General features: G+C 46.3%; 100 protein-coding genes, 1 pseudogene and 1 riboswitch (2 of these 102 cut by a window edge). Of the genes and pseudogenes, 38 read left to right on the forward strand and 63 right to left on the reverse strand.

Annotated elements, in window-relative coordinates:
* The 6 genes from OJ16_RS16205 to OJ16_RS20000 all read right to left on the reverse strand — a co-directional run.
* Nucleotides 1-261 carry the 5' portion of a pentapeptide repeat-containing protein gene (locus OJ16_RS16205; RefSeq protein ID WP_040992281.1) on the reverse strand. It extends 186 nt beyond the left edge of the window, so the window shows 261 of its 447 coding nt (coding positions 1-261); the start codon lies at nt 259-261; the stop codon falls past the left edge of the window.
* 8 nt (nt 262-269) lie between these two features.
* Nucleotides 270-665 (reverse strand): ArsR/SmtB family transcription factor, encoded by a 396-nt coding sequence (locus OJ16_RS16210; protein WP_040992282.1) that lies wholly within the window; start codon nt 663-665, stop codon nt 270-272.
* 67 nt (nt 666-732) lie between these two features.
* On the reverse strand, nt 733-1,653 hold the full coding sequence (locus tag OJ16_RS16215; protein ID WP_040992283.1) for a permease: 921 nt from the start codon (nt 1,651-1,653) through the stop codon (nt 733-735).
* Between the two features lie 577 nt (nt 1,654-2,230).
* Nucleotides 2,231-2,707: an outer membrane lipoprotein gene (locus OJ16_RS16220; RefSeq protein WP_040992284.1), complete on the reverse strand. Its 477-nt coding sequence runs from the start codon at nt 2,705-2,707 to the stop codon at nt 2,231-2,233.
* A 260-nt stretch (nt 2,708-2,967) separates the two neighbouring features.
* Complete coding sequence (locus OJ16_RS16225; RefSeq protein WP_040992285.1) at nt 2,968-4,659, reverse strand: hypothetical protein; 1,692 nt, start codon at nt 4,657-4,659, stop codon at nt 2,968-2,970.
* Nucleotides 4,660-4,668: 9 nt separating this feature from the next.
* A complete protein-coding gene (locus OJ16_RS20000; RefSeq protein WP_052810386.1) occupies nt 4,669-5,325 on the reverse strand; it encodes a DUF533 domain-containing protein in 657 nt (218 codons plus the stop codon).
* 412 nt (nt 5,326-5,737) lie between these two features.
* Here OJ16_RS20000 and OJ16_RS16235 point away from each other — a divergent pair, with 412 nt between their 5' ends.
* On the forward strand, nt 5,738-7,489 hold the full coding sequence (locus OJ16_RS16235) for an alkaline phosphatase D family protein (RefSeq protein WP_052810385.1): 1,752 nt from the start codon (nt 5,738-5,740) through the stop codon (nt 7,487-7,489).
* 208 nt (nt 7,490-7,697) lie between these two features.
* Here OJ16_RS16235 and OJ16_RS16240 read toward each other — a convergent pair whose 3' ends face one another.
* From OJ16_RS16240 to OJ16_RS16275, 7 genes are all read right to left on the reverse strand, one after another.
* Nucleotides 7,698-9,332, reverse strand: coding sequence for an FGGY-family carbohydrate kinase (locus OJ16_RS16240; protein ID WP_040992286.1), 1,635 nt, complete (start codon nt 9,330-9,332; stop codon nt 7,698-7,700).
* Nucleotides 9,333-9,343: 11 nt separating this feature from the next.
* Entirely contained in the window at nt 9,344-10,303 is a 960-nt protein-coding gene (locus OJ16_RS16245; protein ID WP_040992287.1) for an ABC transporter permease, read from the reverse strand.
* Nucleotides 10,303-11,301, reverse strand: coding sequence for an ABC transporter permease (locus tag OJ16_RS16250; protein WP_040992288.1), 999 nt, complete (start codon nt 11,299-11,301; stop codon nt 10,303-10,305). The genes OJ16_RS16245 and OJ16_RS16250 overlap by 1 nt, the downstream gene beginning before the upstream one ends.
* On the reverse strand, nt 11,294-12,787 hold the full coding sequence (locus OJ16_RS16255; protein WP_040992289.1) for a sugar ABC transporter ATP-binding protein: 1,494 nt from the start codon (nt 12,785-12,787) through the stop codon (nt 11,294-11,296). The genes OJ16_RS16250 and OJ16_RS16255 overlap by 8 nt, the downstream gene beginning before the upstream one ends.
* Nucleotides 12,788-12,914: 127 nt before the next feature.
* Nucleotides 12,915-13,889, reverse strand: coding sequence for an autoinducer 2 ABC transporter substrate-binding protein (locus OJ16_RS16260; protein WP_040992290.1), 975 nt, complete (start codon nt 13,887-13,889; stop codon nt 12,915-12,917).
* Between the two features lie 869 nt (nt 13,890-14,758).
* The gene (locus OJ16_RS16270; RefSeq protein ID WP_040992292.1) at nt 14,759-15,298 is read right to left on the reverse strand and encodes a GNAT family N-acetyltransferase; all 540 of its coding nucleotides are present in this window, start codon (nt 15,296-15,298) and stop codon (nt 14,759-14,761) included.
* A 29-nt stretch (nt 15,299-15,327) separates the two neighbouring features.
* Nucleotides 15,328-16,491 carry a MerR family transcriptional regulator gene (locus tag OJ16_RS16275; RefSeq protein ID WP_040992293.1) on the reverse strand — a complete coding sequence of 388 codons (1,164 nt, stop codon included), beginning with the start codon at nt 16,489-16,491 and terminating at the stop codon, nt 15,328-15,330.
* A gap of 244 nt (nt 16,492-16,735) precedes the next feature.
* On the opposite strand from OJ16_RS16275, the gene sodC reads away from it, so the two are divergent.
* Nucleotides 16,736-17,248, forward strand: a complete 513-nt coding sequence (gene sodC, locus OJ16_RS16280) for a superoxide dismutase family protein (RefSeq protein ID WP_040992294.1) — start codon at nt 16,736-16,738, stop codon at nt 17,246-17,248.
* 137 nt (nt 17,249-17,385) lie between these two features.
* Here the strand turns inward: sodC and OJ16_RS16285 are convergent, their stop codons facing one another.
* Nucleotides 17,386-18,273, reverse strand: a complete 888-nt coding sequence (locus OJ16_RS16285) for a LysR family transcriptional regulator (RefSeq protein ID WP_040992295.1) — start codon at nt 18,271-18,273, stop codon at nt 17,386-17,388.
* Between the two features lie 129 nt (nt 18,274-18,402).
* Here OJ16_RS16285 and OJ16_RS16290 point away from each other — a divergent pair, with 129 nt between their 5' ends.
* Nucleotides 18,403-18,834, forward strand: coding sequence for a PACE efflux transporter (locus tag OJ16_RS16290; protein ID WP_040992296.1), 432 nt, complete (start codon nt 18,403-18,405; stop codon nt 18,832-18,834).
* Between the two features lie 91 nt (nt 18,835-18,925).
* Here OJ16_RS16290 and OJ16_RS16295 read toward each other — a convergent pair whose 3' ends face one another.
* The 4 genes from OJ16_RS16295 to gshA form a co-directional block, all read right to left on the reverse strand.
* Nucleotides 18,926-20,395, reverse strand: a complete 1,470-nt coding sequence (locus OJ16_RS16295; protein WP_040992297.1) for a glutathione synthase — start codon at nt 20,393-20,395, stop codon at nt 18,926-18,928.
* Between the two features lie 83 nt (nt 20,396-20,478).
* Nucleotides 20,479-22,347, reverse strand: a complete 1,869-nt coding sequence (locus OJ16_RS16300) for an ABC transporter ATP-binding protein (protein ID WP_082030263.1) — start codon at nt 22,345-22,347, stop codon at nt 20,479-20,481.
* Nucleotides 22,340-24,160: an ABC transporter ATP-binding protein gene (locus OJ16_RS16305; RefSeq protein ID WP_040992298.1), complete on the reverse strand. Its 1,821-nt coding sequence runs from the start codon at nt 24,158-24,160 to the stop codon at nt 22,340-22,342. Before OJ16_RS16305 ends, OJ16_RS16300 begins: the two co-directional genes overlap by 8 nt.
* Nucleotides 24,161-24,297: 137 nt before the next feature.
* The gene (gene gshA / locus OJ16_RS16310; RefSeq protein ID WP_082030264.1) at nt 24,298-25,926 is read right to left on the reverse strand and encodes a glutamate--cysteine ligase; all 1,629 of its coding nucleotides are present in this window, start codon (nt 25,924-25,926) and stop codon (nt 24,298-24,300) included.
* Nucleotides 25,927-26,381: 455 nt separating this feature from the next.
* On the opposite strand from gshA, the gene OJ16_RS16315 reads away from it, so the two are divergent.
* Entirely contained in the window at nt 26,382-27,128 is a 747-nt protein-coding gene (locus OJ16_RS16315; protein ID WP_040992299.1) for a phosphatase, read from the forward strand.
* Between the two features lie 136 nt (nt 27,129-27,264).
* Here OJ16_RS16315 and OJ16_RS16320 read toward each other — a convergent pair whose 3' ends face one another.
* Nucleotides 27,265-27,648: a SpoIIAA family protein gene (locus OJ16_RS16320; protein ID WP_040992300.1), complete on the reverse strand. Its 384-nt coding sequence runs from the start codon at nt 27,646-27,648 to the stop codon at nt 27,265-27,267.
* Nucleotides 27,649-27,794: 146 nt separating this feature from the next.
* The gene (locus OJ16_RS16325) at nt 27,795-28,451 is read right to left on the reverse strand and encodes a Bax inhibitor-1 family protein (protein ID WP_040992301.1); all 657 of its coding nucleotides are present in this window, start codon (nt 28,449-28,451) and stop codon (nt 27,795-27,797) included.
* A 238-nt stretch (nt 28,452-28,689) separates the two neighbouring features.
* On the opposite strand from OJ16_RS16325, the gene OJ16_RS16330 reads away from it, so the two are divergent.
* Nucleotides 28,690-29,349 (forward strand): CatA-like O-acetyltransferase, encoded by a 660-nt coding sequence (locus OJ16_RS16330; RefSeq protein ID WP_040992302.1) that lies wholly within the window; start codon nt 28,690-28,692, stop codon nt 29,347-29,349.
* Nucleotides 29,350-29,453: 104 nt separating this feature from the next.
* Here the strand turns inward: OJ16_RS16330 and yidA are convergent, their stop codons facing one another.
* On the reverse strand, nt 29,454-30,263 hold the full coding sequence (gene yidA / locus OJ16_RS16335; protein ID WP_040992303.1) for a sugar-phosphatase: 810 nt from the start codon (nt 30,261-30,263) through the stop codon (nt 29,454-29,456).
* A 343-nt stretch (nt 30,264-30,606) separates the two neighbouring features.
* Between yidA and OJ16_RS16340 the strand changes: the two genes are divergently transcribed.
* The gene (locus tag OJ16_RS16340; protein WP_040992304.1) at nt 30,607-31,182 is read left to right on the forward strand and encodes an AcfA family outer membrane beta-barrel protein; all 576 of its coding nucleotides are present in this window, start codon (nt 30,607-30,609) and stop codon (nt 31,180-31,182) included.
* 124 nt (nt 31,183-31,306) lie between these two features.
* Here OJ16_RS16340 and OJ16_RS16345 read toward each other — a convergent pair whose 3' ends face one another.
* The 12 genes from OJ16_RS16345 to OJ16_RS16400 form a co-directional block, all read right to left on the reverse strand.
* Nucleotides 31,307-34,459, reverse strand: a complete 3,153-nt coding sequence (locus OJ16_RS16345; protein ID WP_040992305.1) for an efflux RND transporter permease subunit — start codon at nt 34,457-34,459, stop codon at nt 31,307-31,309.
* 12 nt (nt 34,460-34,471) lie between these two features.
* Nucleotides 34,472-35,614, reverse strand: a complete 1,143-nt coding sequence (locus tag OJ16_RS16350; protein ID WP_040992306.1) for an efflux RND transporter periplasmic adaptor subunit — start codon at nt 35,612-35,614, stop codon at nt 34,472-34,474.
* 874 nt (nt 35,615-36,488) lie between these two features.
* On the reverse strand, nt 36,489-36,704 hold the full coding sequence (locus tag OJ16_RS16355; RefSeq protein ID WP_040992307.1) for a VF530 family protein: 216 nt from the start codon (nt 36,702-36,704) through the stop codon (nt 36,489-36,491).
* Between the two features lie 185 nt (nt 36,705-36,889).
* Nucleotides 36,890-37,357 (reverse strand): ASCH domain-containing protein, encoded by a 468-nt coding sequence (locus OJ16_RS16360; RefSeq protein ID WP_040992308.1) that lies wholly within the window; start codon nt 37,355-37,357, stop codon nt 36,890-36,892.
* 130 nt (nt 37,358-37,487) lie between these two features.
* On the reverse strand, nt 37,488-39,365 hold the full coding sequence (locus tag OJ16_RS16365; RefSeq protein WP_040992309.1) for a propionyl-CoA synthetase: 1,878 nt from the start codon (nt 39,363-39,365) through the stop codon (nt 37,488-37,490).
* 148 nt (nt 39,366-39,513) lie between these two features.
* Nucleotides 39,514-40,686: a 2-methylaconitate cis-trans isomerase PrpF gene (prpF, locus tag OJ16_RS16370; protein WP_173425026.1), complete on the reverse strand. Its 1,173-nt coding sequence runs from the start codon at nt 40,684-40,686 to the stop codon at nt 39,514-39,516.
* Between the two features lie 115 nt (nt 40,687-40,801).
* The gene (acnD, locus tag OJ16_RS16375) at nt 40,802-43,402 is read right to left on the reverse strand and encodes a Fe/S-dependent 2-methylisocitrate dehydratase AcnD (protein WP_040992311.1); all 2,601 of its coding nucleotides are present in this window, start codon (nt 43,400-43,402) and stop codon (nt 40,802-40,804) included.
* Between the two features lie 92 nt (nt 43,403-43,494).
* Nucleotides 43,495-44,637, reverse strand: a complete 1,143-nt coding sequence (gene prpC / locus OJ16_RS16380; RefSeq protein ID WP_040992312.1) for a bifunctional 2-methylcitrate synthase/citrate synthase — start codon at nt 44,635-44,637, stop codon at nt 43,495-43,497.
* A gap of 172 nt (nt 44,638-44,809) precedes the next feature.
* A complete protein-coding gene (gene prpB / locus OJ16_RS16385) occupies nt 44,810-45,727 on the reverse strand; it encodes a methylisocitrate lyase (protein ID WP_040992313.1) in 918 nt (305 codons plus the stop codon).
* Between the two features lie 63 nt (nt 45,728-45,790).
* A complete protein-coding gene (locus tag OJ16_RS16390; RefSeq protein ID WP_040992314.1) occupies nt 45,791-46,504 on the reverse strand; it encodes a GntR family transcriptional regulator in 714 nt (237 codons plus the stop codon).
* Nucleotides 46,505-46,750: 246 nt separating this feature from the next.
* Nucleotides 46,751-47,128 carry a hypothetical protein gene (locus OJ16_RS16395; protein ID WP_040992315.1) on the reverse strand — a complete coding sequence of 126 codons (378 nt, stop codon included), beginning with the start codon at nt 47,126-47,128 and terminating at the stop codon, nt 46,751-46,753.
* 95 nt (nt 47,129-47,223) lie between these two features.
* Nucleotides 47,224-47,529, reverse strand: coding sequence for a monooxygenase (locus OJ16_RS16400; protein WP_040992316.1), 306 nt, complete (start codon nt 47,527-47,529; stop codon nt 47,224-47,226).
* A gap of 143 nt (nt 47,530-47,672) precedes the next feature.
* Between OJ16_RS16400 and OJ16_RS16405 the strand changes: the two genes are divergently transcribed.
* Nucleotides 47,673-48,563 carry a LysR family transcriptional regulator gene (locus OJ16_RS16405; RefSeq protein WP_040992317.1) on the forward strand — a complete coding sequence of 297 codons (891 nt, stop codon included), beginning with the start codon at nt 47,673-47,675 and terminating at the stop codon, nt 48,561-48,563.
* 115 nt (nt 48,564-48,678) lie between these two features.
* Here OJ16_RS16405 and OJ16_RS16410 read toward each other — a convergent pair whose 3' ends face one another.
* The 7 genes from OJ16_RS16410 to OJ16_RS16440 form a co-directional block, all read right to left on the reverse strand.
* The gene (locus OJ16_RS16410; RefSeq protein WP_040992318.1) at nt 48,679-49,758 is read right to left on the reverse strand and encodes a YjhT family mutarotase; all 1,080 of its coding nucleotides are present in this window, start codon (nt 49,756-49,758) and stop codon (nt 48,679-48,681) included.
* Nucleotides 49,759-49,761: 3 nt separating this feature from the next.
* The gene (locus OJ16_RS16415) at nt 49,762-50,913 is read right to left on the reverse strand and encodes an N-acetylneuraminate epimerase (protein WP_040992319.1); all 1,152 of its coding nucleotides are present in this window, start codon (nt 50,911-50,913) and stop codon (nt 49,762-49,764) included.
* A 163-nt stretch (nt 50,914-51,076) separates the two neighbouring features.
* Nucleotides 51,077-51,910, reverse strand: a complete 834-nt coding sequence (locus OJ16_RS16420; RefSeq protein ID WP_040992741.1) for a MurR/RpiR family transcriptional regulator — start codon at nt 51,908-51,910, stop codon at nt 51,077-51,079.
* Nucleotides 51,911-52,096: 186 nt separating this feature from the next.
* A complete protein-coding gene (locus OJ16_RS16425; RefSeq protein ID WP_040992320.1) occupies nt 52,097-52,993 on the reverse strand; it encodes a dihydrodipicolinate synthase family protein in 897 nt (298 codons plus the stop codon).
* A 121-nt stretch (nt 52,994-53,114) separates the two neighbouring features.
* Nucleotides 53,115-54,398 carry a TRAP transporter large permease gene (locus OJ16_RS16430; RefSeq protein WP_040992321.1) on the reverse strand — a complete coding sequence of 428 codons (1,284 nt, stop codon included), beginning with the start codon at nt 54,396-54,398 and terminating at the stop codon, nt 53,115-53,117.
* Between the two features lie 6 nt (nt 54,399-54,404).
* A complete protein-coding gene (locus OJ16_RS16435; protein WP_173425024.1) occupies nt 54,405-54,923 on the reverse strand; it encodes a TRAP transporter small permease in 519 nt (172 codons plus the stop codon).
* A gap of 66 nt (nt 54,924-54,989) precedes the next feature.
* The gene (locus OJ16_RS16440; protein WP_040992323.1) at nt 54,990-55,955 is read right to left on the reverse strand and encodes a sialic acid TRAP transporter substrate-binding protein SiaP; all 966 of its coding nucleotides are present in this window, start codon (nt 55,953-55,955) and stop codon (nt 54,990-54,992) included.
* Between the two features lie 291 nt (nt 55,956-56,246).
* Here OJ16_RS16440 and OJ16_RS16445 point away from each other — a divergent pair, with 291 nt between their 5' ends.
* Genes OJ16_RS16445 through nagA form a run of 3 tightly spaced genes read left to right on the forward strand, consistent with a single transcriptional unit; the run spans nt 56,247 to nt 58,947 of the window.
* Nucleotides 56,247-56,930, forward strand: coding sequence for a putative N-acetylmannosamine-6-phosphate 2-epimerase (locus OJ16_RS16445; protein ID WP_372151327.1), 684 nt, complete (start codon nt 56,247-56,249; stop codon nt 56,928-56,930).
* On the forward strand, nt 56,930-57,811 hold the full coding sequence (locus OJ16_RS16450; RefSeq protein ID WP_040992325.1) for an N-acetylmannosamine kinase: 882 nt from the start codon (nt 56,930-56,932) through the stop codon (nt 57,809-57,811). The genes OJ16_RS16445 and OJ16_RS16450 overlap by 1 nt, the downstream gene beginning before the upstream one ends.
* A gap of 2 nt (nt 57,812-57,813) precedes the next feature.
* Complete coding sequence (gene nagA, locus OJ16_RS16455; RefSeq protein WP_040992326.1) at nt 57,814-58,947, forward strand: N-acetylglucosamine-6-phosphate deacetylase; 1,134 nt, start codon at nt 57,814-57,816, stop codon at nt 58,945-58,947.
* A gap of 77 nt (nt 58,948-59,024) precedes the next feature.
* Here the strand turns inward: nagA and OJ16_RS16460 are convergent, their stop codons facing one another.
* The 7 genes from OJ16_RS16460 to OJ16_RS16490 form a co-directional block, all read right to left on the reverse strand.
* Nucleotides 59,025-61,772, reverse strand: coding sequence for a glycoside hydrolase family 3 protein (locus tag OJ16_RS16460; protein WP_052810384.1), 2,748 nt, complete (start codon nt 61,770-61,772; stop codon nt 59,025-59,027).
* 474 nt (nt 61,773-62,246) lie between these two features.
* Complete coding sequence (locus tag OJ16_RS16465) at nt 62,247-63,158, reverse strand: BRCT domain-containing protein (RefSeq protein WP_040992743.1); 912 nt, start codon at nt 63,156-63,158, stop codon at nt 62,247-62,249.
* A 178-nt stretch (nt 63,159-63,336) separates the two neighbouring features.
* The gene (locus tag OJ16_RS16470; RefSeq protein ID WP_040992744.1) at nt 63,337-64,098 is read right to left on the reverse strand and encodes a RecX family transcriptional regulator; all 762 of its coding nucleotides are present in this window, start codon (nt 64,096-64,098) and stop codon (nt 63,337-63,339) included.
* A 141-nt stretch (nt 64,099-64,239) separates the two neighbouring features.
* Nucleotides 64,240-64,593 carry a DUF6404 family protein gene (locus OJ16_RS16475; RefSeq protein WP_040992327.1) on the reverse strand — a complete coding sequence of 118 codons (354 nt, stop codon included), beginning with the start codon at nt 64,591-64,593 and terminating at the stop codon, nt 64,240-64,242.
* Nucleotides 64,594-64,679: 86 nt separating this feature from the next.
* Complete coding sequence (locus OJ16_RS16480; protein WP_040992328.1) at nt 64,680-65,159, reverse strand: GNAT family N-acetyltransferase; 480 nt, start codon at nt 65,157-65,159, stop codon at nt 64,680-64,682.
* 287 nt (nt 65,160-65,446) lie between these two features.
* Nucleotides 65,447-65,707, reverse strand: a complete 261-nt coding sequence (locus tag OJ16_RS16485) for a DUF4282 domain-containing protein (RefSeq protein WP_040992329.1) — start codon at nt 65,705-65,707, stop codon at nt 65,447-65,449.
* A 304-nt stretch (nt 65,708-66,011) separates the two neighbouring features.
* Nucleotides 66,012-67,589 (reverse strand): phosphodiester glycosidase family protein, encoded by a 1,578-nt coding sequence (locus OJ16_RS16490; RefSeq protein WP_040992330.1) that lies wholly within the window; start codon nt 67,587-67,589, stop codon nt 66,012-66,014.
* A 362-nt stretch (nt 67,590-67,951) separates the two neighbouring features.
* Here OJ16_RS16490 and OJ16_RS16495 point away from each other — a divergent pair, with 362 nt between their 5' ends.
* Entirely contained in the window at nt 67,952-68,338 is a 387-nt protein-coding gene (locus tag OJ16_RS16495) for a NirD/YgiW/YdeI family stress tolerance protein (RefSeq protein WP_040992331.1), read from the forward strand.
* Between the two features lie 68 nt (nt 68,339-68,406).
* Here the strand turns inward: OJ16_RS16495 and OJ16_RS16500 are convergent, their stop codons facing one another.
* A complete protein-coding gene (locus tag OJ16_RS16500; protein WP_040992332.1) occupies nt 68,407-69,837 on the reverse strand; it encodes a catalase in 1,431 nt (476 codons plus the stop codon).
* A 760-nt stretch (nt 69,838-70,597) separates the two neighbouring features.
* On the opposite strand from OJ16_RS16500, the gene OJ16_RS16505 reads away from it, so the two are divergent.
* From OJ16_RS16505 to OJ16_RS16515, 3 genes are all read left to right on the forward strand, one after another.
* The gene (locus OJ16_RS16505) at nt 70,598-71,761 is read left to right on the forward strand and encodes an amino acid permease (RefSeq protein WP_040992333.1); all 1,164 of its coding nucleotides are present in this window, start codon (nt 70,598-70,600) and stop codon (nt 71,759-71,761) included.
* A gap of 227 nt (nt 71,762-71,988) precedes the next feature.
* Entirely contained in the window at nt 71,989-73,233 is a 1,245-nt protein-coding gene (locus tag OJ16_RS16510) for an anaerobic sulfatase maturase (RefSeq protein ID WP_040992334.1), read from the forward strand.
* A 14-nt stretch (nt 73,234-73,247) separates the two neighbouring features.
* Nucleotides 73,248-74,732, forward strand: coding sequence for a sulfatase family protein (locus tag OJ16_RS16515; protein ID WP_040992335.1), 1,485 nt, complete (start codon nt 73,248-73,250; stop codon nt 74,730-74,732).
* A 52-nt stretch (nt 74,733-74,784) separates the two neighbouring features.
* Here OJ16_RS16515 and OJ16_RS16520 read toward each other — a convergent pair whose 3' ends face one another.
* Nucleotides 74,785-75,456 carry a Crp/Fnr family transcriptional regulator gene (locus tag OJ16_RS16520; RefSeq protein ID WP_040992336.1) on the reverse strand — a complete coding sequence of 224 codons (672 nt, stop codon included), beginning with the start codon at nt 75,454-75,456 and terminating at the stop codon, nt 74,785-74,787.
* A 441-nt stretch (nt 75,457-75,897) separates the two neighbouring features.
* On the opposite strand from OJ16_RS16520, the gene OJ16_RS16525 reads away from it, so the two are divergent.
* Entirely contained in the window at nt 75,898-76,899 is a 1,002-nt protein-coding gene (locus OJ16_RS16525) for a transporter (protein ID WP_040992337.1), read from the forward strand.
* Nucleotides 76,900-77,123: 224 nt separating this feature from the next.
* Here OJ16_RS16525 and OJ16_RS16530 read toward each other — a convergent pair whose 3' ends face one another.
* Genes OJ16_RS16530 through OJ16_RS16545 form a run of 4 tightly spaced genes read right to left on the reverse strand, consistent with a single transcriptional unit; the run spans nt 77,124 to nt 79,573 of the window.
* Nucleotides 77,124-77,849, reverse strand: a complete 726-nt coding sequence (locus OJ16_RS16530; RefSeq protein ID WP_040992338.1) for a hypothetical protein — start codon at nt 77,847-77,849, stop codon at nt 77,124-77,126.
* 2 nt (nt 77,850-77,851) lie between these two features.
* A complete protein-coding gene (locus OJ16_RS16535; RefSeq protein ID WP_408063506.1) occupies nt 77,852-78,529 on the reverse strand; it encodes a C39 family peptidase in 678 nt (225 codons plus the stop codon).
* Nucleotide 78,530: 1 nt separating this feature from the next.
* The gene (locus OJ16_RS16540; RefSeq protein ID WP_040992339.1) at nt 78,531-78,860 is read right to left on the reverse strand and encodes a hypothetical protein; all 330 of its coding nucleotides are present in this window, start codon (nt 78,858-78,860) and stop codon (nt 78,531-78,533) included.
* Between the two features lie 14 nt (nt 78,861-78,874).
* Nucleotides 78,875-79,573: a hypothetical protein gene (locus OJ16_RS16545; RefSeq protein WP_040992340.1), complete on the reverse strand. Its 699-nt coding sequence runs from the start codon at nt 79,571-79,573 to the stop codon at nt 78,875-78,877.
* Between the two features lie 580 nt (nt 79,574-80,153).
* On the opposite strand from OJ16_RS16545, the gene OJ16_RS16550 reads away from it, so the two are divergent.
* Nucleotides 80,154-80,795 (forward strand): helix-turn-helix transcriptional regulator, encoded by a 642-nt coding sequence (locus OJ16_RS16550; protein ID WP_040992341.1) that lies wholly within the window; start codon nt 80,154-80,156, stop codon nt 80,793-80,795.
* Nucleotides 80,796-80,852: 57 nt separating this feature from the next.
* Here the strand turns inward: OJ16_RS16550 and OJ16_RS16555 are convergent, their stop codons facing one another.
* Nucleotides 80,853-81,209, reverse strand: coding sequence for a YibL family ribosome-associated protein (locus OJ16_RS16555; RefSeq protein WP_040992746.1), 357 nt, complete (start codon nt 81,207-81,209; stop codon nt 80,853-80,855).
* Between the two features lie 149 nt (nt 81,210-81,358).
* On the opposite strand from OJ16_RS16555, the gene OJ16_RS16560 reads away from it, so the two are divergent.
* On the forward strand, nt 81,359-82,153 hold the full coding sequence (locus tag OJ16_RS16560; RefSeq protein WP_052810383.1) for a DUF4344 domain-containing metallopeptidase: 795 nt from the start codon (nt 81,359-81,361) through the stop codon (nt 82,151-82,153).
* Between the two features lie 16 nt (nt 82,154-82,169).
* Here OJ16_RS16560 and OJ16_RS16565 read toward each other — a convergent pair whose 3' ends face one another.
* The 3 genes from OJ16_RS16565 to OJ16_RS16575 form a co-directional block, all read right to left on the reverse strand.
* Entirely contained in the window at nt 82,170-82,874 is a 705-nt protein-coding gene (locus OJ16_RS16565; protein ID WP_052810392.1) for a tRNA (adenine(22)-N(1))-methyltransferase, read from the reverse strand.
* Nucleotides 82,875-83,059: 185 nt separating this feature from the next.
* Nucleotides 83,060-83,629 (reverse strand): copper resistance protein NlpE, encoded by a 570-nt coding sequence (locus OJ16_RS16570; protein WP_040992343.1) that lies wholly within the window; start codon nt 83,627-83,629, stop codon nt 83,060-83,062.
* 260 nt (nt 83,630-83,889) lie between these two features.
* Nucleotides 83,890-84,792, reverse strand: coding sequence for a LysR family transcriptional regulator (locus OJ16_RS16575; RefSeq protein WP_040992344.1), 903 nt, complete (start codon nt 84,790-84,792; stop codon nt 83,890-83,892).
* A 120-nt stretch (nt 84,793-84,912) separates the two neighbouring features.
* Here OJ16_RS16575 and OJ16_RS16580 point away from each other — a divergent pair, with 120 nt between their 5' ends.
* The gene (locus OJ16_RS16580) at nt 84,913-85,962 is read left to right on the forward strand and encodes an HlyD family secretion protein (protein WP_040992345.1); all 1,050 of its coding nucleotides are present in this window, start codon (nt 84,913-84,915) and stop codon (nt 85,960-85,962) included.
* Between the two features lie 12 nt (nt 85,963-85,974).
* On the forward strand, nt 85,975-87,000 hold the full coding sequence (locus OJ16_RS16585; RefSeq protein WP_040992346.1) for a DUF2955 domain-containing protein: 1,026 nt from the start codon (nt 85,975-85,977) through the stop codon (nt 86,998-87,000).
* A gap of 141 nt (nt 87,001-87,141) precedes the next feature.
* On the opposite strand, the gene OJ16_RS16590 is transcribed toward OJ16_RS16585, so the two are convergent.
* The 3 genes from OJ16_RS16590 to OJ16_RS16600 form a co-directional block, all read right to left on the reverse strand.
* Nucleotides 87,142-87,858: a YebC/PmpR family DNA-binding transcriptional regulator gene (locus OJ16_RS16590; protein WP_006711102.1), complete on the reverse strand. Its 717-nt coding sequence runs from the start codon at nt 87,856-87,858 to the stop codon at nt 87,142-87,144.
* Nucleotides 87,859-87,944: 86 nt separating this feature from the next.
* The gene (locus OJ16_RS16595) at nt 87,945-88,154 is read right to left on the reverse strand and encodes a DUF3283 family protein (protein ID WP_006711103.1); all 210 of its coding nucleotides are present in this window, start codon (nt 88,152-88,154) and stop codon (nt 87,945-87,947) included.
* Nucleotides 88,155-88,301: 147 nt separating this feature from the next.
* Nucleotides 88,302-88,499: a hypothetical protein gene (locus OJ16_RS16600; RefSeq protein ID WP_040992347.1), complete on the reverse strand. Its 198-nt coding sequence runs from the start codon at nt 88,497-88,499 to the stop codon at nt 88,302-88,304.
* A 571-nt stretch (nt 88,500-89,070) separates the two neighbouring features.
* Between OJ16_RS16600 and OJ16_RS16610 the strand changes: the two genes are divergently transcribed.
* From OJ16_RS16610 to thiE, 8 genes and pseudogenes are all read left to right on the forward strand, one after another.
* The gene (locus OJ16_RS16610) at nt 89,071-89,544 is read left to right on the forward strand and encodes a hypothetical protein (RefSeq protein ID WP_040992349.1); all 474 of its coding nucleotides are present in this window, start codon (nt 89,071-89,073) and stop codon (nt 89,542-89,544) included.
* Between the two features lie 305 nt (nt 89,545-89,849).
* A riboswitch (TPP riboswitch) is annotated at nt 89,850-89,960 on the forward strand.
* 112 nt (nt 89,961-90,072) lie between these two features.
* Nucleotides 90,073-90,936, forward strand: coding sequence for a bifunctional hydroxymethylpyrimidine kinase/phosphomethylpyrimidine kinase (gene thiD / locus OJ16_RS16615; protein WP_040992350.1), 864 nt, complete (start codon nt 90,073-90,075; stop codon nt 90,934-90,936).
* On the forward strand, nt 90,926-91,714 hold the full coding sequence (locus OJ16_RS16620) for an ABC transporter ATP-binding protein (RefSeq protein ID WP_040992351.1): 789 nt from the start codon (nt 90,926-90,928) through the stop codon (nt 91,712-91,714). Before thiD ends, OJ16_RS16620 begins: the two co-directional genes overlap by 11 nt.
* 67 nt (nt 91,715-91,781) lie before the next feature.
* A pseudogene (locus tag OJ16_RS16625) lies at nt 91,782-92,507 on the forward strand (ABC transporter permease); the annotation flags it as partial.
* Nucleotides 92,508-92,530: 23 nt separating this feature from the next.
* Nucleotides 92,531-93,481: an ABC transporter substrate-binding protein gene (locus OJ16_RS16630; RefSeq protein ID WP_040992353.1), complete on the forward strand. Its 951-nt coding sequence runs from the start codon at nt 92,531-92,533 to the stop codon at nt 93,479-93,481.
* Nucleotides 93,482-93,495: 14 nt separating this feature from the next.
* Nucleotides 93,496-94,167 carry a thiaminase II gene (tenA, locus tag OJ16_RS16635; RefSeq protein WP_040992354.1) on the forward strand — a complete coding sequence of 224 codons (672 nt, stop codon included), beginning with the start codon at nt 93,496-93,498 and terminating at the stop codon, nt 94,165-94,167.
* Between the two features lie 11 nt (nt 94,168-94,178).
* Nucleotides 94,179-94,997 (forward strand): hydroxyethylthiazole kinase, encoded by an 819-nt coding sequence (thiM, locus tag OJ16_RS16640; RefSeq protein WP_040992355.1) that lies wholly within the window; start codon nt 94,179-94,181, stop codon nt 94,995-94,997.
* 67 nt (nt 94,998-95,064) lie between these two features.
* Nucleotides 95,065-95,709, forward strand: a complete 645-nt coding sequence (gene thiE / locus OJ16_RS16645; RefSeq protein ID WP_040992356.1) for a thiamine phosphate synthase — start codon at nt 95,065-95,067, stop codon at nt 95,707-95,709.
* A gap of 269 nt (nt 95,710-95,978) precedes the next feature.
* On the opposite strand, the gene OJ16_RS16650 is transcribed toward thiE, so the two are convergent.
* Nucleotides 95,979-97,949 carry a replication initiator protein RctB domain-containing protein gene (locus OJ16_RS16650; protein ID WP_040992357.1) on the reverse strand — a complete coding sequence of 657 codons (1,971 nt, stop codon included), beginning with the start codon at nt 97,947-97,949 and terminating at the stop codon, nt 95,979-95,981.
* Between the two features lie 1,255 nt (nt 97,950-99,204).
* On the opposite strand from OJ16_RS16650, the gene OJ16_RS16655 reads away from it, so the two are divergent.
* The 5 genes from OJ16_RS16655 (at nt 99,205) to OJ16_RS16675 (ending at nt 106,084) form a co-directional block, all read left to right on the forward strand.
* Nucleotides 99,205-100,422 (forward strand): ParA family protein, encoded by a 1,218-nt coding sequence (locus OJ16_RS16655; RefSeq protein WP_040992358.1) that lies wholly within the window; start codon nt 99,205-99,207, stop codon nt 100,420-100,422.
* A 7-nt stretch (nt 100,423-100,429) separates the two neighbouring features.
* The gene (locus OJ16_RS16660) at nt 100,430-101,401 is read left to right on the forward strand and encodes a ParB/RepB/Spo0J family partition protein (protein ID WP_040992359.1); all 972 of its coding nucleotides are present in this window, start codon (nt 100,430-100,432) and stop codon (nt 101,399-101,401) included.
* Nucleotides 101,402-101,557: 156 nt separating this feature from the next.
* Complete coding sequence (locus tag OJ16_RS16665) at nt 101,558-103,603, forward strand: tRNA(Met) cytidine acetyltransferase TmcA (protein ID WP_052810382.1); 2,046 nt, start codon at nt 101,558-101,560, stop codon at nt 103,601-103,603.
* A gap of 474 nt (nt 103,604-104,077) precedes the next feature.
* On the forward strand, nt 104,078-104,377 hold the full coding sequence (locus OJ16_RS16670) for an STAS domain-containing protein (RefSeq protein WP_040992360.1): 300 nt from the start codon (nt 104,078-104,080) through the stop codon (nt 104,375-104,377).
* A 9-nt stretch (nt 104,378-104,386) separates the two neighbouring features.
* Entirely contained in the window at nt 104,387-106,084 is a 1,698-nt protein-coding gene (locus OJ16_RS16675; protein WP_040992361.1) for an ATP-binding SpoIIE family protein phosphatase, read from the forward strand.
* Between the two features lie 119 nt (nt 106,085-106,203).
* On the opposite strand, the gene pflB is transcribed toward OJ16_RS16675, so the two are convergent.
* Nucleotides 106,204-108,501 (reverse strand): formate C-acetyltransferase, encoded by a 2,298-nt coding sequence (pflB, locus tag OJ16_RS16680; protein WP_040992362.1) that lies wholly within the window; start codon nt 108,499-108,501, stop codon nt 106,204-106,206.
* Nucleotides 108,502-108,802: 301 nt separating this feature from the next.
* On the opposite strand from pflB, the gene OJ16_RS16685 reads away from it, so the two are divergent.
* The 6 genes from OJ16_RS16685 (at nt 108,803) to OJ16_RS16710 (ending at nt 114,678) form a co-directional block, all read left to right on the forward strand.
* Nucleotides 108,803-109,447 carry a recombinase family protein gene (locus OJ16_RS16685; RefSeq protein ID WP_040992363.1) on the forward strand — a complete coding sequence of 215 codons (645 nt, stop codon included), beginning with the start codon at nt 108,803-108,805 and terminating at the stop codon, nt 109,445-109,447.
* Complete coding sequence (locus OJ16_RS16690) at nt 109,444-110,628, forward strand: multidrug effflux MFS transporter (protein WP_040992364.1); 1,185 nt, start codon at nt 109,444-109,446, stop codon at nt 110,626-110,628. Before OJ16_RS16685 ends, OJ16_RS16690 begins: the two co-directional genes overlap by 4 nt.
* Nucleotides 110,629-110,883: 255 nt before the next feature.
* On the forward strand, nt 110,884-112,692 hold the full coding sequence (locus tag OJ16_RS16695) for a cation:proton antiporter (RefSeq protein WP_040992365.1): 1,809 nt from the start codon (nt 110,884-110,886) through the stop codon (nt 112,690-112,692).
* A 131-nt stretch (nt 112,693-112,823) separates the two neighbouring features.
* Nucleotides 112,824-113,117 carry a hypothetical protein gene (locus OJ16_RS16700; protein WP_152613862.1) on the forward strand — a complete coding sequence of 98 codons (294 nt, stop codon included), beginning with the start codon at nt 112,824-112,826 and terminating at the stop codon, nt 113,115-113,117.
* Complete coding sequence (locus OJ16_RS16705; protein ID WP_040992366.1) at nt 113,117-114,178, forward strand: alcohol dehydrogenase family protein; 1,062 nt, start codon at nt 113,117-113,119, stop codon at nt 114,176-114,178. Before OJ16_RS16700 ends, OJ16_RS16705 begins: the two co-directional genes overlap by 1 nt.
* Before the next feature lie 98 nt (nt 114,179-114,276).
* The gene (locus tag OJ16_RS16710; RefSeq protein WP_040992367.1) at nt 114,277-114,678 is read left to right on the forward strand and encodes an NUDIX hydrolase; all 402 of its coding nucleotides are present in this window, start codon (nt 114,277-114,279) and stop codon (nt 114,676-114,678) included.
* A gap of 142 nt (nt 114,679-114,820) precedes the next feature.
* Here the strand turns inward: OJ16_RS16710 and OJ16_RS16715 are convergent, their stop codons facing one another.
* A protein-coding gene (locus OJ16_RS16715; RefSeq protein ID WP_040992368.1) for a lysophospholipid acyltransferase family protein crosses the window boundary here: on the reverse strand, nt 114,821-115,343 show its 3' portion. Its footprint extends 125 nt past the window's final position; the window shows 523 of its 648 coding nt (coding positions 126-648); its start codon lies beyond the right edge, outside the window; the stop codon is at nt 114,821-114,823.

The following is a 115,343-nucleotide window of genomic DNA, read 5'->3' on the forward strand; positions in this document are numbered from 1 at the left end:
GTCTCTAAACCTTGCGTTATTGAGCGTCGCCCGATGAAAGTTGGCGTATGTCACGTCGGCATCACTCATGTCTGCGTACGAGAGTTGCGCGCCACTCAGGTTAGCGCGAATTAAATTGGCTCGACGCAAATCAACACCACTCAGGTCAAGGTGACGCAAATCAGTGTGGCTTAATACTGCGCGACTGCCGCCTTGATTCGCCAGCCAACGTTTGTGCTGATCAAGAATAACGTTGAGTTCTAATTGGGTCAGCGTTTTCATCGCAAGCCTCACTCATTCAATTTTTGTTGCCAAACATCGCTGTCAGCACCAATAACACACTGACCATCTACTCTTAATGATAAGCGCTGTAAACATCGCTTGGTCACGTCTTTAAATTCATCTTTGGGCAAGAAGCGAACCGAGTCAACCAGCGCTTTGCAGTGAGGTTCCCCTTGCTCTCTCAAGGTATAGAACACCCATTTACCTTGTTTCTGGTGATTCAGTAATCCCGCACGATAGAGCATTTTAAGATTGCGAGAGACGTTGTATTGCGTGTCTCCAATAATATCCATTGCTTCCGCAACGGCAATGCATTCATCAACATGAAGAAACAGCCAAAACAGTCTTAGGCGATTCGGTTCTGACAACGCTTTTAGTGCATCAATATACTTCTCATCCATCATGGCGATTACCTTTTAACTCATGACCTTTAAACAAAGAACGCCACCCAAAACAGGGCGGCGTAAACGGTTATACAACGTATTGGAAGATTGCCCCACCAATAATGGCGGTAGACAACACAATTCCAACAAACGCTATCACTGCTTTTCTTTTTAGAACTGCCGATACTAGCGCGATTTCAGGCAAACTGGCACCCGTACCACCAATAATTAGCGCAAGTGCCGCGCCCATACCCATCCCTTTGGCAATTAACACATTTAATAGTGGAATAGCCATTTCAATACGCAGGTAAAGAGGAATACCAATCAATGATGCAATGACGATCGATTGGAAGCTATCGCCACCAACGTATTTCTCAACCAAGTCTGCTGGCAAGTAAGCGGCAGAGAATCCACTGATCGCCGCACCTAATAATACATATGGGATGATTCGCTTAAACAACGAGAATGCCCCATTCATTGCATTACGCATTCTTGATGCTGATGATGGTGTGCCATCGCAAGTGTTGCTGCTATTGCTGCTGCAACCTTTTGCTTTGGTGTCTTCCAATTCATCACCACGCTTAATCTCATTTCGCCACGGCGATTTAGAGATTAACCAACCGCCCAGAACGGCTGCGATAAACGTGATTAAGAAATAGACCACGGTAATTTTCAGGCCAAACGCGGCGTAAATCATCGCCAATACGATGAAATTACACAACGGTGCTGAAATGATAAAACTCATCACCGTACCCAACGAGGCGCCCATTGACGCCATTGCCATGGTGACGGGCACAACAGCCGCACTACAGAACGGCGTTAGCATGCCAAATAGCGCCCCAAGCAGGGTGCCCCACTTGTCATGTTTGGTGAGTGTTGCTTGCAGTTTATCTTGAGGGATGTACTCACGCATGATGCCAGTAATAACCGACACAATCGCAATGATCACCACCAAACCTTTCGCAACGTAGAAGAACTCATTTAACGCAATAACTAATTTCGGATCCAAAATTTGACACTCAGAAAGTAAGAAGGATGCGAATCATATACACACATGCACATTCGTGCAAGTGTGTATATTTGAGAAAATACCTTCATGCCAAAAAGAAAATGGCTCTACTCTATTCAATCGATCTTGTTTTCCACGATATCGTGTTGATTTTTTATTGATTTTTTCTTGGTCGGTTAGGCTGGGGATTGTCTGAGGTCTGAATTTAAAATAGGGCTAAAAAATAGAAGAATGCTTCATTTAGAGACTAATACCACCACGATTCATCATAAAAAAAGCCCTTACATAAGAGTAAGGGCTCGATTAAAAATGAAGATATGACGATCTAATTTATACCCAAACAACTTGAAGATGCAGGTAGGCGACAAGCGAACAAAGCCTCTGAGCATAGGTGCGCTATGTGATGAGGTTTGAGAGTGCCAGTCAACACCGCTGCAACTTCAAGTAGGACGGGTATAGTCTTCAATATATTCTCTAGATTGCGCACCTTTAACGTTAATAGTGCTGCCATTTCCGAGCGTATTGACGACAAATAAAACGCTTAAAACATCAACTTAAACGCCGTGTAATGACATCATTAACGCGGTACTACCCTAGCGGTACTGCCATCCACATTAACTTGAACCGCTTGGCCTGGTTGGAAAATCATATTGGGGTTTGCCTCTTGCACAATGGCGATCGTCTGGCCATCTTCTAGCTTAAGCGTTAAATTCACGCCGTTGCGCTTGCCTGCAGCCCCAGCCGCTTCACTCCCTGCGTATCCGCCCAATAACCCACCACCAATGGCCGCGATATCCGAGCCCGAACCGCCCCCCACTTTCGAGCCAAGAATCCCACCAATGGCCGCCCCTGCAATGGTACCAATCACGTTGGTTTGATCCGATGCGTCAATCGTTACCGGTTCGGCTTTCACGACCGTGCCATAGTAAACTTGCTGAATGCTACGAGTATCGCCAGAACCATAAGCATCCCCGTATGGATTTGGGGAGGAGCAACCGCTCATCACCATGAATGAAAAGACAGCGATCATAGCCATGCTAATATTTTTGAACATCTCACTTCTCCCTAAGGGCTTACTATTGACCAAAGTATAGATGTCGTGCTTATTTTATGCTGTGAAATCAGGATAAAGATGACGTGGTATTTGACTCAACATTTCCTCTCTTTCTTATCGCGAAAGAGACGGGCGATGAGGTTGGCTTCTCGGCATTTTGTCGTAAAAAAGCCACCCGCAATGCAGGTGGCTTTGATAGAAAAGAGCGGTGATATTGGCGGATTCGTTGAGGAGAACACGCTCACATGGCCATTATCGAGTTAGTTTAATAACGCAATGGAAGCAAACATCTCTTGTTTGGATTCTTCCACCTTTAGTGCCAAAACCTCATCGACACGCTGGGCTTTCAACTCTTTATTAATACCGAACAGATCCATTTTATCCAGAAGGAAGAGCGTTAAGGCCGTAACGACTGCGCTCAAAATGGAAGCCACAATGATTGACCAAGGCTCTCCTAATCCAAGACTATTTAACCAAGCTTCAATACCAATGCTCGCAAAGATCGAGGCTGAGGTGGCGATTAGTTTCAAGATCGCATCGCCTTTTTCTGCGGGTGTTTTATTCGCATCTTTTAGCACCGGCGCTATCTGCAACAAGATTTTAAACCCTTCTTTCACCATTCTTGCGACTTGTTTGAAAATGCCAACAAAGCAGTTAACGATCCCTTCTAATAACATCGATAGAAAGTTTTTAAAGAAGTTAAACACACCGCCTTTCAGCGTATCTCCGGCTTGTAGCAGAACATGTTTTTTCATTCTGCCCAAACGGGTCGTTAGCGCAGATTTGAACGTACTGCAGTTCACGCCGCGTTCGATCCCATTCACAAAACAATCATGCAATTCAAAATAGAGTGGTTTGATCATAAAAAGAATGACATCGCCAATCGATTGGTTCGCCGCTGCATTCTTTGCGTCGTTGGCGAGTGTTTTCTGAACCCGCCTATCGGTTGCAATATTATTGAGCGCTTTTTTGTTTGTCGCTTTATCAAGCTTGGCTTGACTCTCATCCATGCGTTCAACCATATTTTTTCGGATCTGTTTCTTCTCTTCACTTAACGCATGCTGGCCTTTCGAGTCCTCAACATAACCTTGGTCGATTTCTTGTTGTAACTCCTCTCGATTTTTAGCGTATTTACCAAAAGTTTTACCCGCGTTATTCTCTTTACTCGTAAGGGCTAAATTCTGATCAATGTTAACAATCTCTTTAATATCGTCGATATTGAGCGCTTTATTTTGCTTTAGGTTTTTACAGATTTCAGCACATGGCACGACATGATCAACCTCGCCATGTTGCGAGCCCAAACCTTCGCTCTTCGCCTGTCTTTTATACTGATAAATCGCTTGGTCACCACCATAAGCGTCCGCGGCTTTCGTGGTCAATTCACTGCCAAAATGCGCGTCTCTTGCGGCCGTCATCTTGCCGTTTTTTCCCGTATCGCGAATAGCTATCGATTCTCCATTGCGCGTCATCGTGCCACTTTTATATTCTGACTGTTTGGCAAAATTCTGAATATTATCCCGCTCATTGAGATGTTCGGTATAACTGTCCAACATGGATGATGAGGGCGGCTTGTCGTAATCAAACATTCGACATTCATTGTATAAACGAGAAGCGGTAATGCCTTGTTTTGTGCCTATTTTGAATGCTCGCATTGTCCCATCAAATAAGCTTAAAAAGACGGGTTCTAGAATCGTATCAACCGCATTGGCTCCTCCTACACTGATGCTGTCAAGCAACCTCAATGCATCCTCTCTCGGAACAGAAACGTCAAATGCTTCAATACGTGCGGCATAAGCCTGAGCGACATTATTTTCTGAAATAAAATCATTATCGACCTGACCTGAAAGAAATTGTCGTTTTTCATTCTCGTTGGCCAACGGTTTCAGATGCTGCGTTTTCTTCCGTTGACGAATTTTATTCATGCGCGCTTTATGTTTGTCCGTAGTGGTCATCGTATTTCCTTATGCGGCAAGTGAATTCCAGGTTTTTACGAACACTTTTTCACAATCAGTCGTCTTGTCGTCAGCTAAGACCATCATGTCAACAATGGTACTAAACACATTCAGATGCTCTGCATCATCAAAACCGTGCTGTTTTATTAACGCCCAAACGGTATCTAGATTAGGTGGGTTTATTTTCATTGCGGCAATTTGCGCTTTTGTTGTTTTTGAAAACTTATCACTTGTCCCAATCCCGCTGACTAATATATCCAACTCTTCCATTTCACTTTCACAAATATGACCATCCGCATTGGCACAACAAATACCTAAAGCAAACGCGGTCACCACAAATTGCTCACGAGAGGCAATGTCTTTCATCATTTCTGCGAGTTGCTGCTTTAATTTATCGACTTCGGCTGCATACTTCGCCGATTCCTCTTGGCGAACGCTTTGCTTTAGATCGTCATCCGCTTTAGTTTGTTTCTTTTTCTCATATTTTCCCCAGGCTGCACCGGCGGCAGCCCCCGTTGCACCAGCACCTGCGGCGATTGCCCCCGCCCCCGTGAGTGAACCTAATAATGTTGCGGCTCCGACAACTGAGCCACCACCTGTAAATGGTGCAGCCGCAATTGCACCAACACCAATGGCTGCGCCACCCAACACTTTCCAAAAACTCATTGACCGATCCCCTGAATATTTTTCATGTCATTGTGAGTCAGTCAAATTACCTTATTTTCAATTTATCAATGTGATCCTCTCCATAATTCGTTGAATAATCAGTCAATACTCATTAAGCCCCTTCCATTATTATGAGTTGGCTCTAAATACGCGGAGTTTTTCGTATGAATGAAATTCAACCTCTTCTTGGCTAAAAATCCCTCAACCGGACATCATCGTCCGTTATTTCACCGCTTTCCACTCCTAACTTTGTTAAAGTTTTTTGAATGTTATGCATAAACCACCAAACCCTAACAATTGCGTTTAAAAACAGCTCAAATCACGTAAAAAGACTGACATTAATTACATTGATAGAACGTATCTTTTCTTAAATACTGCGCGCGTTTAATTATCATTTGAATGAGCGATATATATGAAGAGACGAAACTTTATTCGTTGCCTTACCATTGGTTCTGGTGCGGGCGTTATTACCACCGCACTTGCAAAGACCGATACCTCAATCCGCAATGTGTCGGCCTCTCAAACGGACGAGAGCCTGATCAACGGTAGCTTTACGCACGGTGTCGCAAGTGGTGACCCTCTTTCGGATCGCGTCATTCTTTGGTCTCGTTTTGTCCCTGACGCTTCACTTGAGTTAAAACAGGTGGAAGTAAAATGGGAAATCGCCACCAACAACGACTTCACGCGCAGCTACGCTTCGGGCTTCGCAACTGCCGATGAAGATAAAGACTTTATCGTCAAAATTGATGCTAAAAACCTGCTGCCAAATAAACGCTATTTTTACCGTTTCTCTGTGGGTTTTATCAAATCCACCGTGGGTAAAACAAAAACGCTGCCGGTAAGAAACGTTAAAGAGGTGAATTTGGCCATTGCGACGTGTGCCAATCACCCTGCGGGTTATTTCAATGTTTACCAAGAAATTAACCGCCAGCATGTGAAACGTCAGTTTGATGCCCTGCTGCATATCGGTGACTATATTTATGAATATGGCATGGGTGAATACGCGAGTGAAAATGCGATTGAACTTGACCGTGTGCCAATGCCAGCCCATGAATGTATTACGCTAGGCGACTACCGCAAGCGATATGCGCAATACCATTCAGATGCCGACTTGCAAAAGCTGCATGCAAGCATGCCATTCATCCATATTTGGGATGACCATGAAATCGCAGACAACACTTGGAAAGATGGCGCTCTAAACCACCAAGAGCAAGAGGGCGAGTTTGTTGAACGTCGAGCGGCTGCGATTCAAGCATTCCATGAATGGCTGCCTATCCGCGACAACATGGTTGCCGAAGGCGAGATATACCGTAGCTTTGTGTTTGGCAATCTGTTGCATCTATTGATGTTAGATACTCGTGTCACCGCACGAACCGAGCAATTGGATTACAGCAACTACAGTGTGGCTGATCCAGAAGCGGCTTATGCCCAACTGCAAAAAGACCTGTATGCACCAGAGCATCAACTATTAGGCAGCAAGCAGAAGCAGTGGATAGCAAAAGAACTTCGCAACCACGATACGCGCTGGACCGCATTGGGCCAACAAGTGCTAATGACCAAAATGGACTTACCGTTCAACTTGCTACTGGCACTGCTCGGAGCGAAAGAAGCCCACCGCACACGCACGCCTTATGATGGCAATTTGGTGCTTGATGCCGCTCGTAACCCTAGCTACCTCACTTCACCATATAACTTGGATGCATGGGACGGCTACCCAAATGATCGCGATTGGGTTTACAACAAAATGAACCAATATGGCAAATCGTTTGTGAGCTTTGCAGGTGATACCCACAACGCATGGGCTGGTGAGTTGGTGAATAAAAACAACTCCGTGTGTGGCATTGAGTTTGCGGCGGCTTCTGTTTGTTCACCGGGTATCGATCACTACGTACCACTGCCTCCTGTGTTAATGCGTGAGCTACAAAAACTATTCCCAGAAGTGATTAAAGATCTGCAATGGGCCAACATTGTTGATCGCGGATTCATGGCGGTTTCTTTCACCCATGACGAAATCAAATGTGATTGGATTTTTGTTAATACGATCTTGTCGAAAGACTACAAGGTACTGCCGATCGTGACAGCTTCGAGTGAAGATGCGATTGAGTTAGACATTGAGGAAGAGGATGACAACGGTATTGATTGGGATGATATCTTCGACGATTAATGACGTTTAACATCGTCTCTAATAAGGCCGCTTAGCGGCCTTATTTATAGGCAGGATTTGGTCCGAGTGGGCATTGGTAACCGAGCGCAGAACCCGGCGCAGACAGGGCATCGATGACGGAGAAAACAATTCGACCATTAAAACAAAAAAACCACCAAACTCTGTTGATGGTTTTGAGTAGTGAATGCAACCGCAACGAATCAAGACATTAGAAGCCTTTCATTAAACGCTTATATTCCAAATCATCTTCGTACATCTTGTGGAAGATTTTGTACTTCGCATCATAGAAAAGTTTGATCTTCTCAGTTTGTGGCATCACGCTCTTGCTGATGCGGCTCATGGCATTCATCGCGTCGGGAATATCACTGTAGAAATCCGCCGCCACCGAACCTAGCATGGCTGAGCCCAATAGTACCGCTTCACTCTCTTCCGGCAATAAAATCATACACCCCGTTGCGTTGGCATGCTCTTGTAAGAAAACACTATTTTTGGTGCCTCCACCGCACGCCATAATGGTATCAATCTCATAACCTGCATCGTTCATCACTTCAATAATATGACGCGTACCCAATGCAATGCCTTGTAGTGTCGCGAGGTATTGCAACGCCATATCATTGAGGGTTTTCGACATTTTCAGGCCCGTAATCGTACCGGTTAAGTGGGCGTTAGCGCGGGGTGAGCGATTGCCGTGGAAGTATGGCAAGACATGGATATCCTTCGTCAAAAAGGCGATGTCTTCTTTGCTTCCGGCTAACTCTAACAAGCGATCATTCAACAATTGATAGATCGTTTGACCCAGTTTATTTGCCTGCTCTTTGGCACTCTCATAAAGTGGATGTGACGTGATGATGTGGTCAATCAAAGCGCCCGTGGCTGACTGGCCACCTTCGTTCAACCAATATCCTGGGATCATCGCACCGTAATATGCCCCCCAAACACCGTCGATAAAGCGCGCAGTTTTTGACGCTGCCATATGGCAAGAAGACGTGCCGCCAATTAACGCTAAACGCTTATTGAAATCGGCTTTTTCACCCGTCATCCCTGCGGCACCCAACACGCCAATGCCGCCTGCGTGCGCATCAATAATGGATGTCCCCACGGCCGTTCCTGGCATCAAGCCTAGATCATCCGCCGCATGAACGGTTAAGCCATCCCCAACGGGTTGTCCCATTGGTAGAATACGATCACCAATCAATTGCGCGTTATTTTCAAGCAAATCGTCCAAACCAATCAGCTCAAAAAAGCTCTTATCCCATTTGTTTTCATGACCAAGATAGGTCCACTTGCAGACGGTCGAGCACAAAGAACGGCTTGCATCAAAGGTGGCTTTCCAGGTTAAGAAGTCAGGTAAATCAAAGAAGTACCCAGCTTTTGACCATGTATTAGGCATATTCTGCTTAAGCCACAATAGTTTTGGCGTTTGCATTTCAGGCGAGATTCGGTTGCCAACATACGCAAGCACTGGGTGCTCAGTTTTATTAATGCGGTCCGCTTGCATCATCGCGCGGTGATCCATCCACATCACGATGTTCTGTTCACTGCGCCCCGTTGGGCTCACGGTTAATGGTTGGCCCTTTTTATCCAAGACCACCAGCGAACACGTCGCATCAAAACCAATGCCTTTAACTTGAATTGGGTCAATATTGGCTTGCGATACTGCGTCTTTTACCGCAAGGCACACGCACTGCCAGATATTGTCGGAAGATTGCTCAACGAAGTTCGCTTGAGGTTTAAACATTTGGGTATCACGCTTGGCTTCGCCCACTTTACGTCCGTGAGCATCAAATACGCCCGCTCGAGCGCTGCCACTGCCAACATCAACACCGATAAAATAAATACTCATGTTCTTCTCCGTTAAGCCTTATTTTTTTGTAAGAAGATAAATAGAATCAAAATGCCGCCCCATAGGGCCATGGTGAGATAGCTACTCACGCCAAGCAAGTTAAGTCCGCTTTCCAGTGTTTGCAGTACGATAAGCGCAAGGCCAATACCGATGATTCGGCCAAAGCCACCATCTGGATTAATGCCACCCAGTACCGATGCTAAGATAGCAATCAGTAAGTAAGACTCACCGTAACCCGCCTTGGCTGAGTTGAATTTTGCCATCATCACAATCGCTGCCGCCCAACACAAAATCGAGGAGATGGCGTACACATACAGGGTCGTTTTTTGCGTGTTAATGCCTGAAAAGCGCGTGGCTTTTTCATTCGAGCCCATTAAATAGATAGTGCGACCTAGGCTGGTATGCTCAAGCAGCGCCCACAGACCAATCGCAAAACCAACAAACAAGATAAGCGGCATTGGAATGCCCATTAGCGAACCGTTACCCAACACTAAGAGCGCTTCAGGGAAACCGGAGATCACACTGCCGCCCGACATCAACACGTTAAGGCCGTTGATCAATGTCATCATGCCAAGCGTCGCAAGGATAGGCGAAACGCCGACATAAGCGATTAACGCGCCATTAAGCAGGCCAATCACCACTGCGGTCACTAAGCCACCCGCGAGGGCTAACACCAACATTGCCGAGCTGTCAGGGGCTTGCGTAATGATGCTTGCCATCACCAAACCACACGCGTTGGTTGTGGCAATGATCGAGAGGTTAATCCCGCCGGTCAGCATGCACACTGCCATAGCCAAAGCTAATAGACCAAGCAGCGGCATTTGTGATGACATCGACTGTAAATTACCAAGAGAGAAAAATGATTGGCCGCTAGTAAAGCCCATCACCGCCAAAATACCCACTAAGATGACCAACAAATAACGAATGTTCTTATCCGTTGGCAGTTTTAAACTATTTAGAACCTGTTCCATTATGCCCCCTGCGCGACTTGTTTTTTCTCGTTAAACGCAGTCATGCTGATACTGCAAACAATGATTAAACCGGTCACAACGGTGTGCCAGTAAGAAGGCACGCCCAACAGCGTTAAGCCATTTTTCACAACCGCCAACAAAATCACACCAAGAATCACACCAAACAAGGTGCCTTTGCCCCCTGTCATGCTCGTGCCACCCAATACCACCGCGGCCAAGACCGTTAACTCAAACCCCATTAGCGAGTTCGGCGCGACCGACTGAGTAATCTGTGTTTGCACGACCGAGGCAATACCTGCCAACGCGCCCATGTAACCGTAAACAAACAAGTTAATACCAAACAGATTGATGCCAATACGGCTTGCCGCATCTGCATTACCGCCCACGGCGTAAATCTGACGACCTAAGCGTGTTTTCGACATTAAGAACGAGGTTAACGCAATCATGGCAATCAGGGTCAAGATTGGGAGTGACAGACCATAGTCATAACCATCACTGCCGGTGAATCTGAACAGCTCAACGCCATTCATAAACCAATCTGGGAAGCCGTATAACCATTCGCCGTTGCTAAAGTAAATCAACAAGCCGAAGAACAAGTTAAGCGTTGAAATGGTAATGATGATCGCCGGTACTTTGAGCTTATAAACCAATGTCGCATTGATCATGCCCAACAGCATGCCAACCAAAGCCGCAATACCAAAGGCAATCATAAAATTACCGCCAATACTCAGGATGTACGTCGCCGCCACATACTGCGCAATCGCCGCGGTTGCAGGGAAGGAAATATCAATCCCTCCCGCAATCAAGACCACAAATAAACCGCATGCCATGATGCCAAGCAGCGCTGAGCTGATCGACATATCGAAAAGATTACCAAGCGTCAGGAAGTCTTCAGAGGTCGCAGTAAGCACCGCGACAATCACAACGATCATCACAGAAAGATAAAACTCGTGACGCTGACTAAACGAAGCCAACAAGCCTTTGTATTGATTAAGCATTAACGGCCTCCATAATGTCTTGCTCTGAGCAGTCTGCGGGTAGGAAGTCATGAGTGAAACGTCCTTCTTTCATCACCATCACGCGGTGACTGTTGTAAAACACTTCGGGGATCTCATCACTGATCATGATGATCGCCATGCCATTTGCCGCCAGATCTTTGGCGATGTTGTAGATCGCTTCTTTGTTGGCGACGTCGACGCCCACCGTTGGCGAGTCGAGGATCAATACCTCTGGCTCGGCCGCAATCCATTTCGCTATCGAGATACGCTGTGCATTACCGCCTGACAGGCTCGTCACGGGGAGCTTTGGATCCGCAACTTTAATCGCTAACGAATTGATCAACGTGCTCACCAATTTATTGGCTTTTAAGTGATCCAACATGCCCGATGGCTTCGTTAGCCGTTTAAGAACCGACGCAGTAATGTTGTCTTGAATCGCCTGCTCCATCACCAGCCCTGTCGACATGCGGTCTTCCGATACGTAGCCGATACCTTGTGCAATTGCATCGCGGTTTGAGGCAAATGTGGTGGCTTTGCCATTAATCAGAATCTCGCCACTATCAGGCTGGGTCATACCAAATAACGCCATGCAAAGCTCGGTACGGCCAGCACCCAGTAGACCCGTAATAGACAAGATTTCGCCAGCACGAACCGACAGCGACACGTCGTTAAACTGACCTTTTCTCGTGAGTTTTTTTACCTCAAGTTTTACATCACCTTGCGCTTGGTAAGGTGCGAGAGGCGAAAATTCAAAGCGTTGACCCGTCATTAAAAATGCCAACTCATCGCTGTCCACATCATCGGCTTGATAAGTCCCAATGGTGCGGCCATCACGAATAACGGTAATGCGATCTGAGATCTCCATCACTTCATCAAGTTTGTGGCTCACAAACACCACGGTGACGCCTTTTGATTTCAGATCGGCCACCACGTTAATCAGGTGGTTAACTTCGGTACGCGTCAATGACGCCGTCGGCTCATCCATGATCATTAATTTGGCATCAGAGGCCATGGCACGGCAAATCGCCACCAGCTGACATTCTGCAATCGAAAGTTGCTCTACACGCTTATTCAACGGCAATGTCACGCCTACTTTTGCCATCGCTTTAATGGCAATATCTTCAATGCGCTTTTGCTGAACCAGCCCTTTTGTCCACTGAACATGGTCTTGAATAGCGATGTTTTCTGCCACAGTCAGGTTAGGGAATAGCGATAAATCTTGATAGATAACTTGAATGCCGTGCTCAATTGATTGTTGCGGATTTAAGCGTGGGTAACTTTTGCCCCCAAGCAGGATCTCAGCGCCTTTTTCTGGCGCATGTACGCCGGAAATCACTTTAAACAGCGTGCTCTTTCCGCAGCCATTTTTGCCCGCTAAACAGTGCACTTCGCCTTGATTAAAAGTGAGATTGATACCATCCAAAGCTTTAACAGAGCCAAAGTGTTTTGACACCTGCTTGAGGGTAATAAAAGGAGTACCAGACATAAGAATTTCCAGAAATCTGGGGGCAGCATTGCACTGCCCCGAAGTTATGACTTTTGTTCGAGCCCAACGTTAGCGAACGTTTAGACACTCCGTTAGCGAGAGCGCTCGTTAACGAAAAACTAGGCGACTAGAAACCAAGTTGACGCGCGTTGGTTTTGTCGACTTCTAAGATCTTGTTGAATTTCACAACACGTTTTTCAGTGTCGATTTCAGCCTCTCCAAGCCCTTCAACGGTCACGCCTTCTGTGACAGCTTTGCCATCCAGCATCTGCTTCGCGACCGCCACCATTGCATAACCGGCATCGGCAGGATTCCATAAGTAACCTTTGTCGATTTCACCGCGCATTAAGTAAGGTGCGGCTTGGCTTGGCATTAAGATGCCAACCACGCTGATCTTATCTTTAGCGCGTTTTTTCTTAATGGCTTCACCCGCACCAATTCCGCCCAGAGAGCCGTAAGAAATGATACCGGCCATATCAGGGTGCGCTTTCATCAAATCGTTCGTCGCCGCGTAGGATTGGTCAATACTCTCAGCGACGGGCATACGGCTAGTCACTTCATACATGTCTGGGTAGGTTTGTTTTTGGTAATCAATCGCCAAGTTTGCCCAGTTGTTGTGCAGCGGAACTGTCAGTGAACCAACGTAAATGGCGTAACCGCCTTTTTCACTCATGTTTTTCGCCAGTTCATCCATGGTGGCTTTTGCGTACGCTTGGTTATCGATAGTTTCGATGTCCCAATCGGCACCATGGCCATCAGGTGATTCGTGAGTCAACACGATAATGCCTTTCTCACGGGCTTTCTTAAACACAGGCTCAAGTACTGTTACGTCGTTAGGTACGACCGTAATCGCATCGACACCCTTGGCAATTAAGTCTTCAATAATTTTAACTTGTTGAGCAGGATCGGGAGTTGAAGGGCCAAGCTGGCGAGCATCAACACCAAAATCCGTTGCCGCCTGTTCAATCCCTTTGTTCATTTGGTTGAACCACGGAATACCAGACACTTTGACAACGTTGACGATTTCATAATCTTTGGCATGGACACCCGTTGCAGCAAGGGCAAGCGTTAATGCTGCCACTTTAAATAAGACTTTTTTCATCTTCATCAATCCTTTTTCTGTTTTTTATTACGTAAGCGTAATTCGTTATGTGTAGGGTTAAGCTGAATCGATGAAGAGATGGTAAGACCCAATGCCTCGCAAATCGGCTGAACAAGGCTGGAACTGTGATCCGTACACGTTAGTGATAAATTACATAGTTAAACATGTAATAGTGGTGTTAATTGGAAAGTACGACGTAATTTATCGATCAGCCGTCAGCGTGAACACCACTAAAAACGCAACAAAGTACGATCAGAAAATAAACATTTTGATATGCCATATTGGCATTGAGTGCGGCAAATGAAGCAAACTGAGCAGAAAACACACCAGCGACCGGCCATAATCAGATTTAGGTCACTAAATGGAATGAGCGCACCACGCGACGAAATCCAATTCATCTTATCCCTATCCGCAATTTGCCGACCAAGACTGTCGTTTTTTCTCAAAAAACTGTTGTTAAGAAACAAAACACATCATTCGGTTCCCCTCGGCCTTTACACAGCTTTACCTCGCTTGACGTTAGGTTACCTTGCAACCGCTCAAAATCGCGGCGCGCGGCGTGCGACGCGGGAGTCGACTTTCATCTGATTGACAATCAACGGCAAACGCTTTTTACCGTTGATGATATTGGCTCTACGCCAGAGGAACTGTCAAAGCACAGCATTTGGTTTTGTGGACCATTAGGATTTGGTGACGCGCTAAAACGCCAACTAAAAGCGAAGCGCTTTCAGTTGAGCCATTTTCACTACGAGCTGTTTAATTTTAGATAAGCCATTGAGGCCAATTATAATAACCAACCACCGATCCAATAAAGGCGCTCAAATGAGCGCCTTCGGTTTCCATCATCCCTGACGAATCAAGTGATCAGATTACCAGTACTTTTGATCATTCAAAGCCGAAGCACACAGCGTTTCGCTCTCAATGGCAACCAACTCGCTACCATCTAGTTTTTGGCCTAACCAACCATGCGGATAGCTCAATACCAAAGGCGCTTTTACCTGTTCTTCCATAATTTGAACAAAACCGACTTTGCCGTAAAAACGTGGGTCACCGTAAGTCAGCACCAACTCCACACCTTGTTGCTTTAGCGTGTCTAAACCAAATTGAATCAGCTTTTGCCCCACACCTTGACCTTGTGTTGCCGTCGCAATCGCCGCAGGCGAAAGTAAGTAAGCATTGGTGGTGTTGGATTGGAAGTGGAACTTAGTAAAGATCACACAGCCCAGCAGCGTTTCGTCTTTGCTAGCACCGACAATGACCATTTCTTCGCTGTCGGTCGTTGCAACGATTTGGTTGGCTAAGTCACCAATCATCACGCCTTCATCAACGCCTTCAGAGTCAGTGAACGTATTTTGGAATAGCGCTTGAATTTGCGCTTGCTTCGATAAATCTAAAATTGAGAATTGCATTTTTTTTCACTTCTTTATAAAAAGGCGAACTACGCCTTTTGTAAAATAAACATTTGGTAATCGAACTCGCCATTACGCTGCCGATAAGCCTTAATTTCTCGTTCGATGTCTTTTATGGCTTGTGAGCCTGACATCTGCTCTTTTAACGACGCAACTTGTGTGGCTAATGGTTGATAGTAGGCTTCCCATGCCGCATCGGTGATAGGAAAAGAATCGATTAACTGATAACCCGCTGCTTTAGCCTGCGCGATGCGCGCCTCAACCGTGGTCATATCAGGGTATTCACTCGACCAAAACGCTTGATTATCGGCACTAGGGCTGTCGGTTGCCCAAACAAGATCGCTTAACACCATAACGCCACCGTCACTCAAAAAGGGCAACCATTGTTTAAAGGCATTGTTCACCCCCATGATGTACGCACTGCCTTCTGACCAAATAAGATCAAACGACTGAGTCGCATAGGGTAAATCCGTCATACTCGCACATTCAAAGCGAACCTTATCCGCATAGGCTTGATGCGTGGTCTGCAATTCTGAAATGGCATCAGCATCGTTATCAATCGCAATAATTTCTGCGTCACACTGCTGGGCAAGAACTCGAGTGGCAATACCAAGCCCGCAGCCAACCTCTAAAATATGCTTCGCTTTAAACGGGACTTTTTGCAATGCGGTAAGGCTATCAAACTCACTGCCCGGGCCGCGCCTTTCAAGCGCATCAAACACGCGATAAAAGTCAGCCATGTAAACCTCATGGGTATTCATATCTTTAGATAACCACCGTAATCGTTGTGCATCGGTTTCACTAAAACCTTGTTTGATTAACCAATCAATGTGCGCATCTGGCGCGACTTTATCGAGCATTTCATGCCAATCATTGAGTGATCTTTCACCCAATAATGCGGCCAATAGATCTCGTGACTGCTGCTTCTGCGCGATGTCTTCATCCAATTGAGCCAATCTTTCAGAGAGCAACTGACGTTCAATTTTGACTTCCAAGCACGCTTTACATTCTTTCAGGGTAAGGCCACCACTTTGCAGTTGCTGGACCAACCTTAAACGTTGTACGTCCATATCGCTGTATAGGCGATAGCCATTGTTTGAGCGTTCACCACAAATCAGGCCCAGCTTCTCATAGTAAAGTAGCGTGGTGCGAGAAAGCCCAACCCGCTCACCTAACTCTGATATTCGATACACAGCGTTCTCCTTCTCACCCCAATCGCTTGATTATGCGCTTGTCATTTGAGCCTATCGTAAACTGTAGAGCTATAGACAGGTCAATGATTATTTCAAGCATTTTTCATTTACACAGTGACCGGTGTCTCTCACTCGAACCTCTCACCATGAAAAACACCCTATTTCACAGCAGTTGTGCATTTCTTCACCATACTTATCCATTCCAACGTCATGCTTCTACTGACTCAATAAGGACATTCATCCCATGAAATACACTCTATTACTTGCTGCGCTTTGTGGCGTGTCATCACTGGCTATCGCTGACGAACTTCGCGTGGAAATGATTGATTTGAATAGTGGCGATTCTGCCGGAACGGTCGTCATTAGTGAGAGTGAATACGGCACCGTATTTACCCCGCAATTAAAGGGGCTAACCGCGGGTGTGCACGGATTCCATGTTCACACTAATCCATCGTGTGACAGCGTAGAAAAAGAGGGCAAAACAGTATTGGGCGGCGCTGCGGGCGGCCATTACGACCCAGCAGAAACGGGCAAACATGGCTTGCCATGGACCGAGGATAACCACCTCGGTGATCTACCCGCCCTTTATGTCGCTGAGGATGGCACCGCCACTCAACCAGAATTAGCGCCTCGAATTAAGCTCGCCGATTTAAGCGGTCGTGCGTTGATGATTCACGCCGGTGGCGATAATCACTCCGATCACCCCGCCCCATTAGGTGGCGGTGGCGCGCGAGTGGTGTGTGGCGTGATTAAGTAAGTTTATTTGCCATGCTGCAATATCAGTGCTGCGGCGTCAGTCACAGCGCTGAAAAGAGCAGAACGCCGTTACACAACAGTGAAACAAAACCATTAAACGTTCCTCTAAAGACTGGCGCTTTGTGGAACGTTTTTCGGTTACAAACGGCCAGCAAAATCGTTTTGCAGAGCGCCAAGCAAACTTTCTAAGACCGGCCCATGGGCATGGCTTCGTGACACTAAACACCCCGTAATCGTCAGCCAACCATCTTTCTCATGCGCGACAGGCAGCTGCATCAACTGGCCTTGTGCAATCAATGGAAGCGCCATTTCATCAGGAATTAACGCCCAACCAATGCCTCTGCACGCTAACTTCGCCAGCATTTGATGGCTGTTGGCGTACCAAAATTTAGAGCTTATTCCATAACTAAACCACAATTCTTTATGCGTTGCGCTGCGGTGCACGATTTGACGATGCGTTTTTAAATCGGAATCTCGCACTTCTTTCAATTGTGCAAGTGGGTGTTCTGGCGAAATAACGTTGAGAAATCGGGTTTGTCCAAGCGTGAAGAAATCCATGTCTTCTCTTAATTCACCGTCTGCAAAAATAATCCCGACATGGGCTTTATTGCTGCGCACCAACTCTTCGACATCAAAGGTAGAAGCGGTCATGACATCGAAATGCGTAATCGGAAATTGCTCAGCCATCCGCGACAATACATCCAATAAACTGTCGGTAACCAAACACTCATCAATGGCGATAACCAATTCATTTTCAATGCTTTTATCTAACGACTCGACCTTCTGATCAAAGTACTGCTGCTGGTTAAGAATCGATTTAGCGATCGGCAACAAAGCGTGGCCGTTGGCAGTTAAACGCGGAATGTTTTTGTCCCGCGTGAAGAGGTCTTGGTTGATCGCCAATTCTAGATTGGCCACTGATTGACTGACCCCCGATTGAGCACGCTTTAACTTACGTGCCGCCGCAGAAAATGAACCGCATTCACATACTGTGACGAAGATCCTCAGTTGTTCAAAACTGTACATAGCGCCCCCCAATAAATATCGCCATCTTGAAGGTATCACGAAGTGTGATAGCTGTTAACTTTTGTTCTAATTATAAATCGGCATAATCAGCCCCTCTTTAGAAACAACAACATTTAATGGGGACACTTTGTGGGGCGATTAGAACGTATCTTTCACGCGATTACTTTTGAAGTCTTAGCCGTATCTTTATCGATCATTGGCTTGGCTATTTTTACGGATCACAACATTCATCATCTATCAGGAACAATGATAGTTGTGGCAACCATTGCGATGATATGGAACGTTGTCTTCAATTGGGTATTTGATAAATTTGTGCCGGGACAAAAAGAAAAACGCACGTTAAAAACACGCATTAACCACGTGCTGTTATTTGAAGCAGGCTTGCTGTTTTTCACCGTCCCTGTGATGGCATTTATTCTCAAGGTCGGTCTTTGGGAAGCCTTCGTCATGGATATTGGTGTCACCATATTCATTACGATTTATGCTTTCGTATTCAACCTCACTTATGACCACTTACGTGCGTATATTGTGGCAAAAAGATCGCCGATGCTTGCCAATTAATGTCTCGCTAACCATTCTATTTTGCATAAAAAAACCGAGTAAGCACTGCCGCTTCACTCGGTTTTTTACCATTTAAGGTTGAATTGATTCACTAATCAATCAGGGTTAATGAATCGAGAATGCCTTGCCCACTGTGGATGCCACCTTCGTTTTCACTGGCTGGTTTACTGCGGATGAGATAACCCGCATAGCCATTCAGTTCCGTCACTGGCTGACCTTGATAGTGCGCGGTAAATAAACCAATCTCACTCACCAAATCGCTCACTAACGTTTGCTGACTATCACGAACGGCGACCGTTGGCACATCACGCTCATGCGGGTATAAACGCTGCATCAACGCCCAAGCGTCATATTCTTCAGGCTTTAATTCCGCCAACTTTTCAGCAATATCATCACCAAAAATGCAATGACCGCCGCCTTCACCCTGGTTTTTCAATACCCACTGATCTTTGTTTGCTGAGGTGGAAAACCATTCGATAACGTCAGCACTCACCGGCTTCATTTCCGCCAGAACACTTTTGACTAAATTGGCTTCATCCAACGTTAAACCCCATCGCAGATACTCTTTTGCATCCATCATGGTGAGCATCATTTGCATCGATTTACTGGTCGCTAATTGCTGACTGATCGTCGCGTTCACGGCGACGTTATGCTTTTCAATAAACACACGAATCTGGCTGAGGGTATAACAGCACTCCGCTTCATTAAGCTCTGGGGCATAGTAATCGCTGTATTGATAACCGGCGCGTAAATACACCACATCAATGCCGCCCACGCCGTCTAAAAGCAGACGCTGCTCCTCTCCCGTAGACAACTGCTTGCTAAGCTGTTCAAACGTACGACGTACAGTGCGCACACCTTGCTTTTGCAGCTCTACTTCCAATAAATGCTGGTCATACACATTGTCTTCGTTCTTTTGTACCACCATCAAAAACGTCGGCTTACCCGCCTCCGCGTATTGGGTTTTAATCGCTTGCGCCGAAGCCGTAATGCCCAACGCCAGTTGCTCTAATCCAACGTTATCGGCTTGTTTGCTTAACGGGTCTTCGAGCCATTGCTGGTAAACGCTGCCCCATTGCTCACTCATGTATTGATGCAATTGGGTCGCGCGCTGACCAAAGGGCCCCATGCCCGCGGCGATACCATTAAACTCAATCACTTTAGCCCCTTGCTCGCGATCATCCATAAAATCGGTTCGCATAAGTAGCAAGGGTTGACGCGCCGGCGCTTGGTGCTCGCCATTACGCGTATTTTTATCACCATGAGCCTGTTGATGAAGCATCATTAAGCTGCCAAAAAACGGATCAGCTTTCGCCATATCACTGAGCGATGCTTGTAGAAAGTCGTGATCTTCTGAAACCCCGCTAATCAATTTAGCGATCAATGGTGTGACGGTCAGTAGGTGCTGATACACCTCGCGCTCCATCGTGGTTGGCGCAAGGCTAAATGGGCAATGACGAGCGGTGTTGTCCGCTTGACGGAACGCGACGCCATGCATAATGGCCCATTCACACGCGTCTTCAATTATTTGCTGAGAAACGTATTCATTTTTATTGTTCATTGTATTGTTCATTGGGTTCTACTCTTAAAACTTTTTGACTTAACCTACGGTCAATCAAAGGCCTAAGTGGGCCTGATACCGAGTTAGGCGATCGCGCTGGCTAAACCGAGTGAGCTATTGAGGTGCTCACGTTCTTCTTGTGCTTTTTGAGCAAGATACAAATCACGATAATCCCCTGACTGTTCAATCAGTTCATCGTGTGTCCCATTTTGTACCACCTTGCCCTTATTCATCACCAAAATCTGATCCGCGTTTTGGATAGTGGAAAGACGATGCGCAACGGTAATGACCGTTCGACCCTCTTGAATTTGATTTAATGCCTCTTTTACCGCTTCTTCAGTATCACTGTCGATATTGGCGGTCGCTTCATCCAACAAGAATACGTTCGGATCGTGTGAAATCGCGCGCGCTAAAGCAATCAATTGTCTTTCGCCCACTGACATCGATGAGCCACCATGTCCGGGTTGGTGGTCATAACCATTCTTAAGACGTTGAATAAAGCGATCGGCTTTGACTTTTTGCGCCGCCACGATGCCTTTGTCTCGATCAGGCGTACCACGCGATAACTCAATATTTTCCAATAGTGAACCACTAAAGATGATTGGGTCTTGTGACACTAACCCAAACATCTGGCGCAACTGGACTTCGGGTAACGACGCTAATGGTTGACCGCCAATAAAAATCTCACCTTGTTGATGCGGATAAAAACGCATTAATAGATTGATGATAGAACTTTTTCCGCTACCTGTATGGCCAACGATCGCGGTCACTTGTCCTGCTTTGGCCGTAAAACTCACATCAGAGAGGACTGGGTGGGCTTCATCATAGCCCATCGTCACGTGACGAAATTCAATGTCGTACTGGTCGATCACCGGCTTCGATTTTGCCACCGCGTTGCCTGTTTGAGCCTCATCATCCAATAATTCAAAGATTCGCTTTGAAGAAACGGTGGCGACCTGCAATTTACGCAGCTCCATCGACAATTGACGGAAAGGGTCAAAAAAGCGCTCGATATAGTTCAAAAACGCATACAAGGTGCCTATCTCAACCGCCGTCTCTAGTGACACACCAGCAAACCACGCAACAATCCCAACCGCGGTTAAGGTGGAAACCAAGCGGGTCAACGGCAACAACATCAAGCTATCAATCGCAATCGATTTAGCGCGGAATGCAAACCAGCGCTGATTCTCTTGCTCAAATTTGGCTTGAAACGCTTTCTCCTGACGAAACGCCTGAATCAATGGCATGCCTTGTAAAGACTCATTGATTTGACCATTGATGAGGCTGACCTGATCACGAATGCCATCAAACACCGACATCGAAATTTTACGATATACGTGCATCGTCAGCAGCAGTACCGGAATCAACACCAAGCTGATCAGCATCAAGCGCCAGTCCAATAAAGCGATGGCGATAAAGATAGCGATAATTTTCAAGCCACCTTGGATAATGGTCGGAATGGTAGAAACAAACATGTTTCGTAACGATTCCGTGTCGTTGGTGATGTAGGAAACCAACACCCCTGCCGATAATTTATCAAACACTCGAATAGGGTAATGGAGTACATGGCGGAACAACTGCTGGCGCACATCATTCACCACCAAAAGGGCCGCATGGCGAAAAACCACCGCTTGCAAATAGGTAAAGACTGCGGAAATGATGTAAAACAGCATCACCGCGGCAGACAACCAACCAAGGTGCTGCCATTCAAATTGGTTAGGTACGATCACATCATCTAGAATGATTTTCGCCAGCCAAGGGATCGCCATTTCAGCGCTCACGGCGATCGCCAACAAAATAAACGCACCGATAAAACGCACTTTATGCGGCAAAGCAAACGCGGTTAAGCGCACCAATAACGAAGGCGATTTTATTGCCGTTGACGCCTTGCTTTCGGTTTGAGGGCTCGTCCCCTTCACTTGGGAAGTCTGACCTTGATTTGAATTAGACATTCGCCACCTCCACCATTGAAAGGCGCTCTTCCTTCTTCGCCGAATCTACTGTCACCCCCACAGACTGACCTAATTGGCTTTGACGTTGATAGACCATCGAATACCAGCCTTGCTTAGCCACCAATTGATGGTGATTGCCTTGTTCCACAATCACGCCCTCATCAATAACAACCACGTGATCGGCTTCAATTAAGTTGGTTAACCGCTGTGTCACCAATAACACGGTTTTGTGGCCGTAATATTGTTTTAAATTTTGACGCACGACGACTTCGGTTTTCATATCTAAGGCGCTAAATGGATCGTCGAGCAGTAAGATATCCGCATCAGACAAAAGTGCACGAGCCAAGGTTAATCGCTGTTTTTGTCCGCCCGATAAATTGCTGCCGCCTTCCCGAAGCGGCGTATCAAAACCTTGTGGCATCGCTTCAATTTCATCACGCATCCCCACCATTTCCGCCACTCTCACTATGTCACTCAACTCAGCCAACGGCTTTGCCAATGCGATATTTTCGGCAATCGTGCCCGTAAACAGGTGCGGTTTTTGCGGGACCCACGCTAATTTACGACGCAGTGCATCAAAGGTCAGCGTGTTGATGGCCGTGCCATCAATCCAAATATTTGAATGCGACTCCAATTGAAATTGACGCAGCACCAACTGTAATAACGTACTTTTACCACCGCCCGTTGGGCCAGTAATGCCCACTAATCCGCCATCCGGCACATCAAATTGAATGTTTTTCAATACCGCGGGATTGCCTTGTGCCTGATGATGATCATCGTGCGAAAACGCGTGAATATCGACACGCATGCTTGAGCCAGAGTCGTCCGCGAGGCTCTTCGCCCCTTCAACCACTTCACTGTGTTCAGCAAATAATGTCTCTAAACGCAGCCATGACGTACTGCCTCGTTGAAAGACATTAAACTGCCAGCCAAATTGCAAAAATGGCCCCAATAGCTGCCCAAGATACAAGGTAAACGTGGTAAATAACCCCACGGTAATTTGCCCTTGTTGGATTAACCACGCGCCATACACCAGCGAAATCACAAACGACAAACCGTAAACCAATTGAACCGTCGGGGAAAACGCGGCATCAACTTTGGCAACCGCCAAGTTGGCGTCTAACGTGTCATCCAATGTTTGACCAAAACGACGCTCTTGACGTGAACCAATACCATGAGAACGCACCGCTCGAATGCCCGCTACGGTTTCACGGACTTCTTCATTCATCTCAGAAAACGTCGATTGCGCGCGGCCAAACGCTTTGTGCAGTGACTTGCCATAACGAAAAGTAATGAAGACTAATAACGGGAAAGGCAATAACGCAACCGCCGTCAGCTCGCCATTAACAACCAACACCATACCGAGAATGACGGTGAAGCCGGCAATAAAAGAATCCACCAGCGTCATGATGCCCATGCCCGTCGCTTCTTCGACGGCATTGAGGTCATTGGTCGCGTGCGCCATTAAATCCCCGGTACTGCGGCGAGAATAAAAGCCTGGCGATAATGTCGTGAAACGAGCAAAGAGATCACTGCGCATCACACGGGTTATCGCAATGGATGCGCCATACAACTTGCTTTGCCAAACAAAACGCAAGCCATACATCGCAGCGGCCGACACCACAATGCCCGCAAGGTACGTCATCAGTGTCGATAGGGTTAACGTGCTGTCGCTGATGGCATCAACAATCTTGCCAATCAACCACGAGGGCACCAAATTCAGTAGGGCAACGATCTGCAAAACCACGATCGCAATCATATACTCAGCGGCGTACATTCGAATGTAGCCCCTTAGTTTCCAAATAATGTTCATATATAAAATCAGCAACTTACAATTAGATGCGCATTGAAAAAACGCGCAAATACAACAGGGCGTATGCATCGAACCTCGAGGGTGAATACCACAACGTCTTTGACGTTATGGCATTCGTTCTTGGTCTTCACTCAAACTTATGCGGCTTTCTCACTCGCATCACACCCACAAGGCACATGATTTTTCGCCTCGATAAAAGCATCAAAGCTCACGTCCTGCTGCGCTTCCAGTTGAGCTTGCGCTTGCAGCGATTCCGCGGCGAGAGAAACAAGATTGTCATGCTCATCATCGGCCATCACATGCGAACGATAAGTTGCCGTATTGGCCACCGACAATTGATGAATTACCTGAGCATAGCCCTGTTGATTCGTCTTCATGTCCGTCAACAATCGCGCCGATGGCGTTAAGTCTGGCTCAACAAATTTAGCCCGCTCGCGCTCAATCGCCGTCGTGTAGTCCTGGCAAGCAAACGCATCATCAAATACCTTCGCGACTGAGAACATGTCATCAAGCAGCGCCGAGCCCAGCGCATCAAGAGCCACATCCCCTTGCAATGTTGGTAATCGCAAACCGGGCTTGCGTCCTTGGGTGGCGACCAACTCTTGGCGCTGCATGATCAGTGCGCGCTCTTGATCGCCAATGTCTTCACTGGGTGCTAAGGCACAGTAAGCCAGAAAGAGATCTAAGAACTGGCTTTGCTCAAGACTGATACCCAGAGGCAAATACGGATTGTTATCGAGGCTTCTTAGCTCGATGTATTGCACGCCGTATTGACACATCGCCATCAATGGTCGCAGTTCGTCATGAATGATTTTGGGTCTAACCGATCCATAAAGCTCATTCTCCAACTGCAATACCGACCCATTCAGTTGTTGATCACCCTTTAGGTGAGTATACCGTTCACTCGGCTGGGTCAGCGCGCGATACAAATCGCTCAAATACGCCTGTTTGCTATTGAAACTTGTCGGGTAAGCCGCCTGTTCGCTGCTGTTATACCCCAAATTACTTAAGCGTAATGACGTTGCCCATGGTAGGTAATATGTGTTGTCATCCCATGCTTGCAGTGGGTGCGCTCTCTCCTCAAGATAACTGGCATCGAGCGCCGGTGATGCGCCAAATAAATACGGAATGATCCAACCAAAGCGCAACACATTACGAATAAGGTGAAAGTAGCGTTCAGAAATAAAATCATTCAACGTCTGTTCGCTATTCAACTCACGATGCAACGTTTGCCAAAATGTCTCCGGCAACGAAAAATTATAATGAATGCCAGAAATTAACTGCATGCGCTTACCATAGCGATTGGCTAAGCCTTCACGATAGCGCTCTTTCAATTGGCCCGCGTTAGAGCGACCGAACTGTGCAATCACGATGCTCTCATCACTCGTCACGGCAGGAGGCATACTCGCACTCCACATGCTCTCGCCAAGCGGGAGATTCTCCGCGACGAATTGATGCAACGAGGCCAATACATCGAACGTCGCTTGGCGATCCGTCAGCGCAGGCGTCACTAGCTCTAATTGCGCTTCCGCGAAGTCAGTGGTGATGTATGGATGAGTGAGCGCAGATCCTAATTGACGTGGATGTGCCAATTCAGACAGCTGGCCATTTAATTGAGTGCGAACCAGTTCCCTTTCGATCCCACGGCGAATACCACCGAGTGACGTTTTCACATCCATGCGAGCCAGCAGATTTTGAGCCCGTTCATCGACACTGACCGATGAAACAGCGTGGTTTTTAGGGCGATTGATTTCAGTCTTTTTCATTATTTCTTTCACAGGTATTTTGCAATTGCTCGATTAAGACGAAGGCCAAAAAGAAAAGACGACGAAAAAATAAAATTATTTGTTCCTATCCCCAAACAACTTGAAGATGCAGGTAGGCGACCCGCGAACAAAGCCTCTGAACATAAACGTCTCTGAACTTAAACGCCTCAGCGCATAGATGCGCGATGAGATGAGGTTTGAGAGTGCGAGTCAACACCGCGGCAACGTCAAGTCGGCGGGTATGGGCGAAAAAGGATTCGTTATCCTTGATCCAACAAGCCATCAATTGACCTGATATCGCCTATAATCACAAGCTTAACGATTCAAACAATGACACTTGCTCGTCACATAAATCAGAGACTGTAGGTGACCATGGATTGTTGTTTTGCACGCACGACCAGCGGCCCAATCGAAGAGACTCCGCTATATGTCGTCTTAAACTTCAGGAGAGAACGATGCAAATCGTGGTTGATACACACACTCACACACTGGCCAGTGGTCACGCCTACAGCACCCTTTTAGAAAATGCGGCCGCCGCTCAACGTAAGGGACTAAAAATTCTGTGTACGACCGATCACGCCCCAACAATGCCAGGCGCCCCCCACTATTGGTTCTTCAATAATCAGCGCATCATTCCGCGCTTTCTCAATGACGTTGGGATTATCCGAGGCGTGGAGGCAAACACCTTAAATACCCAAGGTGACATCGATATTCACCCGCAAACCGAGCAGTTATTAGATTGGGTAATCACCAGTTTCCACGAACCGGTTTTTGCTCCCGCCAGTGAAGCCGACCATACCGAGGCTCTGCTCAATGTGATAAAAAGCGGCCGTGTAGATGCGCTTGGCCATCTCGGCAATCCAAATTTTGGGTTTGATATTGAGGCGGTGCTGACTTGTGCGAAAGAGCACAATGTCGCCATTGAGATTAATAACTCCTCGCTACTCGGGCACAGTCGAGCGGGCAGCATTGAATGCTGCGATGCGATTGCACGCATCGGTAAGGAAATTGGCGTGTATTTTACCACCGGTTCTGATGCCCATTTCTGCGCAGATATCGCAAGATTGGATCTCGCCGCGGCACTGCTAGAAAAATACCAAATCGATGAAGAGAAAATCATCACCTCCAGTACCCAACGCTTCTTAAATTTTCTACTGCTACGAGGTAAAGACCCGATTGAAGAGTTTGCCGATCTGTATTGATTCATTGAACGCTGGAAGAAATGCCATCCACCTGATGATTTAATCGCCTCTTACTCGCTCGATAAGAGGCGTTTTTCGGCCGATCAGATGAGTTTATCGCTATGGATAAACTCAGAGGCGAAAGTAAGCTGGATGGCTACTGTTCACCATCCATAAGCCACGCGACCGCTTCGTCATATTCTTCAAACGAACGAATATCGCCGTTAATAAACCAACTTCCGACCTTCGCTGCCCACTCTTGCCAGCCATGCGAACCATACAGCGCGACGCGATCAAATTCAGAACCGTGGCTCATGCCCAGCTTAAAGTCATCCCAAGCCGCTCTCAACTCCCAACCTTCAAATTCGGTCGCGTCAAAAAATACTTTCACCTTAGGTTGTTCAATTTTCGCTAACGCTGCATCCAACATCGGCACCAGTCGTTGATAGTCATCATGGGTTAACTTTCCCACCGCTTTGATAGAAAGAAAAACGTCATCATCGACTCTATCTAGCCCGATAGAAATTCCGTGCTTATTCATTCGTTCACCTCTGTACTAAACCTAGTTCTAATTTAGTACAGATTTGATCGAAGAGAGGTAAAGAAGCGATAAATAAGAACCAAATCGTCAGCAAGCAGAGCCGAAAAAGGTCATCGACAATCGCAGCGCTATGCCCCGAAAACCCTCTATTTGCGCCCCATAATACGCAGAATACGTAGGAACAAATTAATGATGTCCATATAAAGCGCCGCGGCACTATCGACGGCATTATCTAAGGTTTTGGGGATCTGATTCGCGCGCCCCCAGTCATAACCGATGTAACCACAAAAAATCGCCGCGACAGCCCAATCAATCCAAGATTGATGAATGCCAAGCACGAAAACTTGAAACAGTTCAACCACGATCACGACAAGCAGAGCAATCGTTAATGCTCCGGCGATTTTCGCGAAGAAATTTGGAAATAGCGTACCAAGGAACATCATGATTCCCGTGACCAAGCCGGTCACTTGAATCGCCGAGAGCACCAACGCAGGGTCGTATTGGGAGACCACCGTATTGATAATGAGACCAAAAGGCACCACGACAAAGTTATACCCCACAAAACTCACTAATGGGTTTGATGAAGACCTGAATAGATAGATACCGAAAAAACAACTCGCAAAATAGCCGATGAAAAAGACCCAAGGATTGATCGAGGCGATCACTTCAACAGGAATGGCTGACACCATTATCCAGTTAATCCAAAAGCCCCAACACAACACGGCCCCAATGGTTAAATTGTACAAGCGCGCACTGATTTCAGGCTCGCCGCTAAAACGGCGTTCAAAAACATTGTCTTCCATGACCTCTCCCTTCTTTATTGACGATTTCGTTTATGATGTCATCTGTGTTTAACGCAATGTCCAGTATGGTTGAAAAACCATCCATTCACGATAAATAGGTGTAATCCGTTAAGTGGCTCGCCACATTGATGATCCTTTCGGCTGGTTCCCTGCGGTATGACGAATATTTTTGTTCTCTTATCCTCCAGTGAACAATACAATCGGAGCGTAAAAATCATTGAAATCATAGGGAAATAACATGGCGTATCAAGTGCTGGATGTCACCCAATGGGCGCGTGCCGAACACTTCAGGTTCTACCAGGGTTTTAGCCATCCTTGGTATAATATCTGTGCCAATATCGATGTCTCTGCCCTGCACCGCTATTGTAAGCAGCACCATCATCGCTTCTTTCACGCCTATCTTTATCTGACCCAACAAGCATTGAATCAATGCGAGCCGATGGCCTATCGATTGGTGGGCGACGAAGTGCGCATCTACTCGCCGATGCAGGTCAGCGTGGCCTTACTGGCTGCCGACGATACCGTGCGTTTTTGCGATTTAGATTACCAACCTCAATTTGAACAATTTACGGCCAGAGCGACAGAAACCGAAACGCGCATTAAAAATACGCCGTTTATCTTAGAGCAGTTTATCGGCCAAGAGATGAAGCAAGATACGATTCATCTTACTGTGTTGCCATGGATCGATTTCACCAGCATGAGCCATGCCAGAGATGTCAATTTCCCTGACAGCGTGCCAAAAATGGCCTTTGGTAAATTAGTCCAGCAAGGTGAACAATGGCGAATGCCACTGTCGCTAGAAGTCCATCATGGCTTAATGGACGGTTTGCACGTGGGGCAGTTTATTCAAACGTTGCAAACATTATTCAACACGCCGTCATTGCTTGACCCTTGCTAATATTCTTTCCAATACCCACGCAACATGCATTTTTGTCATTAAAAAATCAAAAAAAACGCCCTAACCATGTCGGGCGTTTCGTTCTATTTATTCAATGGACAACATTATGCGTTAAGAATGAATTGCTCAATCGCAACGGCCACGCCGTCTTCGTCATTCGATAGGGTAATGTGATTCGCCAACGCTTTAATATCATCGCTCGCATTGCCCATCGCAATGCCAAGCCCTGCGTATTCAATCATGTGGTGATCGTTACCCGCATCACCCATACAAATCACTTCACTCGCATCAATGTTTAAATGCTCAGCCAACATGGCAACACCGGTGCCTTTATTGCTGTGTTTGTTCATGATTTCTAAGAAAACGGGCGAGCTTTGTACCACGGTATACTGGCTATAGAGATCGGCAGGCAACTGCGCAATCGCATTGCTTAGCACCTCTTCTGGTGCAACCAGCATCACTTTAATAATTTCATCATCATCGGCAAGATCGGCAAAATCAAACACCGAACTGGATATCTGGTTAATGTCCGCTTCATGCTGTGTAATTGGGTTCGCCAGCGGCGTAATCAAACCACGCTCGGTTGAGAATGCATGAATGTAAGTCCCGAGTTCGTCAGCCAATGCCGCGAGGTTTTTGGCATCTAACCCCGTCATGATCTGTTTGCGAATAACCTCTTTGCTTGCCACTCGCTGCACAAGCGATGCGTTGTAACTTAATACGTAATCTTGCTCTGACGTCATTCCTAATTCATCTAGGTAACGCGTCATCCCTTCGAGTGGGCGACCAGAAGCAAGCACCACGTGAACGCCTTTGTCACGTGCCTCTTGAATCGTTTGTTTTGTACGTGGGCTTATGGCTTTGTGCGAATTCAGCAGCGTGCCATCCATATCTAAAGCAACTAATTTGTACATGTTATATTCCGCGGAAGACCAATTATTCAGGCTGAATCTTAATCAAATTTCCGCCCTAACTCGACAACATTCCATAGGCAATCGGTAGAATCATAGCGACATTTGATGGCCATCAACATTCATGGGCTGCTTTCATCATTTGTTACGGGTGAGAGAGCGAACAGACATTCCCTGTCGCGCTTATTCAATGGGATCGAACTTAACCAAAGTAAAAGTGCCAATTTATAAGAATATTCTGACACTTACCCAAGCAAATAAATCACACATACCAGTTAACTAATTGCACAACAGCCAATAGAATACGCTCCCTCTGTCCCAAGATTGATTCTATAAAAAAGATTCTATGAAAAAATACTGTTTGCTTCCTTTGCTCGCGTGCGCATTTCCAGTCGTCTCATCTCCATACGTTGGCTTAGAGGTAGGATTGGCCACTCCACAACATAACATCAAGGTCAATGACCAGGTTGATGGCCTTATATTAAGCCCAGACTCAACAGATCGCTTTGCTGGTTTATGGGTGGGTTACGCCTTCAACAATAATTTAGCACTTGAGCTCGGCTACCAGAAAAATCATCACTATAGCGATAATGACACTGCGCACGGATGGGACGTGGAACTGACGTCGAAACAGTTCTCCCTAGCGCCGGTTTACTCTTGGTCGTTATTCAATAATCGCGATTGGACAATAAAGCTTAAAGCAGGGGCGACCTACACGCAGTATCAATTGTCTGCGAACAAGACACGCAATGACCCACCGTTTTACGCGTCGAAAAGTACCAATGAGCTCGGCGCGATAGGAACGATGGGGTTGGAGTATCATCTTACGCCTAACGTCACGCTCGGTTGCAATCTAAAATACCAAGCAGACAGCTACTCAAGCATGAGTATGATGACCTTTGCAGGCAGCTATTACTTTTAAACGAACGGTGTAAACAAGCACCGATTCTGATTGAAATAAGAAGCTGACTGAATAACGCGCACAAAAAAAGGGTCGATAATATCGACCCTTTCATTTTGGATTCATCAACCAATATCGTTAATGATTAGCCTTCGTTACTGCTCAGCTCTAGCTTGCTTTGACGCTTTTCTTCACGCTCACGCTTACTGAAGATACGTTCAACAACAACAAAGAACAGTGGTACGAAGAAGATGCCTAGGAAGGTTGAACCCACCATGCCACCAAGTACACCCGTACCGATTGCATTTTGTGCGCCAGAACCGACACCCGAGCTGATCGCTAGAGGAACAACACCTAGACCAAATGCCAATGAAGTCATTAGGATTGGGCGTAGACGTACACGTACTGCGTGCAGTGTTGCGTCTCTTAGGGTTGCGCCTTTCTCGTAGTACTCTTTCGCAAATTCCACGATAAGGATCGCGTTCTTCGTTGCTAGACCAACCGTCGTCAATAGACCTACTTGGAAGAATACGTCGTTTGGCAAGCCACGTAGATTCATCGCAACAATCGCACCAACAACGCCAAGTGGCACCACTAGAATAACCGCAATCGGTACCGACCAGCTTTCATACAACGCGGCCAATACTAGGAATACAACTAGAATTGAGAGTGCGTATAGCGCTGGCGCTTGGTTGCCTGATAGACGTTCTTCGTATGATAGACCGTTCCATTCAATACCGTAGCCTGTTGGCAGTTTAGCCAGTAGGCTTTCGATATCAGCCATCGCTGCACCTGTGCTGTAACCTTGCACTGGCGCACCTTGGATGTTAACCGCAGGCATACCGTTAAAACGCTCTAGACGTGGTGGACCGTATTCCCAGCTGCCGGTAGCAAATGCCGAGAATGGTACCATTTCACCTTTGTTGTTTCGTACGAACCATTTATCAAGATCTTCTGGTTGCATACGGTACTGGTCTTCACCTTGCAGCATCACTTTCTTGATACGACCACGGTCGATAAAGTCGTTCACGTATGAACCACCCCACGCCGACGCTAGAACTGAGTTCACTTCTGAAATGTTCAGATTCAGTGCGCGCAGTTTCGTGTGGTCAATGTGCAATTGGTAAATCGGTGCTTCTTCTTGGCCGTTAGGACGAACACCCACTAGATTAGGGTTTTGTCCCGCCATACCAAGCAGTTGGTTACGTGCCGCAATCAATGCGTCGTGACCATGACCACTACGGTCTTGCAGATAGAAGTCGAAACCACCCGCCGTACCAAGCTCCATTACTGCAGGCGGAACGAAGGCAAATACCATCGCTTCTTTGATCTGCATGAAGGCGCCCATTGCACGGTTCGCTACAGATTGTACGTCGGTACCTTCCGCCGTACGCTCATCCCATGGTTTTAGGTTGATAAACGCCATACCCATGTTCTGACCCATACCCGCGAAACTAAAGCCCGCTACCGTAAAGACAGATTCAACTGATTCTGCTTCGTCTGTGTTCAGGTACGTTTCCATCTTATCCAGCACTTTTAGGGTGCTTTCTTGAGATGCGTTCGCCGGTAGGATTGCTTGCGCAAACATAACGCCTTGGTCTTCATCTGGTAGGAACGCCGTTGGCATACGTAGGAATAGGAAGCCGGTACCAATCGTGATCGCAATGAAAATCATAAACACACGACCCGTGCGTTTGATGATGCTTGCTACACCTGATTCGTAACGGTTCGTCCAGCGATCAAACCAACGGTTAAATGCGCCGAAGAAGCCTTTATCCGTGTAAGCGTGACCTTTTTCTACCTGCTTAAGCATGGTCGCACAAAGTGCTGGTGTGAGAACCATTGCCACCAATACCGATAGCGCCATCGCGGATACGATGGTGATCGAGAACTGACGGTAGATAACACCGGTCGAGCCTGACATGAAGGCCATTGGTACGAATACCGCAGACAGCGTTAGACCGATACCGATCAATGCACCCGTAATCTGGTCCATCGACTTACGCGTCGCTTCCAAAGGCGTACAGCCTTCTTCAGACATGATACGTTCAACGTTCTCTACGACAACGATCGCATCATCCACCAGCAAGCCGATGGCGAGTACCATTGCAAACATCGTCAGCATGTTAACTGAGAAACCAGCCGCCGCCAAAATACCAAAGGTACCCAGCAGTACAACCGGTACCGCAATCATTGGAATCAACGTCGCGCGGAAGTTCTGCAAGAACAGATACATGATAACGAACACAAGCACGATTGCTTCAAGTAGGGTCTTAACAACGCCTTCAATCGAGCTGCTTACAAACGGGGTTGTATCAAAAGGAATCACCATTTCTAGGCCCGGAGGGAAGAAGTCTTTCAGCTCTTCCATACGTTCCATAACGGCATCTTTCGTATCTAGGGCGTTTGCACCACTTGCTAACTGAATAGCCAGACCAGACGCGACTTTACCGTTGTAAAGACCCGTGATCATGTAGTTTTCTGCGCCTTTCTCAACTTTCGCCACATCGCTCAACAATACTTGCGCACCCGTTGAATCAGACTTCAGGACAATGTCGCTGAACTCTTCAGGGGTTTGCAAAAGTGATTGAGACGAAATCGTCGCGTTAAGTTGTTGGCCTTTCACTGACGGTGCGGCACCCAATTGGCCAGCCGATACCTGAGCATTTTGCTCACGAATCGCACCAATAACATCATTGGTGGTCAGGTTGTATTGGTTCATTTTTAGCGGATCAAGCCAGATTCGCATTGCGTACTGAGCGCCGAACACCTGAATATCACCCACACCCGCAACGCGGCTGATTGGGTCTTGGATGTTCGAAGCTACGTAGTCGCCAATATCGGCTTTATCCATGCTGCCATCTTCAGAAACGAAGGCGACAACCATCAAGAAACCACTACCCGCTTTGTTTACGCTGATACCTTGTGCCTGTACGACTTGAGGTAGCAAAGGCATCGCCAATTGCAGCTTGTTCTGTACTTGAACTTGCGCAATATCGATATCCGCTTCAGCGTTAAATGTCAGCTTGATTTGTGCGTTACCAAAACTATCACTTTCAGCCGAGATGTAGCGTAAGTGGTCAAGACCAGTCATACGCTGTTCGATAACCTGAGTGACCGAATCTTCAACCGTTTTAGCAGAAGCACCAGGATAGTTTGCGCTTACTACCACGGTAGGGGGCGCAATCGTTGGGTACTGCGATACCGGCAACGTACTGATAGACAGCACACCCGCCAGCATGATGATGATCGCAATAACCCATGCAAAGATCGGACGATCTATGAAATAACGAGCCATGTAGAATTCCTGTTAGCTTGCTTGAGCATCGCTCATTACTGAAGGAGCTACCGCAGCGCCTGGACGAATTTTTTGCAATCCTTCCACTACGATTTTGTCGCCTTCTTTCAGACCAGAAGTCACCAACCATTGATGATTGATCGCTTCCGCTGTCGTTACGATGCGCGCTTCTACTTTGTTCTCTACATCCACAACCATCGCTACCGCTTCGCCACGAGGGTTACGTGTGATCGCTTTTTGCGGCACAAGAATCGCCTTTGGATCGGTACCTACAGTCACGATAGTACGCACAAACATACCTGGTAGTAGCATGCTGTCTGGGTTAGGGAATTCAGCACGCAGTGTCACTGCACCTGTTGATTCGTTAACCGTCACTTCAGCAAACTTCATTGAACCTTTATGTTCGTAAACGCTGCCGTCTTCTAGAATCAAGTGGACTTCTGCCGTTTCAGGCTGATGAAGCTGGCCGCTTGCGATACGTTGCTTTAGACGTAGCATTTGCGTACTTGATTGTGCGATATCGATATTGATCGGATCAAGTTGCGAGATTTTTGCTAGCGCTTGACCTTGGTTTGCCGTTAACAGCGCACCCGCGGTAACGGTTGATTTACCAATTTGGCCTGAAATCGGAGCGGCTACTTTCGTGTACGCTAGGTTGATTTCTGCGTTATTGATGGCCGCTTTTGCTACCGCAACACTTGCTAGTGCTTCTAAGTAAGCCGCTTCCGCTTGATCAAAATCTTGTTGGCTGATTGCTTTCGTTTTCAACAGTTCATTAAAACGTTTTGCCGTCGCACTTGTTGATGCCAATGCCGCTTCCGCGCGTTTTAATTCAGCTTTTGTACTGATCAAAGCCGCTTTGTAAGTCGAATCATCAATTTGATATAACGACTGACCTTGTTCAACGTAACTACCTTCAGTAAAGCTACGCTCAAGTACAATACCATTTACCTGCGGACGAACTTCAGCTTCCATATAGGCACGGCTTCGACCAGGCAATTCCATAGTAATCGCTTGTGGTTGGCTTTTTAGCTCGATGATGCTGACTGGAACAGCTTTAGCCACTTGTTGCGGTGCCGCATGTGACGACATGTCACAACCAGAAATCCACAATGCAGCAGCAATCGCCGAAGCAATCCTAAGTTTGTTGTTCATTTAATCTCCAATATATACACATTACGACTTAAAAGAGGATCTGGACGACGCGTCAAAATAAAATTTCAAACACACCTAATTCCAATTTATCAATGCACAATAAATTCAAACCAGACACCCTCGTTTGAGTGCAATTTTTTCTTTACTATCCAGATGGTAAGTAAGACGGCTAAATATGCCACAAATACAAAAATCAAAGTAGATAAAAATACCCTAAATACGCATAAAAAAAACACATTCTAACAATTAATAATTTATAGATTAAGGTAATTAATGGTATCGATTAATAATATTTATTACTGTATTTTTTAACTTGCGCCCCCTCTAAAAGTGTGAACAAACGCAAACTCGATAAAAAATAGAAATACAACGTCGCAAAAATCACAAGCTCATGAATTTTAATGACTTTATTTTAAATAAGATAACAAATTCAAGTGAGGAGATAAACGCGGGCGTGTTAGTTATAGATATTTACAACTATTCTATTGACGCAAAAACATTTGTCTGTGCAGAGAAAAAATAGGCGGGCAATTTTCACGTTTGATTAATTTATCACCAAATATAAACGATTAAAAATAGAATCCATCCACACAAGATATCTGCATCACTTCCTTGTTTTTGCCCATACACATTCAAAAAATACCGACGATGTAGAATCACAAAAGAGATGGTAATACGTTTAATTTGCGCACGCCGCTGGCTAAATATCAATCAAACAGAACATACTGTAGGCTGAGAAAATCGGATTTAACGTGAGAGAGGGGTATTCGTTACTATTAGTGACATGGGAAGCATGAAATAAAAAATGACGCTAACTCTCTCCATGAAAATAGAAATAATTAGCGCCATTTAATCGTCGTTCGGAAACGAATGTTTAGCTAAAAGTGTTGATATAAAGTGCTTCTACTTTATCTCGCGCCCACTGGGTTTTGCGCAAGAACTTCAAAGACGACTTAATCGATGGATCACTGCTAAAGCAATTCACTCGAATTTCTTGGTGTAACCCTTTCCAACCATAATGTTCAACTAGGCGGGTCAGAATTTTCTCAAGGCTTAGGCCATGTAATGGATTATTTGCTTGTTGGCTCATTGAGCAGCTTCCTAAATCAATTGATATCATCGTTATCACAACGAGACAGCGCTGCGCTCGATCGCAGCTTAGATTGAACGATTTTAACAGATAACCCGCCAATCCCTATCGAATAAATGCAGCAAATGATTCAATCCTGTTTATTCAAACAAAGCCCCCTAAGCCAAGCCACCAAGAGCAAAACACTAGCGTGGGAACACTTTCTCAAAACGCTCGAGGACCAGTTCAGACTCTTCTTGGAAGTTAGCCCCTATATCGAGTGCATAGCGACTAAAGAATGCGATGTGTGCCTCACGCCACCACGCATACGTTCCATCCCCCTCACCTTCAGACTGAGCAAACACCTCAGTCACTTGATTGAATGGGCAAATCTCAACGCTCGTTAACTTTACGATACAGATGGGGATTTGATTCCAATCCAACACCACCGTTAAGCGGCCAACCACTGGTAAAGGTTCATCATCAATCTCGTAGCCCTCTTTTAAGCTACACGATGCGGTTTTGATGCCCTGATCCACTAAACGCGCACATTCGTTGGCGTTATATTCATCCGCACAAAAATACTCCGCGAAAACTTGCGGTATATCGTTGCGCTCTGCTTCCGTGAGTTGAGCAAGGTATTGGTCGAGAAACGCTTGTTGATTCGGGGTCATACTCTTCCTTGATATGAGTTTGAAAAGACTAAAAATCATATCACAACCGTCAAATGACGCCGACATTACACAAAAATAATGGATCGAAATCTAACTCGCCCCCTTTATTCGAGAGCCCACAACGCTATCGCTATAAGCGCAATACCCGTTCGATCTCACTAATGCTGGTTGGGTCATCGATGGTTGACGGTACGGTATAGCTTTCACCATCGGCAATCTGACGGATAGTACGGCGTAGAATCTTACCTGAACGGGTTTTCGGTAATCGCTCCACCACCAACGCATGTTTAAAGCAAGCAACCGCACCAATTGAGTCACGCACTTTGCTGACTAGCTCTCCCTCTAAGGTTATATCATCAATGCTGACGCCATCTTTGAGCACCACAAACCCAAGCGGCAGTTGGCCTTTAAGTTCATCATGAATACCGACCACGGCGCATTCGGCAATGGCCGGATGACCACCCACAATCTCTTCCATTTCACCAGTTGATAATCTGTGACCGGCAACATTAATCACATCATCAATCCGGCCCATGATAAATAGATACCCATCTTGATCGAGATAACCGCCATCGCCTGAAACGTAGTAACCCGGAAACTGGCTGAGATAACCACTCTCAAAGCGATCATGGTTGCGCCATACCGTCGGCAAGCAGCTTGGTGGCAAAGGGCGTTTCAACGCAATAAAGCCTTGTTGGTTCGCTTCAACGGCTTGGCCCATTTCATTTAAGATTGCGACTTGGTAACCGGGGACAGGCATCGTTGCTGAGCCGGCTTTCACCGGCATCATCTCGACACCCGTTAAATTACTCGCGATCGCCCAACCGGTCTCGGTTTGCCACCAATGATCAATCACCGGTTTATTGGCGTGGCTCACAACCCACTCTAACGTGGGTGGGTCTAGTCGTTCACCGGCCATAAAAATAGCGTTTAACTGGGATAAGTCATATTGCTTGAGAGACTCCCCTTGCGGATCTTCTTTCTTAATCGCACGAAACGCCGTCGGTGCTGAGAACAAAACATCCACTTGATACTCTTCGCACACGCGCCAAAACGCCCCTGGATCAGGCGTGCGTACCGGTTTACCTTCATACAAGATGGTAGTGCAACCATGAATTAGCGGCGCATAGACAATGTAAGAGTGGCCAACCACCCAACCCACATCGGAAGCGGCCCAAAACACCCCATCTTGCGGCATGTTGTAGATTGCGCTCATGGAATATTTCATTGCCACCGCATGACCGCCATTGTCACGCACCACGCCTTTGGGTTTACCCGTGGTGCCTGAGGTATAGAGGATATAGAGCGGATCAGTGGCCAACACAGGGACACAGGCATGAGGCAAGGCGCTTTGCTGTGCTTGCAGCCAATCAATATCACGCTCTTGATTGAGCTCCGCTTCACATTGCGGCCGCTGTAATACAAAGACGTTCTCAGGCTTCCAGCGACTGTCCATAATGGCTTGGTCAATCATCGGCTTGTATGGGATCAGTTTGTTGACTTCCACGCCGCACGAGGCGGTCATGATCACCTTAGGTTCAGCATCTTCGATTCGCACCGCCAACTCGCTGGGCGCAAAGCCACCAAACACCACCGAGTGAATGGCGCCCAACCGCGCGCATGCCAACATGGCCATCACCGCTTCTGGGATCATCGGCATATAGATCACTACACGGTCGCCTTTGGTTACACCTTGCGCAGCTAACATGCCTGCAATTACGGCGACTTGGTCGCGCAATTGTAGATAGCTATAGCGCAGCTTCACTCCGGTCACTGGTGAGTCATAAATCAAGGCGGTTTGCGCGCCTCGCCCCTGATCACAATGAGTATCGAGCGCTAACCAACAGGTATTCATCACTCCATCAGGAAACCAGCGTTCGATGCCATTTTCATCGTTGGCGAGAATGGTTTGTGGCGCTTGAAACCAATCAATGTTTTGCGCTTGGCGCTGCCAAAATTGCTCTGGTTTCTGTTGCGCCCATTGGTATTGTTCTTGGTATGCCGACATAGTGCTTCCTCCAGTATGTCTTCATTCGGCCGATACCCAAACACCCTCACGGAGTTTGAATAACCGGGCCGAAGCGATAAATGCGTAGATGTCGTCCTTGAATAAAGCGACTATTTGAACAAAGCGACTCACTCAGATGATCTAAGCGTTATGAGAAAATAGGATCGAACGGAACGCGCACCATCCCCTCCATTAAGACTCGCGCACTACGACTCATGGTGACTTTCTCTATCTGCCACTCGTCGTCCGTTTGACTCGATTGCGCCCCCACTTTTAGCGTTCCCGATGGATGACCAAAGGTCACCGCCGAGCGCACGCCGCCGCCCGCAGCAAGATTCACCAGCGTTCCGGGGACACACGCCGCAGACGCAATCGCCACCGCAGCGGTGCCCATCATGGCGTGATGCAATTTGCCCATCGACAAGGCCCGTACCAGCAAATCCACCTCATCGCGGGCAATGACCTTACCACTGGAAGAAAGACTCTCTTTGGCTTTAGAAACAAAAGCAATTTTAGGGGTATGTTGGCGGCTTGTGGCTTGTTCAATATTATTGATTAAGCCCATTTTAAGTGCGCCATAAGCACGAATGGTTTCAAACTTGGCCAGCGCTTGCTCGTCAGAATTAATCGCCTCTTGCAGCTCTGTGCCTTGATAGCCAAGTGAGTGAGCATCGATGAATATTGTCGGGATGCCCGCACTGATTAAGGTGGCGTTAAACGCACCAACACCCGGCACATCCAAATCATCCACTAGGTTTCCGGTCGGGAAAAGCTGCCCAGCTCCATCCGCGGGATCAACAAAATCAACTTGGATTTCGGCGGCAGGAAAAGTGACCCCATCGAGCATAAAGTCGCCGCACTCTTGCACTTGGCCATTGAGCATCGGCACACGCACCACAATGGTTTTGCTGATATTGGCCTGCCAGATACGCACCTCTGCAATGCCGTTGCGCGGCAGACGCTTGGCATCGACTAACCCAGCGTGAATTGCGAACGGACCGACGGCGGCAGAAAGGTTGCCGCAGTTACCGCTCCAATCGACAAACGGTTGATCAATCGAGACCTGACCAAATAAGTAATCAACGTCGTGATCAGCGCGCGTACTTTGGCTGACAATCACCGCTTTGCTGGTGCTGGAGGTTGCTCCGCCCATACCATCAATCTGCTTACCATAAGCATCAGGGCTGCCAATCACGCGCAGCAATAATTGGTCACGCGCCTCACCCGCCACTTGCGCCGCAGGCGGCAGGTCACTAAGGCGAAAGAACACGCCCTTGCTCGTACCGCCCCGCATGTAGGTCGCCGGTACTTTCATTTGCATTGCGTTGGAATGTTCAAGCTGACGGGCGTCATTGTGGCTTGCGGCCGAATGCCCTTCTTGTTTTGAGCAAAGCGTTTGTTTTAAGAAGCGAATTTTATTCATGATCTTCTTTCCCTCACTCCGCCAAAAAATCTTGGGCAAAGCGCTGTAACACGCCACCCGCTTGATAAACATGCACTTCATCGGCGGTATCTAAGCGACACGTCACGGCGACATCGATCTTTTCGCCATTGGTTCGGGTGATCACTAAAGCCAAATCGACCCCAGCGGCAATTTCGCCAACCACGTCGTAAAGCTCGGAACCATCCAGCGCTAAAGTGTGGCGATTTGTTCCCGCTTTGAACTGCAACGGCAGCACTCCCATCCCGACCAGGTTAGTACGGTGAATGCGCTCAAAGCCTTCAGCCGCAATCACTTCAACGCCAGCCAAGCGCACGCCTTTCGCCGCCCAATCTCGTGATGAGCCTTGGCCATAATCGGCGCCTGCTATCACAATCAAAGGTTGCTTACGCTGCATATAAGTTTCAATCGCTTCCCACATGCGCATCACTTGGCCTTCCGGCTCCACGCGAGCTAGGGAGCCTTGCACCACTTCACCATTGTCCTTAACCATTTCATTGAACAGCTTTGGATTGGCAAATGTCGCGCGTTGCGCGGTAAGGTGATCACCACGGTGCGTGGCATAAGAGTTAAAATCTTCTTCCGGCAAGCCCATCTTAGCGAGGTATTCTCCTGCCGCGCTGGTAGGTAAGATCGCATTGGAAGGCGAAAGGTGATCAGTGGTGATGTTGTCGCCCAAAATCGCCAAAGGCCTCATCGCCGACAAACTTCGCACTCCAGCAAGTGCACCTTGCCAATAAGGGGGACGACGGATATACGTGCTCATTTCGCGCCAGTCATAGAGCGGGTTAGCACTTTGCTGATCATCATCGAGTTTGAACATCTGAATATAAACTTGCCTAAACTGCTCTGGCTTGACGCTGGTCTTCACTACCGCATCAATCTCTTCATCACTTGGCCATAAATCACTGAGGTAAATCGGCTCGCCTTGGCGATTGATGCCTAACGCATCGCGCTCAATATCAAAACGGATCGTTCCCGCCAAGGCATAGGCAACCACTAAAGGAGGAGAAGCGAGAAAGGCTTGTTTGGCATAAGGGTGAATACGGCCATCGAAATTGCGATTGCCCGATAGCACTGCGGTCGTATACAGATCGCGCTCAATAATCTCTTGCTGAATGGCAGGTTCTAAGGCGCCACTCATGCCATTGCAGGTGGTACAAGCATAGCCCACGATGCCAAAACCCAACTGCTCAAGCTCAGTGAGCAAGCCCGCCTCTTCTAAATAGAGCTTGGCCACTTTGGAGCCTGGCGCGAAAGAGGTTTTTACCCACGGCTTGCGGGTTAACCCTAATTGATTGGCTTTTTTCGCCACTAGCGCTGCCGCCACCACATTACGTGGATTGCTGGTGTTGGTGCAGGAAGTAATGGCTGCGATGATTACCGCCCCATCGGGCAATACACCATCAGATAATGTATCCTTATTGAGTTGTAATTGGCTCGCGATGCCGCGCTGGGTAAGCTCAGAAGTGGGCAGTCGACGATGCGGATTTGAAGGACCTGCCATGTTGCGTGTTACGCTAGAAAGGTCAAACTCCAACACGCGCTCATACACCGCAGTTTGCAGATCATCGGCCCACAACCCTGTCTGTTTAGCGTAGTTTTCGACCAACGTTACCTGTTCTTCATCACGACCAGTCAGTTTCAGATAGTGAATGGTTTGCTCATCAATGTAGAACATGCCGGCGGTGGCACCGTATTCTGGCGTCATATTGGAAATCGTCGCGCGATCCCCAATGGTCAGCGCTCGCGCGCCTTCGCCAAAGAACTCCAAATAGCACGATACGACGCGCTCGTTACGCAGAAACTCGGTCATCGCCAGCACAATATCGGTGGCCGTAATACCCGCTTGACGCTGCCCTGTTAGCTTCACGCCGACAATATCCGGCAGGCGCATCATTGATGGTCGGCCCAGCATCACGGTTTCCGCTTCAAGGCCACCCACACCAATCGCAATCACACCCAACGCATCCACATGCGGGGTATGGCTGTCTGTCCCGACGCAAGTATCAGGATAAGCAATCCCTTGTTTGGCTTGCACCACTGGCGACATCTTCTCGAGGTTTATCTGGTGCATGATGCCGTTACCTGCGGGGATCACGCTGACATTTTCAAAGGCGGTTTTACACCATTCAATAAAGTGGAAGCGATCTTGATTACGACGATCTTCAATCGCACGGTTTTTATCTAATGCCTCGCGATCAAAACCGCCATGCTCAACGGCCAACGAATGGTCGACAATCAACTGGGTTTCCACCACCGGATTCACCTTGGCCGGATCGCCACCTTGATCGGCAATTGCATCCCGTAGACCCGCCAAATCAACCAAGGCGGTTTGACCTAAAATATCGTGGCAAACCACTCGCGCTGGATACCAAGGAAAATCCAAATCACGCTTACGCTCAATCAATTGTTTTAAGCTCATCTCTAACATTGCTGGAGCGCAGCGACGCACTAACTGCTCAGCTAAAATGCGAGAAGTGTAAGGCAGCGATTGATAGGCGTTTGGGGCGATGGCATTGACCGCTTCTCGCGCATCAAAATAATCTAAATCTATTCCTATCAGCGGCTTGCGATATTGGCTATTTATGCTCATAACCGAGTTCCTATTTGATTCTCTTTGATCCTAATCACCGCCTGCTAACATCAACCTTAGCAGGCCATCTGCTGTGTTTTTCTCGCTGACATTCATCGCTTAGAGATTGGCTCCCACGCTTGGTAATCAGGACCCGTGTAATCGGCGCTAGGGCGAATAATGCGGTTGTTCTCGCGTTGCTCATAAACATGCGCCGCCCACCCGGTTAAACGACTCATCACAAAGATAGGGGTAAATAATTTGGTCGGAATATCCATAAAGTGATACGCCGAGGCATGGAAAAAATCGGCATTACAGAACAGGTCTTTTTCACGCTTCATCACCGCTTCTACGCGTTCTGATACCGCATACAAATGGGTATCACCGACAGCGTGTGACAGCTCTTTCGCCCAGCGTTTAATTAAAGCATTACGCGGATCACTTTGACGATAAATGGCATGACCAAAACCCATGATCTTGTCTTTATTGTCCAGCATCCGCAGGATGTTTTGCTCCGCTTCATCCGGGGTTTGCCAGTTTTCAATCATCGCCATTGCGGCTTCATTTGCACCACCATGTAGAGGGCCACGTAGAGTGCCAATCGCAGCGGTTACGCAAGAGTGAATATCTGACAGCGTTGAAGCGCATACACGAGCGGCAAACGTTGAGGCATTAAATTCATGCTCGGCATACAAGATCAACGAGCAGTGCATCACCTGCTTTTGCATCTCACTCGGCGCTTTATCAGTGAGCATTTGCAAAAAATAGCCGCCCAGCGAATCTTGGCTTTGATCGTCCGTATCAATTCGCACACCATCGTGGCTAAAGCGATACCAATAACAAATCATGGCGGGGAACAATGCCAACATTCGTTCTGTGGCCGCCAACTGCTGTGAAAAATCGGTTTCTTGCTCTAAATTACCGAGTATTGAACAGCCGGTTCTCATCACATCCATTGGATGAGCATCCGCCGGAATCAGCTCTAACGCCTGCTTAAGCGGCGCAGGTAAACCCCGCAGCGCAATCAGATGGGTTTTGTAATTATCCAGCTCTTGTTGATTAGGTAGATGACCCCGCAGCAATAAATGGGCGACCTCTTCAAACTGAGCATGATTGGCCAGATCGGTAATATCATAGCCACGGTAAGTCAGGCCCGTGCCCGATTTTCCCACCGTGCATAAGGCGGTGCTTCCTGCGCTTTGGCCACGCAGACCCGCGCCCGTTGCGGTTGCATCAGTTGCTTGTGTAGAAGGCATGTTGAACTCCTTTTCTGTCTGGCAAGTTATCCTCTGTTGGGATGCTTTTTCGTCACCAGACGGTTTCACGTTATTGGTTATTTGCTGACTTATTTATTGAATAGTTATTTGTTGAGTAACTATTTATTGATTAGCCTGATTTTTATTGGGAAAGACGGTATTAAGTAAGTGGTTACTTCGCCTTTGAAGCAACTTCATCCTCTCGCGAAAACAGACTGTCGAGCTTATCTTCATAGGCGTGATAATCGAGGTGCGCGTAGAGTTCTTTACGCGTTTGCATCGAACTCAATAACGCTTCTTGATTGCCCACTTCAAGTAAATGGCTGTAAACCATTTCCGCCGCCTTGTTCATAGCGCGAAAGGCGCTTAATGGGTAAAGCACCATATCCACCTTGGCTTTGGCCAAATCTTCGCCGCCGTACAGTGGGGTTTGGCCAAATTCCGTGATGTTTGCCAAAATAGGCACATGCTTACCGCACGCTTCAGTGAGCGCATGAGAGAATTGCTCATACTGCTCAAGCCCATTAATTGCTTCAGGGAAAATCATGTCTGCGCCCGCTTGAACATAGGCTATCGCTCGTTGAATCGCGCCCTCAATTCCCTCTACTGCCAAGGCATCGGTACGCGCCATAATCACGAAGCTGGCGTCACTACGAGCATCGATGGCGGCTTTAATGCGGTCGACCATTTCTTGCTTACTCACAATGGCTTTATTAGGGCGATGTCCACAACGCTTTTGGGCCACTTGATCTTCCATATGAACCGCAGCAACACCGGCTTTTTCCATCGCCTTAATCGTGCGCGCAATATTGAATGCGCCACCAAATCCGGTATCAATATCGACCAGTAACGGCAAGTCACACGCATTAGTAATGCGTTCCACATCCACCAGCACATCGTTTAAAGTGGTAATGCCGAGATCAGGCAAACCGTATGAGGCATTGGCGATGCCCCCACCCGAAAGATAGATCGCTTGATGACCAATATTTTTCGCCATCATGGCGCAATAGGGATTGATGGTGCCGACAATTTGTAATGGATGATTATTTTCTACGGCGAGTCGAAACTTCGCTCCGGGTGACAAGTTCATATCAATGTCCTTATTGGTCGATACCGATGGCGGTCAGGCGAGTAGCGGTTCGCCTAGGCATGTTCAGCAAGAGATTTCAGTAAGCGATACTTGTTGTTCGATTAATTTTCGGCTGCCAGAGATATGGCGGCGCATCAGCATTTCTGCCAGCTCCTCATCGCGATCTCGGATCGCTTGTAAAATGAATTTATGTTCGTTGAGCGCCTCTTTTGGTCGCGACTGTGAACGTGGAGATTGGAAGCGATACATACGCAGTTGGTGATAAAGCTCGTCGCACAGCAAGGTGATGAGCTTTTGATTGCGGCTGGCTTTAATAATGCGGTAATGGAAGTCAAAGTCACCGTGTTGATGAAAGTAAGAAGCGCCTTCGACTTCATCAATATGGTTCGCATGCTTGGTTAACAAAAGCTCCAAGGCCAAAATCTCTGGTTGCTGAATATGGCGCGCGGCTAACCGTGCCGCCATCCCTTCTAACGCCTCACGCACTGCGTACAACTCAACTAACTTTTCTGGGCTTAAGGTAATGACTCGCGCCCCAACATGAGCGGCACGCTCAATCAATCCGAGTCCTTCAAGGCGCATGATGGCTTCTCGCAATGGCCCACGGCTCACTTGATAATATTTAGCCAGTTCAGGCTCAGAAATTTTGCTGCCGGCGGCAATTTGACCACTGACAATCGCTTCCACCAGCGACTCCACCAGCGATGCGGTGAGCGTGACAGACTTACTGCCCTCTTTGTCCGTGTTTAAATGGGACGGATTGACTTCAATATTCATATTTAATACTCAATTGACTCATGGTATTGCGAATCGGCCACAATACACAAAGTGTCAACAATTCGTTAACTTGAATACAAAGTAGACTATCCAAACGGCGACAATCAAGAAGATTGTCGACAATTTAGACTAAGGTATAACCTCGTTGTTATTCTGGAATAGACATAAAAAAGCCCTACTGACATGGCATCAGTAGGGCTGAAACAGAGCTTAGCGCGCTATTTTGAGTAAGCGGCGAGCGACAAATTAATCACGACTCTTTCTGTATTGTAAGAATGTCACCACACTCAATACCGCAAAGAAGGCAGGGTCGCTCCAACCAAAGCCGACAAAAATACCCGTCACACCCGCGTAAGTTGTGATCACCACACCAAGTAGGTTGGTCACCAGTAGCGCTTTGAGCAGTTGGTGCATCGCTTGGGCTGAGTCAATATTGCGCATCATTAAGCTAATAGCAGCAATGCCACCTAAAAAGATTGAGGTATGCTGAGAAAGAAAATACGCATACTGATCGTTAATTTCAACGCCATACACTGGCCACATAAGGCTAGGGATGAAAAACAGAGCGAAAGCGAATGTGGTGTAAATAGCACCGTGAAGTGTTAGAAAAGTTTTATTGTTCATCTTCATATTTCTTATTAAGTTGCTGACAGAAAGTTCATCGACTTTTTCGTTTGTCAGCAACGATTTGATTTACAGTGTGAATTGAGCAGGGTTCATTACGCTAACGGCGCGCGATTTATCTCGCTAAGCGGTTGATTAATATCAAAGATAACGCCTCGAATATTACTAATGCCCATTTGTTGCAAACGTGCAGAGTGCATCTCTAAGTAACGCTGAGCTGAGGCTTGATCTTCAAACAAATAGAGACCGCCACCCAGTTGCTCTTTCTCACTTTGCGTCCAGATCTTCCAAATAATACCCGGTTCTTGGTTAATCGACTCTGCGAGTCCTGTCATTGCCTGCACCATCTCTTCACCAAATGGGCCTTGAAAATCAAAATCAACTTGCAGTAATTTTGCCATCTCTACTCATCCTATATTTTCAAATATTGTATTGGGCTGAGCCACAACAAGTCGCTCACGTATTTCGATAGAGCGATTATTACCTTTATAAAACTGACAAAAAAGTTCATAATTTTGCCATTACCTGTCTAAAAAACTGACCAATGAGACTCAAAACCACTTTAGAGCAGTGGCAAACGCTGCATCAAATCGACCAGGCTGGCAGTATTCAAGCCGCCGCCGTCACGCTGAATAAAAGCCACACCACCTTGATTTATGCCGTGCGAAAGCTGGAAGAGCAGTTGGGAATTGAGCTCGTGGCGGTACAAGGTCGCCGCGCAGTGTTAACCGACCATGGTAAAACCTTACTGCGCCGCGCCCATTCAATGCTTGAACAAGCGCGTGAGTTAGAAATGATCAGCCAACAACTCAGTAGCGGTGTAGAGTCACAAATTACCGTCGCCATTGACCACTTGTGCGATCCAAACTGGCTCTATCAACCGATGCAGCAATTTTTGGTCGCCAATAGCGCAACCTCCATTCAGGTAATAGAAACTTCACTAAGCAAAACCACCGAAATGGTGGTGACAGAACAAGCCGATATCGCCATTATCAATTTGCCGATCACCAACTACCCTGCCGAAGCCTTTGGTACCACCACCATGGTGCCGGTCATTGCCAGCCATCATCCACTGGCCAGTAAAGCCTCGCTCTGCTTGGCGGATTTAGCGACCACGTGCCAGATCGTGGTGCGTGATTTGGGTGATAGTTCAGCGAATAAGCGTGATGTGGGTTGGTTGAAATCTCGCCAGCGCATCACAGTAGATAACTTTGATCACGCCTTTCGCGCTGTTGAGCAAGGCGTCGGCTTTTGTCGCCTCCCACAACATGTGGTTGAGCATCGCAACAGCGAGAAAATAAAAGTGATTAATTTAGAGCAGTCGGAGCGGTATCAGGTCGCATTGCACATCACGCTACCAAAAGGGGCCAAAACAGGCCCAGCCGCTCACGCCTTCTACCAGCAACTGTTGCAACAAACGCCATCAAGAACCTAGATTGGTTTTCGCTAACATACGCCAGCATAAAAAAAGAGAGCCCGACGGCTCTCTTTGGATTCGTTACTACAAAGTTGCAGCTATACATTACAGCTACACAGTGTATGTAACTTGACTACCGAGCGAGATAACACTCCGTAAGTGCTTCACCTTGCGCAGATTCACCACCGACAAACACCATGCCTTGTTTGGTCGTCATTGCGACACCATAAGCACAGCCTTGCGGTAAATCAGCAATGTGCTGCCATTGTGCGCCATCGAAGCACCAAACCTTACTATCGAAGGTTTTGCTCAGTCCTTGATGGCTATACCACTGCCCTTGCTGGTATTTTTGTTGGCTACCAATGAAAAATGCGCCGCCGGCGACGATCCATTGACCATTCAGTTCTCCACAATACGCCCCTGCCACACCTTCATGGCTTGGGTGAAGTTCATGAATCGATGGTAAGTACATCGACTCCACCACTTTGCCCTCTTTAAACTGCAATTGCTTGCTATGTAAGCTGCGCAGACCCGGCTTCACTTCCCCTTCCACTAAGGTTAAGCGATCACCATGGCGGAAGACGCCAGCACCACAGTTCGCTTGGAAAGGACTATCGCCGATAACGCGCCATTGCTGGGTACTCAGTTGATAGCCATAAACTTTGTCGTTCCATTGATAGTCATCAATCGCTTGAGACATGAACTGCACTAAACACGCTTGTTTCGCATCGGCATCATTGGCAATTAACGGCTCATTCAGCTGCGCCATCAACCCATCGAAAACCCGCTTGTTGTAGCCACCGACAAAGGCCAAGTTATCACGATCGAGAGCGAAACCAGCACCACCAAGCAATCCAACCGGAGTCGTCACTGCCACTTGTTGCCAACTGTCTTGTTGGCAATCGTAGTAATAACCATCATCCAGAACGGTCGTGTAATGGCCACCTTCCGCGACACCAGCACCAGAGAAAACATAACAGCCACCCTCGACTGGAATGCACACGGCATCATTACGCGCCACACCGGGAAACGGCGCTTTGGCTTGCCAATCTGAGCCACCGTCCATATCAAACGATAGCCACTGCTGGCCTAAGCTGCCAAGCCCAGCATAAATGACCTCGATGCTCTTCTCAGAGGTTGCGATGTCGCTAAATCCCACGCCGTTTTTCAATCCAGCAGGCAACGCCGCTAACTGTGTGAACTGAATTTTCATTGATTAATCCTGTTGTTCTACATGCTGACCATTCCAAGTTAACTTGGTGACTTTGGTACTGGCCGAACTATCTGGTTTCTCACCGCCAACCAGCAACACGCCATCGTTCACGGTAAAGGACAAGCCATACGCAAGCGGCTCGGTCAGGTTTTTATCTTGTTGCCACGCACCTTGATTGAACACGTAGGTTTCTGAATTGAAGGCTTTCGCTAAGCCGTTGTGAGCAAACATGTTGCCTTTATCAAAGGCCAATTTAGCGCCATGGAAGTTCGCCCCGCCCGCAACAAGTACGACGCCATTGCTGGTGCCAGCAAAGGCCCCCGCGACTCCTTCTTGCTGCAACTGAGACTCTGGTGTTGGTAGTGGGTGCTCACTTATCCACGGCTGGCTTTCACCAAATTGATACGATTTCACTTCTGCCGTGCGCAGGCCGGGTTTGATTTCACCACTGATGATCAACGCATTTTGCTCGTCCACCACTAAAGCCGCTCCGCAGTTTGGCAAATACGGCGAAGCACCAAGATCTTGCCACTGATTCGAGCTTGGATTGTAGCTCAGCACTTGTCGATTCCATTGGTAATCAACCGGCTTCATGCCCATAAAATCGCCGACGATCTTCTGCCATTGTTCTGGCGTCGCCTTTTTATCGGTGGTGATCACGTCATGCAGGTATTGGTCAAACAATCCCTTGTTGTAACCACCAAAGAAAACGATCTGTTGATTGTCTGGTGAATAGGAAGCGGCGCCGAGTAGCCCGACAGGGGCCTTGGTATTGACTTGCGACCACGCATTGGCATCGGTATCGAAGCGATAAACCGTTTCGAAAATAATCGGGGAAGCAGCCTTGCTGTCCGCTTTGCCTGAACCACCAAAAATATAGATGTCATCGTTAATCACGCTTGCGGTCGCGCCATCACGTGCCGGGCCAGAAAAGTCCGCTTGTGGCTGCCAACCTTTATCCAGTTGCTGCAGATCAAGCATATAAAATTGAGTGCCCATTGACCCAAGCCCAACATAAATCTTGGACTCTATTTGCGCACCAACACCGTTTTTCACGCCGTTGGGTAGATCAGGCCAAGTTTGATTGGCATAAGAAGCTGCGGAAAAAGCAGCAAGCAAAGGTAGTGTGAGTAGTACAGGGGTTAATGGTTTCATGTTATTGATTTCCTTATTATGAGCGGATTGTTTCTCCCTGATTTCCGGGGCAACACTCGCGTTAACAAAAATATTTTCCACAACCACACGTTTAGAAGATTTTTTTCTCCACATAAAAAGCAAAATAAAGCCCGCTCTTTGGCAGGCTAAATAAATTTGACGGTTACTTCAGTAGCGGAACAACCACTTCTGCCGTTTCGAGTACCGATTCAGAGTACTCTGGGTGCGCATCTAACAAGCTGTTGACCAACACATCCACCAGCAACAATGCCCCCACTTTCGACGCAAATGCACCACCGGTTAATGGCCCTTCCGGTCTTGCTGCGACTAACATCTCTGAACAAATGGCGCTCAGAGGACTATGGCTGATATTCGTCAACGCCACCACGGGTACTTTACGTGTATGAGCTTGTGTCGCAGCATGAATCACTTCACGCGTCGAGCCTGAGCTTGATACGGCAAACCATAAATCCCCCGATTGGCTTCTTACCGCATTCATTGCCGCAAGATGCGTGTCCTCGTACATGGTGACTTTCTTGCCGATTCGTAATAAACGAAACGCAAGATAACGACCGACAATGCTCGAAGCGCCCACGCCAACACAGCTAATAAAGCTCGCGTTATGCACCAAATCACAAATACGTTTAAGCGCCTTACGATCGATCAGTTGCGCAGTATCGAGCAAACTGGCCGACGCACTTTGCGCAGACACTTCACAAATATCGCCATCAGACTCTTGCGGCTGACGCACTTGGTTCTGCGACAAACCGACCGCCAGAGCCATACGAAAATCAGAATAGCCTTTGTAGCCCATATCTCGACACAAGCGCACAACAGTGGCTTCACTTGTTTCGGTATTACGCGCCAAATCGGTGATCGTTTGGTATTGAACGTCATTGGCATTTTCTAGGATATAGTCCGCGACTTGGCGTAATTTCTTACTCAGCGGTTCTATATTTGAACGCAATCGAACCAACAAATTTTTAGGCGTATTCACAGGTGCCTCTTCTATGCTTGTTTTGACCGCTAAAAGTAACAAAGTGATGGTCACTTTGACACATCCACCACGAATTAATTGCTCCGATTTGCTCTAAAAGGCAGCATGTAAGTCAATTATTCTTACATGCTGCGACGCAATTAGAGATTTACTCGGCTATTCGCGTAACGCTCTGCTTTCTACCGATTACAGGTTCATGAACCCCGCATCGCGCATTTTCGCTAACACATCCGCTTTTTGCGCATCGGTCAGTGAACGAATTGGCGTGCGTGGGTTACCCGCATCAATACCGTGCAATTGCATTGCCACTTTACCTGCCGCAACGCCGCCGTATTCAACCAATACGCGGATAATGGCGATCACTTTGTCCATCAACGCCGTCACTTTTGCTTGGTCGCCACGGTTAAAGGCTTCAATAATTTCTAAGTACAGTGGTGCTGCGTAGTTATAAGTACTACCCACAGCGCCTACCGCGCCCACCGCTAGGCCAGCAGGTAGGAACTCATCCACACCAAAAGGAATATCGTATTTACCATTAGCAACGCGAACGCAACGTTGGTATTCATACAGGTCAACATTGTTGAACTTCGCGCCCGATAGGTTTTCAATGCGCTCGCCACCTTTGATAAGGAACTGCTCAAGGTCAAGATTCACCCCAGACATACCAGAGTGGTAGTAGTAAAAGCCTTTTGACGGCGCAGCGGCTGCGATTTGCGCGCAATATTCCACCAAATCATCTACCGAGCCTGGTTTGAAGAAACAAGGACCAATCGCAGAGGTGGCTAAGATATCCAACGTTTCTGCGTGCTCAGTAAGCTCAACAGCATCGACAATACTCAGTGCGCCCGTGTGTAAAATCAGATCCAGTTTGCCATCCGCCGCTTTTACCCAGCGCTCAGCAATCGCTTTACGCTCTTCCACTGAACAGTGGATACCTTCACCAGTAGTGCCACACACGTAAGCACCTTTTACGCCTTGTGCAATCAAGACTTCGGCAATTTGGTCAATCGCGCCAAAATTGACTTTGTTGTTGATATCAAATGGAGTATGTGGAGCCGCAATAAGACCAGTTAGTTTTTTCATTTTTATATCCTAGAGAGTTAGAGCCGGTGCGTCCGGCTCATCACCATACAAGTTATCCCCGGCCACTTGGCGTTGCAGCGGTGTCGCCTGCAACATCAATGAGTCAGGAGTAGAATCGTTGTTATTGACCGTAGCCAAGGAAAATCTCAGGCAACAGCAGAGTGAATTGAGGGAATACCGCCACCAGCGCCAACACGATGAACAGCGGCACAAGCAGTGGCAACACACCACGAGTAAGCACGTGGAATGGAATGTCACCAACACGCGACACCACATACAGCGCCATGCCCATCGGTGGCGTTAAGATACCGATCATCAGGTTCAAGATAGCCATAACACCAAAGTGAACAGGGTCAATACCCACTGAAACCGCCACTGGCACAAGGAATGGCACCAACAGTAGTAGCAGTGCAAGTGACTCGATAAACGTCCCCAAGAACAACAGCAGTAAGTTGATCAGTAGCAACAGCACAAGCGGGTTGTCACTGATGGTTAAGAAGAAATCCGCCAGCATTTGTGGGAGCTGTTCACGGGCAACAATCCAACCAAATACCGTTACGCCCATTACCATCAATGCCACAACGGCGGTGTTGTTCACGGTTTCTTTTAGGATGTCGATGAAACTTTCAAGCGTAAGCTGTTTGTAAACCACAGTGCCTAAGAACAAAGCGTAAAGAGAAGAAACCGCCGCCGCTTCTGTTGGGGTGAATTTGCCTGAAAAGATACCGCCGATAATGATGATTGGCGTCAATAGCGATAGGAACGCTTCTTTAAAAGCAATCAAACGCTCACGACCCGTTGCACGAGGCAACACCATGTAGCCGCGTTTTTTACAGATGTAGTAGCTCATCACCATCAGCGCGATACAGCACATCAAGCCCGGAATGGCACCCGCCAAGAACAGAGCACCGATTGACGTACCCGACACCACACCGTAGATAACTAAAGGGATTGAAGGTGGTACCAGTGGACCAATTATGCAAGATGCCGCCGTTAGACCGCCAGCAAAGTCATCATCGTATTTTGCATCACGCATCGATTTAATTTCTAACTGACCTAAACCGCCCGCATCCGCCAGCGCCGATCCAGACATGCCAGAGAATAGGAGACTTGCCATGATGTTCACGTGACCAAGACTGCCCGTGATATGACCCATCATTGATTTAGCAAAGTTAAAGATGCGTTCTGTAATCCCCGCACTGTTCATCAAATGCCCAGTTAGAACGAAAAACGGTACAGACAGTAGCGTAAAGTTATCAACACCGGTGATCATTTGCTGAGCGGCAAAGTTGATGCCCGGGCTGCCAGTCACCAATAAGAAAATCAGTGCGACAAAAATAAGCGAGAATCCTACTGGCATCCCTGCAAACAGCAGACCTAACCAGCCAAAAATTGAAGTTGCCATGATCGATTACCTCTCAGCCATCTGTGAATCAGATGCAGATTCATTACTACTGGTCGAAAACTGCTTTGCGATGCCAACCATCTTTTGTACTTGTCTAAACACCATAAACAGCCCACCAATCGGCAGTGCGTAAGTTTGCCAGCTGCTTGATACGCCGAGTGTGATCAATTCAAAAAAGGCGGTGCGCTGTACGTGTTGGTAGCCGAGATAAACAATGGCGAAAATAGAAAGAAGAACGGCAAATTCCAGTGACAGCACTAAAGCTAAACGGGTTTTCTCTGGCAATTTATCGGAGAAAAAAGTGATGTTTACGTGCGAGCCACGTTTCAACGCCATTGCACAACCAATCATGCACATGTACATGAACAACACTCTGGCAAGCTCTTCACTCCATAACGACGGATCGTTCAATAACCAGCGGCTACCAATCTGCCAAGTCAATACCACTAACAATGCCGCCATAAGTGGCACGGTGATGATTTCTTCAATATTGTCGATTATCTTACGTATCATTTTGAACTCCACGGCTGGCCAGTCTCGACCAGCCTAGAAATTGACACTTAACTTAAGATCAAACGTGAGTAACAACGCTTACATTGCTGCAAGCTGCTTGACTACTGGCTGACCCACCTGTTCTTCAAACTCTGAGTACAATGGCTGCATTGCTTCACGGAACGGTGCAAGCTCTGGGTAAGTCACGGTTACGCCTTCTGCTTCAAAGTAAGAAATCAGCTCAGCTTCTTGTTTCTCAACAAAGGCTGTGTGTGCTTCGCCTGCTTTTGCGACTGCTTTAGTGACAATGTCACGTTGCACTTGATTCAGACCTTGCCATGTGGTTTCAGAGATGATTACCATTTGGTCGTTCACGATGTGATTGGTCATCGCAAGATTGGCCTGCACTTCATAGAACTTCATGGTTTTGATCGCTGGCAATGGGTTTTCTTGGCCATCAACCGCATTGGTTTGCAGTGCTAGGTACACTTCAGAGAACGCCATTGGGGTTGGTGACGCGCCAGACAGTTTGGCAAAGTTCAAATTCGCTTTAGCATTCGGTACGCGCAGCTTCAGACCTTTAAAGTCTTCAATGCTGTTAAGTGGACGGTTAGAAGAGGTTTCGCGTGTGCCGTTGTACCAAGTATCCAATGCGCGCCAGTTAAACTTGGTTAACATTTCGCCACGGATATCTTGGCCAAAATCGGAATTAAAAATACGTTGTAGGTGGGCAAAATCACGCACGACGTAAGGCAACATAACCGCCTCAGCACGTGGGATCCATAAACCCATGCGGCCAAACTCTGCGTAAGTGATATCCAAATCACCCATCGAAAGCTGTTGCAGCATCGCACGGTCATCACCCAATTGTGCGCTTGGGTAAAGTGCCACTTTCATTTCACCATTGCTGAGTTCTTCAATGGTGTCGGCCAGCATCTTCGCTGACGTGTATTCCACGGAACCAACAGAAGGCTGCATACCCATCTTAAGTGTTGTCGCCGCTTGAGCAGAGACAGCACAACCTAAAGCAAGCATAGCGAAAGTAATCTTGTTCATGGCTTTCATAGTGTTCCCTTATTGTTTTTTGGCCTCGGTTTTTCTCGTCCAAGGCTTTTATTGACCAAGTTTCACGTATTTGAAAAAAGTTTTTATTTTGTTTGAAAAAAATCTTCGTTATGGATTATCATTGCGATGAAGATTATTTTCAAACCAACTTTTATTGAAATGTGATCGCGGACAAAAATTCGCCAGAGATATGATTCCTACACCTTATCGCGACGAATGTGATGGATTTTAAGTCACTATTAATCCGCTGTGAAATGTCTTATTGAGAGGCCAAACGTGAGAACAAAAAATATAAATATCAAACAGTTAAAAGAACAACTCCAAGGTCAAACTGTCGTCTCGATTCAACCAGTGCCAGACAGTCCACTCGAAAAAACCGAATTCATCGTCGCGATGGCACAAGCGGCAGAACAAGCAGGAGCAAAAGCACTGCGCATTGAAGGCGTTGCCAACGTTGCAGCCGTTTCACGTGCCGTTAATTTACCAATTATTGCGATTGTGAAACGTGATTTAGCGGACAGTCCTGTTCGCATTACCCCTTACCTTTGTGATGTTGCTTCACTGGCTGAAGCAGGCGCGACCATCATCGCTTTTGATGGCACCAATCGTGAGCGCCCAGAAAGCCGTGATGTGATAGCCAAAGCGATCCAAGAAAGTGGCTGCTTTGCCATGGCGGACTGCTCAAACTTTGAAGATGGTCTTTGGGCCAACGAAGTGGGGGTGGATATTATTGGCTCTACTTTGTCGGGTTACGTGGGCGGAGAAGAGCCAACCGAACCAGATTTGCAACTGGTGAAACAGTTTTCTCAAGCGGGATTCTTTACTATGGCTGAAGGGCGTTACAACACCCCTGAACTCGCCGCTCAAGCGATCGCCCATGGTGCCGTCGCAGTGACCGTCGGTTCAGCACTGACTCGTTTAGAAGTGATGATTGATTGGTTTAATTCCGCGACTCAAGCAGTAGGAGAGCGTTAATGTCGATACTGACGAAAAACACACTGGCAATTGATATCGGCGGAACAAAAATCGCAATTGGTTTGGTAGACGGTGACGCCATTGTTGAACGTCGTCAGTTTCCAACTCCAACAGTGAAAGATGCAAGCCAATTTGCCGCAATGATCCTCGAACACGCCGCAGATTGGCTTAATCGTGCAACACAAGTTGGCATTTCGACCACCGGACTGGTTACCGAAAAAGGCATCTCGGCCATTAACCCTGATACCCTCGCCTTCCCTGCACCATTTCCCCTAGCTGCGGCACTTGAAAGCCTCACCAACAAACCGGTAGCCATGCTCAATGATGCTCAAGCCGCGGCTTGGTATGAGTATGTCAAACTACCTCAACCTGCGCGTAATATGGCGTTTATCACCGTTTCCACCGGTGTGGGCAGCGGTATCATTATTGATGGTAAGTTGCACAGTGGTGTCACCGGCCTTGCCGGTCATGTCGGTCACTTCTCAATAGATCCTAACGGCCCGCAGTGTGGCTGTGGCCAAGTCGGCTGCGTGGAAGCCATCGCTTCTGGCACCGCAATTCAACACTGCAGTCGCGAGGTGTTTCACCCGCCAATCAGCAATGTTGAACTATTTGAGCGCGCCCTCGATGAACCGAAAGCCGAAGCGATTATTCAAGCCAGTGCGCAGGCCATTGCGACTCTGTGCTGCAACCTGAAAGCCACCCTCGATTTGGATGTCATCGTATTAGGCGGCGGAGTAGGCTTAGCGAACGGCTATTTATCGCGCGTTGTGGAGCACATTGCTCAGCGTCCAACCGCATTCCAAGTGCCGATCATTGCCGCTCAAGGTGATTATGATGCCTGCTTGCTCGGCGCTGCTTTCCAATTTAATAAGGACTGATTATGGGAATGAAAGCCATTTCTGCTGCACGTCTTTTTGATGGAACTCATTACCATCGCGATGCCGCACTCATTTGGAATAACGATGTGATTGAAGCGATCCTGCCGATTGCCGAATTGCCTAGCGACATTGAGCATCAGCATTATGCCGATGCCTTAATTGCACCGGGCTTTATTGATTTACAAGTTAACGGTGGTGGCGATGTGATGTTTAACAGCGACATCAGCGCCAGCGCGATTGATACCATTTGTCGCGCCCACCGCAAACATGGCACCGCGTACCTATTGCCAACGCTGATCAGCTCTACCCCGCAAGACATTAGCCAAGCATTAACCGCCACCGAACAAGCGATTGAAGCACAGGTACCGGGCGTGATTGGCGTGCATCTGGAAGGCCCATGGCTGAGCAGAGAGAAAAAAGGCGCACATAACGCCGAGCTATTTTATTCCCCAACCATCCATGATCTGGCTGATTTCCCTTGGCCAAAACAGGCCAAAGTATTGGTTACGGCAGCGGTGGAGCACATGAGCGATGAAACGCTCGATTGGCTACAGCAACAAGGCGTAACCCTCTCTTGCGGCCACAGTAATGCGACTGCTGCGCAATTAACCCCTCGCAAACTCAGCCGCATTGATGGCTTTACGCACCTTTTCAATGCCATGTCAGCATTTGAAGGGCGAGAACCCGGTGTGATTGGTACTGCGCTGCACACTGACCATGCTTGGTGCTCCATCATTACAGACGGTATTCATGTACACCCAAACAATGTGATGCTGGCGCAAAAGGTAAAACCTGCGGGTAAGCTTTTGATCGTCACCGACGCGATGGCCACATTAGGCAGTGAAACCAATCGTTTTGAACTTGATGGGCAAGTTATCGAGGTGATCGATAATAAACTGGTCAACAGCGAAGGTCGCTTAGCGGGCGCACACATCGGAATGGATGAATCAGTCGCCAATGTGATTGCATGGGGCATCGATGAAGCAGAAGCGCTGCGAATGGCTTCAACCTATCCTGCCCAAGCGATGAACCTAACTCAATTAGGCCAGCTAAAACCGGGCTGCCGCGCCGCAGCAACGGTACTCTCTAACGACTATCAATCACAAGCGGTATTGGTGGATGGCCAGTTGTTGTAAGCCGAGTTTATGTTTTTTAATGGATATGAAGAAGGCGCTCATTATGAGCGCCTTTTTAGTCGGTTCGATTTAAGCCGTTATATTGGGTTAAAAATCTCACACTGTAAGTGCCCTTTTCCGTTATCTAACGATTTAGGCACTAACCGCACTTCACCGATATCAAACTCAAACGGCTCATCTGAATAGAGTAAAAATGGTGTGTTCACGTTCGAGAAATCGACCCCCTTTTCCTCTAAACATCTCAGCGGCACTTTTATGCGTATCCACTCCTTATCGGCATTCATCAACGCCTTTTGCATCGGCTCTTGAATGGATGCAACTGCTCCACATGGATAAACGCAGTGCGCGGCCAGTTTTAACGATTCCGGCACAGGGCTTTTTACGGATATATCAAATTGCAGGGTGGAATCGGCGACTAAATAGTGACGAAGATCGACCCCTATCTTATCGGGGGTCTGCAGATAAAACTGCATCGGAAGTTGGTCACCTAAAGTCACTGATAGCGCGTCTTGTTGGTGAAGATAGTTGATGGGCACTGTGCTAGCCGAGCCTATTGTTAACAGCTGAGAACGAGAAACAAACGTTTCTTTCCAGTTGTTTATATGGCCGCTAATTTTAGGCACAAAGACATTGTCAGCAAGGCGACCATAAATATCTAAATTGTGCTCTGGCAACGGCTTTCTTTGCTCTTCACCACAGCCCCATTGCCTATTGTCCAATTCTATTTCATGGTTAAACGTATGGCTCAACGTGGCATTTAAGTAAGCATTTTGCGGTGATTGATAACTCAAACCATACCCATAATTAAAGAGCGGCTTATGGTGAAGTATCTCTTTTTCCGTACTCGCAATCGTATAATTTGGAATATGTAACGCGCGGCGATTCACATTCATCATACATTTGGTCGAAGGCCATGAGAATGACAATTTACCGCGAAAATCGACATCGTTAACGCCAAACAGTACATCTGTAATACCACCGCCTTCCGTACCTGGTAGCCAGGCGGCAACAAAGGCATCAGACTGGTTCAGTTCCGGATTAACATACAGTGGCCGCCCCGAGAATAGTAACGTCACCACCTTAAAGCCCTTTTCCTTGAGATCCGTGAGCAAAATAAGATCTTGGGCATAACTCTGCTTTCGTTCAGAGTAAGACAATGTTTGATGGGATTTAATATCACCAAACATCTCCGCGTAGGGATCTTCGCCCATGACAACAATGGCGATGGCATCCATCGGCGCCGTACTCGGATCGTTAAATACTCGTTTAGTCCCCACTTGATTGACAAACGCTTCAAACACCGTCATTCCATGCGCATAGTCACCGCGCTTATTTTCGTTGCCTTGCCAAGTCAGCGTCCAACCGCCACTTTGTTTTTGCAGATCATTCGCCGCGCTGCCAACCACCAAAAAACTCTGATTTTTCTGCTCTAATGGTAAAATTTGTTGGTCATTTTTAAGTAATACCAGTGATTCACTCACGGCTTGACGCGCCACTGAGCGATGTTGAGTGGATCCCAGTTGCGATTGTTCACCTGCGAACTGGCGATAAGAGGGCCGTGGTTTTTGCCAAAGACCCGCACGCATTTTGACTCTTAATATTCGTGTCACGGCATCGTCAATGCGCGCCATCGGGATCTCTCCCAAGCGAACGCTCTGAATGACATTACGATAAAATGCTTTCCAATCACTATTATCAGTCACCATGAAAAGATCATTACCCGCATTCACCGCGGCTGGGCAGTCAGCGTTGCTGCAACCTTTCACCTCGCCATGCCCATTCCAATCGGTGACCACAATGCCATCAAAACCCATTTTATTTTTGAGTACCTCGGTGATGAGGTAACGGCTACCGTGTAATTTGCCTTTTTCAGCCTTTCCCCCTTCCGCTCTATCAGATTGAGGTTGTTGCCAAGAATTGAATGAGGTCATCACCACTTGAGCCCCCGCTTCTATTGCAGAGAAGTACCCCATCGCGTGGATGTTACGCAAGTTATCTTCACTTGAATGGTTAATCCCCCTGTCTATCCCTTTATCTGTGCCGCCATCCCCTACCCAGTGTTTTACCGTCGCGATAACTTTAGCTTCGGAACGAAGTTGCTTTTGATTACCTTGTAAACCCGTGACTATCGATTTGGCATATTGATAGGTGATCTCAGGCGATTCTGAATACCCTTCATACACTCTTCCCCAGCGATAATCGCGAGGGATAGCAACCGTTGGGGCAAACGTAAGATCGATGCCCGTTGCAGCCACTTCTATCGCGGTAATTTCACCAATCTTTTGAATTAACTCTGGATTATTGGCCGCACCAAGACCGATATTGTGTGGGAAAATCGTCGCGCCATACACATTATTGTGGCCATGAACGGCATCGGTTGCCCACATAAATGGAATACGGAAACCTCTCCCCGCGTACGCTTCATCAAGCGCAAGCCAATATTGGTCGGATTGAAGGGCCCAATCACTTGCCGTGGCAGTTTTATTTTCATTCGGCCAACCACCGCCGCCATTGAGTACCGAGCCTATTTTGTATTGCTTCGCTTCCTGAGGGGTCATTTGACGGTATTCAGGCATCACCATTTGCCCAACTTTTTCGCCTAATGTCATCTGTTGGACTAACTCAGCGATGCGCGCCTCAATGTGCGCCTCTTTAATAATGGCGCTATCAAGCGATGGCCAATCTTGAAAATAGGGCAATGACGACGAGCCCGCGCCACCATTATCGATGATGGTGTTTTCATCTGCGGAATGAGCGTTGGGAATAGTAAACAATACGCCGAATATGACAGCGAAAAGGGAAATTGCATTAATATTTTGTATCACCCTGTAATCCTTAACTATGTTTACTTTTTCCATAAAGTTAAGTGTAGCTTAGAGTGATGAAATCATAAGCCACAATGCACATATTAATGATGCGAACGCCTATTCACGTAGAGGCGACTGAAATTTCTTGGTATATGCAGGGAAAACACAAAAAGAAATTAGCCTAGAACCAATCTCTTTTAGGGCTAAATGGGTACACACTACAAGATAAGAAAGCGCTCCTTGCCTGCAACCGTTTATCGGCAATCCAACCAACGAAAAACTCGAAGGCATTCCCCTTCGGCTAATGGATTATCTTGAATGATGGATTGGATTACGCGCCAATTTCGAGAGCATCGACGACCTTGAGGTTGCTCGAATCCTACGCATCGATATTTCCTTTGATCACTTTACTGGATATGAAGAAGGCGCTCATGAAGAGCGCCTTTTTGTGTGTGAGGGGGGATATCCATGAGGGTTATACAGACAAAAGAACTAAGCAAGGAATGTAAGCGCATCCCACAATTCTTCATTTATGATCTCTATTTTATGACCTTCTTCTCGAAACGTTAACACAGACTCAATCTTCCTACCGTAGCTCATAAATCGCCAATCTCTACTCGCAACAGCCCCGAGAACTAGAATATCTAATCCTTTAGCGACATTTTTCTTGACCTCTACACCTTGCTCGATAGCTTTTTGCTCTTGAGCTTTTCTTGATCCACTTAGAAATTTTCCTGTGAAACAGATTTTTTTACCATTCAGACAAATACGACCATCATGTGTTGTTGAAAAATCAGCAGACATACCATAGGCAAGACCAGTTTCTAAAAGCGACTGCCCTGATATAGCCTTAATTAAGCTCAATAAATCTTTACGCTCTTCCTCATCAACAATCCCATCAGCTAATATCGTGTCTAAACGTTTCTTTATCGCATTCGCTGGCCATTTACTAATTAGATTTTCATCTTTGTTCAGTAAAGAGGTTAGTTTTTCTATTTCAGTATCACATAGTGTGTCGTCGGCACTTATTCCACTCAAAAAGCCGAGTAAATGATTCACCGTTCCTTCATAACCGAAATCGTCGATTTGCCCATACGTCAATACGTCTTGCAGCATTTCCTGTATATCTTCTAACTCTGATGTAGTGATAACGCCATCTTCCAATATGTCTTCAATTTGTTCATGAATATCTACAAAATCACCATCTTTCAGATCGAAGGCATCGTTATCTTTCCATGCCCTCAAATACACTTCTTCTAGATCGGTCAGACATTTATCGGCATGGATACCATCAAGTATTCCTTTAAGAGTTAAAATCGCTTTGGCTTTATTTTTTTTATAGTTAAATGAAATATTGAATGGCTGCCCATTGCAATCCAAAGTAGCTTCCAATTCTGTCGTCATCTCAAAAACCCCATCAATAGTAAACACAATGCATAACTATTAACGCAGGACTTTAAACGTATCAATTAGATTTAATGGCATTTGCAACAAAGCTAACAGTTTGTCGTTCTGTTTAATTGAAATGATTTTTACATACCCAATCTAAAGACTGTAAATAAGCTACCCATAAACGAGTTATTTATGACGTCAGTTCACTGATGGCGAATTGAATCTCTTCCGACGAAAACCCTTTGCGGCTTAGCATTGCATACGCTTTGCTGCGCTCTTTATGCACGCTTAAGTCGTAAGATTTTTTCTCTAATTGCTCTAAACAGCTGCTGTAAAAATCAATCTGCTCTGAATTGGCTAGCTTCTCAACGAGGGCATCAAGGTCAGTAATATCGATCTTGCGTTGACGCAATTCTTGGCGAATCACGGTCATCCCCTTCCCTTTACGGGCGTATTTCAGTACTTCTTTTTCTAGATCGGCTTTTTCCGCTTTGATCTCAAGGTTGGTTTGCAATTGAGGAAAACAAGGATGCTGTTTAATCGCTTCATTGACTTGAGCGTAGCTAAAGCCTCTTTTTTGCAAAGTGGCGACAAGCTTTTCTTTACTCATATTGAACGCTTGGTAGTAACCGTTGACTCGGTCGTTCAAAATCGTCTGCTCATCAATACGCAGTTCATCTTTTACCTTTGCCACCGCGGCGCGAATTACCGTGTCGTCCAACCCTTTCTTTTTGAGTTTTTCTAAAATGTACCCACTGCCGTATTCATTAAAATATGCACGCTCAGCGAATTTTTCAGCAAACTCATTATCGGATTTCAGATAACCAAAACCACGCAGCTTCTCTAACGTATCGGCGATCCATTCTTCATTATCGGTTTTAACGCGGAGTTTAGACAGTAGCTCACTTTCCGTCAGATCTTTTTGACCTAAATGCCACAACGCGGAGTTCATGACGCTTTCAATACGTGTGGCTTTTTTCACTCGGTTTTCTTCAGGATGCACGCTTTGGCCTCGTTGTCAGGAAATGCATTAACGAGTTTACACTAATCTTATGTTTTTCTGGCGACTCTCTTAACCAAAGATATATTCTGATTATTGGCCCAAAGAGCGCCAGTCTGTCAGCTTTAGCTGTTTACGTCTGATGAAGTAAAAAATGGCCATGCATAGCCCAAATAAAAGACCGCCAATTAATGCCATATAGACCGCTTCAAGCACCGGTTTACCTTCCGCGCGCCACGTCATAAACCAGCTGATCAAGCCCCAAATCGGCGCAAAAATCATCATAGAAATAAAACAATTATTCAGAAATGTTTGGTAGTACGGCGGAGGAAAGCGTAAACCGATACTACGCAATAATTTCGCCATTGGTGGATTGAAATTGGATGGCCAAACGCCTTTATGACTCAACTCTTGATGGGCCAATTTTAGCTTGGTTTCATAATCCATACGCTGACTCCTTAACTTCCATGTTGACGCGAACCGCTCAGTCACCAGCTAGTACAAAAGCGTACGTGCCGGCAACGCCCCAGCACTTACTTATTCGGCAGCTGGGTATGGTCAAAACACTGTCTAGTGACTAAACCCCATTTATCATCCTGGTATTGATCTTCAGCATAATCTCCAGACGTGTAGTCACTCACAACGTCCCGCCAAAATTTAACCGCATGATCGGCTCCGGCAACTTGTTTAATTTCCCATGAGCCCTTTAGACGCTCAAAAAGAGTGGAGATGAACTGTTTTCCAACTTTGTTTTTACGAAAGTATGGCACAACATAGAAATCACAAATCTCAAATTCATGTGGGGATTTTTCTTCTATCGCAGTAAGGGCCGCTGGGATTCCCTCAAGATAGAGTAAGTATCCCGTCACGTTGTTGGCAATTTTAGGGTATATCTCAAACAAGCCATTTTCATCTGGCTTATCATCAATGATCTTGGAAAATTCGGCCGCATAACCTTGGTATAGATTTGCATAGGCCTGTTTATTACTACTATCGACCGTCACTATTTTCATCAATTCTTCTCTCTACTGTGAACGACACCTTCGATCTTATGCTAGCACGTCTCCAGTCCACCGATGAGATGAATTTGGATGAGCAGAAAGAGAATGATAAAGGAGGCCAGAAGCAGGTAATGAGTTAACTTTGTGAATCTTGGATTTTTAATCGTTTTTACATCAGTGAGAGAGATGACTGCAAAGTGGTAATCGACTCGTTGAGCCGCCCTAAAAGCGGGATGGCAGGCCAAAAATCGTATTATTGCTACATAATACGATTTTTCTTTCTATTCCATTAGAAAAGATCAGTTCTTTTCTACATCTGATTTGTTAGCCATTTTTTGAAGATTTTCATTAATCTTAAATAGCACAATCATAAGTTCACACCAGATTCTTGCACCAATTGCACCACCAACAATCATCGCTAATCCAGCTAGAATATTAGGTTGGTAACCTGCAAACATGGTGGATAAACCTGAAATAAGAACAGCGACCAATAACAACCAATACACGATAGTAATGATTTTCGGCGTTAACATTGAATCAAAAAAGAAAACACTTTTCATTTCTACAACTTCCATCAATAGTTAAAGATAACAAGCTAAAAAGCCGGTTTGTAATCAACAGAATAATTACGAGCAATGTTATATTCCAATTCACAACAACTGACCACATCTAGTGTACACGATTGATTTAATTGATAAATAAATTAGAATAACGCCGCATTTTTCATTTTCAATCAGAGTATAACTAAGCCAGAGGCCGACATAATATCCTGAGTAGATGAGTGATAAGCACGAATGCCCAATCGATTGATGGCAATAAGAAAAAAGCGCCCGAAGGCGCTTCACTATCTATTTTGAACAGACTTTAGCGAGTAAAGATAATCGCGTCAGAGACTTCCCTTTCATTGGCATCAGATGAAGAACCGGTTCGTTGACCGTCGATCACCATCATCGATGAACCACCACCATCAAGGTTGATGGCATTCTTAGTACCCAGAGCTTCCATGACGACCGCAACATCAGTAATGCTTGCACCTTCCGTTTCAGTTGGCGCACGGCCATACACGACCGCAGCGTACAAGATGTTATTGTCGGTCACACCAAGTGCTGTGCGCGGGTGACGACGCAGTACCCATCCATTGTAAAACCCTTCACGGTTTTCCATCGCTCCGCTAACGCCTAGGCCATCATCATCTTGAGAGCCGGCATGATCGCCCGTTGATGGGTAAGGGTTAAAACCTTGCGTATTACGCGAAGCAATATCAATCGCGAAATTGGTGACAAGACTTGGGCCCGCGTTGAGCATGGAAACGCCTTTACGTAATTGAACCTCTTCACCATCAACCACGACTTTGCTCGTAAGGGTGAGCTTATCGCCAAGCTTCACGTCCAGCGCAGAATCACCGGTCAATTGCACGTAGCTAAAACCAGCATTAATCACACTGCCACGCTGAGTGAACATTTCGATCACTTTGCCGTTAGAGTCAATGACGATCTCTTGGCCTTCACCTTGCGGAGTTTTTGCTGCATAAGCAGAATTGTAAATGATGATTTCGCTATCATCAGTACAGACGAAGTCATGGATCGCCTCAGTAGACGGTGTATCACCGAAACCACCACAATTGAGGATCACGCCGGGTTTGCGGTTAATCCCATCAATTCGAACGATATTTCCGTTGAGGTTAAGCTGAACTTCCGTCGTAACGGAATTGCCAATCGACACTTTAGAGTGCAGACCTGAGTTATCGATGATCAGAACTGGTCGCTGATTCGCCGCCTCTCGCAGCAATTGCCCATCTTTTACATACAATCCAGCAGGCGCGCCCAAATCACCCACTTGGTCGTTAAAAGCAAAGAAGCCCCCATTGATGGCGGCTAACGCTTGATTGCGCTCGGCCATACTTGATACGGTTTCAGCCGTGGTAATTTTATCGTTGGCAAGAATACTGGCGACTTTGCCTTGGTATTGGTTCAAATCAACGCGCAACACGCTAATGTCGAATGGGCCTTTGGTGTTATAGCCGTCTTGTGCAGAAAATCTTGGTGAAAAGTTCAGTCCATGCGCTTTCAATGCCTTAGCTTGCTCTGCCGCGGCATCAGACGATTCGAAGCCTCTCAAACGAAGGATTTTCCCCATGGCTTGACCATTAGGCGCCGCTTCGGGCGCGGCTTCAAGCGTGTATTGAAGTTTCAGGTCTTCTAATTTTGATGAGTAATCCTTAATGGTTACCTCATTCAAGATGCCACTTGAGAGTAGGAATTCTTCGGCCTGAGAAGATCCGCGTTTAATATCATAATAGTCAACACCTTTAACAAGCGATTGGTGCTCGACGGTTTGAGGTAACTCAGAGCCGCCAATGCCTAAATCGGGTACATTCCACTGCGCAGCATAAGCTCCAAATGCAGTGCTAGAAATAAGCACGGCAAGTAGCGTTTTTTTCATTATTTTCATCTCTTTTATTTCACGGATGAAAATAAGTGTATAAGCGGAGAATTATAGTGTCTGTGCGAAAACTCACACGCTTTCAGCATGTGACTCATTAAATGTGAAGCAACCTCTAAGTTTTAGTGCATCTAATGTTAGTTCACTTAATAGAACCCACTCCGCCCCCCTCATCACATAGAAATCAAACACTTAAACAAGCACGAAACATCTCGCTTCTTAAATATGAATGATTACTCTTCTTTGGCTGACATTATTGGTACCAAAGGCAACATAAATGGAAGATAACAACATCATTCATCTTCTATTCAGTTATGCCGCGCTATATTGGCACCAACCTCAACACACAATAGAAAATAATAATGAAAACGAAACTACTGATTACAACTCTTGCTCTTGCGGCTTCAACCTCTGCGTTTGCACAAGGTTTTAACACGGCACAAAACGCTTCTGGTTTTAAAGGCCCAACTCAAACCATCTCAACGGTTCAACAAGTCCTTAGTGCTGACGTATTTAATGATGACATGCCGGTCACGCTAACCGGTAATATCAAGGCTTCGCTGGGTGGTGAAATGTATCTCTTTACCGATGCAACAGGCGAAATCACCGTTGAAATCGATCACGACAAATGGTTAAACCAAACGGCGACGCCTGAAACAAAAGTGCAGCTGATCGGTGAAATTGATAAAGAGAAGTCAGGCACTAAAGTTGATACAAAAATTGATGTGGATACGCTGCGAGTTTTGTAAGTCATCCTAAAACAGAAAAAAGGCGCTATTAGCGCCTTTTCGTTTATTCAGAAGTTATCTGCTTCGCATTACATGCCAAGCGCGAGTTTCAAGCCTTCACCATACGCTTCGTCCGCTTGGTAAGCGTGGTCAATGTGACGCTGCTTGATGAACGCCGGCACACCGTCCATTGCGCGAGCGGTGTTATCAAACAACACTTGTTGTTGCTCTGCCGTCATTAGACGGAACAAATCACCCGCTTGGCTAAAGTAATCTTCATCAACACGGTGGTCATAGTTCGCACCTTGACCATTGATACGTAGTGGCGGCTCAGAGAAATCTGGCTGTTCTGCCCACTCTTGTTGCGAGTTTGGCTCGTAACCAATCGTTGAACCAAAGTTGCTATCAACACGCATTGCACCATCGCGGTGGTAGCTGTGTACTGGGCAACGTGGCGCGTTAACCGGAATTTGGTGATGATTAACACCCAAACGGTAGCGCTGAGCGTCGCCATAAGCAAACAAACGACCTTGCAACATTTTGTCTGGAGAGAAACTGATGCCAGGAACCACGGCAGCAGGGTTAAATGCTGACTGCTCGACTTCTGCAAAGAAGTTTTCAGGATTACGGTTTAGCTCGAATTCACCCACAGGGATCAATGGGTAATCTTTTTGTGACCATACGCGAGTCAAATCAAACGGGTTGAAGCTCACTTCGTCGGCTTCAAGCTCTGGCATGATCTGTACGTACATTTTCCATTTAGGGAAGTCTTTACCTTCAATCGCTTCATACAAGTCACGGTGATGACTTTCACGATCTTTACCACAGATGCTCTCTGCTTCTTGGTCGGTAATATTTTTGATGCCTTGCTGAGTTTTAAAGTGGAATTTAACCCAGTAACGCTCGTTATTCGCGTTGATGAAACTAAACGTGTGGCTACCAAAACCATGCATGTGACGGTAAGACGCGGGGATACCACGATCACTCATCACGATGGTGACTTGGTGGAAAGCTTCTGGCAATGATGTCCAAAAATCCCAGTTGTTGGTTGAGCTGCGCATATTGGTGCGCGGATCACGCTTAACCGCATGGTTAAGGTCCGGGAATTTTAGTGGGTCGCGCAGGAAGAAAACGGGTGTGTTGTTACCAACCAAGTCCCAGTTGCCTTCTTCTGTGTAGAATTTTAGCGCAAAGCCGCGGATATCACGCTCGGCATCCGCCGCACCGCGTTCACCAGCAACGGTGGTAAAACGCGCAAACATTTCCGTTTTTTTGCCGATTTCAGAAAAGATTTTCGCACGGCTGAATTGGCTAATGTCGTGAGTGACCGTAAAAGTACCGTAAGCACCTGACCCTTTGGCGTGCATACGACGCTCAGGGATCACTTCACGGTCAAAATGTGCCAGTTTTTCCAAAAACCAAACATCTTGAAGCAATTGTGGGCCGCGTGGGCCAGCGGTCATTACATTTTGGTTATGGGCAACCGGACAACCAGCAGCAGTGGTTAATTTCTTACTCATCGTATCTTCCTTCCAGAAATGATCATCGGATGTATTATTGGCTTGAGCCTTATTTTGATAAGCAGATTAGAGCGAAAAGTCACGTTTATAAAACCGCTTTTACTTATTAATTCAATAGGTTTTCACTATGGTTTAACCAATTGTTAAAACAAGTATCGGGCGAGGTAAATAATATTCACCAGCGCCATAAAAACAGCAAGTGAGACAAGGTCTCATGTATTCGTCGCGATAAGCAGGTATAGGAGTGCAGTGACTGTCGAACTCATCCATTTCTTCATAAAAGCCAAGCATCCGAAACACTATTTTATCATTCAACAGAATGATGGGATTTATCGGTCCTTATTCCTAATATGGCACCAATAAACGACTATGTTTCGTATGACTTCATACCATAAGACAAAATGACTATTCATTTTGTGATCTGTTAAATAATTGAGTAAATACTCAGATTAAATTTTTCATCCATCACGACAAAAAACTCTTATCCCTCTCAATTTTCATCATTTTATGCCGAGGCACGCCCCTACTTCGCTCAAAAATAACGCACTTGTCAATAATCGTAACTGGTCCGATCGGCACTCGGCAGTGGCAAAAGTGACAAAAACCCTGTATCCACGGGGCCTTGACGCTCGTTTAGAATATTTATTCCACAAGATAAAAAATTTCTATGCGGTATTTGCGGATTTATTTGGTAGTCTTGGCAAATAAATTTTACACATTGCTCTGAATTTATTTTCAGTAGGGGTCTTTTCTTTTGAATATGAAACTGTTTGGCAGTTCCTTAATCTTATCTGGAACTGCATTAGGCGCAGGAATGTTGGCCATTCCAATGGTATTGGCGCAGTTTGGCTTTTTTGTGAGTGCTGTTTTAATGGTCGTCATCTTCCTTGGGACCACATACTCCGCATTACTCTTAGCTGAAGCATGCACGAAAACCCAAGAAAGCACCGGCATGAGCAGCATTGCTTACTTCACGCTGGGTCGCAACGGTAAGCACTTTATTAACATTTTGTTCTACCTTTTGCTTGCCTGCCTACTGATCGCCTACATCATCGGCATTGGTGATTTATTGCATACCATGCTGCTTGAAATCGGTTTTAATGTCTCACCGGTGATTGGCTATACCCTCTTCAGCTTGGCGATGGGTTTGGTGGTGGTTGCCGGTAAATCTTATATTGATAAGCTCAACCGCGGCCTGTTTATCCTGATGATCGTGATGCTATTTGTGGTGATATTTTCGTTGATGAACAATATTCAATGGGATTACCTCAGCCAAGAAAGCAATTTCACCACCAGCGATGTGGTGCAATACAGTGCGGTTATCTTCACCAGTTTCGCTTCTATGGTCGTAATCCCATCACTGGTGAGCTACAACCAAGATGCCTCAGAAAAACAAATCCGCAATATGGTACTTCTGGGGTCCGTTATTCCTCTGGTCTGCTACCTGATCTGGCTATTTGCTGTGATTGGTAATTTAGGTGTGGAAGCGGTCAGCCAGTTTGAAAATATTTCTCAGCTGATTGCGGCATTTGGCGGCGAAGCAACCTTGCTGAAAAGCGTTGTGGCTATCTTCTCTGCATTGGCGTTAATCACGTCATACTTAGGCGTATCCATGGCGCTGTATGACCAAAACAAAGATGCAATCACCAGCAACACACCAGCGGCATATGGCTTAACGTTTGTCTTCCCTCTGGTACTGGCCACGCTGTTCTCTAACCAGTTTGTTAGCATGCTTGATTACGCAGGCATGGTGTTAGTGTTCTTAGCCATATGGGGCCCACTAGCGATGGTGGTAAAAGTGCGTCAACCTAACTTTGCCCATGCAAAGCTTGAACAAACCTACACCGCAGGTGGCGGGCAGCCAGCACTTGCCGCAACCTTTGTCTTTGGTGCACTGATCTTTGTTTCTTGGTTTATGGGCTAACGTTTCGTTCAACTCCTTGCCAACAGCAAAATCAACAAGAAGAGAGCCTTAATGGCTCTCTTCTTTGTTTCTAACGATCGCAAAAACACCGCCCATCCCCGACTCAATCGTGAGCTGAATCACCCAATCGAATAAACGCTCAACGGCATTCGATGGTTAGGACAAATGTCCTATTGCTCGGGCATTCATCGCTCTACTATCCCTGCGTTCTAAAAGGGATAGACGAAATGCATCAAACCACCCATTCACTTCAAGGCTGCCATGTGATGGCGAAGCCAAGCAGTTCTAAATGCAATATCGATTGCCACTATTGCTTCTATTTAGAAAAAAGCCATTTATACCCTGACGCCGACCGCCAGTCTTATATGAGCGTCGAGACACTTGAGCTTTATATCCAACAGCACATCGCCGCACAAAAAACTCAGCAAGTGGTCTTTGCTTGGCAAGGAGGAGAGCCGACGCTGTTAGGCGTTGCGTTTTTTGAAAAAGCGATTGAGTTTCAAAGAAAATACCAGCAGGGCAAACAAATCATCAATACGATTCAAACCAACGGCTTATTGATTGATGAGGGCTGGTGTCAATTTCTAAAACGCCACCAATTTCTGGTTGGTATTTCAATTGATGGGCCAAAAGAGCTGCATGATGTTTATCGCAAGACACGTGCTGGCAAGCCAACGCATGACAAGGTCATTGCGGCAATAACTCAATTAAAACACCATCATATTGAGTTCAATACGTTAACGGTGGTCAGTGATGCGAACGTCAAGCACCCAGAGGAGGTGTATCACTATTTAAAGAGCCTTGGCAGCCAGCATATGCAGTTTATTCCTTTGGTTGAACGCGCGGCCACTCAAGCGACTGAAAACGGGCTGACGTTGCTGCATCCGCAGAGTATAGAGAAAGCCGCCGTCACATCGTGGAGCGTGAACCCCGATCACTATGGGTTGTTCATGTCAGCAATTTTTCATCACTGGGTGCGTAAAGACATTGGCCGAGTTTGGGTTCAATTGTTTGAAAACACGTTTGCCCTCACCTGCGATCAACCGGCCCAACTGTGCGTTTTCGCACCAACTTGTGGCAGTGCTTTTGCTTTAGAAAGTAACGGCGACCTCTATGCTTGCGATCATTATGTTTACCCTGAATTTAAACTGGGGAACATCCATCAAAGCGATATCAATACGCTCAATCACAGTGACGACAATAAGCATTTTGCGCAGCAAAAGCAGCGCTCCCTGCCACGAGATTGCCAGCAATGTGCCTATCTTTCTCTATGTAATGGGGGCTGCCCAAAACATCGATTTGCCCTTTCTCAAGCCGCTAAGCCGGAACAAAACTATTTGTGTGCTGGGTACAAAACGTTTTTCGCCTATTCAGCCCCTTACTTATCGTTAATGAAACAACTCTACCTTGATGGGCACCCGCCCGCTGCGATTATGGAAATCATCGCAAGAAAAGAACAACAACCAAAATAATCATGGAGTAAAACATGAAACAATTTAGAGTCAACTCGCTTGCGAAAGCCTGCGCTCTAGGCGCAATCGCATGCAGTAGTCATGCAATTGCACAAACGTCTGCAACACCAACGCAGCCCAATGTCATTGTTATTATGGCGGATGATTTAGGTCAATGGGCCACCGGTCTGCGCAATGATTTGATCCAAACGCCTAATATGGAATACATGGCAGAAACCGGAATTCGCTTTGAGAATGCAATGACCCCGGCCCCTGTCAGCAGCGCAGCCCGAGCCTCTTTCCATACCGGTAAAATGCCATCACAACACGGTGTTTATGACTTCCTTGCGGAAAACTCAAAATACGATGCCAATTGGCTTGATGGTGAAAAGCTGCTTTCGGAACGCATGCAAGACTTGGGCTACCGAACGGCTCTTATCGGTAAATGGCATGCCACCACTGACAGCAAAGAACCCATTCGCGGCTTTGACCGCTGGCTCAGTTACGATGCGTTAAAGTCGGGCTGGAAGAACCAATATTTGCATTCCGGTACGGTGCTCTTTTCTGATGAAGGCAATAATGTTGAACATACAGGCATACAAGCGCAATTTTTGACCAAGCAAACGCTCGAGTTTATTGATCGCCCAAGTGAAAAGCCGTTTTTTGTCAGCTTAAACTATGTTGAACCTCACTTTCCTTTTGAAGGATTGCCTGAGCGCTTAGTGGAAAAATACCGCGCGATCGCCCACAAAGTCGTCTCATTTGGTGGCAACTCCGCGCTTGATAGCATGAGTGATTTCACATTAACACCAGACAACCATGAAGAAACGTTAGCGCAATACCTCGCCGCCGTTTCTTTGTTGGATGATCAACTCGGTCAGCTTCTCGATAGTCTAGAAGGTCGTGGCTTACTCGATAACACACTCATTGCTTTTGTTTCCGATCACGGCTTGCTGATGGGCCAACATGGGTTATATGGAAAGGTAAATGCGACATTCCCATACAACTATTACGAAGATACGGTGAGAGTACCTTTTATTATCAAAGGGCCTAAAGAGCTGGTAAGAACGAAGCAGGTTCGGGGCGAATTTGTCGACATTCTTGACTTACACGCCACCATTATTGACGTAGCGAGCCAAGGCAAAGAATACGATTCTAGCTACGGCCCTGGACGTACGTTAGTGCCAATGCTGAAAGGTGAGCGCGTCCAAGACTGGCGTGAGTACCAATTTTCAGAGCGGGGTAACTCTCGCATGATCAGCAATGGCCATTGGAAGCTTGTACGCTACTTCGATAAAGACGGTACGCCACACAACAATTGGTATGATCTGAGCCATCCATTGGGTGAGCGCTATCTATCACAGCCACCGCAAACAGCATTGCAAGAAACCATGATCGCCGCACTGGATGGCTTCTTTGCCCAATATTCAACCGATAAATACAATGGTTTGAATATGTGGAACATTAGTTATCCAAACTTCACGACTGAAGATATTTTGAAACACGAGCGCTGGAACTGATCCCCACAGCAAAAGAACCTTTAAGACCAATCAAAAGTAGCGGCTGAGCTCGCTACTTTTGTGCTTCTTCATTACGCTTATCCCTGAGTACATCCATATCCAAAATCACAATCGACTTCCGATCCACTTGAATCGCTCGACAACTGCTTAATTCTTTCAGTATTCGGTTGTATACGCGCAAGCTCGTTCCTAAACGTTCACACTCTAAACTTTTATTGATGAGATACGGAGCAGGACCATTCGCTTGATGAAATTTCATCAGATCATCAATCACACAGTATTTTATCGTATGAAGAATATTGCGGGTCATCCGCTCTACCGAAAGGTACCATTTAGAGGTTAAATGGCGAAAGGTGATCGCGGCCAAAGGTGGCGAACAACACACCAGCTGATGAAACGATCGTCCCTTAAATACATACGCTTCGCAGTCTGACTCGGCCACAACGCTATAAAATCCCGGCTTTTGCGAAAACAGCTCCATCAACCCTAAAAAGCCATTATGCAAATAACTGCCTAACTGATAACAGCGTCCATTGTCTGATACGCGACTCAATCGGATCTCACCTTCTACAATAAAAATGACATCCTCGATCGTTTCATTCTGTCTCAATATCTGCTCACCACGACTGATTTTTACTTTGCGCAATGACAGCACAGAATCATGATCCTGAAGATAACGTAATATGTCACCAGAATGATAAATGTCTTGTTCAATCGTCAGCATAGAAAGTCCTCGTTCAGACTCGTCGATAGGGCTGCATCATAATGTATATAGCGAAAGAGTCTTACTACTTAATCGTTATGACTTTTTGTTTCTGTGATATGAAAAAGCCCAAACCGAATCTCCACCTAACGATTTGTACTGATGAGACTTCCTACGGCATTCATTCATTTTTCCCGGCATTGATTGTTGCATTTATGAGAAACATAAATAGTTCAAAAAATAGACATTTTTTAGAGATTGATAAAATCACCCTCGCAATAAGGCCATTCCCAAACTATTTCGCCTATATATCAGATAAATAGAGAACTTAAATGCCTTGTCATACCCAATCTATGCGCCTTTTTTTTAAAAAACAGACCATGAATAGAGAGAAAGAAAGTGGCAAGAGTCGCATTGCTGTCCTATCTAAAAGAAGGACTAATAATAAATAGGGACATAATAATGACAAAACCTCTGCTATTTTCCTTACCACTGTTGCTGATTTCGCCCACGCTTTTAGCAGATAACCACCAAACATCGGATGAAGAAGAAGCGAAACGAGCCCAAACCGTTGCCGATGTCATTGAACGACCGGGCGTACTCACACCCGCAGGGAAGTTTGGTGTTGAAGCCTCATTAAACTATTCTCAAAACTCATCCAATAAAGTCAGCATTATTGGCTACACCGTATTACCGACGCTGATTGTGGGGCGTATTGAGGTCAGTGATTCAGATAGAACGACAATTACTGCCGGCTTAACTGGGCGTTATGGTATTACCAATGACACGGAAGTTGAAATTCGATTGCCCTTTGTTTACCGCAGCGATCAAATTTCGGTGCGCCCGATTCAAGATGGCGCATCCGATGAAACCATTAACAGTAATTTAGACGGTGGGGGCCTGGGGGACATCGAATTTGCGGTGCGACATCAATTTAACTTTGACACCACCCCCTATTGGGTCGGTAGCTTGCGCGTAAAATCGGATACGGGTAAATCCCCTTACGACATTGAAGTGGATCCTGCGACCAACGTACTGAGAGATGCGCCAACCGGCTCAGGATTTTGGAGTATTGAGCCGGGCATTTCGATGATTTACCCAACTGATCCCGCCGTGTTATTCGCCAATGCATCCTACATCTATAACTTTAAAGGGGATGTCGATTTTGATGGTCAATCGGCAGAAATTGATTTGGGTGATACCATTTCACTGGGCGCAGGCTTAGGTTTCGCGATTAACCGCGATCTTTCCCTTTCGGTCGGCTTTAGCCACCAAACCATTCTAAAAAGTAAGATCAATGGCAGAACCGACGATGAAGCAAAACTGCTTCAATTGGACTCTCTGAGCTTTGGGGTCAATTATGCACTCAGCCCAACGACATCAATCAACATTAGCGCACAGGCCGGTTTAACCGAGGATACGCCCGATTTCCAATTGAACATTCGAGCTCCATTTACTTTTTAAGCAATATCACCATTAATGCCGTGTTCTTGTCTGCCGACAAGGTTCATCGTTGTAACACTTAAGCAAAACGCGGCATTTTTTCTATGGCAAAGAACAACTGGCATAAAACACAAACAAACGACATCAATAACCGGCACGAATAACCGACACAAATAAAAAAATGACACCAATAAAAAGTGCCAGCCTCTTAATAAGAGCTGGCACTCAAACGATCTAATCAAAAACTACTGAAAACTAAACTGTAACGCTTGTTGAAGCTTCGTATTGCGCTCAATCTGCTTGATGACACTGCCGACCTGAGCATCAATATTAATGACGGTATCAAAACCCAATACCGTATTATCTAGCGAGTTTTGAATAATACTGCTTATCACCGCTTGATGGTTGCTTACTTGATCTACCCCCGATTGAACGTTGGGCACTTGGCCAACATTAACCAAAGGTAAAATCTCCACCGGACTCTCAACAACTTGTTGAGGGGCAATGGGTGTCGAGTCGATGACAGGCGTATTCCCATTCGATGCGTTCACATCGGACGTATTCCCACTCGATGCGACGCCACTAGGTGCAGCTCGACTTGGAGCATTAGGCTCGCTCGTTGGGGTGATCTCGACGGGTGTGGTTGGTAATCCAACGGTATTGTCAGACCCAACTTGGACAACGGTTGTTGTCGTAGTAGGTACCTCCCTTTGTAACCTTGAAATTAAACGACCATTTTGAATCATTAAGTTAGCAATACGATTCGTGAATAACGTATCGCCATTCACCGATGTACGAATGCTTAAACCAATGTTGATCATAAAATCATCATTGAATTTAAATCCGCCTCGATAGCCTGAAAGTTCGCGTTCTGGCAAAGGTTCAAGCTGATTTAATTGGAAGGAAGCTGAATGAGCAGACCCAATAAAGGCCCCACTCAACAACCCGACCAGTAAACATGTTCTAAACATTGTTAATACTCCCCACGTTCGGGCAGTGTAATGCTAAAGACGCCTAATGAATCTCGACTGATCCCCGATTCAATCGGTGAAGGCGCGTACAATGTATAGTTGTCATCAGAAATATAGGAATTCTGAGCAAGATCGACATGGTTGCGAATGAGCAAAACAATCCCCGAATAATACTGAGAAAATTGTTCATACGTCATTTGCATCGTTCCACGAGAAGGATCACCAAGAATGACCGAATGATTATTCATTCCTTTAATTACAACGAAATGCATATAACCATCAAAGTTAACTAATGTAATTCCTGGCACGCCAAGTTGGCGCATTTTATCCAAGGGAACGTTAAACCCGTCCGATTGATACCCAAGAGAATCTAGGTACGTTTTCATATCAAGCAACGAAAAACCCTGTTTCTTGATCTTACTCTGATTGCCTTTTTCGTACATGATTTTGAAAATCGTGTTTTCATCTGCTGGATTATCGTAATGGTACGTGAGTAATGATGCCAAAGCCGCCGAGCCACAGCTAAAGTCATACTGTTGGCGGACAACATCCCCAAACTGCATTTCCTTATAGCTTTTGACCGGCACCGAGAAAACACCTCGGCTCGGCATATAATCTAACGCATGGGAGGATGCTGATATTGTCAGCATCCCCAAAGCTAATATTCGCCAAAAAACCATATCATTTCAGTGTCAGGTTAACGACCATTGAGTTTTGAATAAGTACATTATTGCCGGTATTTTGAATCACACTGGTAACGCCAGAGCTTGTGGCTAAAGCGCCAGCCGCAATCACGTTACCACCGTTTATCGTATTGTTTGCAATATTGCCACTACTCAAACCCACAATTTCCGAAGACGCTGTCACACTATCTAAGTCGATGGTGTACTGACCACCTCTTGAGCTATCCATCACATCATTGGATAGCTCATAGTCGTCAGCCAGCACGAGAACATCAGCATAAGCGTTGACAGCGAACAACATACTTATTGCGACTAGTGCTAAGCGCATGACATTCTCCAGAATTACTTAGTATGAACTGAAGCGTTAGTCACAACAGATTGTTGCACTAAAGAAGCAGCCCCTGCGTTTTGACCGATGGTTGTGATACCAGCAGCACTTGCAAAGCCATCAATGGAGTTCGAGTTACGAACATCTACACCTGCTCCAGCACACTTGTCACAGCCACCACGACGGTGCATTGAACCTGCTTCGCCATACTCAACTGAAACATTTGAAATGTGGCCATCAAGGTCAGATTTCGCCACCACCATATCCACTTCCATACTTAGAGAATGTTTGTTCAAAGTGTTGCTAGTACTCGTTGTGGTTGTGGTATTCGCACTATTTTTCCATGACTTGTTGTTGTCATCGCCACCACCTGATGTGGTGTTTGCACTGTTTTTCCATGACTTGTTGTTATCATCACCACCACCTGATGTGGTTGTGGTTTTGAAGCTATTACCATCATCACCATTACCGATAGTACGAGTATTACCATCGTTACCACCGCCGCTTGTTGTGACAATGCTGTTACCGTCGTTACCCGCGCCATTACCATTGTTGTCATTACCAGCACCAACATTAGATGTATTGTGGCTTAGGAAATCATTGTTATCTTGTGAGTCGCCGCCACTAGGGCCACCACCACCTGCGAATACTGCGCCACTCATTGCCACGGTTGCTGCCATTGCCATTGCTAGACCTGTTTTTTTAAGATTCATAACCTTTCACTCCGTTGTGTATCCATGTCTGAATTTTGATGTTTTGCTGTGAAGCAATCGAAGTATAGGAAGGGAGAGGAATACGCAATTCTCAAATTTGAGACAAGGCATATCCGTATAAACAAGACGTTGGATTTAGGCAAATAAGCGATAGAATGCAGTTCATATGAATCAGTGGTTTACATGACAAATACAATTAAAAACTGAGTAAAGTATGAAGATGTCACCTGCATTTGGCCGAATATTGAACTCATACTTTTAAGGTTCAATTCAACCTTTGCGGATATAAAAATAACTTAACTTAACGTTGCAGTACGTACCCACTTAATCAATCAATGAGTTACAACGATTTGAAGCGGAATAGTACTAGAAAGCATTTTCACCAACTAAACTTAGAGACTAATCATTAATGATAAAATAATAGATAGTTAGTTTGAAATGTCCGACTCATCCCCAAATCTTGAATATACTTATAGTCACCCTCGCGTGGCTATGTGGCAATCGCTGTGTGGCCAAGGTGGCGTAAAGGAAAGTGAGATTTGAACGAAGCAATTGAATAAAACGTCTGGAGCGAGTGGTTATGACGAAAAAGCATGTGGTGATACTGTCAGATAAAAACCTAAATGCCGGACTAATACAAAGGCAGTTGCAAGAAGAACTCGACATTATTGTATCAACATTACCTCCGCATCAGCTCGTTTCTGCTCTGGATGAGCAAACTATTGACCTCGTCTTAATCGATTTCTTTAACATCAATGAGTTAATACAAAATAACCAAATACCGAATTTTGATTTACTCGGCGTGGATGTTTTGGTGCACAACACCCCAAGCTGCGAATTAGATCATCCTTTTCTCTACTGGCATACGTTGAGAGGCATACTAATTAATACTTCCCCAATACATCATTTGCATCAAAGTGTGGGGTATATATTGAGTGGCGGGCTTTGGTTGCCAAGAAAATGCTTAGAAAAATTGGTACTTATCAAACGCGATCCCAGCTTAATGCGCTGTGATATGTACAACTCTCTAACGACACGCGAGCGGCAAGTTCTGGATCATATCGCGGCAGGACAATCGAACAAACAAATTGCCAAGCAACTCTATTTGTCAGAGAGCACCATCAAGTCACACATTTATCGGGTGTATAAAAAACTCGATATTCATAAACGTAAAGATGCAGTGCGAATGACAAAAGTGATCGGCAGCCCTCAAAGCGACTGATACGATAAAGAAGATAAAAAGAAGTGGAAAAAAAGCGCCATATTTGGCGCTTTTTTTTTAGAATTTCTTCGGAGCAAAGCCCGTCATAACGTCAACACGAAGCTGTTTACCCATTTTTGTCATTGGGTGAACAATCACTAGACCCTTCACTGACTTTTTCAGTTTACCAAGATCAGCCTGCTCTTCTTTCGTAATTTCACGGTAGAAAGGCATGTCTTGTAGCTCTTTACGTTCTTTGTTTAGATCGTAAGTTTGCTTACCTTTTAGTGATGCTGATTTCTTCGTTAATGCTTCTAAATCATCAGTAAATTTACTGATCATCGATTGATCACCGCGAGACTTAGCGGCATCAAGTTTATGGCGGCAAGTATCAATACGGTTATTTAGCTTTTGGATGTCTTGTTTGATAGTCATGGTGATCAACTCTTCATATTTTGAGGGCGCGGAGTATAGCATAGGTATCACTCCTTCCGTAGAACAAATAATAACAGTGCTTGGCGATAAATGAGATAAATTTATGTGCTAGTCTGTAAGTAATTCAGTTGAAGGCAAGAGTTAAACACATGAATCTCATAAAACAGACTCTATTCGCCGCGATATTGGCGGGCTATTCCAGCTCAGTCATATCCGCAATAGACACGATTGAATTCACCCTACTTCCCGCCGCAAATCCAACTGAAGTTCAAGCAAAGAAGGCCATCGAAAAAAGCGAAATAAACGGACTACTCGCTGATCTTGCTCAGCAGTATTTCCCTTTTGAGCATACATTAACGGTTCAGTATGGGGGTAACGATGGTCCACTGTATGATCCCGCAAGCCATATTATTCATATTCCCTACGATTTTTACACTCAGTCTCTGAATGCTTTTATCAACAATGACTATCAAGAAAAATTTGCGCGTTCTGCGCAACTCGGCGCTCTCGATACACTGCTGCATACGTTATTACACGAAGCTGGCCATGCTTATATCGAGGATCAAAATATTCCCATTTTGGGCAGAGAAGAAGATGCCGCGGATAATTTTGCCGCAGTGATCATGATCGATTACATAGAAGATGGGGCGAATGCCGCGATCAGTGCCGCTGACATGTTTGCTTTTGAATCACAATTACGACCCGATTATTACGATTGGGGAGAATATATCGGTGAACATAGTTTCGATATGCAACGCTATTTTGCCACTTTGTGTCTTGTTTATGGCAGTGATCCTAAACGATATGCTTCATTACTGGATGAACTAGAAAAGGAATATCTCAATGAAAGAAAAGCCTTTTGTTCTTTCCAATTCTCTTCCATGAGAGAGAATTGGCATCAGTATTTGATGCCATCTTCAGAAACAACGCATCGTACAAGGTAATCGCGCACACATAAATTCATTTGATTGTTTCGCATGGCGGCAAGAATGCAGCATTGACCGCTTGATAGGCACTTAAAATCTGCGCGACATCTTCGCGTTGACTTTGCTGCATGCGACGATAGTGATCGAGTGTCTTCGCTAAATATTTTTGACTTATCGCCGCCTGTTCTTCCGTCGAACCTAACCAGATTGTCTTGCCGACCGGGTGCACCCGTCGATTTACATCACTGACAGAAGAGACCAATAATAGTTCATAGAAACGTTGGTTATCTTCCACCAGCACTTCTTGCAACAAACTAAATTCAAGTTCGACCAATTTTTTTCGTAAGCTGTATTGGTGGTGCACTGGGCACAATAAAAAATCGATCGCAGCGTCAGGGAATCGCTCAACAATAGAATCCACAAACTGAGTGATAAGATCGCCCCCAACACCGGCAATAATCACTAAATGAGGTCCTTGATGTTGATGCAACGGCAACATTGCGACATCCATACAATGTGTATGCCATTGAGAGGACGAACTGGCGTAAAAGCGCTGCAAATTAGCTTCGACCTCACGCATCAAGTTCGGCACAATATCGACAAAATGAACATTGTCTGCAGCCTGACGTGAAAGCAATGTCATACCAAGAAAGCCATGATCACAACAACAATCCCAAATATGGCGATAACCACCACTCACCATTTGATCAAGGTGCTTTAATCTTTTACTCAGTTTCAAGGGCAATTCCACATTCAATACAAAACCCGCGTATTGTAATCATTTTCGATGCTTTGGCGACCGCAGCTCGTACTTTTGTCCCCTCTGGGGATATTTTTAGCAATGGCACCCAATAAAAAAGCAGCCCGAAGACTGCTTTCAAAGCGTTGATAAAAACTCAAGTGGGATCAGTTAGGGACGATTTATCACTCTTGTTGCACCAAGTTATAGTTTTCCGCCATATCACCTTCCACTTTGTTACCATCCATATCCAACATCATCAGCACATTCTCACCGACAAAGAATTGTTGAGAGTCATCCGCTTTAGATAAGGTGACACTGTCACCCTTACTGTTCCAAATAAACTCGCCCGTTGATTGATATTCGCCTTCCTTGCCTTTGCCAAGGTAGTTTTGCTCATAGGCATAAGTGCCGTCAAAATTGAGTGTTAATGACGTGGCAATGCCTGAACAATCAGCACATGGCAATGTGCCAATGTATACCCCTTCCCAATCAAGAGAATTGCGCGCACTGTGCTTTAATCGACCTTCCGCAGAACTGACGGCTTCTTCCGGTCTCATGATCGTGTTGCTCGCTTCAGACAACGTTGAACTGGCTTGTGATACCAACGATTGAACGCCATCGGTAATCTCAACGGTTAGATTATCCGTCACTTGCTCCGCAGGCGCTTGAGCGAGAGGTTGGTCTGGCGCTTCGTCTTGGCAACCGGTTAAAACAAAAACTGCACTGCTAAGAATCAATAGTGTTTTATTCATTTTCCTTCCTTATTCAACGAATCGGCTATTGTTCTCTAATATTAGAAGTGTTTGAGGCAATTACGTCAGAACAAACACAATTTATTGATCCGCAATGGTCAGAAACGATTGGATTGAATAAGGTTTTCTACCTCACCGGGTGCTCGAGCCTCCAGCACACTTATACACACGCGACATAGAAAATAAGAAAAATCCAACTTTTGCCTTTAAATTCAGCTTCTTATAGAATCTTTACACTGTAAAATGCCGATAACATCGTTTTAAGACTCACTTGTCATTTTTTGTAAAGGGGCGGCTCCCTTCATCAAGGCGTCAATAAAGAGAGACAGTGCTTTAGGTTGATAGCGACGTTGTTTATAGACCAAATAGGCTTGGCGAGCACTGCGATGATATTGTGGCAATATTTGCACTAGATTATCGCGGGCAGTGATGTAACGGATCGGTAGCGACGCAACACCGAGCCCTTTATCAACGGCCGCAATCACCGCCATAATGTCATTCACCACCAACTTCGGTTTAATTGTGATCACTTCCACCAGCGACGTACCTTCGTAAATAGGCAAATCAACCATGTGATCAACAGAAACCCAAGACTGTGCTGTTAACGCTGCTAAACCCTCGATCTTAGCCACTTTCGCAAGGTATTCAGGACTCGCATAAAAACCATGCTTGGCTTGGAATAGAGGCCGAGCAATCATGTCATCCAACTCACTAATATCAAAGGTCATTAATAAATCACGATCGGTTTGCGGTATGCGCTGCTCTTGACTCAACACCAGATCAAGCTCGACCTTAGGGTATTGTTGCAAAAACGCTTCCACGACGTCGCCCACAAAGTTGCGATAAAAGTTATGGGGCAACGCTAAACGGATCTTACCTTTGACATCATCGCAATCTTCACTGATCTGCGCACAGGCACTTTCGATGATTTCCAGACCACTTTTTAGTTGATTAAACACACGTAATCCGGTTTCCGTTGGCAACAGTTCCCGCCCCTGCTTTTCTAACAAACGCGTATTCAAACGCGACTCTAACCCCGTCAAACGACGTGACATGGTGGAGAGCGGTAAATTAAGTTGTTTGGCTGCAGCTTGCAAAGATCCCATCTCAACCACTTTGCTGAAGAGATAGAGATCATCAACGTTTCCAAATATGGAACTCATAGTTCTAAACCTGACTGTTTTTACCAAGTTTGAACGGTTATATACTCTTTAGCAAGAAACACGACGACAACTTATCGACCCCTTCACGCTCAAGGAATGAGAGACATAGAGAGATGACCTTTGACGAACAAATTTTACCAATATGTACTCTATTTTGTTTTGGGCACAACAGCGGCATTCTCGCTGTTTTTAATCGCTTCAGATAATATTGCCCCTTTCACAACTCAGGCTTCACTGCATCGCAGCGTTGCGACAATCGCACCCGAAGTCTCAGGCGTCATTGACTCCGTAGCGGTTAAAAATGGTCAATCGGTACACAGCGATGACATCTTGTTCACTCTTGATGATCAAAGCTACTTACTTAACGTTCAACAAGCACAAGCTGAATTGGCCCAAGCAAACGAAATGTTTCAAGCCAGTCAACAGCAACTGATTGCCGCCGAGCAAACCTTCTCCCAACGCAAAGAACAGTGGCTTAATAGCCAGGCGAAACAAAAGCGCACGGCAACCCTGTTTAAAAAGGGGCTCACAACCGCTCAGGCGCTGGATGACAGTAAAACCAATGTCAATGTTGCTTATAGCGCTCTTCAAGCCGCCAAGGCTGAAATACTGCGAATAAAAGCACAATTATCGGATTCCACCAGCAATGCCGCTATCGAGCTGGCCAAAGTAAAGCTCGCCAGTGCGGAGTTGGATGAACACCACACCCAAGTGCGCGCCTCTGCCGATGGCATTGTGACCAACTTACAGCTACAAACGGGCAGTTATATCGCGCAAGGAACCACTGCGCTGCTGGTGGTCAACGAAGCACAAGCTTGGCTCAGTGCCGACTTCAATGAAAAAGGCATGTCTCATCTGCAAGTTGGCAACATGGCGCACATTGCCTTTGATGCTCTACCCGGCCAAGTATTTATCGGTCATATCGAAAGCCAAGAACGAGCGGTGCGTGATAGTGACAATAGCCATGGCCAACTGTCTGATGTCGTCAATGACAGCCGTTGGATCCGTGAACAACAAAAAATCCGTGTCCGTATCGCCATTGATCACCTCGATCCTAAGTTAATTTCCGGCGCGAGAGCTTCAGTCAGCGTGAACAACGGTTCAACCGTGATCGACAGCATTAGCTCTTTATGGATCCACATGGTGTCGCTGTTTCGTTACGTCTATTAGCGAGAATATCCAATGCTTGATTTATTTCGTTTTGACAACATTTATCAACGCAACGAAGCGCTGCGTGTCACCCTTGCCATCACCGTTTGCATGGTGCTAGGTAAGGTGCTCGCTCTCGGCTCTCCGGTGTATTTAGCGCTCTACCCGACCATAATTATGACCAAGAGCAAAGACTACTCTTGGCAGGGGCTCGCTCGTACATTCGCGCCAACGTTGTGTGCCGCAGCGGCCGCACTTGCGGTGAGTGAAACTTTTCACTCTCATCCTTTCATCATTTGGACCTTGAGCTTATTCTTTTTTGATTGGATGCGCCGCCGAGCAACCAACCCCGCCAAAATGGGCGCGATGTTAATGCCAACCTTTAACTGGATATTGATCATCGTTTTTGATCAGCACACCAATGCCGATATGGCGATGCGTATTCATGAAATCTTCATCGCGATGGTGATCACCGCCGGTGTGTGCAAGTTGGCTGTGACGTGCTTTCCAACCCAAGATCCCCAACAAAAAATGCCAGCTCGAGTAGCGTTACCCGATATTGCGGTGACCGCGCAACAAAGAGCGCTTTCTCTGGCCTTAATCGGCACCGGTGTTGGCTTCCTCATGCTGGTGGATATGCTTTCAGCAACGTTTTGTATGGTACCGGTCATCGCCGCATCGCTACAAGCAGAGCGTCTTGGCTTTCAACGCGTCGTCGAGCGCCGCTTCATTACTCAAGTGGGTGGCTGCGCGATTGCCGCGATATTTAGTTTATTGTTGGTGGGTCATCAATCTGTGTTGGGGGCTTATGTGTTGGTTCTGGCCGGATTCGTATTGCTACTTGCCAGTTTAATGGTGAAAAGTGATGTCAGTGGCCGCGAGCTGCATGCCGATGCGCTATTAGCAACGATGTTGCCAATTCAACTCTATATGACCAGCCAAGATATCGGATTAGAACGCACGTTTTTACGTGGATGGGAGCTCGCAGTGACATTAGGCGTGCTTTACGTGCTGGTAAAAATCACCACCTCAAAGACGCCAGCAGAGATGCCACGTTAGTCGTGAGTTAACGATGAGAATACGAGGAACACCATTAACCGTAATAGTTAATAGTGAGATAAGTGGCAAATATTGCGGTTTGGGAAATAACAAAAAGGCTTCGCAATGCGAAGCCTTTTTCGTACCAATTCAACGTGAAGATTAAACTTCAGCGTTGTGGTAAACCTGCTGAACGTCATCACAGTCTTCTAGAAGGTCTAGGAACTTCTGGAATTTCTCTTGGTCATCTGCCGAGATTTCTGTGTACGTTTGAGGTACGAACGTGATTTCTTCAACGTCTAGCGTTAGCTCTGGGTATTCAGCCGCTAGCGCCGTTTTCACTTTGAAGAACTCAGTGTTAGGTGCGTAAACAGTGATCACGCCATCTTCTAGTTCGATATCAGCAACATCACAATCCGCCATCATTAGCGCTTCAAGTACTGCTTCTTCGTCTTCACCTTTAAACTGGAATACAGCTTGGTGATCGAACATGTGAGATACTGTACCTGCAACACCAATTTTAGCGCCTGTTTTCACAAAGCATTGGCGAACATCTTGGAATGTACGGTTACCGTTGTCAGTTAGACAGTCAACGATTACGCTCGCGCCACCAGGAGTGAAACCTTCGTAACGAGCTGGTTGGTAATCTTCACCGCCGCCGCCACTTGCTTTATCCAGTGCCTTCTCGATAACGTGCGCAGGAACTTGGTCCTTTTTCGCTTTCGTGATCAAGTGACGCAATGACAGGTTCATATCAGGATCTGAACCGCCATTTTTAGCGCTCATGTAAATTTCTTTACCGTACTTGGAATAAACTTTAATTTTTGCGCCTGCTGTTTTCGCCATAGAGGCTTTGCGCACTTCAAAACTTCTTCCCATTGGGATGTTCTCTCTAATTTTCAATTTAATGCGAGGGATTCTAGCAAAAAATGACGGCTTTTCAATTTAGCCTCATTTGCTTTGGGTCACGCAATGCCCATCATTCGTTTGTATTTCTCAACACTTTGCATAAACCAAGTGCGTTCTGCTTCATCAACCAGTTGGTTCGCCTGTTGCACTATCTCTTCGGGGCCAGATTTCGCCTCACGAAGCTTCCACACTAAAAATGAGGCTTGCTTATCTAGCTCAACCTTATTTTTTTCATCTGCGGGCAGCAGCGACAAATTCACCGACATAGTAAGATCTCGAACCAAAAAAATACAAAGCGGAAATATACCACACCAAAAGGAAATGTTGAGAAAAGAAAATGTGATGACGTCAAAAACAAGAGAGAGTGGCTTACTGTTTAGCCACTCCTCTGATTACAATACACAACTGATTGCTTAGTGTAGAATGCCGAGCTCTCTTGCTTCTTCAAATGTTAGACCGCTTTCACGAATCTCACGCAGCATTTCAATGCGGCGGCGAGCTTGAGCAGTTTTAACAACAGAATCGGGGTTTAATGATTTAACTTCTTCCGTGAAGTCCCACTTATTTGCAATACTCGTCATTTCATCATGGTCGATAGAATTAATGGACATAGGAGCCTCCGAAAAAAACCATGCTAGGGACGCCTTAATCTTTAGCAAACAGTAGGCTCACTTGTTAAGTAGATTCGTTCGAGAATGTGATATTGCTAATACTTCAAAAAAGAGTATTGATAATTGCCATTTTTTGCTTTGCGCCCAGTGAAATTGCGCAGTACAGTTAAAAGCTCACCCTGAGAATACGAGCCTTGTTCTAGATCATCCTTCGAACAAATAACCATCATATTCCGCTTCCAGTCTCCTTTCTTCCTCCTCTCTCTGCCCATCCTCATTTTACGAGCGCATTCACTTTTTTGTCGCAAACTTATCTGCTCACCAAATTAACGAGTACTGATCATTATCGACCGCCGTCAACGTCAAAGCTTTGACTTCGCTTAGGGCTTAGGGAGGATCAAAAATGATACTCGGCGAAGTGGGATCCCGATCTTCCATTTGGCCATTTCGTCGAAACTGAACCAAACTATTCTATGGAGGCCAATCAAATACGTGCGATCAATACCATTATCACTCAAGGTAGTGATCAAATCGGGCCAAATCATTTTGTAAAACAGTTGGTTGATACAGCATGATGACATTAGATTCGTGGGTAGACGAGATCAGCATTTGGTATAAAACCCGAAAGCATGATCAAGAAGAACACCTTCAACATTTGATCCTTAATGCCCCTAACACGGTTTGGGGACCTGAGATCACCGACATGCAAAGCAAAGCGATCGCTTGCTGGCTTGATGGCTGCTTGCGTATCTTTCATGCTTTTCGCTATCACGATCCCGCCCTGGCGTACCAATTCTTGCAGTTGGCACACGGTAAATTACAAGCAACGGTCAGCCAGCCTCTTGCTGATCTTGAACTCAAAGACTGGTCAATGAAGCGTTTACAGCACTTAACCGTACTGGCTTTAGAGTTTTGCAACCAGCAACGACAGCCGAGTTGGCTGGACGAATCACACCAAATCATTGAAACGCACGTAGAGTTTATGGCTGCTCACGCTTGGAATGAAGACCGAAAGCATGATCAAGGATCATTGCGATTTCATTGAGGTTTTGAGCCTATTTTGAGCCTATTTTGAGCCTATTTTGAGCCTATTTTGAGCCTATTTTGAGCCTATTTTGAGCCTATTTTGTGCCTATGATCATCGTTCCGTTTATTCCATCATGCTTCCGTCGTTTTAAAGGGCTGCACGTCAGTGGGGCCGACAGACTGCTGGCGTTTAAACCGCAAGCGGGCCTAAGGCCACAAAGCCAGAACAAAGCCATCGAAGACCTTAAACGAGATCACGCTTAAAGTTAGTCACTAAAGCCGAAGGATTGAGTAGTCGTTTATTGGTAGGGCTGATACTATCGAACCTAATAGTCGGGGGGCGATTGCATATATTGCAATCGCTGAGATCGAAATTCGAGACCCGTTGAACCTGATTCAGTTAACACTGACGTAGGGAACTATCAGTACTTTGCCACTGGCCGAGAACTAGCCCAAAGAGATAAGCTAGCCTCAACGGTTTCTATCCCACGATCTTTCCGTGGATCAGTCAAAGTCAGTTCCTATACGTTATGCAATAGGAGCGACCATGACAGCATCAATTCCATCCCATTTATCGTCATCACACATCCCAATAGTATTAACCATCGCCGGTTCAGATAGTGGCGGAGGCGCAGGTATCCAAGCTGACATCAAAGCGATCTCGGCCACCGGAAGCTTCGCCTGTTCGGTGATCACCGCAATCACCTCGCAAAACACCCAAGGTGTTAACGCAATTTTTCCCATTCCACTTGATCATGTAGAAAGCCAACTTGATGCGGTCTTTTCTGACCTCAATGTTGTGGCCGTCAAAGTCGGTATGTTGGCCGATGCCAGTATCATCCGTGTTGTCGCCAACAAACTGCGTCAATACACGCCAAAATACCTCGTAATTGACCCTGTCATGGTCGCCACCAGCGGTGATTTGCTGCTCGAGCAGTCAGCCATTAGCACTTTGAAGCAAGAGCTTATCCCACTGGCGAACATCATTACGCCAAACTTACCAGAAGGCGCGGCGCTGACGGGCCTACCGGTGCCGAAAACAGAAGCAGAAATGAACGCCATGATTTCGAGTCTTCAGGCACTCGACGCGCAAGCGGTATTGTTGAAAGGTGGCCATTTGCAAGACTCTGAAAACAGTAACGATCTACTGATCATGCCGGATTCTTGCGAGCTGATCACGGCCCCGCGTTTTCCGACCAACAACACCCATGGCACAGGGTGTACGCTTTCATCTGCCATTGCATCCTATCTGGCTCAAGGCCATTCAATGCAAAGCGCGGTGCATCTCGCCAAGGCCTATATCACTCAAGCGATTGCCCATGCCGATGAACTCAACGTTGGCCACGGACACGGCCCCGTACATCATTTTTTTGCAAATGCGCATGTGGGAAAAAATAACGATGAGTGCTAATGCGCTTGGCGTTCAACTCATTAATGCCCGTTTGCAATACAAAGACAGCGCAATCCCGACTCTCGCCCAAGTGAACATCACCATACCGGCCAAGAAATGGACCGTATTGCTTGGCCGCAGTGGCTGCGGTAAAACCACAATTCTGCGTTATCTCGCCGGTTTATTGGATGATAAAGTCCATTGGCATGGCGAGTTGCAGACCAGTGATAACCAAGTGCTTGATCAGCGAATTGCTTATATGGCGCAACAAGATCTGTTGTTGCCTTGGTTAAATGTACTCGACAACGTGTGCCTCAGCGCACGTTTTTCTGCCACACCAAACCGCAATAAGCATCAACGTTCCAATACGCAACACTGCGACAATACTCATCAACGGGCGTTGCAGCTGCTAGAGCACGTTGGGCTAAGAGATCAGGCCGAAACAAAACCAGACCAACTTTCAGGCGGTATGCGTCAACGGGTTGCGCTAGCGCGTACCTTGATGCAAGACAAGCCTCTCGTTTTGATGGATGAACCCTTCTCCGCCCTCGATGCCGTCACACGCCACAAATTACAGAATTTAGCGGCTTCCCTACTTGCAGACAAAACCGTGGTACTGATCACGCACGATCCCCAAGAAGCGGTTCGATTAGCGGATCAGCTTTATGTATTGCAAGGAGCGCCCGCTCAAGCTCATCAGCTTAATGTCCCTAAATCCTCACCGCCACGCACACTTGATGGTGAATGCGCTCAATTGCAACAAGCAATCTTAGATCAACTGGAGAAAGATTATGGCTGAGGTAAGCCGATGCAATGCAGCCAAGCAATCCGTGGTAAGCAACAAACGCGAAACGCCTCCTGCTCTGCGTATCGCTATTAGTGTCAGCGTCATTTTGGGTCTTTGGCAGTTGGTCGTGGTGGTATTCAACATGCCAAGCTTCATCTTGCCCGCCCCAATAGAGGTGCTGAGTAAGCTATTCTCGCGCTATGACGTATTACTCAAACACTCTTGGGTCACCGCACAAGAAATTTTGCTTGGCTTGCTACTTGGCCTTTCTATGGGGTTACTGTTTGCGTTGCAAATGCTGCTTTTTGAGCCACTCAAACGTTGGTTGTTACCGATACTCATTGCCAGCCAAGCCATCCCTGTATTCGCCATCGCTCCGGTCTTGATGCTGTGGCTCGGCTACGGTATCGCCTCAAAGGTGGTCATGGCCGCAATCATCATTTTCTTCCCCGTCACCACTTGTTGCTATGACGGTCTACGCAATACCCCAACGGGGTATCTCGATCTTGCGAAAACAATGGGCGCCTCAAAATGGCAACAGCTGCGTCATATACAACTGCCCGCGGCATTACCAACGTTGGCATCCGGTATTCGTGTTGCCGTCGTGATTGCACCCATTGGTGCCGTTGTCGGCGAATGGGTTGGCTCTAGTGCTGGCTTGGGCTATCTCATGCTGCAAGCCAATGCACGCATGATCATCGACGAGATGTTCGCAGCGCTCTTTATTCTTGCCCTACTCTCGATCGCGCTCTATTTCACCACCGATAAATTACTCAAAAAAGTCATCCCTTGGGAAAACAAATAGGAATATCGAAAAGGAATAAATCGATGATAAAAAAGAAATTATTTTGTACCACAGCGCTGCTTGCTTCGCTGCTTTCAACTCATGCTCTCGCCCAAGAAAAAGAGCTAACGCTCATGTTAGATTGGTTCGTTAACCCGAATCATGGACCGATTATCATCGCGAAAGAGCGTGGCTACTTCAAACAGCATGGATTACAAATCAATATTCAAGAACCGGCCGATCCAAGTACCCCACCCAAGCTGGTGGCGGCGGGTAAGATCGATCTTGCGATCTCTTATCAACCGAGCCTAACGATTGATGTCGCGGCAGGTCTACCATTGATCCGATCCGCCACGTTGATCGCCACCCCTCTCAACACTCTGATGGTATTGGACAACGGCAAGAACGATCGCCTAGGTGAACTAAAAGGCAAGAAGATTGGAATTGCCATTGCGGGTAATGAAGAAGCGACCATCGGCACCATGTTAGCGCAAGAAGGCGTCAAGCTTTCCGAGGTCGAAATCATCAATATTGGCTGGGCACTTTCTTCCTCTTTAGCCTCCGGAAAAGTGGACGCTATTTGGGGCGGCTTACGTAATTTTGAAACCAATCAACTCGAGCTTGAGGGCTTTCAAGCCAAAGCGTTTTATCCCGAAGAGCACGGTGTACCCACGTATGATGAATTGGTGTTTGTCGCCAATGCCAACACCTACGACAAAGAGGCAATCAAGGCCTTCAACCAAGCGCTTGCAAAGGCAACCACCTACATTGTGAACCACCCAAAAGAGTCATGGAAAGAATTTGTTGCTTACGCACCGGACACGCTAAACAACGAGCTCAACCAGCGAGCTTGGAATGACACATTGACGCGTTTTGCGCTGCGTCCGTCGGCGGTCGACTTAAAACGTTACGACGATTACGCCAAATTCATGTACTCACAAAACATCATTCAAACACTGCCTAAAGCGAAAGATTACGTACCGAGCTTTAATTGAACACGGGAAAAATAATGAAGTATCAAGATTTAATCGCCGCAAGCCAGCAAGATTGGCAACAATACACCGAACATGAATTTGTGCAGCAACTGGCAAAAGGAACCTTAGCTCACGAGTGCTTTCTTCACTATCTAAAACAGGATTTTCTGTTTTTAAAACAATACGCTCGCGCCTACGCACTCGCCATATACAAGGCCCGTACCTTAGAGGATATGCGCCGTGCACTACCGAGTGTTCATGCTCTGCTCGACTCTGAGATAGCTCATCACGTGAGCTACTGTGCGCAATGGGGATTAACGGAATTCGACCTCGAAAATGAAGCGGAAGACGCCGGCACGGTTGCGTACACACGCTACGTTCTTGATGCCGGGATGAGTGGCGATATCGTCGATCTTTATGCCGCGCTCGCGCCATGCTCAATCGGTTACGCCGCCATCGGCAAAAGATTGCTGGAAGATCATCAAACGGTATTAGAAGGCAACCCGTACGCCAGTTGGCTCATGCTTTATGGGAGTGAAGAATTCCAATCCGGCGTCGCAAAGGGGACAGAGCACTTCAATCAACTCTTGGCAGACATCGATATCGAGAGCAAACGTGGACAAAATTTGATTCAAGTATTTAAAACGGCGACACGTATGGAAGTGGCGTTTTGGCAGCAAGGCTTCAGTGCACAACCAAACCAATAAGGACAACAAAGATGGTAACAGAACTTGTCATTCAAGCGCTTAGTAGGTTGCGCCAACAAAAACCCTTAGTGCTTAACATCACCAATTATGTGGTAATGAATAATACCGCCAACGCACTGCTGGCGATTGGCGCCTCGCCAATTATGGCGCATTCAAAGCAAGAAATGGCCGAGATGCTCTCCTTCTCAGGCGCACTCGTGATCAATATTGGCACCCTCGACAGTGTGTGGATATCACGAATGTTGTTTGCGGTTGAACAAGCCAACATTCATGAAAAGATCGTGGTGCTGGATCCGGTCGGGTGTGGGGCCAGTACGCTGCGTACCGAAACCGCTCGTCAGATCGCACAGCGAGCGGACAAATTGATCATCCGCGGTAACGCTTCAGAGATCATTGCGCTGGCGGGCGAACAAGCGCAAAGCAAAGGTGTCGATGCACTTGACCGCAGTGATGCCGCTTTAGGAGCAGCGAATTTCCTCGTCAAAGAGTATAAGGCCAATGTCGTTATCTCGGGGGAAACGGATTACGTTGTCAGCAAAAATAGCACCGTCATGCTCAATAACGGCCATGCCATGATGCCTTACGTAACCGGCATGGGGTGCACTCTCACCGCGCTCACAGGCGCATTTGCTGCCATTGGAGAAGAGACAGGAATTGCCGCCGCCGCAGTGCTGGGGGTTGCGGGGGAGATCGCAGCCGAACACGCTCGTGGGCCGGGCAGTTTGCAAATCAACCTATTGGATGCGCTTTACCAATTGGATGCGACGACATTATCGCAACGTTTGAAATCCGAGTTTCAATCCGAAATCAAAGACGTCGCCTCCCTATAATAAACTCTTTCCGTCCCTTATTTAGCCAACAAAGAGGCGAGGAGGGACGGAGTAAAACGGAACGAAGATGAACCCTTATCGCTTATATTTGGTCACCGATGATCAGCAAGATTTGACCACGCTCAAACAGGTCGTCAAACAAGCTGTGGCGGGTGGCGTTACGATGGTGCAAGTGCGTGAAAAGCATGGTGATATCCGTGCTTTTATTGAACGCGCACAAGCGGTTAAAGCACTCTTAAAAGGGACAGGGGTACCGTTGATCATCAACGACCGTATCGATGTTGCCCTGGCTGTTGACGCCGATGGGGTACACCTAGGCCAATCTGATATGCCCGTCACACTGGCACGACAACTGATTGGCGATCATAAGATCTTAGGGCTATCGATTGAGGATGAAAACCAACTGATTGAGGCCAATTCATTACCCATTGATTACCTTGGATTGAGTGCGATTTTTCCGACCGCGTCCAAGACAAACACCAAAAAACATTGGGGAATCGAGGGGTTAAAAATGGCACTTCACCATACCGCGCTTCCCATCGTGGCTATTGGCGGCATTAATGAAAATAACATTCCCGCGCTGTGTAAAACGGGCGTGCAAGGGTTAGCGATAGTATCGGCTATTTGCCACGCCCAAGATCCTAAAGCCGCTTCAGCTTACTTGTTGAGCTTAATGCAACACGCGAGTGAGATTGGGGAAGAAACAGACTAAGCCCGGTTTCCATTGCAAGTAAACAAGCAAAAAAAAAGCGAGTTCGAAAGAACTCGCCAAAACATTCACAATGAATCTAACAAATATGAGCCTATCTACTGGGAGCAGGGAGTTCCCAGGTTTTACTAGAAAGAACAAAAGGTTGTCTATTCGCCTTTATCATAGCGTTGCTCATGACGGTTATGTCAGTGCTTTGTCAGTTGAATGTGGTGATATTGTCTATATTTTCAACAATGCCATTTAGCCACCGTTTAAGCGATGAACCTCGATCAAATCGCCACTTCATCCAAGGCACGGAACACACTTTCATCCAAGTGGCCATCCATCACTTGTTTACACACTTTACGGCGCACGGCTAAGCCCGCAATAAGACGTTCAATCGACAAATGCTTGTTCTCACTTTGACTGTTATACAGTTCAATCATCTTACTCAACGTCTCGTAAGGGATCTTGTCATCACCAACGCGAAGCCAGTCAAGCTTGTCTATGAGCTCCAGACACTCTTCTTTGATTGAGTTGTGTGAATGCCCTGTCATAGCAGCTAAAGCGATTATAGAGCGTTCTAGGGCCTCTCCTGAGGTATATTTGGATAAGGTTATGGTAATTTCATCCGCATTGATCTCAACAAGGTGCTTACGCTGTTTCACGCGGCGGCCTAAATGCCCTTTCGGTGAACGCTCTTTTCGCTGAATCGGTTCAAATTCGCCATCAATAATTTGCGACATCTCATCCAATTGCTTGCGCGTCACCATTTCATTACGAAGTGGGTTAGGCAACGTAGGAGCCATGTTGCGTTTACCCGCATTCGTGGTACGAGCACGTGAGTAACGCAGCACTTCTTCGACATCACACTTAATATCCACTTCGTAATCTTTGATCTTACCTTTTTCGATCAACGTTGTGATCGTTAGGTGATAACCCCACAGGTTGACGACAAAAAGATCATCGGCCCCTTTGCCTTCCGACAAACGGCGTAATTCGCGGATCAGATCCATCGAAAAACGACGCCATTCGATATTGCGAGCCAGTTTTTGATTGAGCTCACTCAGCAACATAACGTCAGTATGTCGACGTGACATGCGTGTACGGAAGTAACTGTAAAGTTGAAATACCAGTGTGTGCTGTTTCAGGATTTCTGGTGGGAACAAGAAGAAATAATCCCGCGTAAGCAGCTCTTCATAGAATGATGGTTCCCAAACCAGGATATACAGGTTTGGTTTTATGCGTATTTCACCGTCAGCGCCTTCTGTAGGGGCTTCTTCTGATGCCGTAATGGTACGGGCTATAAATCGGAAACGATCGCTCTTAAAGCCTTCTGGCATGTTCTCACTGAGCCAACGACCTGTCAGTTCGTGTAATTGAAAATCGGTAAATTCAATACGATCGATACTGTCACGAATAGAATCGCGAGCAGGGCCACTGTCTTTTTTGCCACGTAACGACAAAATATCCGTAATGTACAGTGGGGTTTTATTCGGAACGTGCTTTGCATCAAGTTGATACTGATGCTGGTGATGATCATGGTATTGCACGGTAAGCGTAAACAACGCAAATAGCGTCATGAGATCATCGACCGTCATGATGTTTTTTGACGATCGTGTTTCGATCACCGCGCGTGTTCCAGAGATCGACACCATCGATTTCTGATAATTCTTGCGGGTGCGAGGGGGCGCGAGCGCTTGATCAATAATACCCGCCCAATTGGTTGGCGAAACAATAAATTGATCCGCTTCGTCTTTCATTGCGGGCGGCGTGTTCAGGCCATACTCGTTCAGTAAACGTTTGTTAACTTGAGTTTGAGCCAACGCTTTAGACCGTTTTTTCTTTTCCGTTTGTTTGACACTTTCAGTCACAAGGCTGGTTGCCCCTAGCGCTGAAATGAGTTTATTCGGGTTAACAAATTTATGCAGCATTGTCTTGCCTGCTAACCCTTCCTCAAAACGAACGGGGATTTGGCTGAATAACCCCACGGTAACAGCAGCACGAAGTCTTTGCTGAATTGCCGCACGGGTAATTTGTCCATCTGTCGCATCGATTAACTCTGTGGTGGACACCAGGCCATCTTTACTGGAAAAACCGCGTAAAGAGATCAAGTTCAGCAACTCAACGATACTTTTCGTTACGCCTTTGAAATGTTGGTATTGTTCGATCCAGTCAACGGCAATTTCCGACACTTCAAATAAATGTCCGTCCTTGTGACTACGAGGGGCTTTGATCAATATTTTTTGTTCTGAACTCATTTTTGGATCCGCATCACAGAAGCCGTAATATCGCTATAGTTCCGTGAGGATAAAGAAAAAGAGATCATAAATAAAGAAAAATTGATTGTTCTTTTAAACTGATCTTTATGATTAAACTGATCTTAAATGATTATATGATCTATTGATCTGAAGGGAAATTTGCTCGCAAGTTACTGTAAATAAACAAGATAAAAAAAACGATCCTGAAAACATGATCATGTATTAGTCGAAACGATGATCATAAACAAGCAGAAAGCATGATCAAATCTGTACGAAACAATGATCAACCGACATCTGAATCAATGATCAATGCCATGACCGAAGCATGATCATGTTCATTGCACACCTTATCCACAAGCAAGATCAACGGAATTGGTTCAAGTTGAACGGCATTATATCAAAAGCACACACTTTTCCGAAACGATGATCAAGGTAAGTTGATCACTTTGTTCATTTACACGACTTTTATTGGTTCAATTCAATCGAACACACAGATAGAAAAACGTTATCCACATCCTAGCTGTACCGTCTTACTTCCTGAAAGCATGATCAAGAACCAGCGCTTTTTCGCTATATTTCCAAGTAAGTTATCCGAATAGACGTCTACATGGCATGAATTGGGCGCAAAGCTAGTGTTCATCTGCATTCTACCGTAATTTGAACGAACATTTACATGCTTCCGGTAACGGTAATGCCTTGATCATTGATCCAAAGTAGGATCTATTTATAGGGCGATCTTTTCTTTGCCCGATTTTGCGATGAATCCCTTGATCATGTTTCCTTAGTCCGCTTTTTTCTCCGAAACGATGATCACCATGACTTCCTTGATCATGCTTTCGGCTGTGGGACTTATATTTGTGCTATTTCATCGGTTTCTTGCCTCTGTGTGATCTGTTTTCTATTAATCGCCGCTTTTCGTTATTTATTCGCTAAGTTGAATTTACATAGGCCGTAATTTGTGGCAAGAAAGTAATCGTTCCGAGAGAAATGAATGAAATACCTAAAAAGTCACTTTTTTACATTGTAAATTAGTGACGCTGTAACAGTTTAAATCTGTGGAGTTTATCAAGGCAATGGCAAGAGATGGCAAGAATAAAAAAGGCGAATAATGGCGTCATTTTTTCGATTGTCATTAAAACGAACTATTTTTCTCATTTTAATGTGATGTTAATCGATAAGTGAACGTTCACCTTTTTATTGTCTGTTGGTGGAAGTGCTGTACAATGGTGGCAGTTACTAATAACGGAATTTGGCAATGAAAAGAGAACAGACAATAGAGAATCTCATTCAGCTTGCAGAGAAAACAGCACAAGTCCAAGCAGACCGCATTGAGATTGTATTAGAAGAGCGCAGTGATGATCATTTCCCACCAATGTCAAAGGCATTGATGGAAACTCGCTCAGGTTTGACTCGCCGTAAACTAGACGATGCGATTAGTAAATTGGAGGCAGATGGCCATCAATTTACTAAAAACAACGCGAACCATTATTCAATTTCGCTGCAAGAAGCACACATGTTAATGGATGCTGCTGGTGTGCCGAAATTCTTTGAACGTAAAAATAATGGCGGAAACAAGCCTTGGATTATCAATGTACAGAACCAAAAAGGGGGAACCGGTAAGTCGATGACAGCCGTTCATCTTGCGGCTTGTATGGCATTGAATCTGGATAAGCGTTACCGCATCTGCCTAATCGACTTGGATCCCCAAGGTTCGCTGCGTTTGTTCCTTAACCCACAAATCAGCTTAACAGACCACGATAATATTTATTCGGCGGTTGATGTGATGCTAGAAAACGTACCGGAAGGGGTCGAAATTACCTCTGAGTTTTTACATAAAAACGTTTTACTACCAACGCAATATCCGAATTTAAAAACCGTGTCTGCGTTCCCAGAAGACGCGATGTTTAACGCAGAAGCGTGGCAGAATTTATCTCAAAACCAATCACTCGATATCGTTAAACTGCTAAAAGAAAAATTGATTGATAAAATCGCAGACGATTTTGACGTTATTATGATTGATACAGGCCCTCACGTTGATCCGCTTGTGTGGAATGCGATGTATGCATCGAATGCGCTACTGATTCCATGCGCAGCAAAGCGTTTAGACTGGGCTTCAACGGTTAACTTCTTCCAGCATCTTCCTACGGTTTATGAGATGTTCCCAGAAGATTGGAGTGGGCTTGAATTTGTTCGTCTTATGCCAACAATGTTTGAAGACGATAATAAAAAACAAGTCTCTGTACTGACAGAAATGAATTATTTGCTCGGTGAGCAAGTGATGATGGCGACTATCCCTCGTAGCCGTGCATTTGAAACCTGTGCAGATACTTACAGCACTGTATTTGATTTAACGACCAGCGATTTTGAAGGGGGTAAAAAGACCCTTGCAACAGCACAAGATGCTGTACAAAAAAGCGCATTAGAACTAGAACGAGTACTTCATAGTTACTGGTCTTCACTAAACCAAGGGTAACGGGCTCATGGCAATTAAAACTTCAGATTTAAACGCAAGACTGTTTGGAAAAACCAATAAACGTCGTGCAACCACACCGCAAGAAGCACAGCAGGCTGTTAAAGCACAAGCACAAATCATCGAATTAGCCGTCGCCGGTGAAGACATGGTTGAGTTTGAATTGGTACGCATTGAAGCCGACCAAGTTGAACAAACAACGGTTGTGTTTGCTGAGAATGCTCGTGAGCAGTCATTTTTAAATGAACATGCGCTTTCAGATGTATTAGTGACATTACGCGAACGTGGCCAACAGTATCCAGCTGTTGGTCGCATGCGTGAAGACGGCAAGATTGAAGTTCTTGATGGTAGCCGTCGTCGAATGTCTTGTATTTTGGCTGGCAAACCGTTTCTTATCTATGTCGCACAGAATATTAATTCGAATCATGCGAAGTTTTTATCGGATGTTGCGAATGCGCATAAGCCACTTTCTTTGTTTGAAAAGGGCAAAGAGATGCAGGCTAAGCTAGAAAGCGGTGAAGCAGAAGACCAAAAAGCATTGGCAAAAATTTTCCAGTGCAGCGAAGCACTAGTCAGTGGCGCATTAAAAGCGGCAGATTTACCATTAGAACTGCTTCAAGCTTACCCTAACGTCGCTGACTTAGGGCGCCCAACGATTGTTAAACTGCATAAACAATTTAGCCAGTTGAGCCACGCAGACAAGGGTATCTTACTCAAGAAGTGTCGTGATGACGTCGGTTACGCTTGGCAGCGCAGCGACGCTCAAGGGGTTGTGCGTATCACGAAAGACGTGTCTGAAATGATTGAGGCGTGGGTAGAAGAATTGTCGCCAAGTAAACGTGCCGTCAGTAACAAGGTTGATCTTGTGAAAGGCCGTGTAAGCTACAGCCGTAAAGGCGCGAATTTAGCGCTTAACCTGAAGAAGGTGGATGACGCGCTGATGCAAGACATTCTCGATTTCATCGAATCAAAATTAAAATAATGGAAAGCCGCTTTTAGCGGCTTTTTTTTCATCCTCATATTGCTGATATGGCGATGTGTCCTTTGTCTGCTTTTCACTTTTCCTATCGATTCTTCGTGGTGACTCACCGCGATTAGCAAGTATACTTAACGAAATTCTTTTTCGACTGTTTGCTATATGACGTCTCTCGAACACTCTCTTTCTTCTTTAGTTGCTGTTGCTCAGCAACGTAATCACCGCTTTGGACTGACTGTTAAAGGTCTGCTTGATTGGCAAAACTCTGTGTGCGAAACGGCAATCCGTTTGTTTCCCTCTGAGGTTATTCAGTTGGGGGGCGAAGCGTTATCCGGCGTAAGTCGATGCGTTCCTTATAACAAAGGGCAGCAATTATTAGGTCAAGAATGCGCTTTACTGATTATTGATTGTCGAGATGCGTTTGATGCAAACAGCATAACTTCTGCTTTGGGCATCCTGCGTGGCGGTGGACTCGCTATTTTCATCACCAGCGCTATTGATAAAGATGGCTTGTCTGAGGCGTGGCTTAAGCGTGCATTGCATCAACTCATCGTGATTGAACAAGATAGCGCGCTACCGACAGTCTCTCAGTTGGATGAAGTAGGGGAGCAGGAATCGTCATTTTCCCAACAGCAAGAAGCGGTAACTCGAATTGAAAAAGTGCTCACAGGTCATCGACGCCGTCCATTAGTCCTGACAGCAGACCGCGGTCGCGGCAAAACGAGTGCTTTAGGGATTGCTGCCGCGACCTTAATCAAACAACGCAAGATGCGAATCATCGTCACATCACCGTCGGTCAATAGCGTGACACCGTTATTTGAGCACGCACAGCGGTTACTTCCTCAATCGGAACGCAGTAAGTTTGCACTCGTTTGGCAGCAATCAAGTATCGAGTTTGTTGCGCCTGATGAATTGTTGCTGCAAAAGCCGTCCTGCGATTTATTGTTAGTCGATGAAGCGTCGTCATTACCTTTACCCTTGTTATTCGCGATGGTGGATCATTATCACCGTGCCGTGTTCTCGACAACGATTCACGGTTATGAAGGTTGTGGTCGTGGCTTTACTGTTAAATTCCAATCATGGTTGCGAACAAATCGTCCTGGAACGGCTTTCTTTCATATGGATATGCCGATTCGTTGGGCGAAGGCTGATCCGCTAGAGGAGTGGCAATACGCGACGTTCTTACTTGATACTGAACTCGCTGAGGTAGATGAGACTCGTTCTGTCATTGATTCGATGCGCTACATTGCCCCACAAACATTGTTTCAATCTCCGGATTTGTTAAGACAGTGCTTTGCATTATTGGTGAACGCGCATTATCAAACGACGCCCAATGATTTAATGTTGCTGTTAAGTGACTCCTCAATGAAATTGTTCGCGCTGTTTTCGGATGATATTTGTGTGGGTTGTGTTATTGGGGTTGAAGAAGGGGGGTTATCCGCTGAGTTAGTCAGTCAGATTCAACAAGGTATTCGCCGCCCTAAAGGGCATCTTGTCGCGACGACGCTCGCGAATCATCTTGGTAATGATGTTGCGGCGCAGCAACTCAGTTTACGGATAATGAGAATCGCCGTTCATCCGCAACTGCAAGGGCGTGGTATGGGCAGTGCTTTATTGCGCGAACTCGAGGTTATCACCCGTTATTCATTCTACTCGACCAGTTTTGGTGCGACCGATACGTTACTTCGTTTCTGGGCTGCGAATGGCTATCAACCCGTTAAATTAGGCAGTCAGCGTGACCAAGCGAGTGGTTGTCATTCATTAGTGATGGTGAAAGGCAATCAAGATTGGGTTGATGAAGCAAAGCAATTGTTTTTTGATGGCCTCAGTTATCAATTGAAAGATGCGTTGGTTGAGTTGGACCCGCTCTTATCAGCGCAACTGTTGTCGCTGTGCCTAAGATCAGTGGATACGCTATCAGCGGTTAAAACAAGATTGGTGAACGCCTATATCAAAGGCGGCAGTAATTATGAGAATGTATCGCCATTCATCGAGGCGTTATTACAGCAGCAGATTGACCCCGTATCCTCTCCTCTGATTATCCGCAAAGTGATACAGCAATGGTCTTGGACAAGATGCGCGGCTGAGTTTGGCTTTACCGGCCGCAAGCAGGTTGAGAAAGCATTAAGAGACGAGTTAGCTCTCTATCTCGCTTGCGAATCTAATCCTGTTCCTCAATCGGCTATTTACAGTGTAAAACGTAAATAGTGTTTTGGGATTTACACTGTAAAGCCATTGCGGTTTTACAGTGTAAATTGTCAGTCACTCTTTTCAGTGCCTCTTTATACTTTTCTATCTAACTACGTATCTAACCTATCGACCTAGTTTTCTTTCTTCGTTTCTAGCTCGCCGTCTTTCCCGCTAATCATCTCTTCACGCTTCCTCGTCCTCTTTATCGCTTTACACTGTAAATTGTGTTTAATAAAAAATAGATGTATCAATAAAGTAATCATTCGAATGCCTCTTCTCTAAACTCATACTTTTCCGCGCGATGGCCACATACTGCGTATTCTCTTTTTCGTTATATTTGAAACGCTTCACGGGCAGCTTGATACGCAGAGGGAATGCTTTAGATCACTTAGCTAATACTTTTGCATTTGCGATTTAGTTATTTCTTCCTAAACTCAACATGAGTAATCTGTTTCACATCCACGAAGTTATGTCAGTAATGAGAGAGGCTCTATGTCAGTGAAGACGCTGATTAATACGGAAGCAAAGCAGATTACGATTTTTGTTACGGGTTCGTTTGGCTTCCATATTATTCAAGAGTTCAGACGAAGTTATTCTGAACGCCATGATTACCAGTTCACCATCGACCTCCGCAAGGTGGAATACATGGATAGCGCTGGTTTAGGTATTCTGATCAATATGCACAATTATCTTGACCAGCGTGACCGCAATATCTGCATTACGAATACGTTACCCCAGGTACGCAAGATACTGGCTATCTCGCGCTTTGATCGTAAGTTCAAAATAGAGTGAGGTAAAAAGATGCGAATCATGATAATTGACGATCATGCCTCTAACCGAGAATTGTGCCGTTTGATGCTTAGCCACATATCATCAAGAATCGATACATTTGATAGTGGCGTTGGTGTTGTCGAATTCATGCAGAACATGCCGTTATTGCCGGATGTCATTTTGTTGGATGTTGTGATGCCAGACAAAAATGGATTCAGCACCGCGCAAGAAATTCGCGAAGCTTTTCCTGACCACCACATTGCGATTATATTTTTGACGGTACTTGATGATCATGATTCTTTTGAACGTTGTTTGGCGTTGGGGGATGACTTTGTTCTCAAGCCGGTTGAACGCAGTGTTTTGTTAGCGAAAGTTCAAGCTCACTTTCGTATTGTCAAAATGCATAATGAAGTTATCTCTCAACGTGATGAGTTAACCCGCTTCCATGAACAAGTCCGTTATGATTACGCCATCGCCGAATCGATTTTTACCAATCTAAAAGATGAAATGAGTACACAAGTCACGGATATATTTGGTATCGATTACTTGTCTACACCGTCGACCATTTTTAACGGCGATCTCATTGTTGTGGCTAATCGGCCACATGGGGGAGTGTATGTGATGATCGCCGATGCCACCGGTCACGGCTTGCCCGCCGCGATTTCCACGATACCCGCAACGCGTGCCTTTTTTTCAATGGCAATGAAGGGCCTTTCTCTTGGCGAAATCGTCACAGAGATGAATGATGTCTTAGTTCGTTTTCTACCGTCGGGGATGATGCTGGCGGCCAGCGTGTTTGAAGTTAGAGCCAATGGCTTTGAACTCACCTGGTGGGGCGGCGGATTGCCCGACGCGTACATTCTCGATGGGAACAACGATATTGTCAGCAAACTGGTGTCACAGCACATGCCGCTCGGGGTGTTAACATCGCAAGAGTTTGAAATGAATTTGGTGCACTTAACATTAGAGCCGGACCAACGGATTGTGGCTTACACTGATGGTGTAACCGAATCAACCAATTCGCGCGGGGAGGCATTCGGTCAATTGCGGCTTGAGTCGGTATTGCAAAGCGACCGAAATGCGATTCCGGTGTTGTATGATGCGGTACGGCAGTTTGCACAAAAAGAAACAGACGATGACCTCTCTATCTTGTCGCTTTCATTTCCCATTTCAAATCATAGCGGACGTCATCATAACGAGGAGCTTGAGCGGTTAAGTCATTTGCCCAGTCAATCAACGTTAAACTTTCCCGCCTCGGTTATTCGAGATGTGAGTTTAATGAATGAAGTCAGACGGTACATGATCGGGTTGCTTGGCGCTGGTCATCATCTCGATTTAATTTGTTCTATCTTAGCGGAGTTATTTGCGAATGCTGTCGACCATGGTTTATTGAAAATGGAATCGAGCATTAAAGAAGAAGCGGATGGCTTTTTTATCTTTTACCAACTGCGTGAAGAAAGACTCGCGGTTTTGGATGATGAGGCTTGGATTCGTTTAGAGGTGAATTACGAACCGAGTAAAAGTGAGTTGGTGATGACGCTCGAGCACAATGGAGAGGGGTTTGATTATCACCAGCTTCAGCCTCAAAGCGATCACTCGCTGAGTTATGGCCGAGGGATTGTTTTGGCAAGCGAACTCTGTGATTCGCTGGAGTATTCAAATAATGGAAACAAAGTGACGGCGCTCTATCGTTTCACGTCACCTCACCAATTCCCGCGTTGCCTTTAACGTGATGGCTCGCCAATTTACACTGTAAAACGCAGATAAAAAAGCGAGAGGCGCTAAGCCTCTCGCGATACCATTGACTAAACCAATCCAGCTACCTTTTACTGAACGGCATTGAGTGCCTAGATTCGGTCTGTGAACGTGCGACTAATTACGTCTTGTTGCTGCTCGCGAGTCAGTGAATTGAATCGTACAGCATAGCCTGAAACACGAATGGTCAGTTGAGGGTATAGTTCTGGGTTCTCAACCGCATCAAGCAACATTTCCCGATTCAGTACATTGACGTTGAGATGTTGTCCGCCTTCAATCGTGTTACTCCCTTCGCCTTCTTCATGGTGGAAATAGCCATCCATCAGTGCGGCTAAGTTAACTTTTTGGCTCACGTCATCTTTGCCTAATGCATTTGGCACAATCGAAAAGGTGTACGAGACGCCATCTTTAGCATAAGCAAAGGGCAGTTTTGCAACAGAAGCGAGTGAGGCCACAGCGCCTTTTTCATCACGTCCGTGCATCGGATTTGCGCCCGGTCCAAATGGCATCCCAGCGCGTCGACCATCCGGTGTATTACCCGTTTTTTTACCATACACAACATTGGATGTGATGGTGAGTATGGATTGTGTCGGTTCCGCATCGCGGTAGGTCGGCTTTTGTTGGATCTTCTTCATGAATCGCTCAACAAGGTCGCAAGCAATATCATCCACTCGTGCGTCGTTATTACCGAATTTCGGATAGTCACCTTCAATGACGAAATCGATCGCGATGCCTTCGTCATTACGAATCGGAGTCACTTTGGCGTATTTAATCGCAGCCAATGAATCAGCAACAACCGACAAACCTGCAATTCCGCATGCCATTGTACGGTGAACATCTCGATCCATTAATGCCATTAGCGAGGCTTCATAGCTGTATCGGTCATGTGAGTAATGAATAACATTCAACGCGGTGACGTACTGAGTGGCTAGCCAATCTAACATCTCATCAAAATGCGGCATGAGGCGGTCGAAATCTAAAACGTCATCTTCGATACGTGCGACTTGTGGGCCAACTTGCGCCATTGATTTTTCATCGATACCACCATTGATGGTATAAAGCAGTGCTTTTGCGAGGTTGGCTCGAGCACCGAAAAACTGCATGTGTTTACCCACGACTTGAGGGCTAACACAGCAAGCAATCGCGTAGTCATCATTATCGAAATCAGGACGCATTAGATCGTCGTTTTCGTATTGAACGGAAGAAGTATCAATAGAGATCTTCGCCGCGTATTGCTTGAAGGCTTGAGGTAATTGCTCAGACCATAAGATGGTCATGTTCGGCTCAGGCGCTGGCCCCATGGTATGTAGCGTATGTAGGTAACGGAAGGTGGTTTTACTCACGAGAGTGCGACCATCAACCCCCATGCCCGCCATGGCTTCTGTTGCCCAGATAGGGTCACCTGAAAACAACGAATCGTATTCAGGGGTTCGCAAGAAGCGCACCATGCGTAATTTCATGATGAAGTGGTCTATCAGTTCTTGGGCTTTCTTCTCATCGATCAGGCCAAGCTCTAGGTCTCGCTCAATATAAACATCGAGGAAGGTGGATGTGCGACCTAACGACATCGCGGCACCATTTTGAGATTTAACCGCAGCAAGATAACCGAAGTAAGTAAATTGAATCGCTTCTTGGGCTGTGCGTGCCGCTGAAGACATATCAATACCGTACTTCAAACCCATCTGACGAATGTCTTCAAGCGCGCGAATTTGGTCAGTGATTTCTTCGCGTAAGCGCAGCGTTTTTTCAAGGTCTTGGCCGTTTTCCATTAACGCTTGCGTGGAATCTAACTGTTCTTTTTTATCGGCTTTGAGGTAATCGATCCCGTATAGAGCAAGACGGCGGTAATCACCAATGATACGACCACGACCGTAGGCGTCAGGAAGACCCGTAATAATACCGGATTTACGACAAGCTTTGATTTCACGGGTATAGAGATCAAAGGCCGCTTGGTTGTGTGTTTTACGATATTCGGTAAATGTTTTTTCGATTTGAGGATCGAGTTCACGGCCATACACTTCGCAAGATGTTTTCACCATACGAATGCCGCCATTGGCAATGATGCCGCGCTTTAGAGGCTTGTCTGTTTGGAGGCCGACGATAGTTTCTAGGTTTTGATCAATGTAACCGGCATCGTGAGAAATAATCGTTGAGACAATATTGGTATCGAAATCAACTGGCGCGTGAGTTCGGCTTTCAAGTTTGATGCCTTCTAGTACCTGCTCCCATAACTTCGCCGTTGAATCGCTGACCTCAGCAAGGAAGGATTCATCGCCTTCATAAGGCGTATAGTTTTTCTGAATGAAGTCACGCGTGTTAACACTGGTTTGCCATTCGCCAGCTTGAAAACCTTGCCAAGCTTCCATCATGTCTGTAGTCGGGATAGTCATTATGACCTCCTAAAGCATTGATCATTAGTTAATATCGATAGTTTTATCGAACCGTTGTTCACTGAAATTAATCATAGGCTTCTTATGATGTGAGTAAAGTGCATTGTTTTTATAAACTAAATGCAATTTATGCATAGATCATTAAATGAGTGACTTACGGATAACGTTGCCTCATATTTAGCGAAATAAAATGGAGTATTGTTTAGAGTGGGTTCTTTTGGTGTTGAGTTTAATAATGAGCCAACTTACTATGAGCCAATACACTCGATGAACTATCGTGCTTAACCATTATGGAGAGGTTATGGCTTGTTATATCTACACGCGTTTTTCCCCTAAGAATCGCGCTTATCAAGATCAACTTCAGCAGTTAGTGACAGCCGCGCCTGACGCAGTGCATGTTGAAGATAAGGTACATGGTTTTGTTCCCCCCCTTGAGCGAAGTGAATTTAGCGCATTATCGGCGCGTTTGAAGTCAGGCGACAGGGTGGTTATTTGGTGGTTAACGGCTTTTGGGCGCGATTTTAATCAGGTTGTTAGCGTGGTGAACTTGTTACTCGATCGTGGCATCACCATTCAACTGCTTTGTGAACCTCTGACCTTTGAGCCCGATTCTCTACAAACTCAAACCTTACTCTCATTGCTGACCGGTTATGACAAGGTTCAAACACAACATCGATTGTTTGCCGCAGAGCAAGGAAGGCAAGCACTCAAAGATAATCCTGAGTTATGGCAGCAGAAATTTCGCGGCCGACCTGCGGATAAAGAGAAGCATGAACGCATTGCAATAAAACTGTTACAGGGTCACTCAATGGCGCGTATTGCAGAGCATTGCCAAGTGAGTCTATCAACCGTTAAACGTGTCAAAGCAAAATTGAAGCAATTTGATGATGAAGGCCGTTTGACTCGCCATACAAATAAACCATGGGAAGATGGTGAGATGAAATGAGTAAAGGGTTTTCGTTTAAGTCGATTTTGTTAGCGTGCTTGATCATCAGTATCGGTCAATTAAGCATGGGGCTGCTTTTTCCTTCTTTGCCTTGGATAGCCAAAGATTTTTCTATTTCACTCGAGCAAGCGCAATTATTGGTCAGTGTCTATTTGTTGGGCTTTGGCCCTTCACAATTTCTGTATGGCCCCATTTCCGATGCGCTAGGGCGTAAAAACGTCTTGCTGACGGGTTTGCTCATCGCCATGGCTGGCTTATTGATGATCATCTTCTTCAGCCAAACTTTTTCAGCGATGGTTGCTGGGCGTTTTCTACAAGGTTTAGGCACCGGATGTTGCGCGGTGTTGGCAAGGGCATCGACTCGTGACCGGTTTAATGGGCCAGACTTACCGATTGCCATGTCCTATATTGCGATGGCTGCGTCGATAACTCCTCTTTTTGCACCGGTTATTGGGGGATTTATCAACTTCCACTTCGGCTGGAGTATGGTCTTCATCTCCTTGCTCGGTTATGTTTCTATCGCTTGGGTGATTATTGCGATTCGATTTAAAGAAACGTTGGCTGAACGATCGAAAGTCCCGTCGCCACGAAAAATGCTACGCCAATATCAAACCTTGCTGAGTTCACGATATTTTATGAGTTTTGCAAGCATCAGCTGGCTGAATTTTAGTTTGATGATCACCACGGTTTCTGTCATGCCGTTTATTATGCAGAATCAAGTAGGAATGACATCCGACGAATATGCGATGTGGGCCATCATTCCGGCCTTAGGCATGTTAATGGGAACGAGTCTGTGTAATCGTGTTCGTCCTTTGATTGGCAGCAAAAAAATGTTGCTCTGGACACCAGTTCTGCATTTGAGTGCCGCAATTTGGTTATTTTTCTGCCCTGTCGAAGCGCTCTATTTGATGATAGGACAGCTTCTGATGATACTGGGTAATGGGATTGCCTTGCCTTGTGCCCAAGCGATGGTTATGCAGCCATTTAAGCGCCATGCAGGCGCGGCGGCGGCGATGTCGGGCGGTGGGCAGATGGTGGTATCGTCTTTAGTGAGTATGATTTTGGTGCAACTTGGTTTGAGCCAGGCTTGGCATCTTTCCATTGTGATCGTCGTATTTGCGGCCATCACTTTTGCTAATATTATCCGTGGTTTCAATTGCCCTGAGCCAGAAATGGATTAACGCAATTGAACGGCATCGTGCCGTATTAACGATATTTGAATTGAAAACACCCAGGAGGATGACCTCTTGGGTGTTTTTTTTTGCCTAATCTATCCTTCGTGTTGTCTTTTTGGTGAAAAGCGAACCGGATACAGCGACATGAGTAGCTATTTAGATCTTTGCTTAGCGAAAAAAAATCACACGTCACTTATATTTTAAACAGGAAAATACGATGTATTTATCCGTTATGGATTGAATTTACATAGGTGCAATGGAATGCAAGTAGGAAGTGAAGCGCTGATTCTATCAGCGGTTGGGGTGGTTGGCTTAGGGTGTCAGTGGCTTGCGTGGCGTTTACGTTTACCCGCCATTTTATTTTTGTTGATCGCAGGGATTGTGTTGGGCCCAATATTGCAACTGTTTGACCCTGATGTAGTACTGGGTAACTTATTGTTTCCTTTGGTTTCTTTAGCGGTCGCCGTGATATTGTTTGAAGGCAGTTTGACCTTAAATTTCAAACAAATCAAAGAAGTCAGTGGCGCGGTGTGGCGTATTGTTTCGATTGGAGCCTTGGTTTCTTGGTTGTTAACCAGTGTGGCCACACACTATTTGCTGGGGTTTGATTGGGAGCTCGCTATCTTATTTGGCAGCTTAACCGTTGTGACAGGCCCAACCGTTATCGTCCCCCTATTAAGAACGGTGAGGCCCAACGCCAAACTGGCCAACATTTTGCGTTGGGAGGGCATCCTGATTGACCCACTTGGCGCACTCTTTGTGGTGATGGTGTATGAGTTCATCGTCTCTCACAACGCTGTGAATAGTATTGAGGTCTTCGTCAGCTTGATTGCGGTGGGACTGGGCTTTGGTATTGCCTCCGGAGCGGCAGTGGCTGTGGCACTGCGTAGAGCTTGGTGGCCAGATTATTTGCAGCCTTTTGCGGTATTGATGGTCGTTCTCGGGGTTTTCGCGCTTTCCAACCACATTCAGTCAGAAGCGGGCCTGCTCACCGTGACCATCATGGGCATGTGGTTGGCCAATGCCAAAGGGATCAATATCCAGCAAATTCTGCATTTCAAAGAACACCTCACCATACTGCTGATTACCGGGTTATTTATCTTCTTAGCCGCGCGTATTCATTTAGATGATTTTGCCGCGCTAGGCGCCGCCTCAGTGCTGTTATTTGCGTTTATGCAGTTCGTTTCCAGACCAGCCTCCATTTTCCTCTCTACGCTGCGTAGCGGGCTTTCTGTGCGCGAAAAAGTGTTTCTCTCGTGGGTTGCCCCTCGTGGCATTGTCGCGGCCTCTATCTCCTCGTTATTTGCCATCAAACTGTTGGAATCAGGGGTGAGTGAGGCGGTGCTATTAGTCCCCCTTACTTTTATGGTGATCATTGGCACCGTCGTATTGCAGAGCGCCACCGCCAGACCGATGGCGAACGTGTTAGGGCTTGCAGAGATCCAACCTCGAGGGTTTCTCTTGATTGGTGCAAATCCAGTCGCGCGTGAAATTGGCAAAGCATTAGCCCGTTATGACCGACGCGTGCTGCTCAGTGATTCTAATTGGGATTATATCAGTCAGGTCAGAATGCAGGGCATGGAGGCGTATTATGGCAATCCAATGTCGAGTCATGCTGAGGATAATCTGGATCTTATCGGTATTGGTCAGGTCGTTGCTCTGACATCGGATCAGCATTTCAATATGATGGCATGTATGCAATTTAGCAGCGAATTTGGCGAAAATAACGTTCATTGTCTGCAAAAATCGATAAAAAATGGTAAGACAGCCAGTGAGAAACACTCGGTTTCTGCGCAGTATCATGGCCAATTACTGATGGGGGGCCATGTGAGTTACAGTCAATTGGCGAGCTTATTTATTAGCCAAGGTGCTGAGATCCGCCATACAACGCTGAGTGATAGCTTTAACTACGCAGACTATATGGCTTTTCATCGCAATAATTACACACATCCGCTGTTTTTCGTCGATGAGAACGATCAGATCACGTTTTGCGATGATCCTGAAGTGTTTCTGCCGGTTGCGGGGTGTACGATGGTGGCGTTGATCCTTGAAAATACCGGAGAAAAGTGATCAAACGCAGTGATCGTTGGCGATTTGTCGCCTTCGATCGCGAATGATGAAGAGTGGCGGCGTTGGATCATCGTCACCAGCGTTATATTACTTATTTATTAAGGGATCTTCATGGTAACGGAGAGGATCGCGTGCGCCAGATCTTTGACAGGTTAGACATTTGGATGCGAGAGTTTGCCCCGAACGGTTGCATGTCATTGAGCGCGATTAGCGCCTTTCCTTCAGATCGACAGATCCGTGAAGCGGTTGCAAGGCACAAATTAGACGTTCGCCGATTATTGGGGGAACAGAGTCAGCAGCCTCAACTGGCAACCCAGTTGCTGATTTTGCATGAAAGTATTTCGAGTACCTGGCCGGTGTTAGGCCATGAATCCATCATTACCGCGAGCAATATGGCGCAGCAATTACTACGAGGAGAGGCATAATGGCACAACCTAATACGATGAAAGGTGTTCAATTAGTGGGTCATGGAGGACCAGAAATGCTGCATTATCGAGAGGATATTGCGGTGCCTCAGGCTCGAGAGAATGAAGTCGTTATACGGGTATTAGCCGCGGGAGTGAATAATACCGACATTAATACTCGAACGGGATGGTATTCAAAAAACGATAAAAACCAAGAAGATGCTGGCTGGGCGGGGAACGCATTACAACTGCCACGCATTCAAGGTGCGGATGTTTGCGGGATTATTGTTGCGGTTGGTGACGGCGTCACTTCTCAGCGTGTTGGTGAACGAGTATTGATTGAACCGTGCCTTTTTGAAGTGAATGGTGAGACATTGCCGACCCCTTGGTACTTTGGTTCGGAATGCGATGGTGGATTTGCCGAATACACGGTCGTGTCTTCTCGCCATGCTTATAAAGTGGAGAGCACCCTCAGCGATGTGGAGTTAGCGACTTTCCCTTGCTCATACTCCACCGCTGAAAATATGCTTACGCGGGCTCAAATTAAGCCGCATGACCGCGTCCTTATTACTGGGGCGTCCGGTGGGGTGGGATCGGCGGCGATTCAATTGGCAAAGGTACGAAACGCTCATGTCATCGCCGTGACCAGCGCGAGTAAGGTGGATCAATTACGCGATCTTGGTGCTGATGAGATTATTCTTCGCGATTCCGATCTTCTTCAAGATCTCGGGGAGAACAGCGTGGATGCGGTCATTGATCTTGTGGCTGGATCCTCGTGGCCACAGTTATTGCAAGTGCTCAAGCCAAAAGGCCGCTACGCCGTATCCGGTGCGATCGGCGGGCCAATCGTTGAGCTAGATGTACGCACACTCTATCTGAAAGACCTGAGCTTTTTCGGTTGTACTGTTTTAGAAGCGGGCGTGTTTGCCAATCTAATACAGTGTATTGAACAGGGTCATATTGCTCCAATCGTGGCCAAGACGTTCGGTCTAAAAGACATCAATGCAGCTCAGGCGTTTTTTGAACAAAAAAGCCACGTTGGGAAAATCGTTCTCACCGTCGCGCAAGATGAACACGAATGATCCCTGGTGTCTGGTTATTGTTATGGGCAATGGATGCCGTCTAACCCACTTATTGATACTATTGAGCTTGAGATAATCGCCTAAGATTGAGGTCATACATGGAAAAAATTATCGATAAATTGGCATGGTTTCACATTCGTGAAGGCCAGTTGTTGGCGGTTCGTTCAAAGGGTAAAACGTTGTTTTATCTTCCGGGTGGGAAGCGTGAGCAGGGTGAGAGCGATGAACAAGCGCTGATTCGAGAAATCCAAGAAGAATTGGCGGTTGATTTGGTGCCGGGTACTATTCAATACGCCGAGACCTTTCGCGCCCCCGCTGACGGCAAAGCGGCTGGGGTAACGGTGCAATTGACCTGTTACTTTGCCGACTTCACCGGTGATATGAGCCCAGAAGCGGAAATTGAAGAGCTTCAATTTGTCGCCATGGACGATAAGGCTGTATGTTCGCAAGCGTTGTTGGTTGCGATGGATTGGCTCAAAGCACAAAGCCTGATTCGCTAACGGTCTTCAAAGGGCAGAAAGCACGTTTGGTTACGATGACTTGTTTTCTGCCTTCTGAAGCGGCGATTTTGCTTGAATGTTCTATGTTTAGGGCGCTTATATGGCCCTATTCCTATTCCTATTCCTATTCCTATTCCTATTCCTATTCCTGCTCGTATTGAGTCACGATACACGCCTGCGCAAGCTGCTGATAATGGCTTTGCATCGTGTTAAGAAAATCTTCGGCATTGTTGAACTGAACAACCGGATTGCCTAGAACGACATCACAATTAAATGGCACAAACATCGCCGTACCTTTTGGCAACGCTCGGCCTAAGCCACGCATAACAACAGGGATCACCGGACAATTTTGATGTTCCTCAACCAAATGATAAATGCCCTTTTTTAAACCACTCATGGTTTCCGGTTCACCGCGACTGCCTTCAGGAAAGATAATCAAAATATCGCCTTGGTTGAGCGCTTTATGGCATTCATCAAAGACGGCATGGCGGTCGCTTTTACTCGGTGAGCGGTGAATAGGAATAATGCCCAGAACGTTGAGCGATAACCACGCAGTGAGCTTATTCTTCAAAAAATAATCGGCCGCGGCGACAGGGCGAACTTTGTGTACCATGCTGATGGGAAACAGAGCCAACAGTACCAAGGTATCTAAATGACTATTGTGA

It is taken from the genome of Vibrio renipiscarius, assembly GCF_000827885.1.
GTDB classification, from domain to species: domain Bacteria; phylum Pseudomonadota; class Gammaproteobacteria; order Enterobacterales; family Vibrionaceae; genus Vibrio; species Vibrio renipiscarius.

Coding starts and splice junctions, on each gene's coding strand:
- OJ16_RS16210 (WP_040992282.1), bottom strand. CDS start 665: ATGATGGATGAGAAGTATATTGATGCACTAAAAGCGTTGTCAGAACCG.
- OJ16_RS16220 (WP_040992284.1), bottom strand. CDS start 2,707: ATGTTCAAAAATATTAGCATGGCTATGATCGCTGTCTTTTCATTCATG.
- OJ16_RS16225 (WP_040992285.1), bottom strand. CDS start 4,659: ATGACCACTACGGACAAACATAAAGCGCGCATGAATAAAATTCGTCAA.
- OJ16_RS20000 (WP_052810386.1), bottom strand. CDS start 5,325: ATGAGTTTTTGGAAAGTGTTGGGTGGCGCAGCCATTGGTGTTGGTGCA.
- OJ16_RS16235 (WP_052810385.1), top strand. CDS start 5,738: ATGAAGAGACGAAACTTTATTCGTTGCCTTACCATTGGTTCTGGTGCG.
- OJ16_RS16240 (WP_040992286.1), bottom strand. CDS start 9,332: ATGAGTATTTATTTTATCGGTGTTGATGTTGGCAGTGGCAGCGCTCGA.
- OJ16_RS16245 (WP_040992287.1), bottom strand. CDS start 10,303: ATGGAACAGGTTCTAAATAGTTTAAAACTGCCAACGGATAAGAACATT.
- OJ16_RS16250 (WP_040992288.1), bottom strand. CDS start 11,301: ATGCTTAATCAATACAAAGGCTTGTTGGCTTCGTTTAGTCAGCGTCAC.
- OJ16_RS16255 (WP_040992289.1), bottom strand. CDS start 12,787: ATGTCTGGTACTCCTTTTATTACCCTCAAGCAGGTGTCAAAACACTTT.
- OJ16_RS16260 (WP_040992290.1), bottom strand. CDS start 13,889: ATGAAAAAAGTCTTATTTAAAGTGGCAGCATTAACGCTTGCCCTTGCT.
- OJ16_RS16270 (WP_040992292.1), bottom strand. CDS start 15,298: ATGCAATTCTCAATTTTAGATTTATCGAAGCAAGCGCAAATTCAAGCG.
- sodC (WP_040992294.1), top strand. CDS start 16,736: ATGAAATACACTCTATTACTTGCTGCGCTTTGTGGCGTGTCATCACTG.
- OJ16_RS16285 (WP_040992295.1), bottom strand. CDS start 18,273: ATGTACAGTTTTGAACAACTGAGGATCTTCGTCACAGTATGTGAATGC.
- OJ16_RS16295 (WP_040992297.1), bottom strand. CDS start 20,395: ATGAACAATAAAAATGAATACGTTTCTCAGCAAATAATTGAAGACGCG.
- OJ16_RS16300 (WP_082030263.1), bottom strand. CDS start 22,347: ATGTCTAATTCAAATCAAGGTCAGACTTCCCAAGTGAAGGGGACGAGC.
- OJ16_RS16305 (WP_040992298.1), bottom strand. CDS start 24,160: ATGAACATTATTTGGAAACTAAGGGGCTACATTCGAATGTACGCCGCT.
- gshA (WP_082030264.1), bottom strand. CDS start 25,926: ATGAAAAAGACTGAAATCAATCGCCCTAAAAACCACGCTGTTTCATCG.
- OJ16_RS16315 (WP_040992299.1), top strand. CDS start 26,382: ATGCAAATCGTGGTTGATACACACACTCACACACTGGCCAGTGGTCAC.
- OJ16_RS16320 (WP_040992300.1), bottom strand. CDS start 27,648: ATGAATAAGCACGGAATTTCTATCGGGCTAGATAGAGTCGATGATGAC.
- OJ16_RS16325 (WP_040992301.1), bottom strand. CDS start 28,451: ATGGAAGACAATGTTTTTGAACGCCGTTTTAGCGGCGAGCCTGAAATC.
- OJ16_RS16330 (WP_040992302.1), top strand. CDS start 28,690: ATGGCGTATCAAGTGCTGGATGTCACCCAATGGGCGCGTGCCGAACAC.
- yidA (WP_040992303.1), bottom strand. CDS start 30,263: ATGTACAAATTAGTTGCTTTAGATATGGATGGCACGCTGCTGAATTCG.
- OJ16_RS16340 (WP_040992304.1), top strand. CDS start 30,607: ATGAAAAAATACTGTTTGCTTCCTTTGCTCGCGTGCGCATTTCCAGTC.
- OJ16_RS16345 (WP_040992305.1), bottom strand. CDS start 34,459: ATGGCTCGTTATTTCATAGATCGTCCGATCTTTGCATGGGTTATTGCG.
- OJ16_RS16350 (WP_040992306.1), bottom strand. CDS start 35,614: ATGAACAACAAACTTAGGATTGCTTCGGCGATTGCTGCTGCATTGTGG.
- OJ16_RS16355 (WP_040992307.1), bottom strand. CDS start 36,704: ATGAGCCAACAAGCAAATAATCCATTACATGGCCTAAGCCTTGAGAAA.
- OJ16_RS16360 (WP_040992308.1), bottom strand. CDS start 37,357: ATGACCCCGAATCAACAAGCGTTTCTCGACCAATACCTTGCTCAACTC.
- OJ16_RS16365 (WP_040992309.1), bottom strand. CDS start 39,365: ATGTCGGCATACCAAGAACAATACCAATGGGCGCAACAGAAACCAGAG.
- prpF (WP_173425026.1), bottom strand. CDS start 40,686: ATGCAAATGAAAGTACCGGCGACCTACATGCGGGGCGGTACGAGCAAG.
- acnD (WP_040992311.1), bottom strand. CDS start 43,402: ATGAGCATAAATAGCCAATATCGCAAGCCGCTGATAGGAATAGATTTA.
- prpC (WP_040992312.1), bottom strand. CDS start 44,637: ATGCCTTCTACACAAGCAACTGATGCAACCGCAACGGGCGCGGGTCTG.
- prpB (WP_040992313.1), bottom strand. CDS start 45,727: ATGAACTTGTCACCCGGAGCGAAGTTTCGACTCGCCGTAGAAAATAAT.
- OJ16_RS16390 (WP_040992314.1), bottom strand. CDS start 46,504: ATGAATATTGAAGTCAATCCGTCCCATTTAAACACGGACAAAGAGGGC.
- OJ16_RS16395 (WP_040992315.1), bottom strand. CDS start 47,128: ATGAACAATAAAACTTTTCTAACACTTCACGGTGCTATTTACACCACA.
- OJ16_RS16400 (WP_040992316.1), bottom strand. CDS start 47,529: ATGGCAAAATTACTGCAAGTTGATTTTGATTTTCAAGGCCCATTTGGT.
- OJ16_RS16405 (WP_040992317.1), top strand. CDS start 47,673: ATGAGACTCAAAACCACTTTAGAGCAGTGGCAAACGCTGCATCAAATC.
- OJ16_RS16410 (WP_040992318.1), bottom strand. CDS start 49,758: ATGAAAATTCAGTTCACACAGTTAGCGGCGTTGCCTGCTGGATTGAAA.
- OJ16_RS16415 (WP_040992319.1), bottom strand. CDS start 50,913: ATGAAACCATTAACCCCTGTACTACTCACACTACCTTTGCTTGCTGCT.
- OJ16_RS16425 (WP_040992320.1), bottom strand. CDS start 52,993: ATGAAAAAACTAACTGGTCTTATTGCGGCTCCACATACTCCATTTGAT.
- OJ16_RS16430 (WP_040992321.1), bottom strand. CDS start 54,398: ATGGCAACTTCAATTTTTGGCTGGTTAGGTCTGCTGTTTGCAGGGATG.
- OJ16_RS16440 (WP_040992323.1), bottom strand. CDS start 55,955: ATGAAAGCCATGAACAAGATTACTTTCGCTATGCTTGCTTTAGGTTGT.
- OJ16_RS16450 (WP_040992325.1), top strand. CDS start 56,930: ATGTCGATACTGACGAAAAACACACTGGCAATTGATATCGGCGGAACA.
- nagA (WP_040992326.1), top strand. CDS start 57,814: ATGGGAATGAAAGCCATTTCTGCTGCACGTCTTTTTGATGGAACTCAT.
- OJ16_RS16465 (WP_040992743.1), bottom strand. CDS start 63,158: ATGACGACAGAATTGGAAGCTACTTTGGATTGCAATGGGCAGCCATTC.
- OJ16_RS16470 (WP_040992744.1), bottom strand. CDS start 64,098: ATGAACTCCGCGTTGTGGCATTTAGGTCAAAAAGATCTGACGGAAAGT.
- OJ16_RS16475 (WP_040992327.1), bottom strand. CDS start 64,593: ATGGATTATGAAACCAAGCTAAAATTGGCCCATCAAGAGTTGAGTCAT.
- OJ16_RS16480 (WP_040992328.1), bottom strand. CDS start 65,159: ATGAAAATAGTGACGGTCGATAGTAGTAATAAACAGGCCTATGCAAAT.
- OJ16_RS16485 (WP_040992329.1), bottom strand. CDS start 65,707: ATGAAAAGTGTTTTCTTTTTTGATTCAATGTTAACGCCGAAAATCATT.
- OJ16_RS16490 (WP_040992330.1), bottom strand. CDS start 67,589: ATGAAAAAAACGCTACTTGCCGTGCTTATTTCTAGCACTGCATTTGGA.
- OJ16_RS16495 (WP_040992331.1), top strand. CDS start 67,952: ATGAAAACGAAACTACTGATTACAACTCTTGCTCTTGCGGCTTCAACC.
- OJ16_RS16500 (WP_040992332.1), bottom strand. CDS start 69,837: ATGAGTAAGAAATTAACCACTGCTGCTGGTTGTCCGGTTGCCCATAAC.
- OJ16_RS16505 (WP_040992333.1), top strand. CDS start 70,598: ATGAAACTGTTTGGCAGTTCCTTAATCTTATCTGGAACTGCATTAGGC.
- OJ16_RS16510 (WP_040992334.1), top strand. CDS start 71,989: ATGCATCAAACCACCCATTCACTTCAAGGCTGCCATGTGATGGCGAAG.
- OJ16_RS16515 (WP_040992335.1), top strand. CDS start 73,248: ATGAAACAATTTAGAGTCAACTCGCTTGCGAAAGCCTGCGCTCTAGGC.
- OJ16_RS16520 (WP_040992336.1), bottom strand. CDS start 75,456: ATGCTGACGATTGAACAAGACATTTATCATTCTGGTGACATATTACGT.
- OJ16_RS16525 (WP_040992337.1), top strand. CDS start 75,898: ATGACAAAACCTCTGCTATTTTCCTTACCACTGTTGCTGATTTCGCCC.
- OJ16_RS16530 (WP_040992338.1), bottom strand. CDS start 77,849: ATGTTTAGAACATGTTTACTGGTCGGGTTGTTGAGTGGGGCCTTTATT.
- OJ16_RS16535 (WP_408063506.1), bottom strand. CDS start 78,529: ATGGTTTTTTGGCGAATATTAGCTTTGGGGATGCTGACAATATCAGCA.
- OJ16_RS16540 (WP_040992339.1), bottom strand. CDS start 78,860: ATGCGCTTAGCACTAGTCGCAATAAGTATGTTGTTCGCTGTCAACGCT.
- OJ16_RS16545 (WP_040992340.1), bottom strand. CDS start 79,573: ATGAATCTTAAAAAAACAGGTCTAGCAATGGCAATGGCAGCAACCGTG.
- OJ16_RS16550 (WP_040992341.1), top strand. CDS start 80,154: ATGACGAAAAAGCATGTGGTGATACTGTCAGATAAAAACCTAAATGCC.
- OJ16_RS16555 (WP_040992746.1), bottom strand. CDS start 81,209: ATGACTATCAAACAAGACATCCAAAAGCTAAATAACCGTATTGATACT.
- OJ16_RS16560 (WP_052810383.1), top strand. CDS start 81,359: ATGAATCTCATAAAACAGACTCTATTCGCCGCGATATTGGCGGGCTAT.
- OJ16_RS16570 (WP_040992343.1), bottom strand. CDS start 83,629: ATGAATAAAACACTATTGATTCTTAGCAGTGCAGTTTTTGTTTTAACC.
- OJ16_RS16575 (WP_040992344.1), bottom strand. CDS start 84,792: ATGAGTTCCATATTTGGAAACGTTGATGATCTCTATCTCTTCAGCAAA.
- OJ16_RS16585 (WP_040992346.1), top strand. CDS start 85,975: ATGCTTGATTTATTTCGTTTTGACAACATTTATCAACGCAACGAAGCG.
- OJ16_RS16590 (WP_006711102.1), bottom strand. CDS start 87,858: ATGGGAAGAAGTTTTGAAGTGCGCAAAGCCTCTATGGCGAAAACAGCA.
- OJ16_RS16595 (WP_006711103.1), bottom strand. CDS start 88,154: ATGTCGGTGAATTTGTCGCTGCTGCCCGCAGATGAAAAAAATAAGGTT.
- OJ16_RS16600 (WP_040992347.1), bottom strand. CDS start 88,499: ATGTCCATTAATTCTATCGACCATGATGAAATGACGAGTATTGCAAAT.
- OJ16_RS16610 (WP_040992349.1), top strand. CDS start 89,071: ATGATGACATTAGATTCGTGGGTAGACGAGATCAGCATTTGGTATAAA.
- thiD (WP_040992350.1), top strand. CDS start 90,073: ATGACAGCATCAATTCCATCCCATTTATCGTCATCACACATCCCAATA.
- OJ16_RS16620 (WP_040992351.1), top strand. CDS start 90,926: ATGAGTGCTAATGCGCTTGGCGTTCAACTCATTAATGCCCGTTTGCAA.
- OJ16_RS16630 (WP_040992353.1), top strand. CDS start 92,531: ATGATAAAAAAGAAATTATTTTGTACCACAGCGCTGCTTGCTTCGCTG.
- tenA (WP_040992354.1), top strand. CDS start 93,496: ATGAAGTATCAAGATTTAATCGCCGCAAGCCAGCAAGATTGGCAACAA.
- thiM (WP_040992355.1), top strand. CDS start 94,179: ATGGTAACAGAACTTGTCATTCAAGCGCTTAGTAGGTTGCGCCAACAA.
- thiE (WP_040992356.1), top strand. CDS start 95,065: ATGAACCCTTATCGCTTATATTTGGTCACCGATGATCAGCAAGATTTG.
- OJ16_RS16650 (WP_040992357.1), bottom strand. CDS start 97,949: ATGAGTTCAGAACAAAAAATATTGATCAAAGCCCCTCGTAGTCACAAG.
- OJ16_RS16655 (WP_040992358.1), top strand. CDS start 99,205: ATGAAAAGAGAACAGACAATAGAGAATCTCATTCAGCTTGCAGAGAAA.
- OJ16_RS16660 (WP_040992359.1), top strand. CDS start 100,430: ATGGCAATTAAAACTTCAGATTTAAACGCAAGACTGTTTGGAAAAACC.
- OJ16_RS16665 (WP_052810382.1), top strand. CDS start 101,558: ATGACGTCTCTCGAACACTCTCTTTCTTCTTTAGTTGCTGTTGCTCAG.
- OJ16_RS16670 (WP_040992360.1), top strand. CDS start 104,078: ATGTCAGTGAAGACGCTGATTAATACGGAAGCAAAGCAGATTACGATT.
- OJ16_RS16675 (WP_040992361.1), top strand. CDS start 104,387: ATGCGAATCATGATAATTGACGATCATGCCTCTAACCGAGAATTGTGC.
- pflB (WP_040992362.1), bottom strand. CDS start 108,501: ATGACTATCCCGACTACAGACATGATGGAAGCTTGGCAAGGTTTTCAA.
- OJ16_RS16685 (WP_040992363.1), top strand. CDS start 108,803: ATGGCTTGTTATATCTACACGCGTTTTTCCCCTAAGAATCGCGCTTAT.
- OJ16_RS16690 (WP_040992364.1), top strand. CDS start 109,444: ATGAGTAAAGGGTTTTCGTTTAAGTCGATTTTGTTAGCGTGCTTGATC.
- OJ16_RS16695 (WP_040992365.1), top strand. CDS start 110,884: ATGCAAGTAGGAAGTGAAGCGCTGATTCTATCAGCGGTTGGGGTGGTT.
- OJ16_RS16705 (WP_040992366.1), top strand. CDS start 113,117: ATGGCACAACCTAATACGATGAAAGGTGTTCAATTAGTGGGTCATGGA.
- OJ16_RS16710 (WP_040992367.1), top strand. CDS start 114,277: ATGGAAAAAATTATCGATAAATTGGCATGGTTTCACATTCGTGAAGGC.